Below are 113,026 nucleotides of genomic sequence, written 5' to 3'. Positions count from 1 at the left end.
AAGGTGTCGGGGTCGGTGTCGGCCAAAACCGCCGTGGTGGTCGCAGGGCCAGGGGCGGGTTCCAAGCTGACCAAGGCGAACGAACTGGGGGTCAAGGTGCTGGACGAGGATGCCTTCCTGCAGATCCTCGAGGCGCAAGGCGTCCGCTAGCGCCAGGGATCAGGCCCGCAAGGGTCTGATCTTCACTCCTTCTGCCAATAACTGCAGGCGTTGTTGGTTATAACGAAGCGGTAATAAAGACGTACCCATATTTGTCGCTTCGTTTAAAAACTGCTTTAAGGCAGTGCCAAGGCAATAACTGAAAAAATAAGGCTTCGTTTGGTTTAAGCGAAGCCTTATTTATCGGCCATAATAATTTCCAGGTTCAAGCGGAACGCGTGGCGGGTTCGCTCGCACGTTGTTCTTTTTCGAGAACTTCTTCCACGGCGATAGCCGCCTTGGCCGTCTGGCGATAGCCATGGGGATTGAGCGACTGCCAGCGCCAGGCATCTTCCAGCATGGTGGCGAGGCTGCGTTCGGCGCGCCAACCCAGTTCCTGCCAAGCCTTTTCCGGATCGGCCCAGCACTGGGCCACGTCCCCCGCGCGTCGCGGGGCGAAGTGACAGGGGATGTCGCGGCCCAGTTGCTGTTCCAGGGTCGCCACCACCTCCTTGACCGAATGTCCGCGTCCGGTGCCCAGGTTCCAAGTCGAAACCCCGGGGCGCTCGGCCAGGGCGTTCAGCGCCGCCAGATGACCGCGGGCCAGGTCCTGGACATGGATGTAGTCGCGCACGCCGGTGCCGTCCGGCGTCGGGTAGTTGTCGCCGTAGACATCCAGCCATGGCCGGCGACCATTGGCCACCTGCAGCAGATAGGGCACCAGGTTGTTGGGCGTGCCCTGAGGGTCTTCGCCGATCAGTCCGGAGGGATGGGCGCCGATGGGATTGAAGTAGCGCAGCACGGCGATGGACCAGCGCGGATCGGCCCCGGCCAGCCCGCGCAGCACCTGCTCGGCCATGAGTTTCGACTGGCCATAGGGGTTGGTCGGCTCGGCAGTCGGGCAGCTTTCGCTGATGGGTGGAATGCAGTGACCGTAGACGGTGGCGGAAGAGCTGAAGACCAGCTGGTGCACCCCGGCGGCGGCCATGGCCTGGCAGAGCACCAGGGTGCCGCCGACGTTGTTGTCGAAATAGCGCAGGGGGTGCTGCACGCTCTCGCCGACCGCCTTGAGTCCGGCGAAATGCAGGACCCCGGTGATCGGCAGCTCCTGAAACAGCCGATCCAGGAGGGCGCGATCCCGGACGTCCCCGCGCACGAAGACAGGCGCCCGCCCGGCGAGCGTGGTAAGGCGCTGCACGGCCTCCACCCGGCTGTTGACCAGGTTGTCCAGTATCACCACCTCATGGCCCGCACGGAGCAGCTCCAGCGTCGTATGAGAACCTATGTAGCCTGCGCCGCCCGTGATCATCAACATGCAACCGTCCTCACCAAGCCTGTAGCCATTAATTCGAAATAACTGTTTCGTGCAGACTCGAGTGCAACTAACGCTTCGCTTCAATTATTTTCGAGCGAAGCGTTAGTTATGCCAATTCATCGAGCAGACGTTGTTCTGAAGTTGAATGAGGATATTGGTTCTAGCGAAGCGGAAGTTCATCGACAAAGTTATGAACCCTTGCCAATTGGATAAGTCGATAACGTTGCTCGATATCGCGCAGTCAGACTGCCGATACCTTCGGGACGGTCTCTGGACGTTTTGCAAGTTGCCAAAGCGCCGGCCGAGGCGCGGCTGTTGTGCCGCCTTCGGCCAGGCGTTCGATCTCACAGGAGCACACCATGAGTTGGGCCGGCCCCCATACCGAAACGATCGGCAAGACCAAACAGCCCGCGCGCGTTGCGGAGCGCCCCCTGGATCCCGCCAGGCCGCTGCTGCTATGCCTGGCCCATTTGCGCTGGAGCTTCGTCTACCAGCGTCCGCAGCACGAGATGGTGCGCTTCGCCGAGCACTACAACGTGCTCTATTGCGAAGAGCCGCTGGATGCCACGGATGGCCGGTCGCACCTCGAGGTGCGGGTGGAGGAGAACGGCGTGCGGGTACTGGTGCCTCATCTGCCTCGCTGCCTGTCCGCGGAAGCCCGAGCCTGCGCCCAGCAGGAACTGCTGCAGACCTATCTGCAGGAGTTGCGGCAACCGGTGGCGGTGGCCTGGTATTTCACGCCCATGGCGCTGGACTATGCCAGCGAGATCCCGGCGCAGACCCTGGTCTACGACTGCATGGACGAACTCTCGGCCTTTCGCGGCGCCCCCCCGGCCCTGCTGCAGCGGGAGCGGGAATTGCTGCAGCGCGCCGACCTGGTGTTTACCGGGGGCTACAGCCTCTACGAGGCCAAGCGTGACCGCCATCCGCGGGTCTTTCCCTTTCCCAGCAGCGTGGACGTGGCGCACTTCGGTCAGGCTCGCGCGGCCCTGCCGGAGCCTGCAGACCAGGCCGGTCTGGCGCGGCCGCGGCTGGGCTTCTATGGCGTGATCGACGAACGCCTGGATCTCGACCTGCTGGCCGCGGTGGCGCGGCTGCGTCCCCAGTGGCAGTGGCTGATCCTGGGCCCGGTGGTCAAGATCGATCCGGCCAGCCTGCCGCAGCTGCCCAATCTGCATTACCTGGGCGGTAAGACCTATGACGAGTTGCCGGCCTATCTGGCGGGCTGGGACGTGGCCCTGATGCCCTTTGCCCTCAACGAGGCGACACGTTTCATCAGCCCGACCAAGACGCCCGAGTACCTGGCCGGCGGCTGCCCGGTGGTGTCGACGCCCATCACCGATGTGGTGCGCACCTATGGCGACAGCGGCGTGGTCTGGATCGCCGAAGGCGCCGAGGCCTTTGTCGCTGCCTGCGAGGCGGCCCTGGCCAGTCAAGATCAGCGCGAAGCCTTTCTGGCGCGCGCCGATGCCCTGCTGACCGGGATGTCCTGGGACAGCACCTGTGACCTGATGCGGGAGAAGATCCAATGGCGGTAACGGCGCTTGAGCGTTTCGACTATCTGATCGTGGGGGCCGGTTTCGCCGGTAGCGTGCTGGCGGAACGGCTGGCCGCGGGGCTGGGAAAGCGCGTGCTGGTGGTGGATCGGCGCCCGCACATTGGCGGCAATGCCTTTGATCACTATGACGATGCCGGGGTGCTGGTGCACCGCTATGGTCCGCACATCTTCCACACCAATTCCCAGCGCATCGTCGACTACCTCTCGCGCTTCACCGAGTGGCGGCCCTACGAGCACCGGGTCCTGGCCGACGTCGCGGGTCAGCAGGTGCCCATCCCGATCAACCTGACCACCCTCAATCGCCTCTATGGCCTGGAGCTGGACGAGCAAGGCGCCGAAGCCTTTCTCGCCGCCCGCGCCGAGCCGGTCGAAGACATCCGCACTTCCGAGGACGTGGTGATCAACCAGGTCGGGCGCGAACTCTACGAGACCTTCTTTCGCGGCTATACCCGCAAGCAGTGGGGACTGGATCCGTCGCAACTGGACCGCTCGGTGACGGCGCGGGTGCCGACCCGGACCACCACCGACGATCGCTACTTCGGCGACACCTTCCAGCAGATGCCCCTGCATGGCTTCACCCGGATGTTCGAGCGCATGCTGGATCACCCCAACATCAAGGTGATGGTCAACACCGACTACCGCGAGATCCGCGAACTGATCCCCCATGAGCACCTGGTCTACAGCGGCCCGATCGACGAATTCTTCGACTATCGCTTCGGCCGCCTGCCGTATCGTTCCCTGACCTTCAAGCACGAGACGCGCGATACGCCGCGCTTCCAGCCAGTGGCGGTGGTCAACTATCCCAGCGAAGCGGTGCCCTACACCCGCATCACCGAGTACAAGCACCTCACCGGCCAGACCCACGAGCGCACCAGCCTGACCTACGAATATCCCAGCGCGGAGGGCGAGCCCTATTATCCGATTCCACGCCCGGAAAACGCCGAGCTGTACCGGCGCTACCAGCACCTGGCCGAGGCGACCCCTAATGTCATCTTCATCGGCCGTCTGGGGACCTATCGCTACTACAACATGGACCAGGTGGTGGGTCAGGCGCTGGCCGCCTACAAGCGCATCGAGGAGGCGGAGCTCGGGCCGGCGGCGGGGGAGAGCGCCGAACACCACGAAAGCCTGGCAAGGCAGGCCCCATGAGAGACGTGATGGCCGAAGGCTCGCCCTTCCAGAGTTTCTTCATGGCCGGCTTCGAATGCTCCAGCCACAGACGCGCCGATGGCCGACGCCTGGATCTGCTCGCCAGCACCGGCCATGACCGCTGGGCCGCGGAAGACTATGGTGCGGTGGCCGCCCATGGCCTGCGCACCGTGCGCGATGGCGTCCGCTGGCACCGGGTGGAGGCCCAGGCCGGGCACCATGACTGGTCGAGTGTCCTGCCGCAGGTGCGAGCCGCGCGGGCGGCCGGCGTCCAGGTGATCTGGGACCTCTGCCACTATGGCTGGCCCGATCACCTGGATATCTGGCGGCCGGCCTTCGTCGATGCCTTCGCCCGTTATGCCGCCGCCTTTGCCCGCCTGTTGCGGGAGGAGGGAGAGACCCGTCCCTGCCTGGCGCCGATCAACGAGATCTCCTACTGGGCCTGGGCCGGCGGCGATCAGGGTCTGTTCAATCCCGGCGCTCGCGGCCGCGGTCAGGAGCTCAAGCATCAACTGGTGCGCGCCAGCATCGCCGCCATCGAGGCGATTCGAGCCGAGTTGCCCGCGGCGCGCTTCCTGGCCATCGATCCGCTGATCCATGTGGCCGCGCGCCGCCCCGAACAGCGCGAGGCCGCGGAGGGCTATCGCCAGGCCCAGTTCGAGGCCTGGGACCTGCTCAGCGGGCGCCAGTGGCCAGGGCTGGGCGGGCGCCCCGATTACCTGGACATCCTGGGTCTGAACTACTACTCCGACAACCAGTGGTATCTGGGCGGTGGCACCCTGGCGGCGGAGGATCCGGCCTATCGACCCTTGCAGGGCATGCTGGCCGAAGTCCACCAGCGCTATGGCCGGCCGTTGCTGATCGCCGAGACGGGGGCCGAAGGCCCGGCGCGCGCCGCCTGGCTGGAACACGTGGCCGATCAGGTCGGGCGGGCGCTGCGCCAGGGCGTGCCGGTGCAGGGCATCTGCCTGTATCCGGTACTCGACTATCCCGGCTGGGACGATGACCGCCTCTGTCCCACCGGGTTGTTCGGCGTGGCCGACGGGGCAGGGCACCGGGCGCTGCACGAGCCTCTGGCCGAGGTCCTGCAGCGTCAGCGCCAGCTACTGGCAGGCGGAGAGGGGCGATGAGCGCAGCTCGGCGCCGCGAGCGGCGGCGCGCCGAATGGCCCCTGCCGGAACGGGTCGGCGCCTTTCTCTGGCGCTATGTCCGCCTGCGCCCCTGGCACTTCGGCGGCCTGCTGTTGCTGGTGGTCGGCGCGGCGACCTGCGCGGTGGCGGTGCAATACGGCATGAAGCTGCTGGTCGATGCCATGGCCGACCCGGCTCGCCGGGCGGCGGTGTGGGGGCCCTTCTGGCTGTTCATCTCGCTGATCGTGCTGGAGAACCTGTTCTGGCGTAGCGGTGGCTGGCTGGGTTGCCGCACGGTGGTGGCCAGCTGCGCCGATCTGCGCGTCGATCTGTTCCGCTATCTCACCGGCCATCCGATGCACTACTTCTCCCAGCATTTCGCTGGGGCTCTGGGCAATCGCATCTCCGCCACGGGAGTGGCCGCGGGGGCCATCTACGGCGGCCTGGCCTGGAAGATCATGCCGCCCTGCGTCGACTTCATCGGCGCGGTGGTGGTGCTCTGCACCGTGGACATGCGCATGGCCGGGGCGCTGGTGGCCTTCGTGCTGATCGTGGCGCTGGTGATCACCGCCTTCGGCATTCGCGGGCGGGCGCGGCACCAGCGCTTCGCCGCTCAGTCGGCCCATGTCGGCGGCGAGCTGGTGGACCTGGTGCAGAACGTCTGGACCATCAAGGCCTTTTCCGCCCGAGAGCGCGAGGTGCAGCGACTGGCCCAGGCCATCGGCGTAGAGGCGCGTGCCCAGCGCAGCAGCTGGATGCATCTGGAGCAGGCCCGGGTACTCCACGACACCTGCCTGTCGCTGATGGCCGGCGGTATGCTGGCCTGGGCCATCGCACTGTGGAGCCGCGGCAGCATCACCGCCGGCGACGTGGTCATGGTCAGTGCCCTGACCTTTCGCATCCTGCACGGCTCCCGTGACCTGGCCCTGGCGCTGGTGGACACCACTCAGCAACTGGGCGCCATCGGCGAGACCCTGCGCATCCTTATCCAGCCCCACGGCCAGAGCGACGTCGAACGGCCCCTGACCCAGGCGCGCGGCGCCCTGAGCTTTACCGGCGTGCACTATCGCTATCCCGATGGTCGGCAGGTGTTCCAGAGTTTCGATCTGGAGGTGCCGGCCGGCCAGAAGATCGGGCTGGTGGGGCCGTCGGGCGCCGGCAAATCGACCCTGATCGGCCTGTTGCAGCGCCTCGACGATATCCAGCGGGGGAGGATCTGCATCGATGGCGAGGACATTCGCACGGTCAGTCAGGACAGCCTGCGCCAGCGCATCGCCGTGGTGCCCCAAGAGACCGCGCTGTTCAATCGCAGCATTCGCGAGAACATCCGCTATGGCCGGCCGGAAGCCAGCGACGCCGAGGTGGAGGCGGCGGCCCGTCACGCCTATTGCGACGACTTCATCCGCGAGTTGCCGCTGGGCTACGACACCCCGGTGGGCGAGCGCGGCGTGCTGCTTTCCGGTGGTCAGCGCCAGCGTCTGGGCATCGCCCGGGCCTTTCTCAAGGATGCGCCCATTCTCATCCTCGACGAAGCCACCTCGGCGCTGGACAGCCATTCCGAGACGGTCATCCAGCGGGCCCTGCTGGAGTTGATGGAAGGCCGCACCGTGGTGGCGGTGGCCCATCGGCTCTCCACCCTGACCGGCTTCGACCGCATCCTGGTGCTGGAGCAGGGCGTCATCGTCGAGGACGGCCCACCGCAGCGGCTGCGCGAGGGGGAGGGCAGTTTCGCTGCGCTCTGGGACCTGCAGGCAGCACCCTAGCGAACCTAAGTCCTTGTATGGCTTGCAACTTCGCCCCAACCGCGTAGAATGACGCACCTCACCTCAGGGTGAGGCGTTATGGTGGCTCTGTCGGTCCCCCCGCAACGATCAACCGTGAACCCGGTCAGGCCCGGAAGGGAGCAGCCGCAGCGGTGATGTCGTGTGCCGGGGTGTGGCTGGCGGGGCCACCTCCATTTCTGCCCCGCGCTTTTCCTCTTCCGCGTTTCCCTCCCCTTTTTCCGCCTCGTCTCCCAGCGCTCCGCGAACCACGCCACAGGGCTTTCGTGACGAAATGCACTGTTTTGGTTCATGGCTCTGTGCCATCATGCGCGCCGTACCCTCACCACTGGACAGATGTCCAAGGATCTCTTGTGAAGAACGGACTCGAATGCGCAGGACGCGCCCTGAGCAATGGCCTCCATCCCTATCGTGTCGACTGCCGACGTGGCACCGAGACGACGCTGGTCGCGCAGATCTACCACCCCAGCGAGCCCCTGCTGCTGATCAGGATCGACCTGACCAACGAAGAGGCGATCAATCCCTTCAAGATGAACGCCACCGTGACCCGCCTGCGCGGCCAGCTGGATGCCCTGGCAGCCTATGTCGCAAGCGTGGTCCTGGCCGATGGCGAAGACCGCTGCCAGCGTGCCTGAAACGGCTTTCTACCCGCCGTTTTCCCTCCTGATCGCTTGAAAATCCGCCAGGCTGCCTCCATCTAGGGAGGTAGCCACAGCCCACCCGACGTCGCCCCGATGCCACGCCGCGGGATGCATTCGCGGCCCCTCTTCGTTAGCATGGGCGCCCCCACGTCTTCTCCTGATCAGGTCTCGATGAGTTACCAGGTTCTTGCGCGCAAATGGCGCCCGCGGTCATTCCGCGAAATGGTCGGCCAGACCCATGTGCTCAAGGCGCTGATCAATGCGCTGGACAACGAGCGGCTGCACCACGCCTATCTGTTCACCGGTACCCGCGGGGTGGGCAAGACCACCATCGCGCGGATCCTGGCCAAGTGCCTGAATTGCGAGACCGGTATCAGCTCCACGCCCTGTGGCAGCTGCTCGGTGTGCCGCGAGATCGATGAAGGCCGCTTCGTCGACCTCATCGAAGTGGACGCCGCCAGCCGCACCAAGGTGGAAGACACCCGCGAGCTCCTGGAGAACGTGCAGTACGCGCCGTCCCGCGGTCGCTACAAGGTGTACCTCATCGACGAGGTGCACATGCTCTCCACCCACAGCTTCAATGCCCTGCTCAAGACGCTGGAAGAGCCACCGCCCCACGTCAAGTTCCTGCTCGCCACCACCGATCCGCAGAAGCTGCCGGTCACCATCCTCTCGCGCTGCCTGCAGTTCTCGCTGAAGAACATGCCGCCGGAGCGGGTCGTCTCCCACCTGCAGCAGGTGCTCGCCGCGGAAAGCATTCCCTTCGAGGACGATGCCCTCTGGCTGCTGGGGCGTTCGGCCGATGGCTCCATGCGCGATGCCATGAGCCTGACCGACCAGGCGATCGCCTTTGGCGAGGGCAAGGTGCTGGCGGCCGACGTGCGCGCCATGCTCGGTACCCTCGATCATGGCCAGGTCTACGATGTACTCCAGGCCTTGCTGGACGGTGACGGTCGCGCGGTGCTGGACGCGGTTCGCCATCTGGCCGAGCAGGGCCCCGACTGGGGCGGCGTGCTGGCCGAGCTGCTCAATGTGCTGCACCGTGTGGCCATCGCCCAGGTGCTGCCCGATGCCGTGGACAATGGCCAGGGTGATCGCGAGCGGGTGCTGAGCCTGGCGCAGACGCTGCCGGCGGAAGATGTCCAGTACTACTATCAGCTGGGTCTGGTCGGGCGGCGCGATCTGCCGCTGGCACCGGATCCGCGCCACGGCTTCGAGATGGTCCTGCTGCGCATGCTGGCCTTTCGGCCCGCCGGTGCGGTGGTGGCCGAGCGACCGGCACTAAAGACGACGGGAGCCAGCCCGGCCACGGCTGACTCCAACCCCCGTCCGGTGGCCGCGGCGGTTCCGGCAGCGGCTGCGCCTGTGCCTGCGCGCCCGTCGGCACCCGAGGCAGCACCTGCGCCGGTGCCGGCAACGCCTGTCTCCAGTAATACCACCCCTATAGAAGAGCCGGTGGATCTCCCCTGGGAGGATCCTGCGCCCGTGGCGGTCAAGGCGGTTCCGGCTCCGGCTGCAGCTCCGGCTCCGGCTCAAGCTCCGGTCGAAGCGTCTGGTGCGCCGGTCGCCCCCAGGGCGCTACCGACTCCCCAGGTCGAAGCGACTCCTGACGCTACGGTGATCGCCGAATTGCCCGCGGACACCTCCGGTGACGATCTGGACGGTGACGAAGAGCCGCCGCCGGCCGAGGATTACTACGAGGTAGGGCTGGACGACTACCTCGACAGCCTGGGTGAGCCGGCCGCCGAAGCGGTGGCCGCGGCGCCAGCGCCGGCGGTGCAACCGGCCACCGGTCTGGCAGCCGATTGGCAGACCCTGTTCCCCGACCTCAAGCTGGGCGGGTTGACCGCCAGCATCGCGGCCAACTGCACCCTGGTGGCGGTGGACGGCGATCGCTGGCACCTGCACCTGGATCCGGCGCAGAGCGCGCTGTTCAACGCCAACCAGCAGCGCCGGCTCAACGATGCGCTGAATCAGCAGCAGGGACGTCCCATCACGCTCGAGGTCACCATCCAGACCCCCGAGCAGGAGACGCCCGCCCAGGCCGCCGCCCGGCGCCGGGCGGAGCGTCAGCGGCAGGCGGAGCAGTCCATCCAGGACGATCCGTTGATCCGCCAGATGATGCAACAGTTCGCCGCCACGGTGCGCGCGGGTACCATCGAGCCGGTCGACACCCAAGCCTGACCGGTTTTCCATTCATAGTTCGAGGTAGCAGACATGATGAAAGGTGGCATGGCCGGCCTGATGAAGCAGGCCCAGCAGATGCAGGAAAAGATGCAGAAGATGCAGGAAGAGCTGGCGAACGCCGAAGTGACCGGTCAATCCGGCGCCGGCCTGGTCAGCGTCGTCATGACCGGCCGACACGACGTCAAGCGCGTCAGCCTGGACGACAGCCTGATGCAGGAGGACAAGGAAATCCTCGAAGACCTGATCGCCGCCGCGGTGAACGACGCCGTGCGCAAGATCGAGCAGAACAGCCAGGACAAGATGTCCGGCATGACCTCCGGGATGCAGCTGCCGCCCGGCTTCAAGATGCCTTTCTAGGTTGTTCCAGCTGCGGGTGTCCAGCGGGCACCCGTCTTTCCCGCCTTCCAGTACGGTAGTCCATGAGCTTCAGTCCCCTGATTCGCCAATTGATCGATGCGCTCCGGGTCCTGCCCGGTGTCGGCCAGAAGTCCGCCCAGCGCATGGCCCTGCAACTGCTCGAGCGCGAACGCCAGGGTGGCCAGCGCCTGGCCTCTGCCCTCAGCGCCGCCATGGAAGGGGTCGGCTACTGCCAGCGCTGCCGTACCCTCAGCGAAGACCAGATCTGCGGCTTTTGCGCCGACACCCGGCGTGACGACAGTCTGCTCTGCGTGGTGGAGGGCCCCATGGACGTCTTCGCCGTGGAGCAGACCGGCTATCGCGGGCGCTACTTCGTGCTCAAGGGGCACCTGTCGCCCATCGACGGCCTGGGTCCGGACGCCATCGGCGTACCCGAACTCGAGCGGCGCGTCAGCGAGGGCGGCTTCACCGAAATGATCATCGCCACCAACCCCACGGTGGAAGGCGAGGCGACCGCCTACTACATCGCCCAGCTGCTGGCGCCCAAGGGCCTGACCATCTCGCGTATCGCCCATGGCGTGCCCCTGGGTGGCGAACTGGACCTGGTCGATGGCGGCACCCTGACCCACGCCTTCGCCGGGCGCAAGCCGATCAGTCTCTAGCGCTCTACCTTGGCCGTCTGCGCACCTCGGACGCGGGACACGGCTGTATCTTGTGATCGAGAAGCATTATCATTATCGGAAATCAGCGGCTTCCGAGGATGGTGATGCAGACGCTCGAGTCCGACCGGTATGGACACATCCGGACCCTCTACCAGGATCATCACGGCTGGCTGCGCGAGCGGCTGCAGCGGCGACTGGGTTGCCTGGGGCAGGCGGCCGATCTGGCCCAGGACACCTTCGTGCGGCTGCTGGCCCGGGAAGGGGAACTGGAGCGCCTGCGCGAACCTCGCGCCTTTCTCGCGACCGTCGCCCAGGGCCTGCTGGCCAACCACTGGCGGCGCCAGGCCGTGGAGCGCGCCTATCTCGAGGTGCTCGCGGCCCGACCGCAGGCCGTGCAGCCCTCACCGGAAGCCCAGGCGCTGATCCTGGAAACCCTGACCGAACTCGATGCGCTGCTCGACCGCCTGCCTGCTCGGGTGCGCCAGGCCTTTCTGCTGGCGCAGCTGGAAGGCCTCACCTATGCCGTCATCGCCGAGCGCCTGGGCGTGTCGGAGCGGATGGTCAAGAAGTACATGGCCCAGGCCATGCTGCACTGCCTGGAACTGGTGTCTTGAGTGCGCTGACGCCTGGCGGCGGCGGACCTCTGGCAGAAGCGGCGGACTGGTTCGCCGAACTGGCTGCCGACGAGGTGGATCCGGCCACCGAGCGGGCCTGGGAGCGCTGGCTACAGGCGGATAGCCGCCACGCGGTGGCCTGGGCGCGAGTGGAGGAAATCAGTGCACGCTTCAGCGGTCTGCCGCCGTCCGGGCGCCTGGCCCTGGCCCTGGCGCGGCGCGAGTCCCTGGGCCGGCGGCGGGCGCTCAAGGTGCTGGGTCTGGCGGTGGGCGGACTGGCCCTGGGCTGGGCGCGGCCGGACGACTGGCGGTTGGGGGAGGGCGCCACCCTGAGCACGGCGGTCGGCGAGATCCGTGCCTTCGACCTGACCGCCGGGGTGCCCGTCTGGCTCAACACCGACAGTCAGCTGGCGCAGGAGGCCGCAGACCGCTGGCGGCTGCTGCGCGGCGAGGTGCTGCTGGAAGGCCGGAACGGGGCGGCGCCGCTGCGACTGGACACGGCGTTCGGTCAGGTAAGACCCGGTCCGGGCTGCTGCGCAGTGCGGTTGCGTGACGACGGGCTGGAGGTCGCGGCCTATGACGGCGCCCTGCAGCTGGCGCCACTCCAGGCCCGTGCTCAGGTCCTGACCCGGGGCCACCGGGCCCTCATGACCGCGTCCGCGGTGCGGCCACTGGGGCCGGTCGATCCGGGGCGGCAACTCTGGCGCCAGGGGCGGCTGGTGGTGGACGACTGGTCGCTGGCGGCGCTGGTGGCGGAGCTGGGGCGCTATCGCCCAGGCCTGCTGACCTGCACCGCCACGGTCGCGCAATTGCGGGTGGTGGGCAGCTATCCCCTGGCTGACACCGACCGCGCCCTGGCCGCACTGGCCGACAGCCTGCCGGTGCGGGTGGAGCGACGCCTGCCCTGGTGGGTGCAGATCGTACCCGCCTGAAAAAAAATTGCGGCGAGCGGTTCCCCTTTGGCGCGCTCGCGGGGCTTGGGGGAAACGATCTCCGCTTCGAGGCCCCTCATGCATCGCCAAACCCGTTTCACCCTGCATCCGCTGCGCCGCGCCCTGCGCGTCTTCGCCCTGGCCATGCCACTGGGCATCACCGGCCTGGCCACGTCCCAGGGCCTGGCCCAGGCGGTGCCCCTGGCGCAGGAATACCGCATCGAGGCGGGCAGTCTGGCCACGGTGGTGAGCACCTTCGCCGCCCAGAGCGGTGTACTGCTGTCGGCCCCCGCCCAGGGGCTGGAAGGTCGGCGCAGTCCGGGCCTGCAGGGTCGCTACACGCCGGCCGAGGGCTTCCAGCAGATCCTCCAGGGCAGTGGCCTGCAGGCGGTGCGCCAGGCGGATGACAGCTATCGCCTAGAGGCCATACCCGCGAGCGGTGTGACCTCCCTCAGCGAGACCACGGTGACCGGCTTCACCCTGGGCAATGCCCTGGGCGAGACCGATGGCTACCTGGCGACCCACAGCGACGTGGCCACCAAGACCAGCAAGGGATTGCTGGAAACCTCCCAGTCGGTCTCGGTGGTGACCCGCGAGCAGATCGATGACCAGGGCGCCAAGACCGTGCAGCAGGCCATGAGGTACACCCCGGGGATCTTCACCGGCCAGATCGGCGCCTCCAATCGCTACGACTACGTGGTGATGCGCGGCTTCGCCGACAACAGCGTCGACAACGTCTTTCTCGACGGCCTCAAGACCATGGGCGACAGCGGCACCTTCAGCTCGCTGCAGGTCGATCCCTATTTCCTCGAACGCATCGACGTGGTGAAGGGACCGGCCTCGGTGCTCTATGGCCGCAGCCTGCCGGGCGGCCTGGTGGCCCTGACCAGCAAGAAGCCGCTGTACCAGCCCTACCACCAGGTCCAGGCCACCCTGGGCAATCTCGGCCAGCGCGGCGCCGGTTTCGATTTCGGCGGACCGCTGGACGAGGAGGGGCATATCGCCTATCGCCTGGTGGGGCTGGCCCAGCACAGCGACACCCAGTTCGATCACGTGGAGGAAGAGCGCTATGCGCTGGCGCCCAGTCTGGCCATCGACCTGAGCGACGACACCACCCTGACCCTGCAGGCCTATCTGCAAAAGGATCCGGATGGCGGCTACCACAGTGGCGTCCCCGCCGAAGGCAGCCTCTATCGCCGCAATGGCCGCTACATCAGCAACCACTTCTTCGACGGCGAGCCCGATCACGACAAGTTCGAGCGGACCCAGCAGATGGTCGGCTATCAGTTCGAGCACAGCTTCAACGACGTCTGGAGCGCGCGGCAGAATTTCCGCTATGCCAAGTCGCGGGTCGAGCTGGAGCAGGTCTATGGCTACGGCTATGTCGGCAGCAGCGACCTGCTCAATCGCTACTACTCCGGCGGCCGCGAGAATCTGCACGCCTATACCCTGGACAACCTGGTGCAGGCGGACTTCGACTGGGCGGGCAGTCGCCATACCCTATTGGCTGGCCTGGACTACCAGCGCCGCTGGACCCACGTCGACTGGCCCAGTGGCACGGCAGATCCGCTGGACGCCTTCGAACCGAGCTACGGTGGCCAGGTGACCGTCTACCCGGGCAGCGAATATCGCCGCGAACTGGAGCAGACCGGCGTCTACCTGCAGGATCTGATCGAACTGGATCGCTGGCGTTTTTCGCTCGGCCTGCGCCAGGACTGGGTGGAGATCGGCATCGAGGATCACCAGGCGGGTACCCGCAGCAGCGCGCGCCGCGGCCAGGCCAGCGGGCGCGCCGGGGCGCTCTATCTGTTCGACAACGGCCTGGCGCCCTACCTGAGCTATTCCACCTCCTTCAATCCCAATGCCTACAACGATGCGGCGGGCAATCCGCTGGAGCCCACCGAGGGCAAGCAGTGGGAGCTGGGCCTGAAATACCAGCCGCCGGGCAGCGCCAGCTTCTACACCGCCTCGCTGTTCCACATCACCCAGGAAAACGTGGCGACCAAGCTGCCCCAGGAAGACTTCTATTCCTCGGTGGGCGAGATCCGCTCCCGGGGCCTGGAGCTGGAGGGCCATCTGCAACTGGCTGAGCGGCTCAAGCTGCTGGGCAGCTACACCTTCACCGACATCGAGTACACCCAGGCGCTGGACGGCACCCAGGGCAATACGCCGAATCAGGCGCCGCGGCACCAGGCGTCGCTGTGGGGGCAATACGAGCTGGCGGGACCCCTGGCGGGCTTCAGCGTCGGCGCCGGGGCCCGCTACGTGGGCACCAGCTGGGCGGACAAGGCCAATACGCGCAAGGTACCGGCCTACACCCTGGTGGACGCCATGCTCGCCTATGACTTCACCCGCCTGGGACTGCCGGGGCTCACGGCGTGGGTCAATGCCAACAACGTGCTGGGCAAGGACTATGTGGCGTCCTGCTACAGCCTAGACTTCTGCTACTTCGGCGAGGAGCGCAACGTGACCGCGACGGTCAGCTACAGCTTCTAGGGGCCAGGGGTCCTGCCGCTCAGGCAGGACCCCTGGCCTCAGCCTTCCAGCTGACCGCCGGCCAGGGCGCAGAGGCGGGCGGAATCGAGGATGCGCACCTCCTTGCCTTCGGCCGCCAGCACCCCGCTCTGCTGGAAGCGGGTGAAGACGCGCGACACGGTTTCCACCGCCAGGCCGAGGAAGTTGCCGATCTCGTTGCGCGACATGCTCAGGCGGAATTGCTGGGCGGAAAAACCGCGGGCATGGAAGCGCGCGGAAAGATTGACCAGGAAGGTGGCGATGCGCTCGTCGGCGCTCTTCTTCGACAAGAGCACCATCATCTGCTGGTCGTCGCGGATCTCCCGGCTCATCACCCGCAAGAGCTGGCGGCGTAGTTGCGGCAGCTGCTCGGAGAGTTCGTCCAGGCGCTCGAAGGGGATCTCGCAGACGGTGGTGGTCTCCAGCGCCCGGGCCGAGACCGGATAGCGCTCGGTGTCCATGCCCGACAGGCCGACCAGTTCGCTGGGCAGGTGGAAGCCGGTGATCTGCTCCTCGCCGGCATCGCTCAGGCTGCTGGTGCGTAGGGCGCCGGAGCGCACCGCATAGACCGAGCCGAAGGTATCGCCCTGCCGGAACAGGTGGTCACCCTTGGCCAGCGGCCGGCCGCGCTTGACGATCTGGTCGAGGGCGTCCAGGTCTTTCAGATCGAGCGACAGCGGCAGGCACAGCGAGGCGAGGCTGCAATCCTTGCAATGGGCCTGGGCGTTGCGCAGCTTGAGGGGCTCGGTCATGGGGGAGGGTCGCTTCTCGTCTGGTTCCAAAAGTCTAACTTTAGCAGTCGTGGCAGGCATGGGTCATATCACCCGGGAAAAGCGCTGATTGTCGTGGCCTGGCAGATAGCGGTCGAACAGCATGCACAGGGCGCGGATCAGCAGGCGGCCCGGCGCCAGCACCTGCAGGCCGCGCGCATCGAGGCGGATCAGGCCGTCGGCGGCCATGGCCTCGAGGTGCGGCCAGGCGTCGGCGAAGTACTGGCGGAAATCCAGCTCGCAGCTGCGCTCGATGGCGGCGAAATCCAGCTGGAAGTGGCAGATCAGCTGGGCGATCACCGCGCCGCGGATGCGGTCGTCCCGCGAACGGCGCAGGCCGCGGGCCACTGCCAGTTCGCCCTGACCCAGGCGTTCCTGGTAGCGGGCGAGATCGGGGGTGTTCTGGCAGAGCACCTCGCCGACCTGGCTGATGGCGGAGACGCCCAGGCCCAGCAGGTCGCAGTGGCCGTGGGTGGTGTAGCCCTGGAAATTGCGCTGCAAGGTGCCGTCTTCCTGGGCGATGGCCAGGTCGTCGTCGGGCAGAGCGAAGTGATCCATGCCGATGTAGCGATAACCCGCTGCCAGCAGCTGTTCCACGGTTCGCTGCAGCATCTCCAGCTTGGCCGCGGGGTCCGGCAGTTCGCTGGCTTCGATGCGCCGTTGCGGCGGAAAGCGCTGCGGCAGATGGGCGTAGTTGAACACCGACAGGCGATGCGGCTGCAATTCCAGCACCCGCTCCACGGTGTGGGCGAAGCTGGCCGGGGTCTGCCGCGGCAAGCCGTAGATGAGGTCCAGGTTGATGGAGCGATAGTCGAGGGCGCGAGCGGCCTCCACCAGGGTACGGGTGTCGTCGAAGGGCTGCAGGCGATTGATCGCCAGCTGCACCTGCAGGTCGAGGTCCTGGACGCCGAAGCTGACGCGGTTGAAACCCAGCTCGCGGAGCAGGCCCATGGTGCTCCAGTCGGCTTCGCGCGGATCGATCTCGATGGAGTAGTCGCCCCGGTCGCCCTCGGCCAGGGTGAAGTGCCGGCGCAGGTCGGCCATCAGCTCGCGCAGCTGCATGGGATTGAGAAAGGTCGGGGTGCCGCCGCCGAGGTGCAGCTGTTCCACCCGCTGCCCGCCGTCCAGGTGCCGGCTGGTGAGGGCCATCTCCTGACGCAGGGCCTGGAGGTAGGCGACGCTGCGGCTGCGGTCCTTGGTGATGACCTTGTTGCAGGCGCAGTAGTAGCAGATGTTGGCGCAGAAGGGCACGTGCAAGTAGAGCGACAGCGGGCGTCCGGCCTGGCGACTCAGGCGCAGGGCGCCGAGCAGGTCGAAGGGACCGATGCCGTCGTGGAATTGCACGGCCGTGGGGTAGGAGGTGTAGCGGGGGCCGGCGCGATCGTAGCGGGCGATGAGGTCGGCGTCCCAGACGAGGGCGGCTGTCATGCCGGGCTCCAATGGTTTCGAGGTGCCCAGTGTGAGGGGCGCGGCCTGCGCTTTATTGATCCAGATCAATGGATAGCCGGTTAAGCTTTGGCGTTTGGACGAGGAGTAGCCCATGGCAGACGAGTTGTACCTCGACAGCTTTCGCGAATGCCGACCCGCGGGTCCGCCGCTGGCGACCCTGTTGCTGGCCCATGGGGCGGGGGCAGGGATGGACAGCCCCTTCATGGAGCAGCTGGCCGAGGCATTGGCGCGGCGCGACATCCGCACCCTGAGATTCGACTTTCCCTACATGGCGCGGGCCCGCGCCGAAGGCCGGCGCCGCCCGCCGAATCCGGCGCCGGTCCTGCTGGAGCACTGGCGGGCCATTGTCGCCACCTGGCGCGCGGCAGAAAGCGGTCCGTTGTGGCTGGCGGGCAAGTCCATGGGCGGGCGGATGGCCAGTCTGCTGGCCGATGAACTGGGCGCGGCGGGCCTCGTCTGCCTGGGCTATCCCTTCCATCCGGCCGGCAAGCCCGAGCGGCTGCGTACCGAGCATCTGGCGACCCTGGCCACGCCGACGCTGATCGTCCAGGGCGAGCGGGATGCCTTGGGCACGCGGGAGGAGGTGGCCGGCTATGCCCTGGCGCCCACTATCGAGGTGCAGTGGGTCGCCACCGCCGACCATGATCTCAAGCCGCTCAAGAGCAGTGGCCTGAGCCAAGCCCAGGCGTTGGCGGAGACGGCGGGCTGGGTGGCGGACTTCGTGCGGGCGACGATTACGCGGTCGCTACCCTGATGGATCGGGTTGGTCGATTCCCGGCCACCCTGTTGCTAGGGCAACAGCTGGCAGGCAGCTGTAGCTCAGGCCACAGGTGGAATGAGCTTGCCTCTAATGCCAAGTTACTGATCTGAAAAGAGTTAAGGACTTGGTTCGGTTCTTGATTGAAGGCTCAGGGTCACTGTTTCGCTCGCCCTCGCGGCGAGCCCAACCCGGAGAACCCTTGCATGTCGCAGAACCCCGTCAAATTCGCCTATTGGGTCCCCAACGTCAGCGGCGGCCTGGTGGTCAGCACCATCGAGCAGCGCACCCACTGGGACATCGACTACAACCGCAAGCTGGCCCAGCTCGCCGAGCGGGCCGGTTTCGACTATGCCCTGACGCAGATCCGTTTCACCGCCGGCTACGGCGCCGAATACCAGCATGAATCGGTCGCCTTCAGCCATGCGCTGCTGGCCGCCACCGAGCGTCTCAAGGTGATCGCCGCCATCCTGCCCGGCCCCTGGAATCCGGCGCTGGCGGCCAAGCAGCTGGCGACCATCGACCAGCTCACCAATGGCCGGGTCGCCATCAACCTGGTGTCCGGCTGGTTCAAGGGCGAATTCCACGGCATCGGCGAGCCCTGGCTCGACCACGACGAGCGCTATCGGCGTTCCGAGGAATTCATCCGCGCCCTCAAGGGCATCTGGACCCAGGACAACTTCAGCTTCGCCGGCGACTTCTATCGCTTCCGCGACTACACCCTGAAACCCAAGCCGCTGCAGCAGCCGCATCCGGAGATCTTCCAGGGCGGCAGCTCCCGCGCGGCGCGGGACATGGCGGCGCGGGTCTCCGACTGGTACTTCACCAACGGCAACACCCCCGAGGGCATCCGCGCCCAGGTCGAGGACCTGCGCGCCAAGGCCGGGGCGAACGGTCACTCGATCAAGGTCGGCGTCAACGCCTTCGTCATCGCCCGGGACACCGAGGCCGAGGCCCGCGCGGTGCTCGACGAGATCATCGCCAAGGCCAACCCCGAGGCGGTCCAGGCCTTCGGCCACGAGGCACGCAATGCCGGCGCGGCCAGCCCGGAAGGCGAGGGCAACTGGGCCAAGTCCAGCTTCGAGGATCTGGTGCAGTACAACGACGGCTTCAAGACCAACCTGATCGGTACCCCCGAGCAGATCGCCGAGCGCATCGTCGCCCTCAAGGCGGTGGGCGTGGACCTGGTGCTGGCCGGCTTCCTGCACTTCCAGGAGGAAGTGGAGTACTTCGGCCGGCGGGTGCTGCCGCTGGTGCGCGAACTCGAAGCCCGGCTCGCGGCCCAGGCGGCCTAGGATAGGGCTCACCCGGAACGCAGGTGCGTTGGCGCAGCATGACCCGGGTGAGCTGAGGCCAGGCGGCGAAAACGGCCAGGTACAGCTTCAGTGCGAGACCCAAGGCCGGAAGCCTTTCCCAGGGTGAGCTAGGCTCAGGTAATAGCCAGGGAGCCGACGTCATGAACAAGACTTCCTACAACGCCATCGCCGACACCTTCCGCCAAGTCCGCGTCAGCCTCAGGGACGACGAGCGTCGCTATCTGGATGTGCTCCTAGAGAAGCTCGAACCCGGCGCCACCCTGCTGGATCTGGGCTGCGGCACCGGCACCCCGGTCGCCGCCGCCATCCTCGCCCAAGGGCATCGTGTGCTCGGTGTTGACCAGGCGGCCGCCATGCTGGCCCATGCGCGGCGGGAATTTCCCAAGCAGCGCTGGATCGAAGCGCGGCTGGAAAACTACGCCTGCGCCGAACCCTACCAGGGAGCGCTGCTGTGGGATTCGCTGTTCCATCTGGAGCGGCGCTGGCACGCGACCCTTCTGGCGCGGGTGGTTGCCGGGCTCCCACAAGGGGGGCGGCTGATGCTGACAGCGGGCGGCTCAGCTAACGAGGCCTTCGTCGATACCATGTTCGACCAGCCGTTCTTCTACGACTCCCATCCGCCCGAGGTGCTGCGAGGGCTCCTGCAGGACTTGGGCGTGCGCATCCTCGTCGACGAAATGCTCGAGCCACCCGACGGTGGTCGGAACAAGGGGCGCTGCGCCTTCGTCGTCGAAAAGGTCTGAGCTCATCCTGCTCTCCGTGATTGGGAGTGCCTTTCAACCTGGCAGGTAGCGGATGCCAACGGCCTGATCCGGATTCTCGAGCCGCCGTGACTAAGGAGAGGGTTGTTGCTTTCACCGAAGAAAGGTGTGCAAAGCCGACGTACAGGAACCACTATGCAACTGCCTTAATTCCGGCAAGAGGCAATCTTTGGTCCGGCAGACGTTTCCCTCTCAAGGAGCTGACATGACCCCATCCGCTGCGGTAATGGCCGAACTCGCCCCTCAGGGGGTACTGCGTACAGCGATCAACTATGGCAATCCGGTGCTGGCCCAGCGCGGTGCCGACGGCGCGCCAACCGGTGTTTCGGTAGCCCTGGCCCGGGCCTTGACCGAGCAATTGGGCGTGCCGGTGCACTTCACCCCCTACGACGCCGCCGGCAAGGTCTTCGCGGCCCTGGACGAAAACGCCTGGGACCTGGCCTTTCTCGCCATAGAGCCGGTGCGGGCGGCGCAGATCGCCTTCAGCGAACCCTATGTCATCATCGAGGGCACCTATCTGTTGCGCGACGATGATCCCGCTCTTGGTGTTGCGGATCTGGATCAGGCCGACCGCCGTATCGCCGTGGGGCAGGGCGCTGCCTATGACCTCTATCTCAGCCGCACCCTGACCCAGGCGGAGCTGGTACGGGCGCCAACGTCGGTAGCGGCCATCGACTGGTTCGTCGGCCAGCGCCTGGATGCCGCCGCCGGCGTGCGCCAACCGCTGGAGGCCTATGCCGCGGCCCACTCGGGCTATCGGGTGCTGGCCGACAGCTTCACCGAGATTCGTCAGGCCATGGCCGTCCCCAGGGGGCGTGACGCTGCGGCAGCCTTCGTGCAGGGCTTTCTCGATGAGCAACTGCGCAATGGCCTGGTCGCCCGCGAGCTCGCTGCCAGCGGCCAGGGCGCGGTTCGGATCGGCAGACCGTCGACCGACGTCTGAGGCACTCGCTCCGACGGTGGGGTCGGGCGAGTGGAAAAGGAATCGACCCGCGACGGAGATTTGTCGGTTAGATGACAGCTTGGGTCGCTATTCTTGGCGTTCCAGCGGCGGCTGGATGAAATCATCGCCGCACCCCGCTGCCAAACGCCTATCCCAGCCCCTTCGTTCTGAGGTCGCCCTTGTTCGCTACACTGTCCGATCCCGCCTTTCTTACCAGTCTCCTGCAGATCGTCATCATCGACATCCTCCTCGGCGGCGACAACGCCGTGGTGATTGCCCTAGCCTGTCGCCGGCTGCCTGACGCGCAGCGCCGCAAGGCCATTCTCGGCGGTGTTGCCGGTGCCGTGATCCTGCGCATCCTGCTGCTGTTCGTCGCCAGCTATGTGCTGGGTTGGCCGCTGCTCAAGGTGGTGGGTGGCGTCCTGCTGCTGTGGATCGGCATCAAGCTGCTGGTGCCCGAAGACGAAGAGGCCGACGTCAAGGCCGGTACCACCCTGGGCCAGGCGATCTGGATCATCATGGTGGCCGACGTGGTGATGAGCCTGGACAACGTCATCGCCGTGGCCGGCGCCGCCCAGGGGCACCTGGGCCTGGCCGTCGCCGGGGTGCTCATCAGCATCCCCATCATCATCTTTGGCAGCCAGCTCATCCTGAAGCTCATGGAAAAGTTTCGCTGGCTGGTGGTGGCAGGCGCGGCCCTGCTGGGCTGGATCGCCGGCAAGCTGATCGCCAGCGACGAGCTTCTCCAGGCGTGGTTGGCATTCGCCGACCTGCATTGGGTGCCCTATGTGGCCGGAGCCGTTGGAGCGCTGGTCGTCCTCGCGGTAGGTCATCTGCTTGCGCGACGAGCCGTGACCCCCTGAATCCTACTACGGTAGAGCCGCAGACTTGCGGCTCTTACGGCGCTACCTCACGACGTTTCGAACAGGTTGGGTTGAGACGGTTCTATCGTCGAAGCCGATGACGTCCGCGGCGCTGGCCTGCTAGGTATGGATGGATCGCGGCCATGGGCCGCTCCTACGGAAGCTCTGCAGTAAGCCCAGGCAATTCGCTACACAGCAAAACGCCCGGCAGCCAGGCTGCCGGGCGTCCGTTGTCGCCGGCTCAAGCCGCCGGCTTGTCCAGGAACTCCCGCAGCACGTAGTGCAGGATGCCGCCGGCCTTGAAGTAGCTCACCTCGTTGAGCGTGTCGATGCGGCAGAGCACTTCCACGCTTTCGCGGCTGCCGTCCTCGCGGGTGACTTCCAGGGTCAGCGGCATGCGCGGACGCAATTCGACGCCGTCGATGCCCAGCACGGCGATCTTCTCCTTGCCGGTCAGCCCCAGGGACTTGCGATCCACGCCGTCCTTGAACTGCAACGGCAGCACGCCCATGCCCACCAAGTTGGATCTGTGGATACGCTCGAAGCTCTCGGCGACCACGGCTTTCACGCCCAGCAGGTTGGTGCCCTTGGCCGCCCAGTCACGGGAGGACCCGGTGCCGTATTCCTTGCCGGCGATGATCACCAGCGGGGTGTTTTCCAGCTCGTACTTCATGGCCGCGTCGTAGATCGACAGCTTTTCACCGGAGGGGACATGGAAGGTATTGCCGCCTTCCTCGCCACCGAGCATCTCGTTCTTGATGCGGATGTTGGCGAAGGTGCCTCTCATCATGACTTCGTGATTGCCGCGGCGGGAGCCATAGGAGTTGAAGTCGGCGTAGTCCACGCCATGCTCGGCCAGATAGCGGCCGGCGGGGCTGTCCTTCTTGATGTTGCCGGCGGGGGAGATGTGGTCGGTGGTGACCGAATCGCCCAGCAGCGCCAGGATGCGGGCGTCGTGGATATCGGCGATGCGGGGCGGATCGCCGGCGATGCCCTCGAAGAACGGCGGATTCTGGATGTAGGTGGAGTCGGCGTCCCAGACGTAGGTCTCGGCGTCCGGCACCTGGATGGCCTGCCACTTCTCGTCGCCGTCGAACACGGCGCCGTATTGCTTGTGGAACATGGCGGTGTCGAGCTTCTGCACGGCGTCGGCCACTTCCTGCTGGGTGGGCCAGACGTCCTTCAGATAGACCGGCTGACCATCGCTGCCGGTGCCCAGCGGCTCCTGGGTCAGGTCGACCTTCACGCTGCCGGCCAGGGCATAGGCCACCACCAGCGGCGGCGACGCCAGCCAGTTGGTACGGACCAGGGGATGCACCCGGCCTTCGAAGTTGCGGTTGCCGGACAGCACCGAGGCTACGGTGAGGTCGGCGTCCTGAATGGCTTTCTCGATCGGATCGAGCAGCGGACCGGAGTTGCCGATGCAGGTGGTGCAGCCGTAGCCGACCAGGTCGAAGCCGAGGTCGTTGAGATAGGGCGTGAGGCCGGCAGCGTTGTAGTAGTCGGTCACCACCTTGGAGCCCGGGGCGAGGGACGACTTGACCCAGGGCTTGCGCATCAGCCCTTTCTCGGCGGCCTTCTTCGCCAGCAGACCGGCAGCCATCATAACGTTGGGGTTGGAAGTGTTGGTGCAGGAGGTGATGGCGGCGATGACCACGGCGCCGTCCTCCAGCTGGAAGGTCTGGCCATCGAGCTGGACCTCGACGCTGCTGCCGACCTTGGCGGCCTCGGCCTTTTTCGGTGCCAGGGCGGTGAAGTCGCCAAAGGTCTTGGCCACCTCGCCGAGCAGCACGCGATCCTGGGGCCGCTTGGGACCGGCCAGGCTGGACTGGACTTCGCCCATGTCCAGTTCCAGCACATCGGTGAATACCGGCTCGTCGCCTGGATTGCGCCACAGGCCCTGGGCCTGGGTGTAGGCCTCCACCAGCTGCACGGTTTCCTCGGGGCGACCGGACAGGCGCAGATAGTCCAGGGTGATCTGGTCGACTGGGAAGAAGCCGCAGGTGGCGCCGTATTCCGGGGCCATGTTGCCGATGGTGGCGCGATCGGCCAGGGGCAGGGTAGCCAGGCCATCGCCGAAGAACTCGACGAATTTGCCCACGACGCCCTTCTTGCGCAGCATCTGGGTCACGGTCAGTACCAGGTCGGTGGCGGTGATGCCCTCGCGCAGCTTGCCGGTCAGCTTGAAGCCCACCACCTCGGGGATCAGCATGGACACCGGCTGGCCGAGCATGGCCGCCTCGGCCTCGATGCCGCCCACGCCCCAGCCCAGCACGCCCAGGCCATTGATCATGGTGGTGTGGGAGTCGGTACCCACCAGGGTGTCGGGGAAGGCATAGGTGCGGCCGTCTTCGTCCTTGGTCCAGACGCTGCGGCCCAGGTATTCCAGGTTGACCTGGTGGCAGATGCCGGTGCCCGGTGGCACCACGCGGAAGTTGTCGAAGGCGTTCTGGCCCCAGCGCAGGAAGGCGTAGCGCTCGCCATTGCGCTCCATCTCGATCTCGACGTTCTCGTGATAGGCGTTCTCGCTGGCGTAGCGGTCCACCATCACCGAGTGGTCGATCACCAGGTCGACGGGGGAGAGCGGATTGATCCGCTGCGGATCGCCGCCGGCCTTGGCCACGGCTTCGCGCATGGCAGCCAGGTCGACCACCGCAGGTACGCCGGTGAAATCCTGCATCAGTACACGGGCGGGGCGGTACTGGATCTCGCGGTCGGCGGAGCGGGTCTTGGTCCAGTCGGCCAGGGCCTGGAGGTCTTCGCCGGTGACGGTCTGGTTGTCTTCCCAGCGCAGCAGGTTCTCCAGCAGCACCTTGAGCGACTTGGGCAACTGGTCGAGATTGCCCAGGGTCTTGGCCGCATCGGGCAGGCTGTAGTAGTGATAGGTGCGCTCGCCGACCTGCAGGGTCTTGAGGCTGTTGAGGCTGTCCAGGGCTGGCATCAGGGGTCTCCTAATCGACGTTTCGACGGTTGCCCGCTGGCCGTTCGGGCCTCGAAAGGTGAAAGAGAGCCGAACTAGCGCTGGGCGGACTGATTTTTCTAGGTGTAGTACTGGACCGATAGGCGCCGCCGGCGTTCCCCAGTGGGCGCGCTGGGGTATAGTGCGCGCCCTGCGTGACCCCTTGAGGAAGCCCTGTCGTGAATACCCTGTTGCTGCTGTGCCGTACCGGATTCGAAGGCGAGGTCTGCGCCGAGCTCGGCGAACGGGCGGCGCTGCTCGGCGTGGCCGGCTACGCCAAGGGCAAGCCGGGCGCGGCCTATGCCGAATTCGTCTGCGGCGACGCGGCGGACGCGGCGCGGCTGATGCAGCAGCTCAGCTTCGCCGAGCTGATCTTTCCCCGCCAGTGGTCGCGCGGCGCCTTTCTCAGCCTGCCCGAGCAGGATCGCATCGGTCCGCTGCTCGAGTTGCTGGCGGACTATCCCGTCTGCGGCAGCTTGGCCCTGGAGATGCCCGACACCAACGACGGCAAGGCGCTCTCCACCTTCTGCAAGAAGTTCGAACGCCCCCTGACCCTGGCCCTGCGCAAGGCCGGCCGCCTGGTGGACGATGCCCGGGCGCCACGCCTGCAGCTGACCTTTCTCAGCGGGCGCGAGGTCTTCGTCGGCCTGGTCGAGCCGGACAACGCCGCGCTCTGGCCCATGGGCATCCCGCGGCTGAGATTCCCGCGCGAGGCCCCCAGTCGCTCGACCCTCAAGCTGGAAGAGGCCTGGCACCACTTCATCCCCCGTGCCGACTGGGAAACGCGGCTGTCGTCCGAGATGCGCGCCGTGGATCTGGGCGCCGCCCCGGGCGGCTGGACCTGGCAGCTGGTGGCTCGCGAGATGCTGGTGACGGCGGTGGACAACGGCCCCATGAACGAGGCGCTGATGGACAGCGGCCTCGTGGAGCACCTGCAGGTCGACGGCTACGCCTTCGTGCCCAAGCACCCGGTCGACTGGATGGTCTGCGATATCGTCGAGAAACCGGCGCGTACCGCCGCGCTGATCGAGCGCTGGATCGGCGAGGGCCATTGCCGCGAGGCGGTGGTCAATCTCAAGCTGCCGATGAAGCAGCGTTATCGCGAAGTGGCCGGCATCCTCGAGCGCCTGCACGCGCATTTCGCCGGTCGCGGCCAGCGCGTCACCATCGGCTGCAAGCAGCTCTATCACGATCGCGAGGAAGTGACCTGTCATTTGCGCCGGCTGGATCGGAAACCCTAGGCCGCCGTCAGGCTCTGAATGCAGATCGCTGTAACCGTTCTATCCCTGGAGACCCCATGACCCTCGAAGCCGATGCCACCCTCGACGCCAGCGGGCTGAACTGCCCGGAGCCGGTGATGATGTTGCACAACAAGGTGCGCGACATCGCCCCCGGCGCCCTGCTCAAGGTCATCGCCACCGACCCCTCCACCCAGCGCGACATCCCCAAGTTCTGCGTCTTCCTCGGCCATGAACTGGTGGAAAAGAGCGAAGGGGAAGGGCGTTATCTGTACTGGATTCGCAAGAAGGAGGAGTGAGGCCAGGCACCGCTCCTACACAGGGAGTCAGCCGTAGATTGGGTTGAGACGGCTCCCTCGTCGAAGCCCAACAGGCCGATGCCAAGCAAGCCGTAACGTGGAAAACCGCGCAGCGTTTTCCACTGTATGCCCCGAACCGGTGGACAAGGCTGCACCCTTGTCCACCTTACGCTCAGTGACCAGCGACACCTCTGACCACGCCCGTCAGGTGCTCCCCCAGCCGCCGATGCTGGTCCGCCTCGAAATGCACGCCGTCCACCGGGCTCACCCGGATGAGTTCTCCGGCGTCGACGAAGGTCGCGCCCTGGGCTTCGGCCACCTGGCGATACCGTGCGGCCAGCTCGCGAGACTTGGCCGCACCGTCGGCGAAGATCTCGCCAAGGAAGCCCACTTCCTCGATGGGCGCCGGGGCCATCACGATGAGCCTGGGCTGGGCACCGCCCGGACCGGCGCTGCAGCGCCTGATCTCTTCCAACAGTACCTGCAAGGCGCTGGCAATGTCCGCCGGCGTCACCGACAGCCGCGCCTTGAGGTCGTTGGTGCCCAGCATCAGCAGCAGGACGTCCACCGGCAGCTGGCTCTCCAGGCAGGGCCTGAGATAGGTGAGGCCGTTCTTGTGGTGGCCGTCGATGGGGTCGTCGTGCACCGTGGTGCGAGCGGGCAGGCCTTCCTCGATCACCCGCCAGTCGGCGCCCAACCCGCGGGCCAGGACGCCGGTCCAGCGCTCGTCCCAGCTGAAGCGTTCGAGCACGCCGGGCTGGGTCAGGGGGCGGGTGCCGTGGGTGTTGGAGTCGCCATAGCAGAGCAGGGTACGCAGGGGCATGGGAAAGCCTCGTTGGGACAGGTCACCCCACCCTAGAGGCTATTTCTGCAGGTCGCGAGGGCCGGTGGTCGTGCCAGCGCAGCCGGGTCAGCCCTCGGTCGGCGCCTGCTCGCCCCGCGTCGCCTGCTCCAGCGGCGAGCCGCCGACTTCGTAGCGCACGTTCATGCGTGGCGAGGCCAGTTCGATACCGGCTTCGTCGAGGTAGCGCTTGAGCCTGAGGTTGAAGGCCCGCGAGACGTCCCACTGCTTGATCGGCGCGGTCTTGAAGCGGAATCTCAGGATCGCCATGCCCGAATCGAAGCTCTCCACCCCTTGCAGTTCCAGCGGCGACCAGATGTCCCGCCCCATCAGTGGATCCTGGCGCAACGAGCGACCGACCTCCTGAACCATCTCGATGGCCTTGTCCACCGACAGCGCCTGGGGAATCGGCAGGCGGAAGATGGCGTAGCCGAACTGGCGCGAGTAGTTCTGGATGCTCTTGATCTCGCTGAAGGGGATGGTGTGGACGATGCCGTCGATGTCCCGCAGCCGCACGGTGCGGATGGTCAGGCCTTCGACGGTACCCAGGTGGTTGCCGACGTCGACGTAGTCGCCAATCGCCAGGGAGTCCTCGATGATGATGAACAACCCGGTGATGAGATCGGCCACCAGACTTTGGGCGCCAAAGCCGACCGCCAGGCCGATGACGCCGGCACCGGCCAGCAGCGGGGTGACGTTCACGCCCATGTTGGCCAGGGCGACGATCAGGGCGATGACGAAGATGGTCAGGAACAGCACGTTGCGGATCAGCGGCAACATGGTCTGGGCACGGGCGTTGTTGGGGCTGACGCGGTGCAGGTTGAGGCCGCGGTGGATGGCGGTGTCGGCGAGGATCCACACCAGCCAGGCCAGCAGCAGGGTACCGCCCAGGCCAAAGAACTTGCTGGCCACCACATGGCCATCGCCCTGGCTGAATCTGAGCAGCGAGAGATTCCAGGCGCGCAGCGCCAACTCGATGCCCACCAGCCAGATGGCGATGCCCAGCACCAGCACGAAGAAGGCGCGCAGCCGTTCGGCATAGGCCTCCTGGATTCGGCCGTGATGGCGCCGGTGCAGCAGTCGCGCCCGCACCAGGGCGTTGAGGCCCAGGGCGGCGCCCATGGTCACGGCGAACAGTAGCGCCCGGCGCAGGGCGTCGCTGGTATCGCCGGCGGAGACGAAGGTGGCGACCACCGAGACCGCCACCAGGATCAGCAGCGGCAGGTGCCAGAGCCGGGCGATCAGGTGGCGTACGCCCTGCAGACCGTGCAGCGCCTGGCGCTTGGCCAGCGGCTGGTTGCGGATCAGGTGGGCGATGGGCCGGCGGAATCTCAGGGCGAACTGGGCGGTGAGCAGCGCCGCGCAGATGTTGGCCCCGATGGCGATGACGGCGGCCAGGTGTGGCCCCAGGGTCTCGGCCAGGTGCGGATCGCTGGCGGCGCCGCCCAGGGCGGCCAGGCTGCCGATGATCCACAGCGGGCGGAAGGCGCGTCGGCGCAGGATCAGCAGGGCGCGACTGCGATGGGCGCCGCTGGGCAGTGAGCAGATCACTACCACGGTAGCGGCGAACAGCGGGCCGGTGACCGCGGCATAGGCCAGGGCGACGGCCACCGTCTTGCCCAGCGAATCCGGCAGCCACAGCGACACCACCAGGGTCAGGATGAAGGCCAGCAGCCAGGGCGCCAGCTTGCGCAGGGCGAAACGGAGCAGGTCGAGGGTGCGCGGCCTGAGCGGCAATTCCTCGGACAGTCCGAATCTCACCCGCAGGCGATGGCTGATGGTCTTCAGGCCCAGGGCGCAACCGGCCCAGAAGGCCAGGGTGACGACGAAGCCGGAGAGCAGGTTGAGGCGTTGCTCGGGCGCTGGCGCCAGGGCGGCCAGCTCGGCGCCGGCCTGGTCCAGCTGGTATTGCCAGCGTTCGCGCAGGTTGTCGCGCTGCAGCTGCTGCTCTACCACCGTCAGAGTATCGGTGATCAGCCCGATCACGCCCTGGGAGGCGCTGGGCTCGGCCTTGTTCTGCGCTGCTTGCAGCTTCTTGAGATCCGCCAGCAGGCGATTGCGCTGTTGATCGCTCTCCAGGGTCTTGATGACCTGGTCCAGGGACTGGCCGAATTGCGGGTCGACCTGGTCCTTCTGGGCGCCCGGCAGTCCGGGCAGGGCGGCCTGAACCGGGCCGATGAGCAGAAAGCAGAGACAGAGAAGTTGTAGCAGGCGAAAGATCATCGAAGCCGCACGCTCGCGAAAGAGGGAAACGCCCGTCCCGGTCGGCAGGACAGCCGGCCGGGGCGAGGGCGCCAGTGTAGCAAGGGCAGCGCGCTAGGCGCTGTGGATGCGTCGACGGGCGCTGCGGGCCAGCCGCACCGACAGCAGGATGGCCGCGCAGGTCAGGCCCAGCACCAGCCCCTGCCACAGGCCGGCGGGACCCCGCGGGGCACCGAACCAGTCGCTCAGGCCCAGCGCCCAGCCCACCGGCAGGCCCACGCCCCAGTAGGCCAGCAGGGTGATGATCATGGTCGCGCGGGTGTCCTGGTAACCACGCAAGGCGCCGGCGGCGGTCACCTGGATGGCATCGGAGAACTGGAAGATGCCGGCGAACACCAGCAGCGAGGCCGCCAGCTGGATCACCGCCAGGTCCTGGGAATAGAGCCCGGCGATCGCCGTGCGCGCGGTCAGCATCAGGGTGCAGGAAACGCAGGCGCAGAGCAGCCCGGCGGCCATGCCGACCCCGGCGGAAAAGCGCGCCTCGCGCGGCTCGCCGCGCCCCAGTGCCTGACCGACCCGCACCGTCACCGCCATGCCCAGCGCCAGGGGCACCATGAACACCAGCCCGGAGAAGTTGAGCGCCACCTGGTGCCCGGCGACCACGGTCGGACCCAGTTCGCCGATCAGCAGGGCCACCACGGAAAAGATGCTGGATTCGGCGAAAATCGCGATGCCGATGGGCACGCCGATGGCCAGCAGGGCGCGCAGCGTCGGCCCATGGGGCCGCTCGAAGCGGGCGAAAAGGGCGCAGGGGCGATAGCGCTCGGTGCGGATGATCGCCAGCATGGCCAGCAGCATCGCCCACATCACCGTACCGGAGGCGAAGCCGCAGCCGGCGCCGCCCAGCGCCGGCATGCCGAGGTGGCCGTAGATGAAGATCCAGTTCAGCGGCACGTTCAGCGCCAGGCCGGCGAGCCCTACCAGCATGGCCGGGCGGGTACGCCCGAGGCCGTCGCTGAAGCAGCGCAGCACATAGTAGAAGGCCGTGGCGGGCAGGCCCATGGCGATGCCCTTGAGATAGAGCAGGGTCGGCCCGATCAACTGGGCGTCGACATGCATGGCCACCAGCAGCGGGCGGGCGTTGAGCAGCAGCAGGCTGGCGATGAGGCCACAACCCAGGGCCAGCCACAGCGCCTGGCGCACCAGCGGACCGATCTCCTGGCTGCGGCCGCCGCCGTGGCGCTCGGCCACCTTGGGCGTGGTCGCCAGCAGGATGCCGGTCATCAGCAGGAACACCGGAATCCATACGGAGTTGCCCAGGGCGACGGCAGCGAGGTCGAGCGGGCCGACCCGGCCGGCCATGACGGCGTCGACGAAGCCCATGGCCGAATGGGAGAGCTGGGCGATGACGATGGGCGCGGCCAGGGAGAGCAGGGCGCCGAATTCACGTCTGATGCGGGGCAGGGAGGAGGTCACTTGATCGTTCGGTCAGCTTCGGGGCCGATAGTCTAGTCCTCATGGCCCGGGTGGCAACCCTCGCGGCGACCGTTGCCTGCCGCCGACGGCCTGCTAAAGTGCCGGTCCCCGCCCTTGCGAGTGCCCAGGCATGCACATTCTCGCCGACGAAAACATTCCGCTGCTGGACGCCTTCTTCGGTCCCCACGCCACCCTCGAGCGCCTGCCCGGCCGCGCCTTTGATCGCGCCGCCGTAGGTCGCGCCGATGCGCTGCTGGTGCGCTCCATCACCCGTGTCGACGCGGCGCTGCTGGACGGGTCCAGGGTCGGCTTCGTCGGCACCTGCACCATAGGCACCGATCACCTGGACCTGGGCTATCTCGACCAGGCCGGCATCCGCTGGAGCAATGCGCCAGGCTGCAACGCCCGTGGCGTGGTGGACTGGGTGCTCGGCGCCCTGCTGGCGCTGGCCGACGGTGCGGGGGCGGACCTCGCCCAGCGCACCTATGGCATCGTCGGCGCCGGTCAGGTCGGTGGCCGCCTGGCCGAGGTGCTGCGCGGACTGGGCTGGACGGTGCTGGTCTGCGATCCGCCCCGCCAGGCCGCGGAGGGGGGTGACTTCCACAGTCTCGACGAATTGCTCGAGCGCTGCGACGTGCTCTGTCTGCATACCCCGCTGATCCGGGACGGCGAGCAGCGCACCCTGCACCTGTTCGATGCCGCCCGCCTGGCCAGCCTGCGCCCGGGGACCTGGCTGCTCAATGCCTGCCGCGGCGAGGTGGTCGATAACGCCGCGCTGCGGTCGCATCTGGCCGGTGGCGCCGAGCTCAGGGTGGCGCTGGATGTATGGGAAGGCGAGCCGAGCATCGATCCTGAACTGGCCCGCCTGTGCCAGTTGGTGACGCCCCATATCGCCGGGCACAGCCTGGAAGGCAAGTGGCGCGGCACGGCGCAAATCTACGAGGCCTTCTGCGCCTGGAGCGGGGAGACACCGCGGCTGAGTCTGGATGATCTGCTGCCGCCCCAGCAGCTGGAGCGCCTGGTGTTCAGCGGGGATACGCCCGAGGCGACTGCGTTCAGGCGGGTCTGCCGCGCGGTCTATGATCCGCGTGACGACGATGCGGCGCTACGCGCGACCTTCGGCTTGCCGGCCGTGGCGCGCGCCCAGGCGTTCGACGCCCTGCGCAAGGGCTATCCCATGCGTCGGGAGATTCCGGGGCTGATGCTCGATGGGGCGGGCGTGGCTCGGCTGGCGAGGGCCCTGGGCTGCAGCTGGCGACATGGCGACGGCTCCGAAAGCGGCGGTGTCGCTTAGGACCGAGGCGAGGCGCAAGCGTTCAGGCGGGGTAGCGGCCTCCCGCCAGCAGGCCCGGACGGCCGAATGACGGGAGCCTGAGGCGCGGGAGCCGCACGGCTCCCCCGGACTTAGTGGTATTCGCAGAGGTAGGCGGTGTCTTCCGCGACCTTGATCTGGAACTTGGCATTGGCCGGCACGGTGAACTGGCTGCCTGAGGCGAAGGTTTCCCAGGTCTCGCTGCCCGGCAGCTTGACGGTCAGGGCGCCGGCCACCACGTGCATGACTTCCAGCTGGCTGGTGCCGAATTCATATTCGCCGGGGGCCATGACGCCCAGGGTGGCGGGCTTGGACTTGAGGCTGAAGGCGATGGATTTGACGGTGCCGTCGAAGTATTCGTTGACCTTGAACATCGGATTTCCTTGTGCGAAAGCGGTTGGGACCGTCGGCGAGTATGCCCAAGGCCGAGGCCCACTGTCACCGCTCCAGACAAGGCTAGCGCGCGAAGGCCGGCAGGCTGGCGGGCAACAGCTTGGCGGTGTTGCGGGCGTCGGTCTCGGCGCGGTGCAGCACCCCGGTAAAGGCCAGTCCCGCCGATTCCAGGGCGGCGGTGAGTCCCAACGGGCGCGCCAGGCCACGGGCCTTGGCGAAGGCCTGCTTGAGATTGCGATGCGGCACCCGGGCCAGGTGGGTATGCAGGTCGTGTTCGCGCCAGGCGCGTTCCAGCAGGCGGCGGTCGAAATCGCCCCAACTGCACCAGCCGGCGAGGGTGGTCTCATAGGCGCCTAGCCAGGCCTCGAACGCCGGCCAGGTGCTCTCCAGTGGCTCGGCGCCATCGACGTCGGCCTGGCTGATATGGGTGAGGTCGCGGCAGAAGGGCGTCAGCAGCGGCAGCCGCCGGGGCTGGACGAAGCTCTGATAGCGACCGAGCTCCTGGCCTTCGGCGTCCACCATCACCGCACCGATCTCGATGATTTCCATCAACTCCAGGGGCCAGCCGCCTTCGTCGGTGGTCGCTTCCAGGTCCAGCACCAGCCAATGCTTCATCGTCACGCCCTCGGGGAGCCGCCTCGATCGTCGCAGATAAGACGGTGGAAAGGCCGCGGGGTTGCGTGGCGAGGTGCGATTGAATGTTACATTCATGACTCGATAGCGACATCTGGTCACGATTCGCTTGTGAGGCCCCAGCCTTGCTCTTAAGCTTGAAACCTCTTTATCAGCGAGTTTCACCCATGGAGTGCCGTCCGGGTTGTGGCGCCTGTTGCATCGCGCCATCGATCTCCTCACCGCTGCCACGCATGCCCCAGGGCAAGCCCTCCGGCGTGCGCTGCGCCCACCTGGACAGCACCAACCGCTGCGACCTGTTCGGCTCGCCGCTGCGCCCGGCGGTGTGCGGCGGCTTCCAGGCCGAGCTGGCGTTCTGTGGCACCAGCAGCGCCGAAGCCATGGCCATCCTGCTGCGCCTCGAAGGTGAAACGGCCGCCTGATCCGGTTTTGAATTGCGCTCTCCGACAACCACAACAACAAGGGACGTCCCATGCACAAGCCGCTTCGCTCCATCCTTGCCCTGACCCTGCTCGCAGCCACCGGCCTGGCCCAGGCCGAGGACTGGCAACTCGCCAAGCAGGAAGACGGCATCCAGGTCTATACCCGCGCGGTCGCCGGCTCCAAGTACAAGGCCTACCGCGGCGTGGTCCAGATCAAGGCCGATCCGGCCACCATCGCCAAGCTGCAGGACGACCCCGTGGGTTCCTGCAAGTGGATCTTCCGCTGCCAGTCGCTGCAGGTGCTCAAGCGCCAGGACAACCAGGCCTGGACCTATATGCGCATCGACATGCCCTGGCCGGTGACCGCCCGTGACGTGGTGCTGCACATCACCGAGCAGAAGACCCCCGATGGCGGCTTTACCCGCACCCTCGAAGGCCAGCCGGACTATCGGCCTGCCGCCGACGGCTATGTACGGGTCGCCAGCTTCCAGGGTCAATGGCGCGTGGTGCCGAAGAACGGCGGCTCGGAAGTGACCTACGAGGCGCAGAGCGAGCCGGGTGGCAGCGTGCCGTCCTGGCTGGCCAACAGCTTCGTGGTGGATGCCCCGCTCAACACCCTGAAGGGCCTGCGCCAGGCTGCGCAGCGCTGATCGACCGCCTTCGGGCAAAGGCCTGACCCACCGGCGCCAGGTCTGCTCAATACCACCCCTAGGCTGTCGAAGCGGACAGGGTTCACCTCGGTACTTCGACAGCCGTAATCAGCGCACAGGGGTTGCCGGATGGCTGCGTCTCTTGCGACGCCAGCCATCCACCAGCCGGAAGGCCAGCAGCGCGGCGCCGATGGTGGCGTAGATTGCCCACTCTTCCAGGTCCGAACGCACGATCCAGAGGTAGTGCAGCAGCCCCAGGCCCAATACCAGGTACGCCAGCCGATGCAGCTCCTTCCAGCGCTTGCCCAGGCGGCGCATGGCCGGGCGATTGGAGGTGACGGCCAGGGCCAGCAGGATCAGCAGGGCCGCGGCCCCGACGATGATGTAGGGCCGGCGCTGCAATTCCACGCCCAGCTGCGACAGGTCGAAGCCCAGCACGAAGGCCAGGTAGCCGAGGAAGTGCAGCAGCGCATAGGTGAAGGTCCACAGCCCGAGCTGGCGGCGGATCACCGGCCAGAGCTTCCAGCGGGTGAGGCGCGACAGCGGGGTCAGACTAAGGGTCAGCAACAGCAGCACCAGGGCGCCGGTCCCCAGCTTGTCCACCAATGCCTTGCCCGGGTCCGGGCCGAGGGCGAAGATCCAGGCCTGGTACAGCCACCACAGCGGCGGGCAGAGCGCGGCGACGAACACCGCCAGCCGCCAGAGCAGTACACCCATCAATAGTTTCTCCGCAGATCCATGCCGCTGTAGAGCGAAGCCACTTCCTCGCCATAGCCGTTGAACATCAGGGTCGGTCGCACGTTGGGGCTGAACAGGCCGCTGGGCAGGCGCCGTTCGCGGGCCTGGCTCCAGCGCGGATGATCCACTTCCGGATTGACGTTGGCATAGAAGCCGTATTCGTTGGGCGCCATGCCCTGCCAGGTGGTGCGTGGCTGCTCTTCCACCAGGCTGATGCGGACGATGGACTTGATGCCCTTGAAGCCGTATTTCCAGGGCACGATCAGGCGCAGCGGCGCGCCATTCTGGTTGGGCAGCACCCGCCCGTACATGCCCACCGTCATCAGCGTCAGCGGATGCATGGCCTCATCCAGGCGCAGGCCTTCCACATAGGGCCAGTCCAGCAGGGCGAAGCTGGAATTCATGCCGGGCATGTGCTGCGGATCCTTGAGCGTCTCGAACCTCACGTAGCGCGCCTTGCCGGTGGGCTCGACGCGCTTGAGCAGGCTGGCCAGCGGAAAGCCCAGCCAGGGAATGACCATGGACCAGGCCTCGACGCACCTCATGCGGTAGATGCGCTCTTCCAGGGTGTCCGGGCCGAAGAGGTCTTCCAGGCCGTAGGTGCCGGGCTTGCCCACCTCGCCATCGACCACCACGCTCCAGGGCTGGGTCGGCAACTGCGCGGCATGGGCCGCGGGATCGCTCTTGTCCGGGCCGAATTCATAGAAGTTGTTGTAGTGGGTAGCGTCCTTGAAGGGGGTGATATCCTCGCCCTTGACCGTGGCCGCCTGCCAGCGGGTATCCGGCAGCTTGCGCTCGAACCAGTCCGGACCCTTGGCGGCTTCGACGTCGCCGTAGCTGGAGGCGGCGCCCAGCGCCCAGCCGGGCAGGGCGGCGCCGGCGAGCAGGGCGCCGCTGGCACCGAGCAGCTGGCGCCGGGACAGGTAGACGGCTTCGGGGGTGATCTCCGACCCACGACAGGCAGAGCGTGGAACGATCTTGATCGGCATGACGGACCTCGACGGGGAGCGCGCAGGAGCGCGGCTGGCTAACAGCGTGAGACATCCCGGTCGTGAAAAGCTTCCCGGGCCAACGATAGCCTGCCGTCCCGGTCGGGCGGAAGATCGTTTCGTTCAGCCGAGCAGCTTGTCCAGGGTGATGGGCAGTTGCCGCACGCGGATGCCGGTGGCATGGAACACCGCATTGGCGATGGCCGGGGCGACGCCTACCACGCCGATTTCACCGAGACCCTTGATGCCCAGGGGATGCCCGCAGCGGTCATCCTCGTCCAGCAACAGGGCCTGCAGCGCGGGCACGTCGGCCTGGGTGGCGACCAGGGCTTCGGCCAGATCGGCGTTCATCCAGCGCCCCTGGGTCAGGTCCAGGCGACTCTGCTCCAGCAACGCCTGGCCGAGGCCCCAGAGCATGCCGCCTTCCAGCTGATTCTGCGCCAGGCGGCGATTGACGATACGGCCGCCGGCGAAGGCCCCCACCAACCGGCGCACCCGCACCGTGCCCAGGTGCGGATCCACTGCCACCTCGGCGAATTGGGCGCCGAAGGCGGCACGGCCTAGGGCAGGACGTTGCGCCAACTGATCGGCGGTGCTGGCTTCGGCGCTCAGCTCCGCGAGGCCGTGCTGGCCCAGCAATTCAGCCAGGCCATGGCGTTGCTCGGGGTTGGTAACGCTGACCAGGGCACCCTCCGCGAGTCGCCAGTCGCTACCAGCCGAAGGGATGCCGATCAGCGCCACCAGGCGCTGGCGCAGGTGGTCGGCGGCCGCCTGGATGGCCGCACCCAGACTGAGGGTGGTGGAGGAGCTGGCGGTCAGGGAGCTATAGGGCAGGTCAGTGTCGCCGCCGTGCAGGCGAACGTGCTCCAGGGGCAAGCCGAGGGCTTCGGCAGCCAGTTGACTCAGCGCCGTCCAGCTGCCCTGGCCCAGTTCGTGGGTCGCGCTTTCCACGTCCGCCGTGCCGTCCGCCTGCAGTCGGATGCGCGCCGACGCCGCCATCTGGGCGACGTGGTAGACCGCGGTCGCCATGCCGTAGCCGATCAGCAGGTCGCCATCACGCATGGCACCGATGCCGGGATCACGGTCCGCCCAGCCAATGGCGGCGGCACCGGCCGCATAGCACTGGCGCAGGCTCTTGCTCGACCAGGCGTTGCCGCTCTGGGGCTCCACCTCGGCATGGTTGCGCAGCCGTACTTCCAGCGGATCCAGACGCAGGTGATGGGCCCATTCGTCCAGGGCACTTTCCACCGCGAACTGGCTGACCGCCACGCCAGGGGCGCGCAGCCAACTCGGCGCATTGAGGGCGAGCCGTGCGGTGGCATGACGGGTACGCAGGTGCGGACAGGCATAGAGCTTGGGCGTCATCTCGCCTACGGGTTCGATGAAGTTGGAGGTATGGGCATTCTGGATCAGGGCGTCCTGCAGCAGCACGCTCAATTGGCCGTCCCGATTGCCGCCCAGGCGCAACCGTTGGCGCGTAGCACCGCGAAAGGGCATCAGCGAAAAGGTCTGGCGCCGACTGAGCACCAGCTTCACCGGGCGGTCGGCGAGCTTGGCGGCCATGGCTGCGAGCAGCGGATGGGCATTGCCCTTCTTGCCGCCAAAGCCGCCGCCCACCAGTGGCGAGCGAAAGCGAATACGGGTGGAGAAATCCGCCTCGGCACGACCGGCGCGCATGACCGCGGGAAAGTCCTGGCTGACGCCGAGATCGAAGGCCTGTGCCAGGGCGTAGGCATCGCCATAGGTGAACTGGGTGCCGGCATCCACCACCAGCCGGCCCTGGGGGTCCCAGGCGGCCAGCGCCGCGCCGGGCTCCAGGGCGTTGTGGTGCTGGGGTTGGGTGCCGTACTCCAGGTCCAGGCGCTCCTGCGCCACCGTCCAGGCGGCATCGGGCTGGCCCCGCTCGGTGATCGCCGGCTCGCCAGCGCCGACCATCTCCGGATATTCGGCGGGCTGCCGGGTGAAATCGAAGTCCTGCTCCCTAGGCTCCGCACTGTATTCCACCTCGATCAACTGGGCAGCGAACTCGGCCTGATCCGCTCGCTCGGCCACCACCACCGCGATGACCTGGCCGCTGTACTGGAGGCGGTCGTCCTGTAGGGGCAGAAAACGTCCCAGCTCGCCGCCGGGCAGGGTGGTGATCGGCTGCAGGCGCGGGGCGTTCAGGTGCGTCATGACTAGCAGCACGCCGGGTGCCTGTTCGGCGGCCTCTACTCGCAAGCGCTGGACGCGCCCCTGTGCCCGATCGCTCTGTACCAGAGCGGCATGAGCCGGCTGTCCCACGACCTCGCTGTGGGATAGATCGGCGCTGTAGCGGGCGGCGCCTGTGACCTTGGCCAGGCTTTCCAGACGGTGAGGGGCAGAGGGCATGGACGGGCTCCGGTAGGTTGCCTTTCGGCAGACTGCCCCGGGCCGCGCACCGTTCGCGCCACTGGTCGCGTGCCATACTGCGGCGACCTCTCGCCCTCAGGAGTCCCCGATGAAGAAGCTGATCAATAGCCCCACCCTGGTGGTTCGCGAACTGCTCGAAGGTCTCGTCAGCCTGGATCCCGGCCTGGCCTTGCTGGCCGAGGAACAGGTCATCCTGCGCCAGCCCCTGACCGCTGCCGGCGTTCGCCCGGTGGCGGTGATTTCCGGCGGCGGCAGCGGCCACGAACCGGCCCATGCCGGCTATGTGGGCGAGGGCATGCTGACCGCCGCAGTGGCCGGTGACGTCTTCACCTCACCCAGCGTGGATGCCGTGCTGGCCGCCATCCGGGCCGCGGCCGGTCCTGCCGGCGCGCTGCTGGTGGTCAAGAACTATACCGGCGACCGCCTCAACTTCGGCCTGGCCGCCGAACTGGCGCGCAGTGAAGGCATTCCGGTCGAGGTGGCGCTGGTAGCGGACGACGCCGCCCTGCGCCATACCGTGGCGCCGGAAAAGCGCCGGGGCATCGCGGGTACCGTGCTGATCCACAAGCTGGCTGGCGCGGCCGCCGCCGCTGGACGGTCGCTGGCCGAGGTGGCCGCCCTGGCCCGCGCCGCGAGCGCCGAGTTGCGCAGCATGGGCGTCGCTCTGGGCGCCTGCACGGTGCCGGCGGTGGGGCACCCGGGGTTCCAGCTGGCGGACGACGAGGTGGAATGGGGCCTCGGCATCCATGGCGAGCAGGGCGTCGAGCGCGGCCCCCGGCTGGGTGCCGACGCCACCGTGGCGCGGCTGCTGGATACCCTCATCGAAGATGGCGGCTATGCCAGGGGCACGCGCCTGGCGCTGCTGGTCAATGGTCTGGGCGCGACGCCACCGCTGGAACTCGCCCTGGTGGCGCGGGCGGCATTGAGTCAGCTGCGCCAGCGAGGTCTGGTGGTGGAGCGTGCCTGGACCGGCACCTTTCTCAGCGCCCTGGACATGCCTGGCTGTTCGCTGTCGCTGCTGCCGGTAGACGAGGCGCGCCTTGCACTGCTCGATGCGCCGACCCAGGCGCGGGCCTGGCCGGATGACGGCCGGGTCCCGACTGCGCCCACCCTGTTGCCCGCACCTGCGGCGGCAGCCGAAACGGTCCCCCGCACCCCCGGGCCCCTGGCAGAGCGTCTGCAGACGGCGGCAGGTGCCGTGATCGCCAGCCTGCTGGCCAACGAAGCCCGCCTCACCGATCTCGACAGTCGCGCCGGTGACGGCGACCTGGGCACCAGCCTGGCGCGGGGCGCCGAAGCCATGCGCGCCTTGCCCGCCAGTGCCTGGTACACCCCGGCCAGCGCCCTGGCCGCCACCGGTCAGGCACTGCGCCGGGCCATCGGCGGCAGCTCCGGACCCTTCTACGCCTGCGCCCTGGTTCGCGCCGCTCAACTGCTGGATGGGGTGGAGCGTCCGACCCTTGCGCAGTGGGCCGAGGCGTTCGACGGGGGTGTGCAGGCCCTGGCCGAGCTCGGTGGTGCCCAGCCCGGCCAGCGCACCATGCTCGATGCCTTGCGCCCGGCCGCGGATGCCCTGCTGGCCGGTGCCCAGGCGGGTACCAGCCCGACGCAGGCCTTTGCCGCGGCCTTTGCCGCCGCCCGCCAGGGTGCCGAGGCCACCGCCAGGATGCTGCCGGCCCAGGGCCGTGCCAGCTACCTGGGCGAGCGCGCCCGCGGCATTCCCGATGGCGGCGCCGTCGCGGTGGCCTGCTGGCTGGAGGCGCTGAGGCCGGTGATCGAGGCCTAAGGCCGTTCCGCCACGGCACCGGGCGGTGCACGGCGATGCTTGGCTGCCGGCTATTGCCGCTGCCAGGTCCAGCTCTTGGTTCCGCTCAGTTCGAAGTGGCCTTCTTCGGTCAGCAGCCTGATGGGGGCAGCCTCAGGATCCGCCAGCCGCACGGCGAGACGCGGCGGCTCCCAGCTGACCTGAAGCTGACTGCCTTGGTAGCGGAGTTGCAGGCGGGTAGCGGGCAGCGCCGGAGGCGGTGCCGGTTGCACCCGCAGGCCATCGGGCGTCGGCCACAGGCCCAGGTAGTGGCGCTGGAGCACGTCCAGTACGCCGGCCATGGCAGCCAGATGCACGCCTTCCCGTACGCCGCTGTCGGCGGCGGCTCCCAAGTCAGTATCCAGGCAATCGCCGAAGAAGGCCCAGGAGGCGTCCGTGTCATAGGCTGCCAGAGCCCCGGCGCAGACCGTCTTCGACAGGCTCGACTCGTGGCTCAGGCGCGCCAGATGATAGTCCAGCGTCCGGCGCTCGGCAGTAGGGGCCAGCCGATAGCCCAGGCGGCGGAGCAGACGCTGCAGTTCCGTGGGAGGAAGCAGGTGCAGCGCGGTCAGGGTATCGGCCTGCTTGCTGAGCTGGTAGCGGTCACAGCTGTCGCCCCGAGCTTCCAGCCACCAGTCCAGGCGCGGGCTGCCGCCGTCTGCCAGCCAGGCGGGCGGCGCCGGCAGCAGGTCGCCGAAGCCGCTGAACTGGTCGAGCACGCCATCCTCGCGAAACGGCAGGTATAGGGCGCTGGCGATGCTGGCCCACTGGCGGGGCTCCGTGGTTTCCAGCCCCAGGCGCTCGCCCAGGGCGTGCGCCCGCGGGGCTGGCAGCAGGTCGAGTACCCGTCTCGCACACTCCAGGGTCCAGGCCGCCAACAGGGTGGTGTAGGCGTTGTCGTCGAGCCCCGGCGTGGCGGCTCCGGGATAGGCGTTGTGATATTCGTCCGGCCCGATGACGCCGCGGATGCGATAGCGCTGGAGGTTCTCGTCGAAGCGTGCCTGGCTCGCGCAGCAGCGCGCCACCTCCAGGATCAGATCGCCGCCCACGCCGCCGAGAAACGCCAGGTCGCCGGTGGCGAGATAGTACTGCCAGGCGTTATAGGCCACCGCCATGCCCAGGTGGTGCTGCAGGTGGGTATGGTCCCGTATCCAATGACCCGACAAAGGAAAATACTGGTAGGGCGGCGTCTCCTCGGCGCCGTCCGCGCCGCTGCGCCACGGAAAGAGCGCGCCGCGCCAGCCGTGGCGGCGCGCCCGCTCGCGAGCCTGGTCCAGGCGGCGATGACGGTAGTTCAGCAGGCCGCGTGCCGCCTCGGGAAAGTGGCTGACGAGCCAGGGCAGGGCGAAGATCTCGTCCCAGAAGATCTGACCGAAATAGCCCTCCTGCCAGCCACGGGGCGGCAGACCCTGGTCGCTTTCGCCCTGATGATCGACCGTCTGCAGCAGATGGAAGGCACCAAATTCCAGCTTGCGCTGGAGCGAGGGCGCGGTCTTCAGTTGCAGTCCTGACCAGCGCGTGCGCCAGACGGCGGCATGCGCTTGCTGCAGCTCGGCGAAGGTCGTCGTTGCCTGGGCTGCGAGGCGGGCCAGCGCCGCCTCGCAGTCGACTCCCTCCGCCGAGGGGCCGCCCGAGACCCGGATGCGCTTCTCCAGCGTGAGCCCCTGGCCTGACATCAGGAAGACGCCAGCATCGTGCTGCAGCCGTTCCCCCTGCAGGCTGGCCCGCCAGGCCAGCGGCTGATCGCTCAGCAGCAGGGTCGCCACGCTGGCCTCGCCCTGGCCGCACTGCGGAGCGACCCGGACGGCGGCGCCCGTGGCGCTGGTCAGCCGTTGCAGGGTAGTCAGGCGTCGGCCTTCGTAGGCGGCATTGCGCTCGATCAGGCCATTGGTCACTCCGGCATCGAGGGTGGCGCGCAGTCGCAGGGCGGCAGCGGCTCCGAGACTGCGCAGGGTCCAGCGCAGGACGATGAGCTGCGGGTCGGCGGCGCTGACGAAGCGCTGCTCGCTGACGCTTACCACCAGGTCGTCGATGGCCACTTCGAAATAGCGACTCAGGCAGCCGGTCTGCAGGTCGAGAAGGCAGCGATAGTCGCGCGGCGGCCGCGCTCGGGGGTCGTGCCAGCGCTCGGTGCTGCCCAGGTTCAGGCCCAGGGGGTCGGGCAGGCGGATCAGCGCCGAAAGGTGCGCCTCGGTATCGACGACCCGGCGCGGCGAGCGATCGTACCAGCCGGCGCGGTAGAGCCCTGGATAGCAGGTACCGTCGTCCTCCAAGACCGACAGCTCCGGCGCCGAGCCGCGCAGTGACAGATGGCCGTTGGCAAGGGTGAAGAGCGCCTCGCGGCGACGTTCGTCACGGGGTTCGAAGCCCTCGAAGCCGAGCGGATCGGCTTCGCTCATGGCCCGACCTCCAGCCTCCGCCAGCGTCCGGCCAGGCGCGCGGCACGGGCCAGCACCTCGCTGCGGTCGCCGTAGGCCTCCTGGGAGCCGGCGCCGGTCACGGCGATGCTCGCCGCCGCTGTGGCCCAAGTGGCGGCCTCCTGCGGTGTGCGCCCCTCCAGCAGACCGATGGCGAAAACCGCGGTGAAGGCGTCGCCGGCGCCGGTCGAGTCCAGCGGCTCCACCGATTCCGGTGCCAGGTGCCAAAGCCGCTCGCCCTCCGCCAGGACGCAGCCGCCATCCGCCAGCTTGATGCAGACCAGCGGGGTACCCCTAGACTGCAGACGACGCGCGGCGCGGCCCAGGCTGGGTAGATCGTCGAATCGCTCGTCGAGCAACCCGGCGGCTTCTTCCTCGTTGGGCGTCAGCGCCGTGATCCGGCCCGCCAGTTCCGCAGGCAGGCGTTCGGGAAAGGAGGGATCGACCACCACGGCGAGTCCGCGGTCGGCTGCTGTCGCGATGGCCTGGTGGACGATCGCGCTGGGAATCTCGCAGTCCAGTACCAGCATGGCGTCGGCGGGTGCGGTCGTCAGTCGCTCCTGCAAAACCTGCCGCGCCCCCTCGTCCCAGAGGTCATTGGCATTGTTGGCAAGCACGATGCGCTTCTTGCCGCTGGGTGGCACCAGGATCATCGAGACGGCGGTGGCGGAGTCGGGGGCGGCTGTCACTCCGGCCAGCTCCACGCCGGCGCGACGCAGGGGCTGCAGAGCCTGCTCGGCCAGCTCATCGTCGCCCACCCGCCCTAGAAGCAGGCTCTGGTGGCCGAAGCGGGCGGCGAGATAGGCGGTATTGGCGGCCTTGCCACCGGGGCGCCGATGGAAGTCGTCGGCCAGCAGCGTCTCGGCGCTGTCCAGGTTTTGGGTGGTGCGGACCTGGAAGTCGGCATTGATGCTGCCTAGGGAAAGCAGGGTAGCCACGGGAGATGACCTCTCTCTGGGGGTACTGTCACCGACCCGCGAGCGGCGCCCCGGGTTCGCTGCCGAATATCGTGGTAGTCGCGGCTACCGCCTGCGGCGCCGAGGTCATCGAGTTCTGGAACCCGTCTTTCCGGTCGCCGCGCCCTGCTTTCTTCGACGTGTCGTCAGCGACAGCAGGGCCCCCAAGGTGGCCAGCGCCATATCCTTTTGCGCATCCCAGAAGTCGTCCTGGGCACCGACGATGTCGGCGCCATGGAGATAGTCCCCGCCAATCCATTCCATGAGTTCGTAAGCGGCCGAAGAAGCCAGAACGAATTCCAGCGCCAGATAGGAGGCGCGCCAGCCCTGCAGGCCGGTCACCACGACGACCACCTCGCGCCAGGGGCGAGCGAGCAGCAGCCCGTAGGCGAAGTGGACCAGGCGGTCGAACTGGTTGCGCTCGAAACCCAGGGCTTCGTCCAGACTCTGACCGGTCAGCCGCATCCAGCCCGCGTCGTAAGGGACCTTGGCGTAGCTGTAGTGGGCGCCGATCTCGTGCAGCGTGAGAAAGACGCAGAGCGCCACGGCGGCGGCACGCGAGAGCCGGAATCTGCGGTAGCTGGCCAGCAGCGCCGCCAGCAGTAACGCCACCAACAGGTTTTCCATGATCCAGGTGGTGCGATCCAGTGGCTGCCAACCCAGTGCCAGGGTGATCAGCAGGAAGGTCACCAGCAAGGCGAGATGCAGGACGTCGGCAGGCTTGCCGTTGCCGGCGGAGTGCGCAAGGGTATCTGGCGGCAAACGAAACTCTCGGTCGGAAGGGGTAGGGCCGGGCGTGGGCGCGCCTGAAGTGCCTGCAGTGGACAGGAGAAGCCGCCCGGATGTTCGAGCGCAGCGGTCGTTGCCTTCCCGCCGGGCGTCTGCCCGAAGAGTACCGCTGGCCAGACGATTGCGCGGCGATCAACGCCGTGGGCGGATCTTGCCGCGGAAGATCCAGAAGCCGTAGGTGCTATAGGCGAGGGTGAAAGGGACCAGCACGGCGAAGCCCGCCAGCATGAAGCCTTGACTTGCCGGTGGAGAAGCGGCCGCGGTCAGGGTGAGATGCGGGGGTACGATCAGCGGATAAAGCGCCAGGATCAGGGCTGCGTAGGCCTGTACGAACAGGCCCAGGGCAAGGAACAGCGGCAGGTAGTGGCGCCGGGTGCGAAAACTCAGCACGAATAGCGCCGTCAGCAACAGTGCGGAGGTGGCCAGACTTCCGGCCACCTCCGGCCGGGCCAGACGCTGCGCGTAACGCAGGTCCTGTAGCAGCGTCCAGGTCAATACCCCGGCCAACAGCAACACGGTCGCAGCGCCGAACCACAGCGCCTGACGCCGGGCGCGTTGGTGCAGGTCGCCTTCGCTACGCCAGTACAACCAGCAGGCACCCAACCAGAGATAACCTACCGCCAGGGCCAGGCCGCAATAGAGGGCGAAGGGACTGAGCCATTCCCAGCCCTGGCCGCGGTAGTGGCCATTGAGCTGGGGTACGCCTTGGACCAGGACGCCCAGCACGCTGCCCTGGGATAGGGAAGCCAGCAAGGAGCCGGCGAACAGGGCAAGATCGAACAGCCGCTGGCGGCGTGGCGTTTCAGCCCGGTCCCGGTATTCCAGAGCGACCGCGCGCACCACCAGAGCCAGGAACATCAGCACCAAGGGCAGGTAGAGGGCTGGCAGCAGCAGACCGTAGGCCACCGGAAACAGCGCCAGCAGACCACCCCCACCCAGTACCAGCCAGGTTTCGTTGCCGTCCCAGATCGGCAGGATGGAAAAGGCCATCACGTGCCGGTGTTCCGGCTGTGGATTGCAAGCGAACAGCATCCCCACGCCGAGGTCGGTGCCATCCAGGACGATGTAGCAGAGCACGGCGAAGGCCAGCGCGGCCGCCGACAGCAGCACCAGCCAGTCGGCAGGCATCAGCGCTCGGCCCCTGTATCGTTGGCCAGCTCCGGTTCCGGCCCGCGTTCCTGGTACCTTGGGGCCTGGGCCATGGCACGCAGCAGGTAGCGCAGGCCGATGCCGAATACCGCCAGATAGACCAATAGGATGACGGCGGTCGAGCCGAGGACGAAACCGAGGTCGACCGGCGAGCGGCTTTCCTCCGTGCGGAGCAGTCCGTAGACGGTAAAGGGCTGGCGGCCGACCTCCGTCACCACCCAGCCAGACAGCATGGCGAGAAAGCCGGCGGGAGCCATGATCAGGCTGGCGCGCTGCAGCCAGCGAGCCTGGTAGAGCCTGCCGCGGATACGCAGCACCAGACCCGCCAGACCCTGAACCGCCATCAGCAGACCCAGGCCCACCATGATGCGAAAGGCGAAGAAGACGACGGCCACAGGCGGAATGTCGCCCGGCGGGAATTCGTTCAGACCGCGGATGGTGCCGGTCCAGTCATGGCGTAGATAGAGGGACCCAAGGTGGGGGATGGCCACCTCGAAACTGTTGCGCCGCTCGCTCTGGCTGGGCAAGGCGAACAGCCGCAGGGGTTCGCCCGCGCCTGGGGCCGGGCGATCCCAGCTACCCTCCATGGCCGCCACCTTTTGCGGCTGCAGCTCCAGGGTCTTCTCGCCGTGCAGATCGCCAGCGAGGATCTGCAAAGGCATCAGCAGCGCCAGGGCCCAGAGCGCCATGGAGTAGTGGATGCGCGCGTGGGAATTGTCGGGTTCGCGCAGCAGATGCCAGGCACCGGCGGCCGCCACCAGGGTCGCGGTGCCGATGAAGGCGGCCAGAGTCATGTGCACGAAGCGATAGGGAAAGGACGGATTGAAGACGATAGCCCACCAGTCCGCGGGCAGGAAATGACCCTCCGCACCGAGATGAAAACCCGCTGGGGAATGCATCCAGGAGTTGGCCGACAGGATCCAGAAGGCACTGAGCAACGAGCCCAGGGCCACCAGGGCGGTGGCCAGCAGATGCAGGCGCGGACCGACCTTGTTCAGGCCGAACAGCATGATGCCGAGAAAGCCCGCCTCGAGGAAAAAGGCGACCATCACCTCGTAGAACATCAGCGGGCCGATGACCGCGCCAGCCTTGGTGGCCAGCCCCGCCCAGTTCATGCCGAACTGGTATTCCATGATTAGCCCCGAAGCGGTCCCTACGGCCACGTTCAGCGCGAAGATCTTCAGCCAGAAGCGATAGAGATCCAGGTAGGTCTGTTCCCGGCGCCACCGCCACAGCACTTCCAGCGCCAGCAGAAAATTGGCCAGGCCGATGGAGAAGGCCGCGAGCACGATATGGAAGCCGATGGCGATGGCGAACTGGGCGCGGGCCGCCAGCAGGGCGGGGTCAGAGGTTTCCATGCCCGGCCTAGGCGTCGCTGGGCTTGCCGGTGAACGCCGAGATGGGGCGATCCACCGGCTGATCGAGTCCGGTGGCGAAGGCCTTTAGACCCTCCAGCAGAGGGACCAGCGCTCGCCAGAGATCTTCATCCTGCAACAGCCGGAAGGCCCCGGTCACGCCCGGTGCTTCCTTGGTTGCGGGTGCCTGGCGAGCGGCCGTGACGGCTTGCAGCCCATCCCTGAGCGAGAACGCCAGGGTATAGAACTGACCGGGCGGTATCGTCGACAGCGCCATGGCCAGCACCGACAAATTCTGGATGACATTCAACGAGCCAGGCTTGTTCAGACCGTCGACCAGCACCTTGGCGACCTGGGTGTTGGCCGCTACCAGATCATTGGCGAAGCGCAGCATGCCGTGCTCGTGAAGGGTCTGCAGTAGCCGCTCCAGCTCTTCGCGGGCATCGGGCCCGAGCTTGGGCGGGGTCACCTTATGAGTGATGCGTTCGGCCATCAGAAGCGCTCCGGATGGGGGGCGGGCTGCAGGGGTGGGGCATAGTCGTCCCGGGCCCACTTCACCTCGACGAGTTGTGCCGGGACGCCCTCCAGGGGCGTCCGCCGGCCGTGGCGGAAGTTTTCTTGCGGCAACGGATGCGGCAGCGGCGCGCGCCCGAGGCGCTCCAGGCGCACCGCGGTTTCCTTGTAGGCAGGGGTATTGACGTCGGGATCGTGATGTTCCCCGGTCAGGGCGTTGAGCCCCGGCTTGCCCTGGTGGATGGGCATGAACAGCACCTCGCCGGCGACCCGGTCGGTGATCACCACGGGCACCTCCACCTGGCCTCGCCTGGAGCTCAGGCGCACCCAGCTGCCTTCTTCCAGTCCCCGCTCCTGGGCAAGCGTCGGACTGATCTCGACGAACCAGTGGGGCGAGAGTTCGGTTACGCGCCGGCCCTTGTCGGTCTGGTTCATGCTCTGGAAGTGTTCGAGCATCCGGCCGTTGTCCAGCAGCAGGTCGTATTCGGCGTCCACGTCTTCGACCGGTGGCTGCCAGTCCACCGGGTAGAGGGTGGCGCGCCCGTCCTCGGTATGAAAGCGGTCGGTGTAGAGCAGCGGCGTGCTCACCCCGCTGGCGTCGACCGGCCAGAGTTGTGAATTCCAGCCCTCGAGGCGCTCGTAGCTGACCCCGGCGAAGAGGCCGGCGATACCGGCTACCTCGTCCATGATCTGACTGGGATGGCTGTAACCCCAGTCATGGCCCATGCGGGCCGCGAGATCGGTAAGGATGCGCCAGTCCGGCCGGCTGTCGCCCAGGGGGGGAAGCACCTCATAGAAGCGCTGGATACGCCGCTCGGTGTTGACGAAGGTGCCCTCCTTTTCCACGCTCGGGCACCCGGGTAGAACCACGTCGGCGAACTCGGCCGTGCGGCTCAGAAAGATGTCCTGGACCACCAGGAAATCGAGCCGGGTGAAGGCGGCGTGGACGTTATGGCTGTCGGCATCGGAGAAGGCCGTTTCCTCGCCGATCACGTACATCGCCCGGACCTTGCGCTCGGCGGCATCCTGCACCATCAGGAAATTGTCCTGGCCGACGCGATCGGACAGCTGCTCCGGCGTGACGCCCCAGGCCTTCGCCCATCTGGCGCGGGCCGCCGGATCCGTGACTTTTTCATAGCCGGGATACTGGTTCTTCAGACACCCGAAGTCGCTGGTGCCCTGCACGTTGTTGTGGCCGCGCATGGGATAGCCACCGGTGCCGGGACGGCCATAGTTGCCGGTCACCAGCAGCAGATTGGAAAGGGCCGTGCTGGTGTCCGCGCCATGACTGTGCTGCGTGATGCCCATGGCCCAGCACAGGCATACGGCGCCGGAACGACCGATGAGCTCCGCCGCCTCCACCAGCTGGTCGTGCGGAATGCCGGTCACCTGTTCGGCGAAGTCCAGAGTGAAGGGCGCCAGGGAGCGACGATACTCCTCGACCCCCGCGACGCGCTCGGCGAGGAAGGATTCGTCCGCCAGGCCGTGATCGAACTGATAGCGCGCCATGGCCGAGGCCCAGACCAGGTCGGTACCAGGTCGGATCCGTAGGAACAGATCGGCACGTTCGGCCATTTCATGGCGCCGCGGATCTACCACCAGCAGCCGCTGACCGCCATGCTTCTGAGCGGCCTTGAGCTTGGAGGCGAACACCGGATGGTTCTCGGCCAGGTTGCTGCCCACCAGAATCACCAGCTGGGCCTGCTCCAGGTCAGCCAGGGTGCCGGCATCGCCGCCATAGCCCACGGTACGGAACAGCCCCTGGGTGGCAGGGTTCTGGCAATAGCGAGAGGAGTTGTCGACGCTGTTGGTACCGATGATCAGCCGGGCGATTTTCTGCGTGAGGTACGCCTCCTCGTTGCTGGCTTTGCTCGATCCTATGAAGCCCAGGCTGTCCGGCCCATGGCGATCGCGAATCTCCAGCAGTCGCCGGGCCACCAGATCCAGGGCTTCGTCCCAGCTTGCCTCTCGAAACCGGTCACCCTCGCGGATCAGCGGCATGGTCAGGCGCTGGGGGTCGTTGACGAAATCCCAGGCGAACTTGCCCTTGATGCAGGTGGAGATGCCATTGACGGGCGCGTCCACCACCGGCTGAACCTTGAGGATGTGGCGGTCCCGCGTCCATATCTCGAAGCTGCAGCCAACCCCACAGTAGGTGCAGACCGTCTTGGTGCGCCGGATCTCCGGCTGGCGCCAGTGCATGTCCATAACCGAAACCCCGGTGATCGGGGGTGCGCCTATGGTCCTCTCGACGGTCTTGATGGCGTCGATCAGGGGGCGTTTGAGGTCCTCGGGCATGGCGGTGAAAGGGCCGGCGTCGGGCTGCATGGTCTTTTCCAGCAGGGCGTTGCAGGGGCAGACCGTGACGCAATGGCCACAGCTCACGCAACTGGAGCCTTCGATGCGCTCGCCGCCGTCCCACAGCACCCGCGGATGTTCCTGGCTGAAGTCGATGCTCAGGGTCTCGTTGACCTCGACGTTCTGGCAAGCCTCCACGCAGCGTCCGCAGAGAATGCATTGATCGGGGTCGTAGGTGTAGAAGGGGTTGGAATGATCCTTGGCGTAGGGCTTGCGCTGGTAGGCGTAGCGCTGGATCGGCATCTTGAGATCGGCCACGGTGTTGTGCAGGGTGCAGTCGCCGGTGTTGTGCTCGCAGACCGTGCAATACAGCTCGTGCTTGGCGAGGATGCGGTCCATGCCCTCGTGGCGGGCCGCTTCGGCGCGTTCGGCCTGGCTGCCGATACGCAGGCCATCCTGGCTGCGGAGAGTGCAGCCGCGCACCAGTTCGCCGTCCACCTCCACCCAGCAGACGTCGCAGGTCTGCAGTGCGCCCAGGGCACGGTGATAGCACACATGGGGCAGGTGGATGTCGTGGGCGGCGAGAAAGTCCACCAGGGGCAGATCGACGGGCCCTTCGAGCGGGCGATCATCGTAGAAGAGGGTGCAGCTCGACGGCGCAGGCATGGCAGGGATCCGGTTGGTCGGCAGTTGCGCGGTCGACCGGGGCCGCCACGGACTCTAGGGAAGGGACGTCCCCTGTACGGCGACCGTTCGGGCGAAGCGGACAGTATTTTTCAGTCCCGCCCTGCGTGCGCCGGTGGCGCCGTTCGACAGGTGCGCTGCACCAGACGACCGATCGTCAGTCCCTGAACGAGTACCGAGAAAAGCACCACCAGATAGGTCAGGTTGAGGAGCAGATCGCGCTCTTCGCCGGCTGGCAGGGCCAGTACCAGGGCCACCGAAACGCCGCCACGCAAGCCGCCCCAGGTCAGAATGCGGGCCGCCCCGGGCGGCAGCTCGCGCTTCCAGAAGCCGATCAGCGCCAAGGGCGGCCCCACGGTGGCCAGCCGCACCCCAAGGATGACCGCTACCAGCGCGAGCGCCAGCGGCACATAGCGCCACTCGAAGGGAACCAGTACCAGTTCCAGCCCCATGAGCACGAACAGCAGGGCATTGAGAAATTCGTCGATCAGGGTCCAGAAACTGTCCAGATGCTTGCGCGTGCGATCGGACAAGGCACGTTCGCGCACGAGATTGCCTACGATCAGACCGGCCACCGTCATGGCGATCGGCCCCGAGACTTCCAGATGCGTGGACCAGGTGTAGCCCCCGAGCACCAGGGCTACGGTAAGCAGCACCTCCACCTGATAGTCATCGATGGAGTTCATCAGGCGATAGGCCAGAGCACCCAGCAGCGCGCCCAGCAGCAGGCCGCCGCCGATTTCCTCGAACAGCAGCCAGAGCGTCTCGCCCAGGGCAGGTGGAGCTTCGCTGCCCAGCGTGCCGACCAGCAGGGTGAAGGCCACTACCGCCATGCCATCGTTGAACAGGGATTCACCGACGATGGTGGTCTCCAGCGATTTGGGGGCGCCTGCGGATTTCAGGATTCCCAGCACCGCTACCGGATCGGTCGGCGCGACGATGGCGCCGAACACCAGGCACCATACCAGGCTCACGTCCAGGTCCAGTTGCTGCAGCAGCCACCAGGTGGTCAGGCCGATGCCAAGGATGGAAATGGCCACCCCCGCCGTCGCCAGCAGTCCGATCGCCCAGGCGCGCTTGCGGATGTCGGCGAAGTCGAGGTTCATGGCGCCGGCGAACAGCAAGAAGGACAGCAGACAATCGAGCAGCAGCCGATCGAAGTCGACTCGCGCCATGGCGGTCTGGATGCGCTGCTCCAGTCCCGGCAGGCCCAGTAGGGTCAGACCGTGCAGCAGGAGCGAGCAGACCAGCGCGATGACCATGACGCCAATGGTGGGTGGCAGGCCGACGAAGCGCCGATTGACGAAGGCGAGCAGGGCGGTGAGAGAGACGAAGCCAGCGGCGAGATCGAGCATCGAAGGAGTCCAGAGCCGGGGTGCACCTTATTCAGCGACCCCTGGCCGTGCCCAGAGGTTGCATCGCCTGGGTCGCGTCGCGCGGAGGGGAGCAGGGCGCGCGGGCCGAACTCCCGCCGCTTGCGCGTGGTCGGCTGAAAACCTTTCGCCACCCGAGCCGCCAACGATGTCCGTTCCTGCCTGGCTGCACACGCTGGCCATCCTGTCGCTGAGTCTGGCCGTCCTCTGTACCCTCTGGGTACTGATCGACCTGTATCGCCGCCCCCAGCCCATGGCCGTCATGAATGCGGTCTGGCCCTTGACCATGCTCTGGGCAGGCCTCCCGGGGCTGTGGCTCTATCGGCGAATCGGTCGCGCGTCCAGCGGCGCGGCGGCGCATCACTCCCATGGTCAGCGGCCCTTCCATCAGAGCGTGATGCTCGGTGCCAGTCACTGCGGTAGCGGCTGTACCCTGGGCGATCTCCTCGCGGAAACCCTGGTGATCGCGGTACCTGTGAGCCTTTTCGGTCAGCGCGTATTCGGGACCTGGGCAGTGGATTTCGTGCTGGCGTTCCTGCTGGGCATCGTCTTCCAGTACTTCAGCATCAAACCCATGCGCAAGCTGTCGCGGTGGCAGGGACTCAAGGCGGCGGTCAAGGCCGATACCCTTTCCTTATTGGCCTGGCAGATCGGCATGTATGGCTGGATGGCGCTATGTGTGTTCGGGCTGTTTTCCGAAGCGGCGCTGCCCAAGAGCGAGCCGGTGTTCTGGTTCATGATGCAGCTCGCCATGTATGTCGGCTTCGTCATCAGCTGTCCGGTGAATGCCTGGCTCATCCAGCGAGGGGTCAAGGAAGCCATGTAGCGCTGCCTTGATCGTGGATGCCCGGGTTTTTCCAAGCGCAGCGGAGGCACTGGCACTGCTTGCCGCGGGTCCCAAGCCCATGACATCACCAGGGCTCCGGAGCACCAACATGTCTTTCGTTCCTCGCTATGGGCGCCTCGATTCCAGCCTGGCGCTGTTGCGCGAAGGCTACGCCTTCATCAGCAATCGCTGTGAGCGGCTGGATAGCGATGTCTTCGCCACACGCCTGCTGTTGCAGTCCACCCTGTGCCTGCGCGGCCCGGCCGCAGTGGAGCTCTTCTATCGCGAAGAACGTTTCACCCGGGTAGCGGCTGCGCCTCGACAGTTGCGCCGGACACTGTTTGGCGAAGGCGGCGTCCAGGGCCTGGACGGTGCGGCCCATCGCCAGCGCAAGGCACTCTTTGTCGAGGTCACCCAGCCTGCACGGGTAGAGGCGCTGATCGCGCGGGTCGAGCAGGAATGGCGCGCCAGGCTGCCCACCTGGCAGGCCCAAGGCGAGATCGTCCTGCTGGACGTATTGCATCGCCTCTATACGCGCGCAGTGTGCGACTGGGCCGGCGTCGTCCTGGCCAAGGGCGAAGAGGCACGGCGTTGCACCGAACTGGTCGCCCTGATCGAGGGGGCCGGCAGTGTCGGCCTGAACAATCTGGGCGCCCGCCGGGCGCGGCGGCGGCTGGAGCTCTGGCTGGGTGGCCAGATCGAGCAGGCGCGCCGGCAGCCGGCACCGGCCGGCAGCGCCCTGGCATTGATCGCCACCCACCGGGACATCGACGGCGAGCTGTTGTCGCCGCGGGTGGCGGCGGTGGAGCTGCTCAATGTCTTGCGGCCGACGGTGGCCGTGGCACGCTTTTCCACCTTCGCCGCCCTGGCGTTGTACAAGCAGCCGGCCTGGCGCGAACGGCTGAGAGCCGATCCCGCCGCCCGGGTACCCTTTGCCCAGGAGGTACGACGCTTCTACGCCTTCTTTCCCTTCACCGTGGCGAGGGTGCGAGAGACCTTCGAGTGGCACGGGGTCGACTTTCCCCGGGGCACGCGCGTCTTGCTGGATCTCTATGGCACCAATCGCGATCCGCGCAGCTGGGAGCGTCCAGAGGTGTTCGATCCCACGCGCTTTCTCACGGAAAATGCTCCTGAAGCCGCCTTCGTACCCCAGGGCGGCGGTGAGGTGGCCCACCAGCACCGCTGTCCGGGCGAAGGCATCGCCCTGGAGCTCATGACCTCCGCCCTGCGCCTGCTGCTGCAGGACATGACCTACCAGGTACCGACCCAGGACCTGCGCATCGACCTGGCGCGGATGCCGATGCGCCCGGCCAGCGGCCTGATCCTGAGCGAGGTTCAGGCGGTGCAGCGGACGCGCAGTTCGGTCAGCTAGGCGGCCCGCGCCGCCACCTGGGAGCGCGCCGTGAGCAGACTCACCACCACGAAGCTGACCAGGCTCAGGCCGAGGCTGAAATAGATCGGCGTATTGGCCTCCAGGCCGTCCTTGAGCATGAAGACGATGGCCGCGCCGGAACCCAGCAGCATGCTGGCCAGGGCACCCGCTGTGGTGGCGCGCGGCCAGAGGATGGCCCCCAGCAGCGGCACCAGGATGCCACCGACCAGCAGGTTGTAGGCCAAGGTCAGGGCGCCGATGACGTCATTGACCAGCAGCGCGATGGCGAGCACGGCGAGACCGGTGAGCAGGGTGAACAACCGGGCCATGCCCAGGGTCGAGGCCCGGCCGCCGCGCAGTCGCGGCAGCAGGTCTTCGGTCAGGGTGGTGGACGCGGCTAGCAGACCAGCACTGGCGGTGGACATCATGGCGGCCAGGGCAGCGGCGATCACCAGGCCGCGGATGCCGTCCGGCAGGGCGCTGCGGACGATGGCGGCGAAGGCGTTGTTGGCGTCGGCGAGATCCGGCAGCAGCACCCGGGCGCACATGCCGATCAGTGCGCCCACCAGGCCGTAGATCACGCAATAGACGCCGGCCAGGCTGCCCGCCACGCGCGCCACGCCTTCGCTGCGCGCGGTGAAGACCCGCTGCCAGATGTCCTGGCCGATGAGGATGCCGAAGAAGTAGATCAGGAAGTAGGTGAAGATGGTGTCGTAGCCGAGGGTGGTCAGGGCGAAGGCGCTGGCCGGCAGCTTGGCCACAAGGGCATCCCAGCCACCGACCCGGGTCAGGCAGATCGGCAGCAGCACGAACATCAGGCCTGCGGTCTTGATGACGAACTGGACGATGTCGGTCAGCGTCAGGGACCACATGCCGCCGATGCTGGAATAGATCACCACCACGCTGCCACCGAGCAGGATGGCGCTCCAGAAAGGCAGCTCGAACAGCACCTGGATCACCGTGCCCATGGCCAGCACCGAGACCACGCTCAGCATCAGCGCATAGACGAACATGATGGCGGCGCTGGCCTGCCGGGCCAGGGGCGTATAGCGCCGTTCCAGCACCTGGGTCACGGTGTAGATGCGCAACTTCAGCAGGGGTTTGGCGAGGAAGAGATTGAGCACCAGGATGCCACCACCCAGCATGGCGCACAGCCAGAAGCCGGACAGCCCGTGGACGTAGCCCAGGCGTACGGTGCCCACGGTGGCGGCGCCACCCAGCACCGTGGCGGCCATGGTGCCCAGGTAGCAGGCCGGGCCGAGGTTGCGACCGGCGACGAGGAATTCTTCCTGATTGCGAGCGCGGCGCATGCCGTACCAGCCGAGCAGAAGCATGGCCAGGGCGTAGGCCAGAACGACGGAAATATCCAGGAGCATGACGGAGTCTCTTGCAGGACTAGACAGGGCCGGGCGCACCGACCCCGTGACAGGGTTCAGGTATCAGGCGGCGCGGACGCCCGGGAGCGAGGTGCGGGCACGACTGCGTCTGGGGCGTCGCGGGCCGGTCGGGCCATAGACGGCCGCCGGTTCCGGGAACAGCAGGAGCAGCAGCAGATAGAGCAGGGCGGCGCTGCCCAGGGCCAGCGGCAGGCTCAGGTCGATGCCGCCCGCCAGCTCACCCAGGGACCCGACGAACTGACCGGGCAGATTGACGAAGGCGAGGCCGAGCAGGGCGCTGGGAATCCAGGCGCCCATGCCGCGCCAGTTCCAGCCATGGTGGAACCAGTAGCGGCCACCCTGCTCGCCGCGGGTGAACACCTGCAGATCGTCCGGGCAATAGAAGCCGCGGCGGACCACCAGCCCGAGGATCATGATCACCATCCAGGGGCTGGTGCAGGTCACGATCAGCACGGCAAAGGTGGAGACACTCTGCACCAGGTTGAAGCTGAAGCGCCCGATGAAGATGAAGGCGATGGCCGCCAGCCCGATCAGCAGGGTCGCCCGAATCCGGGTCAGCAGCCGGGGTAGCACGCTGGAGAGATCCAGGCCGGTGCCATAGAGCGCGGTGGTGCCGGTGGACAGGCCACCGATGATCGCCAGCAGGCACACCGGCAGGAAGTACCAGGTGGGAGCGATGGCCAGCAGGCCGCCCACATAGTTGTTTTGCGCGATGTAGTCGGGTGCTCTGGTCGCCACCAGCGAGGCGGTGGCCAGGCCGAACAGGAAGGGGATCAGGGTGGCGGCTTGGGCCGCGCTCACCGCCAGCAGGATGCGCAGGCGGGGCGTCTGCCGCGGAATGTAGCGCGACCAGTCGCCGAGAAAGGCGCCAAAGGACACCGGATTGCTCATGGCCACCAGGGCCGCGCCGATGAAGGCTGCCCAGAAGCCCGGCTGACCGGCTTGCAGGGTGCCGGCGTAACCGGCGTCGAAGCTGCCGGCGAAGGCCGGGATGCCGAGCAGGAACAGCAGGCTGGCACTGACCACGGCGATCTTATTGACCCACAGCATGAAGCGAAAGCCATAGAGGCACACCGTCAGCACCAGCACGGCGAACAGCCCGTAGGCCAGCCCCAGGCTGAGCGCGTTCTCCGGCAGTCCGACCAGGCGCTGGGCACCGCCCACGAGGGCATCGCCGGAACTCCAGACCGATAGCGAAAAGAAGGCGACGGCGGTCAACAGCGAGAGAAAGGAGCCGACGATACGGCCGTGGACGCCGAAATGGGCACCGGAGGAGACGGCGTTGTTGGTGCCGTTGAGCGCGCCGAACAGCCCCATGGGCGCCAGGATCAGCGCGCCACAGAGGACCCCGGTCGTGATGGCCAGCACCCCGGCCTGGAAGGACAGGCCGAACAGGATCGGAAAGCTGCCGAGCACGGCGGTGGCGAAGGTGTTGGCCCCGCCAAAGATCAGGCGGAACAGGTCGAAGGGGGTGGCATGGCGTTCGTGGTCGGGAATCTGCTCGACGCCAAAGGTTTCGATACGGGTGATGCCGTCATGATGGTCCATGGATGACGCCTCGACACGGTTATACGCAGGCCGGACCCGCGTTCTTGTTGTCGGCGGACCAGGCGGTCCGCCGGTGTTCGGCAGCGAAAAGACAGCGGGTGGGCGACCGTCATGGCGGGTCGCCGCACCTTGGAGCGTCAGCGGTAGGCGACCCCCGGCAGCACGCAGAGCATCTCGTAGAGCAGGTTGGCGCCGAGCAGCGCGGTATTGCCGGTGGTGTCATAGGGCGGCGAGACCTCGACCAGGTCGCAGCCCACCAGCTCGAGTCCTCGGCAGCCGCGGATGATCTCCAGCGCCTGGATGGTGGTCAGGCCGCCGATCTCCGGCGTGCCGGTCCCTGGCGCCCAGGCTGGGTCGATGCTGTCGATGTCATAGGACAGATACACCGGTCCGCCCCCGACTCGCTCGCGCACCTCGGCCATCAGCGAGGTCAGGGAGCGGTGCCAGCACTCCTCGGCCTGCACCACCCGAAAGCCCTGCTCGCGGCACCAGTCGAAATCGTCGGCGGCGTAGCCCTGGGCGCGCAGGCCGATCTGCACCACCCGGTCGCAGTCGAGCAGGCCTTCCTCCACCGCGCGGCGGAAGGTGGTGCCATGGGCGATCTTCTCGCCGAACATGTGCTCGTTGACGTCGGCATGGGCATCCACGTGCACCAGGCCGATCTTGCCGTACTTCTTCTTCATGGCGCGCAGGATCGGCAGGGTCAGCGTGTGATCGCCGCCCAGGGTGAGGGGGATGACATCGTGCTCCAGCACCTGGTCGTAATGCGCCTCGATCAGCCGCACCGTATCGAGCAGGTTGAAGGTGTTGATGGCCACATCGCCCAGGTCGGCGACACTCAGGGAATCGAAGGGCGCCGCGCCGGTGGCCATGTTGTAGGGCCGGATCATCACCGATTCGCTGCGCAGCTGGCGCGGACCGAAGCGGGTGCCGGAGCGCAGCGAGGTGCCGATGTCCAGCGGGATGCCGATGAAGGCGGCATCGAGGCCTTGAGGGGAGGCGAGGTGGGGCAGTCGCAGCATGCTGGCAATGCCGCCGAAACGGGGCATCTCGTTGCCGCCCAGCGGCTGGTGCAGGATCTTTTCCACGGGTCATCCTCGTCGTAGTGATGTCCCGATTGTGCAAAGCCGATGGCGGCTGAAGAATCGGCCCGGACAAAAAATCACTTCAGAGATTTCTGAACTAATGGCTAGACTGCCGGGCTGCGTCCACCGGAGTCCGCCATGGCCAATGCCCTCCACGATATCCGCCTACTCAAGCTGTTCGCCTGCGTGGTCCGCCACCAGGGATTCGCCGCGGCGCAGCAGGAATTGAACCTGTCCACCTCGGCCATCAGCACCTACATGAGCCGGCTGGAGGGTCAGCTCGGCGTCACCCTCTGTCATCGCGGTCGGGGCGGATTCGCCCTGACCAGCAAGGGTGAACTCTTCCACCAGGAAACCCTGCGCATCCTGGGCGAGATCGAGGGCTTTGAACGCTACGCCACCACGCTCAGGGGCGAACTGAGCGGCACCCTCAACCTCGGCGTGCTGGATTCGCTGTCCAGCGAACCGGCTCTGCCGCTGGCCCAGGTGATCGGCCGCTATACCCATGACTATCCCGGCGTGCATCTGCACCTGGCCGTGACCAGCCCTTATGAGTTGCAGCTCGGCGTCCTGGAAGGACGGCTGGATCTCGCCGTGGGCGCCTTTTCCGCCCGTATGAACGGGGTGGTCTACCAGCCGCTGTATCGCGAGCAGCACTGGCTGTATTGCAGTGATCGGCATCCACTGTTCCAGGAGCGGCGCATCCCGGCCGAGATGATCACCCGCCAGCGGATGGTGCGACGCGGCTACTGGAGTCAGGCGGAGCTGGCTCGCCATGGCTTCAAGGAAAGCGCCGCTACCGTGGAAAGTATGGAGGCGCAGTTGATCCTCATCCTTTCGGGTGCCTATATCGGCTATCTCCCGGAGCACTATGTCCACGCCTGGGTCGACCAGGGGCGGCTCAAGGCCCTGCAACCGGCCACCTTTGGCTATCAGGCGCCGTTCTCCCTCATCAGCCGTCGAGGGCGCGGAAAGGAGCCGCTTATCCAGAGTTTTCAGCGCATCCTTAAAGCCCAGATGCAACATGCCGATAGCTAGTATGACGATAACCAAATGGTTACCGTCGGCGCCTGTGACGGCAGTTGGCCACCATTGAACTGGTTGATGTCGCACGGAGTAGATAACCCGCTAGATAAGGCACCCGCATGCGCACGAATTTGCCGGTCACCCAGCAAGGCCGTACCTTCAAGGAAGAAGAACGACTCATCTCCACCACTGACCTGCAGGGGAACATCACCTACTGCAACGAGGCCTTCATCGCCATCAGTGGCTATACCCGGGAGGAGCTGATCGGCAGTCCGCACAATCTGGTGCGTCATCCCGACATGCCGCCGCCGGTGTTCGGCCACATGTGGGCGACCCTCAAGGAAGGCAAGCCGTGGATGGGCATCGTCAAGAATCGCTGCAAGAACGGTGATTTCTACTGGGTGAGCGCCTATGTCACTCCGATCCTCGAGCAGGGCCGGGTGATCGGTTACGAATCCGTGCGTTCGCTGCCCAGCGCCAGCGAAGTCCGTCGCGCCGGCGAACTCTATGCCCGCATCAATGCCGGCAAGGCCCCCGTGCCCATGACTCGCCGCCTGGGCAGCGCCATCGCCGCCTGCTGGTCGACGGTGGCAGCCACTGGCGTCATCCTCGGCGGCCACTTCGTGCTGAATGACCCCGCGCAAACGGTGCTCATTGTCGCTGCCCTGCTGGGCATCAGCGCGCACCAGCTGTATCGCCAGCGCGCCAGCATCGAACGCATCCTCGCCGATCATCCAAAGATGTTTTCCAGTGCCGTGGTCGCCCCGACCTACAGTGATCAGGTCGGCGCCCCGGCGCGCCTGGACCTGGCGCTGCACAGCGAGGCTGCGCGGCTGCAGACGGCCCTGACCCGCCTGGCCGACGTTGGCGACAGCGTGCGCCTGAAGGCCCGCGAATCCTCCCAGCTGGCCCAGTCCGAGGCCGAGCTGCTGGAACAGCAGCGCCATGAGACCGACCAGTCCGCCGCTGCCATCACCCAGATGACTTCCACCATCCACGAGGTCTCGCAGAACGTCCAGGAGACCGCCCAGGCCGCCGCCAATGCCGAGAGTCTGGTGCATTCCGGGCGGGACAAGGCCGAAGAGAGCCTGACCTCCATGCGCGAACTCGGCGCGGCGGTCAGCGACATCGGTCAGACCGTTGGCGAGCTGGCCAACTCGACCCAGAGCATCGGCAGCGTTGCCGACGTCATCACCGCCATCGCCGAACAGACCAACCTGCTGGCGCTCAACGCCGCCATTGAGGCCGCCCGCGCCGGCGAGGCTGGCCGTGGTTTCGCCGTGGTGGCCGACGAGGTCCGCTCGCTGGCCTCGCGCACCCGCGAATCCACCGAACAGATCCACCAGATCATCGCCAATCTGCAGGCCAATGCCGACCGCGCGGTGGCCACCGCCAGTCGCGGCGAAGAGACCTCGCGCCAGAGCGAACGCCACTCGGCAGCGGTACGCGAGTCCCTGGAAGGCATCAGTGCCTCGGTCAGCCTCATCACCGCCATGAGCCAGCAGATGGCCACTGCGGTGGAAGAGCAGAGTCACGTGTCCGAGGACATCAACCGCCAGATCAGCCGCATCGCCGATCTCTCCGATCACAGCTCGGCCCAGGCCCGTCGCGGCTCGGAACTGAGTCGCGAACTGGAAGGCATGGCCGACTACCTGCACGATCTCACCGCGCGCTTCAATCGCTAGGGCGGAGCAGGGCGGCGGCGATCCGGTATGATCGCCGCCCCGATTTGCTCCGGAAGCTTTGATGTCCCGTCCCGCCTGCGCCCGCTGCCAGCGTCCCCTGTCGCTCTGCCTGTGCGCGCTGATTCCTGCCCTGGCCAGTCGCACCCGGGTGCTGCTGCTGCAGCATCCCAGCGAGCGGCGCCATCCGCTCAACACGGCGCGCCTGGCCGCCCTGGGGCTCGACAATGCGCAGCTGGAGATTGGCGAGACCTTTCCCGACCTGCCGCTCTGGCTCGCTGACCATGACGCCTGGCTGCTGTTTCCCGGACCCGAGGCGGTCACGGTCGATCTGTTGCCGCCTGCTGCCGTGACCAAAGCGCCACGGCTGCTGGTGATTCCCGACGGCACCTGGCGCAAGGCGCGCTTGCTGCTGCACGCCAATCCGCTGCTGGCGGCCTTGCCCAGGCTTACCCTGCCGCCTGGCGCACCCTCGCGCTATCGGGTGCGCAAGGCCCCGGCGCCGGATGCGCTGTCGACCGTGGAGGCCGTGGTCGCGGCGTTGAATGCGCTGGAGGCGCCGCGCCGCTTCGATGCCTTGCTGGCACCCTTCGAGGCGCTAATCGACGGCCAGATCGCCGCCATGGGGCCGGAAACCTTTGCACGCAATCATGGCGGCGCAGAGCCGCGCGACTGAGGGAATTACCTGGGTGCCGGACCACTCTACCTAGAGAGAGTCAGCAGAGGAGTCACCCCATGTCCCGCTTCCCGATCCGCCAGCACGACGAATTCGCCAGCCTTGCCATGCCCCGTGCTGGCGGTGAACCCGATCAGCCCGATCCGGCGCCCATCCAGCCCAGCGAGCCGGGCGAGCCCACCGTACCCGATCAGGCACCGCCGACCCCCATGGCCAGAGCCGCCTGAGCGCCGCTGCGCTTCCTATGAAAAAAGGGCGATCATCACTGATCGCCCTTTTTTCATGTCGGTCGCGCGGCTAGCGCCGGGTCTTCTGCCGGAGCAGGTAGACCGTCACCGCCGCGCAGCTGGTGAAGGCCGCTACCCGTGCCCAGACGTAGGGCACCAGCCAGCAGGAAAAGCCCACGCTGATCCACATGGCGACGATGGCGTAGACCTTGCCCTTGAGCGGGATGCCTTCGCCTTCCAGATAGGGCTTGACCCAGGGCCCCAACCATTTGTGGTTGATCAGCCACAGATAGAAGCGCTCGGAACTGCGCATGAAGCAGGCCGCGGCCAGGAGCAGGAAGGGCGTGGTGGGCAGCAAGGGCAGGAAGGCGCCGATGATGCCCAGGGCCACGCTGAGCCAGCCGAGGCCCAGCAGCAGGTAGCGGACCCAGCCCTTGCGCTGGCGGGGTCTGGGGGTGGCCTCGTCCATCGCTCAGTGACGCGGCTTGAGCAGCGCCGGCTTTTCTTCGGGGGAATGGCAGAGCAGGAACAGCTGGGTCAGTAATTCCGGGATCTGCACCATCATGTCGGCGACCAGGCGACGGTCCTGGGCGATCTCGGAGAACTCCGGCTGTTCGTCGAAAAGACCCGAACCCACCATGATCGGCAGCAGCAGCTCGCTGACCTCGTCTTCGGCGTCTTCGAACCACACGGCTTCGCGCAGGAACACGCCTTCCATGAAGCCGATGCACCAGCCGCGCAGTTCGGAGTCGTCCGGCTCGGGGCCGAGATCCAGGTCGCAGGGCAGGTCCAGCTCTTCGTCACTGCCCAGCACGCGCAGGATATGCGCCTTAAGCTGCACCAGGGAACGCTCGATCTCCTCCTGCTGGGCGGCATCGCGATACTGCGGCGGCTCGGCGAAGAGGGCGTCGATCCACTCGCGTTCGGGAACCTCTTCCGGGCAGATGGACAGGGCGGTCAGGTAGCCATGGGCGGCTACGTAGTCGAGCGCTTCTTCGTGCAGATCGTCTGCATCGAGAAAATCGCGCAGACGGGTCAATTGTTCGGCGAAGGACATCGGCTACTTACCTCGGAAAGGATTCGAAAGGGCAGAACGGCCGGAATTGTAGACGAGCGCCCCGGTCACGTCGAACCTGACGGCCCGGCGCCGGCCGACGGAAAAGCACCGCCGCAGCGACCTCGGCATCCGTATAATGGCCGTTCCATTCGAGGAGGCTTCATGTCAGAACCTGCGCTGCGCATCCTTAAAGACGTCTTTGGCTACGACGCGTTCCGTGGCAACCAGGCCCGGATCATCGAGCGCGTGGCCAGCGGTGGCGATGCGCTGGTGCTGATGCCCACGGGCGGCGGCAAGTCCCTGTGCTATCAGGTGCCGGCCCTGCTGAGGCCCGGCGTGGCCGTGGTGGTCTCGCCGCTGATCGCGCTGATGGACGACCAGGTCGCCACCCTGCTGGAACTGGGCGTGTCGGCGACCGCGCTAAACTCCACCATGACCGGCGAACAGCAGAGAGCCGTCGCCGCGCAGCTGGAGCGCGGCGAGATTAAGCTGCTTTATCTCGCACCCGAGCGCCTGGTCCAGCCGCGCATGCTGGATTTCCTCAAGCGCCTGCCGATCGCCCTGTTCGCCATCGACGAAGCCCACTGCGTGTCCCAGTGGGGCCATGACTTCCGCCCGGAATACATGCAGCTCGGTCAGCTGGCCGAACACTTTCCCGGCGTGCCGCGCCTGGCGCTCACCGCCACCGCGGATTCCCGTACCCGTGAAGAGATGGCCAGCCGCCTGCACCTGGAGCAGGCTGAGCGCTTTCTCTCCAGCTTCGACCGACCCAACATCTTCTATCGCATCGTGCCCAAGGAGTCGCCACGCAAGCAGCTGCTGGCCTTTCTGGCCGAGCGTCGCGGCGATGCCGGCATCGTCTACTGCATGTCGCGCAAGAAGGTGGAGGAGGTGGCCGAGCAGCTCAGCAACCAGGGTTTTCCGGCCTTGCCCTATCACGCCGGCCTGCCCAATGACGTGCGCGCCGCCAACCAGAAGCGTTTCCTCAACGAGGAAGGGCTGATCATGGTCGCCACCATCGCCTTCGGCATGGGCATCGACAAGCCCAACGTGCGCTTCGTCGCCCACCTCGATCTGCCCAAGAGCCTGGAAGCCTACTACCAGGAAACCGGACGTGCCGGCCGTGACGGCCTGCCGGCCGATGCCTGGATGGCCTACGGCCTGCAGGACGTGCTGCTGCTGCGGCAGATGATGCAGAACTCCGAGGGCGACGAGCGCCACAAGCGCATCGAGCGGCACAAGCTCGAAGCCATGCTGGCGCTGTGCGAGGAAACCCGCTGTCGGCGCCAGGTGCTGCTGGCCTATTTCGACGATCACCTGCCCCAGCCCTGCGGCCATTGCGATAACTGCATCGATACCGTGGAGACCTGGGACGCCACCGAACCGGCGCGCCAGGCGCTGTCGGCCATCTACCGTAGCGGTCAGCGCTATGGGGTAGGGCACCTGGTCGACATCCTGCTCGGTCGGGAAACCGAAAAGATCGTGAGCCTCGGCCATCAGCGCCTGGCCGTTTTCGGCCTGGGCAAGGCCCGCGGCGAAGACGAGTGGCGCACCCTGTTCCGCCAGCTGGTCGCCCGTGGCCTGGCCGAGGTGGATGTCGACGGCTTCGGCGGCCTGCGCCTGACCGAAAGCTGCCGCCCCCTGCTGCGCGGCGAAGTGCGCATCGAATTGCGCCGCGATCCCAAGCCCCAGCGCGGGCGGGGCAGCAGTGGCAGTGGTTCGGCCAGTGCCGCCAGCCAGTTGGTGCGCGCCGACGAACGCGAACGCTGGGAGGTCTTGCGCACCCTGAGACGCAAGCTGGCCGAGGAGCACTCGGTACCGCCCTATGTGATCTTCCCCGACGCCACCCTGCTGGAGATGCTGCGCAGCCAGCCGCGCTCGCTGGACGAGATGAGCCGGGTCAGCGGCGTGGGCGCGCGCAAGCTGGAGCGCTACGGCCAGGCCTTTCTCGACGCGCTCAATGACGGCGACGCCGCGCCAGCGCCGGTCGCCGACGTGCGCCACGAGGTGCTGACCCTGGTACGCGCCGGGATGACGCCCGAGCAGGCGGCGCGCCAGCTCAATTGCTCGGAAAAGAATGTCTATGCACTATTGGCCGAGGCCATTGCCGGGCAGCAGATCGCCCTGGAGCAGGCCCTGGACCTGCCAGAGGATCTGCTGGCGGAAATCCAGGATGCCTTCCTTGAGGACGAGGGCGAATTGCCGCCGGTAGCCCAGGTCGCCGCGCGCTTCGAAGGGCGGGTGGCGGCGGGTGCGCTGTACTGCGTGCGGGCAGCCCTGCAGGCGGAATTGGCGGACTAGCGAGGCGCGGCGGTTGCTCCGCCATGCCGGTAAACAGAATAATGAGAAAATCCAAGTACAAGGTTTAGCCTGAATGACCCCTACCGATCCACACTTGTTTGGCCGCCAGATCTTCCACGTTTCCCGTGCCTGGCGCGCCGAACTCGACCGGCGCCTGAGTCATCTGGGGCTGTCTCAGGCGCGTTGGCAGGTATTGCTGAACCTGGCGCGGATGAAAGGCGTCCAGCCCACCCAGCGTGAGCTCGCCCAGAGCATCAGCATCGAGGGGCCGACCCTGGCACGGCTGCTGGACGGTCTGGAAAAGCAGGGGCTGGTCAAGCGCCTGGCGGTTACCGAGGACCGGCGTGCCAAGCGCATCATGCTGACCCAGGAGGCCGGTCCGCTGATCGAGAAGATCGAGACCATCGCCGAAGCCCTGCGCAAGGAGCTGCTCAGCGGCCTGGACGACGAAGAGATCGCCATCTGCCAACAGGTACACCAGCGCGTCCTGGCCAATCTCGAGCGCGGTTGACTGCCGTCTGGCGGCTTGCCCCGCGCGGTAGCGCCCCCCGCCATCAACACCCGCTTCGGCCGAGGCGTCTGGGATCGCCTATCGCGCCCAGTCGCCTTCGCGGTGGGCTTTTCGGCGCGTGCGGCCATCGGTTTGCCGTCTGTCGGTATCGATGCTACGTTCCAGCGTAGCGGAGGCGATTTTTGTGAGCCACCGCGCTAAAACACCGGTTTACTCGAATACCTGACGCAGCGGTATCCATGGTCGCGAAACGCCGTCCCCTTGCCTTTGTCATCCTGTCGGCCGCCGCGCTGGCCACTCTTCCTCAAGCGGCGTTCGCGCTCGGCCTGGGGGGCATCACCCTGCAGTCCGCTCTGAACGAGCCCCTGCGCGCGCGGATCGAGCTGGTCAATATCGGCGATGCCGATGCCGGGGACTTCCGCATCCACCTGGCGGCGAACGAGGCGTTCGCCCAGGCTGGCGTGGACCGCACCCAGTTCCTCGACGACCTGGTATTCACCCCGCACCTGCGCACCGCGGCCGGTAGCTACATCGAGGTCACCTCGCGGCGCTCGCTGGTCGAGCCCTATCTCGGCTTCATCGTCCAGCTGGAACAGCCAGGCGGCAAGCAGCTGCGCGAATTCACCCTGCTGGTGGATCCTCCGCGCAGCGGTGGCGCCCCTACCAGCGTCGCCAGTACGGCGCCGGCGCGGGTCCAGGCTGCACCCGCGCGCGCCGCCGCTGCGGCCCCCGCCACGGGCTCGATGGCTCGACAAGCCGTTTCGGCGCCGCGCCAGGGGCTGGCACCTTCGCCGGATCTGGCTGCCGGGGAAGGCGTCTACCAGACGCGTCCCAAGGACACCCTCTGGAGCATTTCCAAGCGCCTGGGGCCCATGGCGAACCGGTCGGCGGAGCAGCTCATGGCCGATCTGTTCGCGCTCAATCCGGCGTCCTTCGCCAACAACGATCCCGGGCGACTCAAGGCCGGGCAGCGCCTGCGGCTGCCGGTGGGGGTCAGCGAGCCTGCGCCGCGGCAACCCGTGGTGGCCAAGACCGCCCCATCGCCGGCGCCCACCCCGGTGCCCGCGGCACCGGTCGCCGCCGCGCCGGTGCTGGAACCTGCACCCGCGGCCTCGGCAGCCGCACCAGCGCCCGTCGCGGCCCCAGCCCCGGCAAGCGAAGGGGCGGCGCCACCCGTAACGGCGCCGCAGCCCGCCGCAAGCCCTGCCGAGGACACCAAGCCGCTGCTGGTGACCCAGGACCTGGGTCGGCAGGTCGGCGATCTGGAGGGTCAGCTCACCCAGCTGCAGGAGCGCTACGACGCGCTGCTGGCGCAGAAAGAGGCGATGATCGAACAGCTTCAGCAGGACCGTGACGGTCTGCAGCAGCAGTTGAAGCAGGCGCGTTCGGTGGCCCTGGCCGCGCCGGCGCCGGTAGCCACCCCCGCGGCACCTGCAACGCCAGCGCCGCAGGCGGCACCCGTTGTGGGTTCCACGTCCGACAGCGCCGACGAAGGCCTGCTGTCCCTGCGCTCCCTGTTGCTGGCTGGCGCCGCGGCCATTCTGGCCCTGGCCGGAGTGCTCTGGTGGCGTCGACGGCAAGCCGAAGAGGCTGCTGTCGACGTGGAGGACGAGGTCGAGCAGCTCGATAGGGCGGAGCCCCTCCCCGAGCCCGTTCTGGCCGCTACCCAGCCGGTGCCCGCCAAGGCCAGGCCGGCGGCCGTCGCCAGTCCGGCGCCGGTCGACGATCATGCCGGTCGTGCGGAGATCTACATCGCCTATGGCCGCTACGGCCAGGCGCGAGAAGTGCTGGAAAGCGGCCTCGCCGAAGACGATCGCCGTCAGGATCTGCGGCTGCTGCTGCTCCGGGTGCTGGCCACCCTGGGCGAGGCCCAGGCGTTCCGGCAGCATGAACAGCGCTTTCTCGCGCTGGGCGGCGTGGCGGCGAGCCTGGCAGTGCTGCATGCCCAGTTTCCCGGGATGTCCGCCGAACCGGTGGATCCCCTGCCGGAAGATGATCTGGACCTCGACCTGCCGGCGTTCGACGCGCCGGCGAGCGAGTGGTCGGCGGAATTGCAATTCGCCGAGCCGGCGACGCCTGCACCGGTGACTGAAGAGCACTATGACCTGGATCTGGCCGACCTCAGTCTCGATGAGGCCATTGCCCTGACCGAGGAACTGGATGCCGATTCCGGGTGGAAGCAGGTCGATGCCCTGGAGGTCAGCCTTGAGGACGACTTCCCCGAAGGCCTGGGCGAGTTGCCGGCGGTCATGGAGCTGGACCTGAGTCTCGACGAGCACTTCATGGCCGACACCATCGCCCGGCGGTTCGCCGAGGCCGAGGCCTGTCTCGACCAGGGCGACGTCCAGCACGCGACCTCGTTGCTGCAGGAGATCGTCAGCGAGGGCAGCGACAGTCAGCGCGAGCGGGCCGAGATCCTGCTGTCCCGCATCGCCTGATCAGAAGCTGTTGCCCAGGTTGATGTAAAAGGCGTGCTCGCCCTGGTCGCTCAGGCCATAGGTGAACTTGAGCGGCCCCAGTGGCGTATCCAGGCCGAGGAACAGGCTGGCCGCGCTGATGTTGCCGCTGTCGTAGTCGTCATCGCGGTTCCAGATCCGCCCCTGCTCCAGGCTGCCACCCAGGTACACCGGGGTGTCCAGCGGGAACAGTGAGCGCTGCGTGAGCTGGTGGTAATAGATCAGTCGCGCCAGACCGTAGTTCTGCCCGGACAGGGCGTCCTGCCGATAGCCCGAGAGCTGCCAGGCTCCGCCCAGCAGGAAGCTGCTGGTCACCACATTGGTGTCGCTGTCGGTCGACAGGGTGCGGCCCAGGCCGCCACCCAGCACGAAGGTGTTGTAGCCGTAGCTAAGCGCCTTGTTCAGGTGCAGATCCAGCTGCCGATAGCGCGAATCCGAGCCCAGGCTCGGATCGAATTGCTTGAGCGTCAAGGCCAGATCCTGGCCCTCCCGCGGGAAGTTCACGTCGTCCAGATCGTCCAGCGAATAGCGCAATTCGTAGAAGCCTTCGGTAAAGGATTCCTCGGGTGTCTCTCGCGGGCCGACATGCACCTTGGTGCTGCCCCAGTCGTGGCCGATGCCCAGGCGTATCTCGGCCTTGTTGCCGATCTGCCGCCCTACGTTCAGGCCGAAGCCATAGCGTTCGCGGCGGTATTCGGCGATGGGGTCGTTGCGTTCCAGCTGCTCGATGTTGCGCGCCTCGCCGCCGATATAGGGGGCTATGAAATAGCGTGAGCCGACGTCCAGCGGCTGGTAGAACTCGCTGTAGAGCTCCTGGTGATCGCCGATCTGCACCCGCGTCAGCCATTCGCCACCCAGGCGATTGAGGCCATTGATGCGATAGCTGGCACCGAAGTTGAAGGCGCTGTCGCCTCGCAGGTCATCCGACAGATTCAGGCCCAGCCGCAGGAAGTCCGTGCCGCTGCGCTTGCCGCGGGCGTAGATCACCAGCACGTTGTCACCGGGGCCATCCCGGCGGATGCGGTATTCCACCTGGTCGAAGTAGTCCAGGCCATAGAGGGTGCTCATGTCATCCTGCAGGCGCTCGACATTGAGCGGTTCGCCCAGGCGCTGGCGGATGTAGTGGCGGATGACCTCGTCCTCAACCTTGGAATCGTTTTCGATGCGGATGGCGTCGATGACCGGGGTGCGGCTGCTGGGTGCACGCGCGGCCGCCACCGCGGTGGTGCGTTCGTTCTTCGCGTCCTTGCGCAGCACCGCGAGCTCGCCGGCCATGGCCATCGTCGCCCGGTAGCTCGCATCGATCAGCGCCTTGACCTCGCTGAAGTCGGCGCTGGTATAGCTGGCCAGCGGCGGCTGGATCAGCAGGTCCTGCTTGCCCAGGGTCGCCAGTTGCGCCTGGGAGTTGTTGCGGGTCATCAGGGTGGTGGACTGATTGAGCACGTCCAGCACCGTGGTCAGGTCCTTGCGCTTGAGCAGCGGGGTGCCGATGTCGACCACCACCACTCGCTGCGCGCCCATGTCCCGGGCTACGTCGATGGGGATGTTGTCGACCATGCCGCCGTCCACCAGCAGCCGACCGTCGATCTCCACCGGGGCGAACACCGCCGGAATCGACATGCTGGCGCGAATGGCCCGGGGCAGGTGGCCGTGGTCGAACACCACCTTCTCGCCGGTGGTGATGTCCGTGGCCACGGCGCGGAAGGGGATGGCCAACTGGTTGAAATCCCGGGTGTCGCTGGTATGCACGAACAGCTTTTCCAGCATCATCCCCAGGTTCTGGCCCTGGATCACCCCGATCGGCAGGCCCAGGGTGCCATCGTCGCGAAAGCTCAGCTTCTGCTTGACCAGGAAATCGCGGTCGTCCTGCTTGCGCCTGAAGGGCACGTCCTTGCGTGGCGGCTGGTCGGAGAGCACCTGGCCCCAATCCATGTCCAGCGCGATGCGTTCCAGTTCCTCAGCGCTGTAGCCGGCGGCATAGAGACCACCGATCACCGCGCCCATGCTGGTGCCGGCGATGGCGTCGACCTGGATGCCCTGTTCCTCCAGCGCCTTGAGCACGCCGATATGCGCCAGCCCCCGGGCCGCGCCGCCGGACAGCACCAGTCCCACCTTGGGCGGTGGCGCACCCCAGGCCAGGGCGGACAGCAGAAGGCAGACTACGGGCAGCAACAGGCGCATAGGACGGACCACATGGCGGACGGGATCGGGGGCTGCGTATTATAGGGAGCCCAGGCCTTGCGAGGTGTATCGTGTCGAACGCCAAACCTGTCATCACCATCCATTACTGCACCCAGTGCCAATGGCTGCTGCGCTCGGGCTGGCTGGCTCAGGAGCTGCTTAGCACCTTTGGTACCGATCTGGGTGGGGTGACGCTGCTACCGGGAACCGGTGGCGTGTTCGAGATCGCCTGTGGCGGAGAGGTGCTCTGGGAGCGCAAGCGGGATGGCGGCTTTCCCGATGCCAGAACGCTGAAGAACCGGGTCAGGGACCTGGTGTTTCCGGAACGCGATCTGGGGCACAGCGAAGGACAGCGGCGCGAAGGCGGGGATGGCGCCCCCGAAGGGGCGTGAGATCAGGCTTCCGAGCTGACCGTATCCCGTACATCGAGGGTATTGGTGACTGGCGCTGCGGCGGGTGCGCTCACTTCGGCCGCGCGAATCTCGACGGCGTGCAGCCCCTTGGGACCCTGAACGATATTGAAGTTGACCGCCTGGCCCGCCTTGAGTGTGCGGTAACCGTCCATCTGAATGGCCGAGTAATGAGCGAATAGGTCTTCATCACTGTTATCTGCAACGATGAAGCCATATCCTTTGGCGTTGTTGAACCATTTGACCTTGCCACTGAGCATACCGGCTCCCTCTGCAAAGGACTCCAAGCCTGGAGTATCATTCGACTACAGTTCCAGTGAATCCACACAGACGCCACTACAACGGAACCCTTGGTACCTCGTCGGGTACAGGATGTTTGTAACACCCTTTCAGTCTTAGTCAAGGCAAGGCACTAGGCGGCTGAGACGTGGATCAAGCTCTTTTTTTCCTGCTATTCATCCCGTAATTCGGAATCGATCAGAATGCGTGTAATCGACCCCATCCGACTGGCGGCGGACGACAACGAACATCAGGACGGCGACAACGGTGGCCTGGCGGTGCAGGAAGCCAAACCTGCACTAAAACGGCCAGCCAGATATCGCGTTCTGATGTATAACGATGACTACACCCCGATGGAGTTCGTCGTCGAGGTGCTGGAACGCTACTTCAGCATGAACCGCGAAGCGGCTACCCAGGTGATGCTCACTGTGCATACTCAGGGAAAGGCGGTCTGCGGAACATTTACTCGCGATGTCGCTGAAACCAAGGCCATGCAAGTCAATCAATATGCGAGGGAGTGCAACCACCCGCTGCTGTGTGAAATCGAAATCGAAAGTTAGATCTGTGCTGCTTGGGCTACTGTGCTGCTTGGGCTATGAGGTGAAGCTATGTTGAATCGTGAGCTCGAAGTCACCCTGAATCTCGCCTTCAAGGAGGCGAGGACGAAGCGTCATGAATTCATGACCGTTGAGCACCTCCTGCTGGCGCTGCTGGACAACGAAGCGGCCGCCACCGTGTTGAGAGCCTGCGGCGCCAACATCGATCGCCTGCGTCGCGATCTGTTGGAATTCATAGATTCCACCACGCCCCTGATTCCACAGCAGGATGACGAGCGCGAAACGCAACCGACGCTGGGCTTCCAGCGGGTCCTGCAGCGTGCGGTCTTCCACGTGCAGAGCTCGGGCAAGCGCGAAGTGACCGGGGCCAACGTCCTGGTCGCCATCTTCAGCGAACAGGAAAGCCAGGCGGTGTTCCTGCTCAAGCAGCAGAGCGTGGCGCGGATCGACGTGGTCAACTTCATCGCCCACGGCATCTCCAAGGTGCCCGGCGCCGCCCCTGAAGCCGAACAGGATCAGGACGCCGCCGAGGAGGAGGGTGCGGAGCCCAGTTCCTCCAACAATCCGCTCGAAGCCTACGCCAGCAACCTCAACGAGCAGGCGCGGCAGGGCCGCATCGATCCACTGGTCGGCCGCGAGCACGAAGTCGAGCGCGTTGCCCAGATCCTCGCCCGGCGTCGCAAGAACAATCCGCTGCTGGTGGGTGAGGCCGGGGTCGGCAAGACCGCCATCGCCGAAGGCCTGGCCAAGCGCATCGTCGACGGTCAGGTCCCCGACCTGCTGGCGGACAGCGTGGTCTACTCCCTGGACCTCGGTGCCCTGCTGGCCGGCACTAAGTACCGTGGCGACTTCGAGAAGAGATTCAAGGCGCTGCTGGCCGAGCTGAAGAAGCGGCCCCATGCCGTGCTCTTCATCGACGAGATCCACACCATCATCGGTGCCGGCGCGGCCTCGGGCGGGGTGATGGATGCCTCCAACCTGCTCAAGCCGCTGCTGTCCTCCGGCGAGATCCGCTGCATCGGCTCTACCACCTTCCAGGAATTCCGCGGCATCTTCGAAAAGGACCGGGCACTGGCTCGGCGCTTCCAGAAGGTCGACGTGGTCGAGCCCTCGGTGGACGACACCTACGGCATCCTGCGTGGCCTCAAGGGGCGCTTCGAGCAGCATCACCACATCGAGTACACCGATGAGGCGCTGCGTGCGGCAGCCGAGCTGGCCGCCCGCTATATCAACGACCGCCACATGCCTGACAAGGCCATCGACGTCATCGACGAAGCCGGCGCCTATCAGCGCCTGCAGCCCGAGGATCGTCGCGCCGAGCGCATCGACGTGCAGCAGGTCGAGGACATCGTCGCCAAGATCGCGCGGATTCCCCCCAAAACCGTCAACAGTTCCGACAAGGAGCTGCTCCGCAACCTGGAGCGTGACCTCAAGCTGACCGTGTTCGGTCAGGACCTGGCGATCGAGTCCCTGTCCACCGCCATCAAGCTGTCCCGTGCCGGTCTGAAGTCGCCTGACAAGCCGGTCGGTTCCTTCCTCTTCGCCGGTCCCACCGGCGTGGGCAAGACCGAGGTGGCGCGGCAGCTGGCCAAGGCCATGGGTGTGGAGCTGGTGCGCTTCGACATGTCCGAGTACATGGAGCGGCACACCGTGTCCCGGCTGATCGGTGCGCCTCCCGGCTACGTCGGTTTCGACCAGGGTGGTCTGCTGACCGAGGCCATCACCAAGACGCCGCACTGCGTGCTCCTGCTCGACGAGATCGAGAAGGCCCACCCCGAGGTGTTCAACCTGCTCCTGCAGGTCATGGACCATGGCACCCTGACGGACAACAACGGTCGCAAGGCCGACTTCCGCAACGTGATCCTGATCCTGACCACCAACGCCGGTGCCGAAACCGCATCCCGTGCCTCCATCGGCTTCACGCTGCAGGATCACACCACGGATGCCATGGAAGTCATCAAGAAGAGCTTCACGCCGGAGTTCCGCAACCGTCTGGACACCATCATCCAGTTCGGCCGACTGAGCACCGAAGTCATCAAGAGCATCGTCGACAAGTTCCTCACCGAACTCCAGGCGCAACTCGAGGACAAGCGTGTGCAGCTCGAGGTCAGCGATGCGGCCCGTGGCTGGCTGGCAGAGCGTGGTTATGACGTGCAGATGGGTGCTCGTCCCATGGCGCGCCTCATCCAGGACAAGATCAAGCGGCCGCTGGCCGAGCAGATCCTGTTCGGCGATCTGGCCGACCATGGCGGTATCGTGCACATCGATGCAGTAAACGACGAGCTGGAGTTCGAGTTCGAGACCACGGCCGAGCCTGCCTGAGGGCAGGTCGCGGTTTACAGTCGCTCATGAAAAAGCCCGGCATCGCCGGGCTTTTTCATGAAAGGATTCGCTTAACGCGCGCGGTAGGTGATCCGGCCCTTGCTCAGATCGTAAGGCGTCAGCTCCACGCGAACCTTATCCCCCGTCAGGATGCGGATGTAGTTCTTACGCATCTTTCCGGAGATGTGCGCGGTGACGACGTGCCCATTTTCCAACTCCACGCGAAACATGGTGTTGGGCAGGGTGTCGACGACAGTACCTTCCATTTCGAAGCTGTCTTCTTTCGACATATATAGAAAAGCCCTCGGTGACAAGATAGGCCCAGAGCAGTCCGGGCGAAAAAGGCCCATATTCTGACAGAAATTCAGAAAAAGCGCTATTTCGTCAGGCCAGGGCGACCCAGCGCTGATTGACGAAGAGCTCGATGGGGCGATACTCGGTCTTATAGGACATCTTGCGACACCCTTTGATCCAGTAACCGAGATAAACCGCATCCAGGCCGAGGCGCCGGGATTCCGCGATCTGCCAGAGGATGCCGAAGACGCCGAGGCTGCGCTTCTCCTCGCTGGGATCGTAGAAGGTATAGACGGCCGACATGCCGTTGGGCAGGACATCGGTGACGGCGATTCCGATCAGACGATCTTCCACCCGCATCTCATAGAAGAAGGCGTAGGGCAGGTTGCTGACCAGGAAGGTGGAGAACTGGCCGCGACTCGGCGGGAACATGTCGCCGTCGGCGTGCCGCTCGCTGATGTAGCGGGCGTACAGCTGATAGCGCTCTTCGGTGAAGCCCGGGTCGCAGCGGCTGACCTTGATGTCGAGGTTGCGCTTGAGAACGCGATTCTGCTTGCGGCTGGGGCGAAAGCGGGCGACGGGAATGCGGGCGGGGACACAGGCCTTGCAGAGCTGGCAGTGAGGACGATAGAGGTGGTCGCCACTGCGGCGGAAGCCCAGTTCGGACAACTCCGCGTAGATCTGGCCGTTCATGGGCTGCGAGGGGTCGAGAAACAGCGTGGTCGCCTGCTCGTTGGGCAGGTAACTGCAAGCGTGAGGCTGGGTTGCGTAGAACTTGAGTCTCGCCAGCTCGGTCATGTCGAACCTCTACATAAGCCTAGCCTGAGTGTAAGTCACCCGCAGGAGGTAGGCCAGGCGGCCATGCTGGCCTGATCCAGGTATTTGGCCAGGTATTCGGCAAAGCGTTCCCGAGAGAGACAGCTCGCGCCGAGACTCTGCAGATGTGCGGTTTGCATCTGGCAGTCGATCATCACGAAGCCCCAGGCCGCCAGGTCCCGGACCAGGGTCACGAAGCCGATCTTGGAGGCGTTGTCGACGTGGCTGAACATGGATTCGCCGAAGAACAGCTTGCCCATGGCGATGCCATAGAGGCCGCCGACGAGCTGGTTGCCGTCCCAGACCTCCACGGAGTGGGCCCAGCCCTGGGTGTGCAGTTGCTGGTATGCCTGACGCATCTCCGCGGTGATCCAGGTGCCGTCCGCATCGCGGCGCGGACCGGCGCAGGCTAGGATCACCCGCTCGAACGCCTGGTCGTAGGTGACCCGCAGCGGCGTCTTGCGCAGAGTCTTGGCCAGGCTGCGAGAGACGTGCAGATCCGGCGGAAAAAGCACCGTCCGCGGATCCGGCGACCACCAGAGCAGGGGCTGGCCGGCCTGGTACCAGGGAAAGCAGCCATGTCGATAGGCGCTGATCAGGCGCGCCGCACTCAGGTCGCCGCCGATGGCCAGCAGGCCGTTGGGTTCGCGTAGCGCCTGCTGCAGTGGCGGAAAGTCAGGGCTTTCGCGGGTCAGCCATTTCACCATGGTAGGGGAGGGCGCCTTCTGATGGGTGGAGCCGAAGCTGTGCCGCTTGTGCGTAACAAGCTCAAGAAATCGTCATAACTCTTTGTCAGGACAACGAAAGAATGCTCCAATGTTGTGCCTGAAGGCGGTTCCGGTACGGCCGGCCGCTATCGTGCCATGTTTCGCCGTGGGACTGTAGAAGCAGGGCCCGGGCGATCTAGAATGGCGCACTGTTTTTGATTCACGGTCACACGTTCCGTGTGCGGGAAAAGCGCGCTTGAAGCAATCCAGTTCTGTCAGCCACGTCAACCAATGGCGTGAGCATCTGCATTATCGTCTCAAGGAGGTGGTGCTCATCGCACTGGCCGCCTTGTGCCTGTATCTGCTCATGGCTCTGCTGAGCTACGACCCCTCCGATCCGGGCTGGACCCACACCAGTCGCATCGATCAGGTCCATAACACCGCGGGCCGCGCCGGCGCCTGGCTGGCCGACGTGCTGTTCATGGCGCTCGGCTATTTCGCCTTTGTGTTTCCCGTACTGCTCGCCGTCAAGACCTGGCAGATCTTCCGCAAGCGGCATCTGCCCTGGGAATGGAGCGGCTGGCTGTTTTCCTGGCGGCTGACCGGCCTGGTACTGCTGGTGATCTCGGGTTCGGTACTGGCCTATATCCATTTCCATGCGGCTTCGGCGCTGCCGGCGTCCGCCGGCGGCGCGCTGGGCGAGAGCCTCGGGCAGCTGTCGGTCGCCGCCCTCAATGTCCAGGGCAGCACGCTGCTGTTCCTCGCGCTGTTCCTGCTGGGGCTCACCGTCTTTACCGACCTGTCCTGGTTCAAGGTGATGGATTTCACCGGCAAGGTCGTGCTCGACCTGCTGGATCTGGTGCAGGGGGGCTTCAGCCGCCTGGCCGGCGGTCGTCGTCAGGCGCCGGAGCTGGACGTCTTCGACGAGCCAGTGTCGCAACCCGTCGCCCGCAAGAGCAAGGCGCGCGACGTGCCGGTTCCGGTTGCCGACGAAGACCTCGACGACCTTCTCGACATCGCGCCCCCGCCACGGGTCGAGCGCGCCGCGCCGCGCATCGAAATGCCGGCGCCCAGTCGCTTCGTTGCCGAGCCGGCGGAGCCCGTGCCTGTAGCTGCCACGCCCGTCGCGGCGGCTGCCAGCGTGGCCATGCCCAGCCCGCCGCCGCGCAAGGCTGCGCCGGCGCCAGCCCCTGCGCCTTATGCGCCGGCAGCCGCCGTCACCCGTGTCGATGCGGACCTGGAGGGCACCCTGCCGCCGCTGTCGATTCTGGATCGCGCCGAGAAGAAACAGCAGAGCTACTCGCCGGAATTCCTCGAAAACATGTCGCGCCTGCTGGAGGTCAAGCTCAAGGAGTTCGGCGTCGAGGTGCTGGTGGAGAGCGTCCATCCCGGCCCGGTGATCACCCGCTTCGAGATCCAGCCGGCGGCCGGGGTCAAGGTCAGTCGCATCTCCAACCTGGCCAAGGACCTGGCGCGCTCCCTCGCCGTGTTCAGCGTCCGGGTGGTGGAAGTCATTCCCGGCAAGACCACCGTGGGTATCGAGATTCCCAACGAGGATCGCCAGATGGTGCGGTTCTCCGAGGTGCTCGAATCGCCCGAGTACGCCGCGGCCAAGTCGCCCGTCACCCTGGCCCTGGGTCACGACATCGGCGGCAAGCCGGTCATCACCGACCTGGCCAAGATGCCGCACCTGCTGGTCGCCGGTACCACCGGCTCCGGTAAGTCGGTAGGCGTGAACGCCATGCTGCTGTCGATCCTGTTCAAGTCCAGCCCGGAAGACGCGCGGCTGATCATGATCGATCCCAAGATGCTGGAACTCTCGATCTACGAGGGCATTCCGCACCTGCTCTGTCCGGTGGTCACCGACATGAAGGAAGCCGCCAACGCTCTGCGGTGGAGCGTGGCGGAGATGGAGCGGCGCTACAAGCTGATGGCGGCCATGGGCGTGCGTAACCTGGCCGGCTTCAACCGCAAGGTGAAGGACGCCGAGGAAGCGGGCACTCCGCTGACCGATCCGCTCTATCGTCGCGAGAGCATGGACGACGAGGCGCCGCTGCTGAAGACCCTGCCGACCATCGTGGTGGTGGTGGACGAATTCGCCGACATGATGATGATCGTCGGCAAGAAGGTCGAAGAGCTGATCGCGCGGATCGCGCAGAAGGCGCGAGCGGCCGGCATCCACCTGATCCTGGCCACCCAGCGTCCATCGGTGGACGTCATCACCGGTCTGATCAAGGCCAACATCCCGACGCGGATGGCCTTCCAGGTGTCGAGCAAGATCGACTCCCGGACCATTCTCGACCAGGGCGGCGCCGAACAGCTGCTTGGTCACGGTGACATGCTCTATCTGCCGCCGGGTACCGGCCTGCCGATTCGCGTCCACGGCGCCTTCGTGTCCGACGACGAGGTCCATCGCGTGGTCGAGGCCTGGAAGGAGCGCGGCGCCCCCGACTACATCGAAGACATCCTCAGCGGCCCGGACGAGGGCGGCGGGGCAGGCTTCGAGGGGGGTGGTGGCGAAGGCGGCGAGAGCGACGAGGACGATCCGCTCTACGACGAAGCGGTGCGCTTCGTTACCGAGAGTCGCCGGGCTTCCATCTCCGCGGTCCAGCGCAAGCTCAAGATCGGTTACAACCGGGCGGCACGCATGATCGAAACCATGGAAATGGCCGGTGTCGTATCGCCCATGAACACCAACGGCTCGCGTGAGGTCACAGCGCCTGCTCCGGTGAGAGACTGACATCCATGAGGACCTCGATGCACAAGCTGCGTTGCTTCGCCCTGGCCGCCCTGGCCGCCGTAAGCTTTTCCGCCCATGCCGACCAGGCGTCGGTGGGTCGCCTGTCGCAACTGCTGGACAAGGCCCAGACCCTGACCGCGCGCTTTTCGCAACTGACGCTGGATGGCTCGGGTACCCGCCTGCAGGAAACCGCCGGCAACATGAGCCTCAAGCGTCCCGGGCTGTTCCGCTGGCATTCCGATGCCCCCCAGGAGCAGCTGCTGGTGTCCGATGGCAAGCAGGTCTGGCTGTACGACCCGGACCTGGAGCAGGTCACCATTCGCAAGCTGGACCTGCGCCTGACCCAGACGCCGGCGCTGCTCCTGTCGGGCGACATCTCCAAGATCGAAAGCAGCTTCGACGTCACCAGCAAGGACGCCGGCAACGTCGTCGACTTCGTGCTCAAGCCCAAGACCAAGGACACCCTGTTCGACAGCCTGCGGCTGTCGTTCCGCAACGGCGTGATCAACGACATGCAGTTGATCGACGGTGCCGGTCAGCGAACCAACATCCTCTTCTTCAACGTCAAGCTCAACGAGCCGGTGGCCGCGTCCCAGTTCACCTTCCAGGTGCCCAAGGGAGCCGACGTCATCCAGGAGTGATCGCACCCCATGGATCTCTTCAGCACCGCACCCGTCGGGCAGCCCTTGGCTGCCCGCATGCGTCCCGAGACCCTCGATGAATACGCGGGTCAGCAGCACCTGCTGGCGCGGGGCAAGCCCCTGCGCGAGGCGCTTGAGCAGGGTGCGCTGCATTCGATGATCTTCTGGGGGCCGCCCGGGGTGGGCAAGACCACCCTGGCGCGGCTGCTGGCGCAGGTCTCCGATGCCCATTTCGAAACGCTCTCAGCGGTGCTCTCCGGGGTCAAGGAGATCCGCCACGCGGTGGAGGTGGCCAAGCAGCAGGCCGCCCAGTATCGCCGCCGCACCATCCTCTTCGTCGACGAGGTGCATCGCTTCAACAAGTCGCAGCAGGACGCCTTTCTGCCCTATGTCGAGGATGGCACCCTGATCTTTATCGGGGCGACCACCGAGAATCCCTCCTTCGAACTCAACAACGCGCTGCTCTCGCGAGCGCGGGTCTATGTGCTCAAGAGCCTGGACGACGAGGCCCTCGGCGGCCTGGCACGCCGCGCCCTGACCAGCGCCAAGGGCCTGGGCGAACGCCGGCTGAGTCTGCCCGACGACGCCCTGGCGCTGCTGCTGGCCGCCGCCGATGGCGATGGCCGCCGACTGCTCAACCTGCTGGAAAACGCCGCGGACCTGGCCGAGGACGGTGGTGTCCTGGATGCCGAGCTGTTCCAGAGTCTGCTGGGCGATCAGCGCCGGCGCTTCGACAAGGGTGGCGAGGCCTTCTACGACCAGATCTCCGCGCTGCACAAATCGGTGCGCGGCTCGAATCCCGATGGTGCCCTCTACTGGTTCGCGCGGATGATCGACGGTGGCTGCGATGCGCTGTACATCGCCCGGCGAGTGGTGCGCATGGCGAGCGAAGACATCGGCAACGCCGATCCGCGCGCCCTGAGCCTGTGCCTGGACGCCTGGGATGTCCAGGAGCGCCTGGGCAGTCCGGAAGGCGAGCTGGCCATCGCCCAGGCGATCGTCTATCTGGCCTGCGCGCCCAAGAGCAATGCCGTCTACCTGGGCTACAAGGCCGCCCTGGCCGATGTGCGCCAGAACGGCTCGCGCGAGGTGCCACTGCACCTGCGCAACGCGCCGACCAAGCTGATGAAGAATCTTGGCTACGGCGACGAATACCGCTATGCCCACGATGAGCCTGAGGCCTATGCCGCGGGCGAGGACTACTTTCCCGAAGAGCTCGAGCCGCGCCGCTACTATGAGCCGGTTCCCCGTGGGCTGGAGCTGAAGATCCGCGATAAACTGCAGCACCTGGCGGACCTCGACCGGTCCAGCCCGCGCCAGCGCCGGCGGCGTTCCTGACCCCCCGCCCGCGCCGTTGCCCCCATTCCTAAGCAAGAGAAACGGACATGCTTGATTCGAAACTGGTTCGCACCCAAACCGAGGAGGTGGCCGCACGTCTGGCGACCCGTGGCTACGTCTTGGACGTCAGCCTGGTGGAGTCGCTGGAAGCTCGTCGCAAGGCCGTGCAGACCCGCACCGAGACCCTGCAGGCCGAGCGCAATGCCCGCTCCAAGGGGATCGGCCAGGCCAAGGCGCGCGGTGAAGACATCGCGCCGCTGCTGGCAGAGGTCGATCGCATGGGTAGCGAACTGGAAGAAGCCAAGCGCGAGCTGGATCTGGTCCAGGGTGAGCTGGATGCCCTGCTGCTGGGCCTGCCCAACCTGCCCGATGCCTCGGTACCGGTCGGCAAGGACGAAGACGACAACGTCGAGGTCCGTCGCTGGGGCACGCCGCGTGAGTTCGACTTCGAGATCAAGGATCACGTCGCCTTGGGCGAGACCCACGGCTGGCTGGACTTCGAGACCGCTGCGCGTTTCTCCGGCGCCCGCTTCGCCGTGATGCGTGGCGCCATCGCCCGTCTGCACCGCGCCTTGGCGCAGTTCATGCTCAACCTGCACACCGGCGAGCACGGCTACGAAGAGACCTATACGCCCTACCTGGTGCAGGCCGAAACCCTGCAGGGTACCGGTCAGTTGCCCAAGTTCGAGGAAGACCTGTTCAAGATCGGCCGCGAAGGCGAGAGCGATCTCTACCTGATCCCCACCGCCGAGGTCACCCTGACCAACCTGGTCGCCGGCCAGATCCTCGACGCCAAGCGTCTGCCGCTCAAGTTCACCGCCCATACCCCCTGCTTCCGCAGCGAAGCCGGGGCCTCGGGGCGCGACACCCGCGGCATGATCCGTCAGCACCAGTTCGACAAGGTGGAGATGGTCCATATCGTCGAGCCGAGCACCTCCTTCCAGGCCCTGGAAGAGCTGACCGGCCACGCCGAAACCGTACTGCAGCGCCTGGAGCTCCCCTACCGGGTGCTGTCGCTGTGCACCGGCGACATGGGCTTCGGCGCCACCAAGACCTACGACCTGGAAGTCTGGGTGCCGAGCCAGGGCAAGTATCGCGAGATCTCGTCCTGCTCCAACTGCGGTGACTTCCAGGCGCGCCGCATGCAGGCCCGCTATCGCAATGCCGAGGGCAAGCCCGAGCTGGTGCATACCCTCAACGGCTCCGGCCTGGCCGTGGGTCGTACCCTGGTCGCCGTGCTGGAGAACTATCAGCAGGCGGATGGCAGCATCCGCGTTCCCGACGTCCTCAAGCCCTACATGGGTGGCCTCGAGGTCATCGGCTGATGGACTACCTGCCGCTCTTCCACAAGCTCGACGGCCGTCCGGTACTGGTGATCGGCGGGGGCGATATCGCCCTGCGCAAGAGCGTGCTGCTGGCCGAAGCCGGCGCGCTCATCACCCTGGTGGCGCCGGAGATCGAGCCGGAGGTACGCGCCTTCGTCGAGGCGCGGGGCGGCAGTTGCCGGGTCGAGCGCTATGCGGCGGACCATCTCGCCGGGCATTGCCTGGTGATCGCGGCCACCGACGATGACGAGGTCAACGAGAGGGTGTCCCACGACGCCCAGGCCCTGGGCCTGCCGGTCAACGCGGTGGATGCGCCGAAGCTGTGCACCGTGATCTTCCCGGCCATCGTCGATCGCTCGCCCCTGGTGATCGCCATCTCCAGCGGCGGTGACGCCCCGGTGCTGGCGCGCCTGGTGCGGGCCAAGCTGGAGAGCTGGATCCCGGCGACCTACGGGCAGCTGGCGCAACTGGCCCAGCGCTTTCGCGCCCGGGTGAAGACGCGCTTCGCCGATCTGCAGGCGCGGCGGATCTTCTGGGAAGAGGTGTTCCAGGGCGAGGTCGCGGAAAAGGTCTTTTCCGGCCAGCCCCAGGCGGCCGAACAGCTGCTGGAAGCCAAGCTGACCAGCGAGACCGCCACCTTTCGCGGCGAGGTCTATCTGGTCGGCGCCGGTCCCGGCGATCCGGATCTGCTGACCTTCCGCGCCCTGCGGCTGATGCAGCAGGCCGACGTAGTGCTCTACGACCGCCTGGTGGCCCCAACCATCCTCGACATGTGCCGGCGCGATGCCGATCGCATCTATGTCGGCAAGCGTCGCGCCGAGCATGCGGTGCCGCAGGATGATCTCAATCGCCTGCTGGTCAAGCTGGCCCGGGAGGGCAAGCGGGTCCTGCGATTGAAGGGAGGCGATCCCTTCATCTTCGGTCGCGGGGGCGAGGAGATCGAGGAGCTGGCGGCCGAAGGCATTCCCTTCCAGGTGGTGCCGGGCATCACCGCGGCCAGTGGCTGTGCGGCCTATGCCGGCATTCCCCTGACCCACAGGGACCATGCCCAGTCGGTGCGCTTCGTCACCGGCCATCTCAAGGACGGCTCGGCCGATCTGCCCTGGACCGATCTCGTGGCGCCGGGGCAGACCTTGGTGTTCTACATGGGCCTGGTGGGACTGCCCACCATCTGCGAGCAACTCATCGCCCATGGCAAGGATCCGGCAACGCCGGCGGCGTTGGTGCAACAGGGCACCACGCTCAATCAGCGGGTATTCACCGGTACCCTGCAGGATCTGCCGCAGCTGGTTGCCGAGCATGAGGTCCACGCGCCGACGCTGGTGATCGTCGGCGAAGTGGTGGCACTACGCGAGAAGCTGGCCTGGTTCGAAGGCGCCCAGACGACGGTCTGACACTCAGACCGCGCCCTGGATGCCGGCACTGCTCAGGGCCTCGCGGCCATGGGGCAGATCCAGCTCCAGGGCCGGCCCCTTGGGCACGATACCGGTCGGATTGATCTGCGCATGGCTGCCGTAGTAGTGGTGCTTGATGTGCTCGAAGTCCACGGTCTCGGCGATCCCCGGCCACTGATACAGCTCCCTCAGCCAGCCCTGTAGCGCCGGATAGTCCCGGATGCGCCGCAGGTTGCATTTGAAGTGGCCGTGGTAAACGGCGTCGAAGCGAATCAGGGTGGTGAACAGGCGCCAATCGGCTTCCGTCAGCCATTCGCCGGTGAGATAGCGCTGGGTCTGCAGCAGCTTTTCCAGGTCGTCGAGGGTGGCGAAGACCTCGTCGAAGGCCTCTTCGTAGGCCTCCTGGGTGGTAGCGAAGCCAGCCCGGTAGACGCCGTTGTTGACCGTCGGATAGATGCGCTCGTTGAGGGCGTCGATGCGCCCGCGCAGGGCCTCCGGGTAGAGGTCCAGGCGATTGCCGGTCAGCTCGTCGAAGGCGCCGTTGAACATGCGGATGATCTCGGCGGATTCGTTGCTGACGATGCGCTCCTCCTGGCGATCCCAGAGCACCGGCACGGTAACTCGGCCGGTGTAGTCGGCCTGGTCGCGCTGATAGAGCTGGTAGAGACGCTCGAGGTGATAGAGGTCGTCACCACTGGAGCCCTTGGCCAGGTCGAAGGTCCAGCCTTCCTCGCGCATCAGCCAGCTGACCACCGAGAAGCCGATCAGGTCCCTGAGGCCCTTGAGCTGGCGATAGATCAGGGTGCGGTGCGCCCAGGGACAGGCCAGGGACACATAGAGGTGGTAGCGCCCGGCTTCCGGAGCATAGCGCGAGGCGCCTTGCGGAATGGCTTGCTCGGGGCGGGCGATCCAGTCCCGACGCTGGGCCTCTTCCCGTTTGAAATGGCCATCCTTGCCATTGTCGTACCAGCGGTCCTGCCACTGCCCATCGACCAACAAGCCCATATCGTCATCCTCCGCTGCGTTGCGGTTAGGAACCCGGGGAGCCGCTCCGGGTTCCTGAGGCGACGTCAGAGCGTCCGGTCGCGCGCTTCCCAGCGTTGCTCCGCTTCGCGCTGGGCGCTGGCCTGGTCCTGGCCCAGGGCGCGCAGGGCCACGGCCAGGGTGGCGATGACCGCCAGGCGCCCATAGGGGTCTTCCGCTTCCCCCCGCCAGGTGGCGGCGAGCAGGGCCGGATCAAGGCGCTCCGGCTTGACCTGGCGACGCTCCGTCAGCGCCGGCCAGCTTTCGTCCCAGGCTTCGCCGCCACGGGTGCCGTAGAGGTGGGCGATGACATCGGGATTGCGCTCGACTTCACCGCCTTCGCCCTTGATGACGATGCTGTCATCACCCAGCAGACGACTGGCCTCGCGGTGCACCTCCTGGTAACCCGGATGGAAGATGCTCTGCAGGATGCAGCGCGCCTGGCTGGGGTTGAGCAGCCGGACCAGGGAGTGGATCGGCGAGCGCAGGCCGAGCTCGGCCTTGAGATCGATCATCCGCTGCAGGGCTGGCATCCAGGCGGCCAGCGGCAGGAAGGCCGGCTGACCGCGATCGAGCAGGGCGCCGACGTCCTGCCAGTCAGTGGCGGTCGGCATCCCCAGGTCGGCCAGGCACTGTTCGGTGTAGAGTCGGCCCGCGGTGTGGGTACCACCGCCATGCATGACCACCCGCACACCACTGCCGGCCAGGCATTTCACCGCCAGCAGGTACCAGGGCAGGTGACGCTTCTTGCCCGCGTAGGACGGCCAGTCGAGATCGACGGCGAAACCTGGCGGCTGCAGCCGCGCCCGGACGGCGCGGGTAAAGCCAGCCAGTTCCTCGGCGCTCTCTTCCTTGTGTCTGAGCAGCATGAGAAAGGCGCCGAGCTGGGCTTCGGTCACCTGACCGTCGAGGATCAGGCCCATGGCCATTTCCGCCTCGGCCTCGGTCAGACTGCGGGCGCCGCGCTTGCCCTTGCCCAGGGCCCGGACATAGACGGCGAAGGGATGTTCTTCGGGCGTGGTGAGGGTCATAGGCAATTATCCGGTTTCGGCAGGCCGGCCAGTTTGGCGCCGAGCTTGGCCGGCGCGCCCTTGAACAGCAGATTGAGCTGCAGACTGGTGCCCAGATCCGGGCCCAGCGTCTGGGCAATGTACTTGATCAGCGGCCGGTTGGCTGGTGAAAGCTGGAATTGTGCGTAGAAGTCACGCAGCGCCTGCAGCACCTGCCAGTGGCGCTCGGTCAGCTCGATGCCTTCCTTGAGTGCCAATTGCTGGGCTACTTCGGGACTCCACTGGGAGAGGTCGCGCAGATAGCCTTCGGGGTCGAGGTCGAGAGGCATGGCTAGGTCCAGCTGATGACCTTGGCGCAGCTCACGCTCAGGTCGACGAAGGTGGGGTAGTCGATCAGGGGCACGGCCCGCTCGGGTTGCAGGCGACGCGCCTGGACGTCTTCCGCCAGGGCATAGAGGGCCGTCTCGGCCGGGAGTTGCGTCAACAACTCCGCCGCCGCGCTGCCAGGGCGCAGGGCCTCGACGGCAGCGCCGGTGAGCAGAACGGTGTCCTCGCCGCGGACCCAGCTCAGGCCGTCCAGGGCACCGGCGTCCAGTAGCGGCGAGCGGGAAAACAGGTGCAGGGTAGTCAAATGGAAATCACCTGGTCATGGTCGTGGATCAGCGCCATCAGCCCCTCGGGCTCCAGCGGAGTCACCCAGGCGGGCAACTGCTCCGGCGTGATGCCCAGGCGGTGTAGGGCGGCGGCTTCAGCGTAGATGGCCTCGACACCGAACAGCGGCAGCGCAGAGAGGTTGGCGCTCAGGTCCTTCTGCTCGATGGCTGCACTGTCGGCCGCCAGCAGCTGGGTTACGCCAGGACCCGCGAACAGCAGCGCCAGGGGCAATTCGAAGGCACCACCGGCCAGTACGATATCCAGCGCCTCGCGCGGACCGGGGCCGCTCAGGGCCGGTTGGCGGGAGATGACGAGAGTACTCCTGGCCATGCTAGTCGCCTCCAAAGCAGAGCAGGCGATCGGCGTCCTGCACCGCCTCGTGCAACTGGCCCAGGCCGGACAGCTGCCAGGGCGCCCGCACGTTCACCGCGCCCTCACGTTCGTAGCGCCGCGCTTCGTTCTCGTCCAGCAGCCCGCGCTTGAGGGCGGCGGCGATGCACACCACGGCGTCGATCTGGTGGCGTTCGATCAGCTCGCGCCAACGGGCGGGCAGATCGGATTCGTCCTGGCCACTGACCAGGGCGTGAGAGGCGTTATGGACGCCGTCGCGGTAGAGAAAGAGGCGCGACAGCTCGTGCCCCCCGGCCAGCAGCGCCTCGCAGAAGCGCAGGGCCCGACGCGCCGAAGGCGCCTGGGGTGGAGAAAGGACAACGATGGCAAATTTCATGGATGTAAAAAGGCCCGCCGAAGCGGGCCTCTTGGGCTACCGCTCGTGATCAATCGTTGTTGCTGGCGAATCCGAAGATCTGCAGCAAGCTGATGAACATATTGTAGATCGAGACGTACAGGGTGATGGTAGCCATGATGTAGTTGTCTTCACCACCGTGCACGATGGCACTGGTCTGGAACAGGATGGCCGCGGCGGCGAACAGCACGAAGCCCGCGCTGATGGCCAGTTGCAGGCCGCTGATCTGGACGAAGAAGGACAGCACCACGGCGCCCAGCAGGATCCAGAAGCCCGCCATCAGAAAGCCACTGAGGAAGCTCATGTCCTTGCGGCTGATCAGGGCGTAGGCCGACAGGCCGAAGAAGGCAAGGGCGGTCATGCCGGCAGCGGAGGCGATCACGCTGCCACCGTTGGGCAGGCCCAGGTACATGTTCAGGATCGGGCCCAGGGTGTAGCCCATGAAGCCGGTGAGGGCGAAGGTACTGACCAGACCCCAGCCGCTGTCGCGGGTCTTCACGGTCAGGAAGAACAGGCCATAGAAGCCGATCAGGACCACGAAGATGTTGGGGTAGGGCAGCCGCATCTGCTGCGAGACGAAGGCGACCAGGCCGCTGAACGCCAGAGTCATGGCCAGCAGGGCATAGGTGTTGCGCAATACACGGCTGACGTCCCGCGGTTGCGCGATAGCAGGGTTGTAGGCGTATTGACGCTCGTTCATGGTGTACTCCAAAGCTAAATTAACGGTGTGATGTACCGTACGACCCCGAAGATAGCAAATGTTGCTTAAGGATCGCTTGCGACTGTTTGACAGTGTGTTGCCATCAGGTACTATGCGCCCCTCTTACGGAAGTGTGGCCGAGTGGTTTAAGGCAGCGGTCTTGAAAACCGCCGACTCGCAAGGGTCCCAGAGTTCGAATCTCTGCGCTTCCGCCATCCCTTGCCCGCAAAGTCCCGTTGTAGAGGCTTTCGCATGGTGGATTTATGGCCTACCCGCCACCATTCCGCCGATTCATCAGGCGCCGATTCCGGCAGATTTCGAGACTCGCTAACTATCCGAGACGCCCGACGAACGGTAGCGCCTGGGGGCTGCTTTGCTTTTCGGAATTGAGTGGTATAATTCAGCTGTAATCAAGGGGTTGATTACTCCTCGGAATCCCGCCAAGCATCTAGCTCAGGCGGGATTTTTTATGCGTGCGATTTAATGTCGTCGTCTAAACGCAAAAGGGCCGCTACTTTCGTAACGACCCTTTCAGGTGGTGGCGTGCCAGTATGGTGGTCGGCCTATACAGTGGCGCCTTCTGCTTGGTGGGCCAGGCGCATGACTTCCAGGCCGGCATCGGACAGGCCGGCGCGAACCAGGCATTCAATAGCGGCGGTCAGGTGTTCGCACGCCAGCTCTTGGGCGGCCTGACGGTCAATGTTTTCCTCATGCGGCGGCAGAAGGAACAGGGTGGCGCGCATGGTGGCTTTCTTAACGGCGGGTATGTTGCTGAATGGCTTAGGCATCTTGTTCGGTCTCGGTTTCTTCTGGTTCATCAGCATCTAGGCTGTTCTCTGCCGCTGCCTGTAGGGCGAGCACGATTTCCTCGCGCAGCTTGGACTTGAATTCGGTCTCATTTGTACAGCCCAGGAGCTGGAGCGCGGCACGGCGGGGGATGTTCATCATGTTGGTTTTGATGAGGCCACAGCGCATATTCCAGAGGTTCTCCATCTCCGAGATGGGCGCCACCTCGGCGCGTGCCCTGGCCAGCTCCAGCTCGGCGGTGCTGGCGTCGGCAGTCATCTTTCTGGTGCGCTGGCGCTGGAACTCGGAACCAGTGCCGCTGGCCTGCTCGATCATGGCGCGGACCGCTGCAGCCAGGTTGAATCTGCCAGGCGCCGTGCGCACCAGGGTGCCCTCCTCGGCCAATTGCCGGACGCGGCGGGCCGACATGCTTAACAGGGCGGCCAATTGGGCGTCGGTGACGTCCAGAGCCTTAAGGTCAAGCTCTGTGGATGCTCTCACAGCGACGACCCGAGAGACAGCGTGCCCCGGCGCGCCGCCTGGCGGCGTAGTTCTTTGCCCGAACGCGGGTGCGGCTTGCTGGCTTTCGCTTTCTGCCGCTGGCGGGTGCCAGGGCTTAGAACGACTCCTGGTCGGTGGCCCTGGCGTTGTTTGCTTTCCTGGAACGCGCGCCGCTCTGCGTCCTCTCTCTCCAGGCGCTCCAGGATGCTGATAGCCAGCCCTGGCAGGCTGATGCCTTCGGCGGACAGGGCGTCCAAGATTTCAATGTTCGTGCGGGTGGTGGTCATTTGTCGTGCGGTCTCTTTGGTAGCGTGCCAGCGGTGGCGTTATGCGTGGGCGGCCTGAGGCGCGGTGGTCATGCCGCGCTTGATGGCGGCCTCCACGACCTTTGCCATGCTTACCCGGACGCCATACTGGCGTTCGATGGTTTCGGCCTCGGCACGCAGGGAGGCGGCCAGGTCTTCGTCGATCATTGCGGTAACTTTTTGGAGTTGCGGCTTTTGCTTGCTCATTCGGGGATTACCAGTTGTGAACCCAGGAGGTGCGGCGGGGCGCGGCGGCGCTGTTTACTTCGCGCAGGGTCTTGGCGACACGGCTCACCAGGAAGCGATACGCGCGCTCCAGCTGGCCCTCGCTCAGCTCTGGAAAACCATTTGCTAGGCGCTCGCGGGTCTCATGGTTGTCGTGAATCCAGCTGCCCTGGCCAGGCAGTCGCACCACTACCCGCGCCCCGTCGTCTTCATCACCAGCGCTTCTAACCATGACGTGGGCGGCCTCTATGGCTGCGAGTACGTCCACAGGCAGCGCTGTGCCTGTCTCGGCGGTGGTGCCCCTCACGGGGTCACCTTCCAGAATGCCGATAGGTCAGGGGTCAGGGCGGCCAGGTTCGCCCAGCAGGTAACCACCAGATTCCCTTGGGTGTCGCGGCGCTCTGCGATCACGGACAGGTCGTCGCTGATGGCAACGGCGGCACGATGGAAGCTGCCGACGATGGATGCGGCGACGGCTGGGGACAGCTCAGCCTGGACGCCAGCGACGCGCAGGACGCCATCAGCACCGACTTGCGCACCAGCGGCAGCAGTGCCCGCGATGGCCCGTAGCTCGTTGAAGCGCAGGCCCTTGGCGGCGGCTGCGGCTAGGGTGAAGCCTTGCAGATTGGCAGCCGCCAGAGCCGACAGCAGGCAAGCGTCTGCGGCATTGGCAAGGCCAAGGGCAATGCTTACCAGGGCGGCATCGGACAGGACGCCATCGCCGAAAGCTTTCTGTTCGGAGCGGGGCAGGACGAAACGGACGCCCACGGTGGGGAATTTGTCCAGGTCGAGCTGTGCGCGCTCCAGGGGCAGGGCGGTGTCTGCAACGTCTTCACGATCGGGCACGACTGCGAAGGGCGCCGGGTTGGTTACGGTATAGCTGGCCGGGCGTTCGTAGATACCGATTACCGGGACCTGGCCCTGTTCAGTCACGCCGCTACTGACGGCCTCGGTTGCGGTGGGACGCACGAATACGGTCGCACCAGCCTGGGCCACACAGCTGGCCTCAATGATGGCGGTATCTAGCGTCAGAACATGGCCGGCCTTGACCTGGAGCGGGTCAGATACGCGATGGCCGCGACCGGCGCCAGTAGCGCGCACCAGCTCAACTTCGCGAATGGACAGCGGGCCGCCTGCGGCTGCCGGCTTAGTGGTGATATGGCGGATGTCGCCGCGCTCGTCTATATGATGGCGAAATGCTACCGCCTGGCGTGCTTGTTCGAGGATGTTCTGGATAGGGTTGGGCATTATTGGTGGTCCTGAGGATTTTCTGGCAATGCCGGATTTTCCGGCGTTGGTGAAATTTTCCTCTGGGTCCGGCTGCCGGTCCTCTTGGGTTTTTTCCGGGATAAAAACCTGCTATTTGATGTTCTTGCGGCTGATTATCCTGCTCGTTGGAAATTTGGTAGTGGTTTTTGAGATTCATGCAGGCATGCATCACCGCGAGGTATCTGACCCCGCAAGGCCCTGGGGCCGAGGAAGGACCCGCGAAGGGGGAGGGGGTGGGGGTATCCGTCCCACCTCGGCGATCGTCACTCGCCCACAAAAAAGCCCAGCGCGATGGCTGGGCCTTGGTGGTGCTGGTGGTGCTACTCAGTCCAGCTTGTCCGCTCGGCAGCGGTTGAAAGTCGTAATCGCCAAGTCCGACGTATCGGTGTCCATGGGCACAATGTAGGCTCTGGCCGCTGCCAGCAGTGCAATGCCGCGCATAGCTTCAGGCTCAACCGTCCCTGCGGCCTTCGCAGCGTATGCCCACTCCATGCCCTTCTGCCGATACTTGAAGCCCTCCACGACCATTGATGAATAGCCACGGCACCACTCAATGCTGTGGGCACTCGCCTGGTCGCTAAACACGGCCATGGCGGCAAACGAAAGGGCGGGCAGGGTCTTGAATAGCATGTTGCGTAAATCTCCAGGGTATCGGTCGTGTGCGTTCCTTCGCCAGCTTGCTTGCCAGGGGCTGGGTGGGCTGCATTATCCCGCGAATCCACGAGAAATGGTGGCCGACTTTTACGGGTGACCAAGGGTGACCAAGGGTGACCAAGGTTACCAAGGTTGGTCACCCGCTAATAACCTCGTCCTAGAGCGGTTAGATGCCAGAAATCGCGCATGGGGTGACCAAGGTGACCAACTTTTCCTAAGAGTAGGAGGACCTATTGCCGTTCGTCGGTTATAGGTTCTTATTTTCTTTTCTATAAATAGTTGGTCACTTGGTCACCTTTTGCCATTTAACCGCTCTAGGGCGGTACTTTCATCCAGGTGACCAACTCGGTGACCAAGTGGTGACCAACTATGCTTGGTCACCCTGTCTACGGCCATTCGTACCAGGACGCCACGGTGGGATGACCTTCAGCGCGCACCGCCTGGCACGCATACCACCTAGCTCAGCGCCTCGCAGCGGCTTGCAATGGCTCAGTGCTCCAGAGGCGACGCCCTTCACTGGCACGCCCACCACCGCCCTGAAAAGCAACGGCCACAAAAAAGCCCCAGCAGATGCCAGGGCTTTGTAGTTGCAGGGATGCTAGAACGGCCGCCCCGCCGACTGGTTGGGCACATCAAACAGGCGTCCGGCCTTGGTGCGTTTAGCCTCGCCAAATAGCGCCCGTAATACCGAGCCGGCGGCGTTAAGCTGGGCCCTGGTCGGTCGGTCATAGCCGATTTCCAGAAGGACTTCGGTGGCCGTAATAGAGCGCGTGGCGGCACCTGCTGGCGCCATTCCATAGCGGGACTGGATTAGCTCGCCCACAGGGTCGGCAGACTCATGCGCGGCATTGGCCCTGCTCAGTCGCGCCTCTTCGTCCGCGTCCAGCCACCAGCGTTCGCCAGCCTGAAACCAGGTAAAGACTTCAGCCCAAAGTTGCTGGGTGTCGATGTTGTGGCCGTAATCCAGAGAGGTAACCGGCACAGTCCACCAGCGAACGTTACCGGTGTCGTCGGCCAGAAACTGCTCAGGGTTCACGCTGGCGAAGAAAACGGTGCGGCGCTGATACTTGCCTTCAGCCCGCGCATAGGGGCGGCGGAACTGGTCAACGTCTTGGGACAGGAAACCCTTCAGCCTGGCAATGTCGGCCTTGCGCAGCGTGCCGTCCAGCTCGCCTAGCTCACAGAGCCAGTGAGACACGGCCGAAATCACGGTGTCTTTGTTGTCCGGGTCGATATGGGCGTCCACCTTCAGTAGATCGCGCATTTGTTCGGGCAGCAGAGACCGAAACCAGGAGGTTTTGCCGCTCGATTGCGGCCCCTGGAAGACCAGCACGCCCTTGGATACGAACCCGTGCGGCTTTGCAGCTGCGGCAACGGCGGAAATCAGCCAGCGGCGCACTAGTAGCGCCATCCACTCACGATCAAAGCCGGGTTGCGTGGAAATGGTTTGCAGCAGGTCAGCGACGCGGCTGCGACCGTCCCAGGGCTTAGAGGTGATGAAGTCCATAACCGGATTAACTGGCGAAAGGTCGCCAATGCTCAGCAGGTAGGCCGGAACATCGGACTTAGGCATGCGATTGAGCGCGCACAGGCTAGAAACCTCGGTTATTGCGGTCTCTCGCATGTTGTCGAGCGTGCCACGCTGCCCAGGCAGGCGAATAACCAGGTCCTTGCGAACCACGTCATAGCGCACGGTAATGCCGTAGTTCTCTAGCAGGTGCTCCAGGTTAGGGCGCGTATTGAGCGGCATTCCCTTGTCGCTGGTGTTCGGCCAGCTCATAAACTGGACAGGGGTCATGCTGTGCACATCTACGGCATTGAATTGGCCATCATCCGGCGCTAACGTGCCATTCGCGGCGGGCTCAGCCGGCTTGACGGGCTGCGTCAGCAATTGCGCTACCGATTCCAGGCCCAGTGCGGCGGCAGCGTCATTCCAGTCCTGGCCAACTACTGACGGCATAGCGTAGGGCAGTCCGGCAGCCTCGGCGCCTTTCAGGCCGGCCGCATTCTCATCGTTGTCGGCGGCGACCCTTTGAAGCTCGGGCAGCTCGGCAGCCACAGCGGCCAGGTTGCCCGCGTCGAATGCCACGACCACCGGGCAACCGGTAGCAGCGTGAACAGTTGCTGCGGTGGCATAGCCCTCGGCTGCCCATGCGGGGCCGGTGCCGGCGATGCGGTGGAACGTGCCGCGTTTCCTGCCACCCATGACAAATTGCTTGCCGCCCTCGACGTCGATGCGCTGGACGTTCCAGATACGACCGGAAGCGTCTACCATGGGCACTAGCAGCTCGCCACGGCGGGCCACAATGGCGCGAGGGAGCCATTTGCCCAGCTTGTCGGACCAGAGGCGGGCACGATGATCGGCGCTGACCACGCGCAGGCCATGCGCTTGCACTCCCTTGCGGGTTAGATAGGCATGCCCGGCGCACGGGGTGGCGGCTTCCCACGCCTCAGTGGCGGCCATTGCTGCGGCCTCCTGGGCTTCGCGCTTCTGGTCCTCGGCGGCGGCTTTGTCGGCCTCGGCCTGGGCTTGCAGTTCCGCAGCCTTGCGGCGGTACTCGGCCATGCGCGCGCCGTTGTCATCGGCCGACGACTGCCCCCCAGTAGAACGCCACTCCTGAAAAGCCAGGTCGCGGGGCTTCCAGTAAATACCCTCCCGACCCAGGGCAGTGAACGTTACAGACGGCCAGACCGTGCCGTCCCTGTCGGTCACCAGCTCGCCCTTATAGCTGCGGTCCTGCTCATTGCGGCCTGCCAGGTTCGGCAGCTTGTGCCACGCGCCATCCAGGGCGGGCATGGACTCCAGCAGGGCGCCTACACTGGCAGCAGCGGCCTGGGCGTCTTCAAAGTACGCGGTCAGGGCATCCAGCGGCGAGGGGTAGCGCTCAGAAACCCACACGGCGAATCTTGAGGGGGCCTTCATGCTGCCACCCCAACGTCCACGGCGTAGCGATAGGCGTCCATTGCGGTAAGGGGGCAGGGCGCCCAGCTGGGGGCCTGGTCAGCCATGCAGCCCAGGCGCTCATATAGGGCGAGCTTTTCGGCGGCGCTCATATCGCCAGCCAGCTGGATGACGCCCTGGAGGTGATAGTGACGGATGCTGTTCAGCTGGCCGATAGAGGAAAAACGCGCAGGGCGCGGAGCGATAACCAGGTCAGAATAGGCCCGGATGCGGCGTTGGAGTAGACGCTTCATGCGTAAACCTCTGCCTTATCCAGAATCTCTTGCACGACGCGCCCCACGACGGCGCGCAGGTCGGTGGCGGTGAAGCTCCACGGCAGGTGGTCCGGCGCCAGCTCGGGCAGCTCCAGAACCTTGGCGAGTACGCGCCGGCAATCGCCGCTCTTTATGCCGTGACGGCGCAGCAGCGTGTTCACCATGCGGTAAAGGGCGTGGGCGCGAGCGTAATCAGTATCTGCCACAGACTGAGTGGTGGGCTCGCAGACTTCGCCCACCAGGGCGTACCAGTTCGACTGGAACTCGGGGGATAGGAAGGTGGCCATGTTTACGCCTCCCCGCGAACAGAGAGCGCGTCAATCCAGGCGTTTACTTCAGCTTCGCGCCAGGCAATGCGGCGAGGGCCGAGGTTCAAGGGAGCGGGGAAGCGCTCATCTCTGACCCAGCGCCAGAGGGTGCAACGGGCGATGCCCAGGAGGGCGATTACTTGATTTGCGGTAAGGAGTTTGTTTTGCACGTTTGTCGGCTCATATAGGCCGGGTGTTTACATCCGTAAACTTTGTGGCATACTCACTGCGTAACTAGAGGTATGCCCTTCCCGGCATTGCGATTTGGCTAGCGGCGTTGGCGCGCTGCTTGCCCCTTACAACCCTGCCTTTAACTAGGCGGGGTTGTTTCGTTTCTATTCTTTCATATTCATTTTCTATCGCAAGCGGGAAGTATTATTGCCTTACTGTATCCGACGACCGGTAGTTGATTTTGTTTACATCCTGGAGTCGGTCGAGATGGTCAGCCACTCCCCGTGCAGTAATCCGCCCATTCCTGCATTAGCTCCCGCCGCTTAGCCAGCAGGTCGCCACGGCGATAGGCCGCCTCTACAGCGTTCTTAACCTGGTGCGCCAGGGCAGCCTCACAGACGGCATTCGGGAAGTGCGTCGCCTCGCTGGACCAGTCGCGGAAGCTGGAACGGAAACCATGCGTAGTTATGTCGGTGCGGTCCAGGCGGCGCAGCTGCATAAGCATCGCCATGCCCGATAGGTGACCCCTGCCGCCACGTCCGGGGAACAGATGGGCGCTCCCCTTCAGTCGGGGGAGTTGACGCACCAGTGCAACCGCCTGCGCCGACAGTGGCACGCGGTGCTCGCGCTGCATCTTCATGCGCTCCGCTGGTATCACCCATAAGCCGGCGTCCAGGTCCATTTCATCCCAGCGGGCGCCCAGGACTTCGCCAGTGCGGCAGGCGGTTAGGATCGTGAGTTCAAGCGCACGCGCCGACAGGCCGTGAACGCCGCTCAGTTCGGCCACGAATTCCGGGACTTGCTCCCAGGGCAGGGCGGGGCGGTGGACGATGGCGCGGCGACGGCTGCCCTGGGCGCCTAAGGCAGCCTCCATGCGGCCTTTGCTTGCTGGATTGTCGCCGCTGCGCTGGTCGAGCGATCTAGCGCGCTCCAGGACTGACTCGATTCGGCCCCGCAGCCTGCTGGCGGTCTCGCGCTTCTCGGTCCAGATAGTGGCCAGAAGCTTAGCCACCTGATCGGCCCGCACCTGGTCCACCGGCATGGCGCCGATAACGGGATAGGCGTAGGTCGCCAGGGTGTTTTCCCACTGCTGAAGGTGCTTGGCATTCTTCCACCCAGGCGCATTGACCTTAATGTAGTCCTCTGCCGCTTCCTGGAATGTGGGTATGGCGCGCTGGGCGGCGGCTGCCGTGTCGCGCTCGGCGATGGCGTCTTTGCCCTGGGCCACTAGCTTGGCTTGCTTCAGTCGCATTTCCTTGGCTTCTGCCAAGCTGAACAGGCTGTAACTGCCCAGGCCCATTTCGCGGCGGCGGCCGTTGACTTGATAGCGGTAGATCCATGATGCGGCGCCGGACTTGCTCACGGAAACATACAGCCCGTTGGCTACGCGAACGCTTGCGCCTTTACCGGCTGCCTTGGCCGCTTTAACCAGCTTTTCCAGCTTCAGCGCCGAAACGATTTCCTCTGCCATACCCACCACTTAACCTACCAATCTGATGGGCTACAGGGTAAACGCTTGTGCAACATTGCGCTACATCGCGTCGGGCTGTAGGCCGCACCGGGGCTGGCTTGTGGGGGTCTTGCTGCATGGCTAAGAGGCGCTATGAAACGTAATATGGACTGCCTGCGCTTCCGCCATCTGCGAAGCCCCGTTCTTACGGGGCTTTTTGCTGTCTGCAGGGTCGAATTTCAAGAGCACTCGGGCGAGAAAAAAGAGCAGTTCCGAAGTTCTTTCGGAACAGCGCCGATGCCTGACCTTCTATAGCCCTCGACTTGATGAGGGTGAGCATCGCGGCAACCCTGGCCCCCGAACGAGAGCCAGGGCTGAGCTGAGTGCGATCGTGGGGAACTGCCTTTTGAGATGAGCAGGCAGAACGGCCTGAGTCAGGACGTGCCAAGCATCGTCAAACTATCGGTCATCCGCTGAAGCTGACGACCCTCGTCACGCGCCATCGTCAGCAGGCCACCATGGCCACCACGAAGATAGTTGCCAACCCGATACACATGGCACCCAGGGTGAGCGCCAGTAGGCCCTGATCGCTGGCCAGCGATCGTGGACGAATGAGTGCAGATTTAAGCGGGACGCTATTTAGCCGGCCGTGGGGCCTCGACTCGAAGAGCGTCACTGTCCTTGTCAATTGATAGCGCAACTGAAATATCCTTTTCAGTTTCGGTACTGGGCTGCGGCACCCAGCTATTGGCCGCGATTGTGGCTTCAGCGAAGCTCAACAGCAAGACCATTGCTGCTACGCAGGTTCCTATGGCAATCGCATTGATTACCTTCTGTTCTTTCACAGGCGCATTCATGTTGCTTGCCTAGCCCGGGTCCACGTCGAATGAGGTGGTCTGACAACCGCAGGCGGCAGAAGTGCGGAGGCATCAGGTTTTCACGATCAACCCTGGCTCCCGTCACCGCGGTAAGGCGTCGCTATTCAGCGCGATACCGCGATCCACAGCTGAGCGTTGCGCTCAGCTCAGTTGAATACCGGTTTCGCCCGCTATCCTGTCTGACGACTTTGTACTCTGGTCTTCCTGCTCCCACATGCCACCGCCGCCGATGACTGCAACTCGGCTGAAACCCCTCGTGCGCCCCGGCGTTCGTATCGATGGCGGTGCGATACGCTCCGCTGCGGATCCAGTTCCAGTATCTGGACATGAAAAAGCCCGCGCGAAGCGGGCTTTTTCCAGACCGAGGAGCAGCGTCCCAGTCAGGGCGTGTTGCCCTTGGCCAGGGCGGCAGCGATGGCCGGTGCGTCGATGGCGTTGGTCAGGACCTGGGTGCCCGAAAGGATGACGTTGTTGGTCGGGCCGCTGCCTTTGATCTCGTCGCTGGCGAGCAGCTTGCCCTGGTCGTCGAGGACCTGGGTGATGACGTCATAGTCGAAGCGGACGCGCATGTAGGCGTCGGATTTCCATTCCCGCAGTTTCAGCACCAGCAGCTTCTGGCCCTGGGGCGCGCGGTCGCTGGCCTGGCTGGGCATGGCGGTGATGGCGGCGCGGGCGAGGGCCTTTTGCACGGCATTCTGCAGGTCGGCGGAGAGGGGGCTGCCGCTGTAGGTGCGGACGCTCCAGGGGTTGTAGTAGAGACCGCGGATGTTGCCGACGTAGGTGGCGTCCTTGTTCTGGGCGACCACATAGGGGCGCTCATCGAGTACCGCGACGGCGACCGGCTTGTTCGCCGTGACGGTGAGTTGCGGGGCGGTCTGGCGGTAGTCGATCTTCTGGCCGATGGCGCAACCGGCCAGTTGCAGCGCAGCGAAGGTGATGAACAAGAGATGGGACGGCTTCATGCGAAACTCCTTTTTCGAGAGGCGCGCAGTCTAAGCCATCAGGTCCGTCATGCCAAAATAATGTGATGCATGTCACTAAATATCTGGATGGCCACGAGTCGATTGCCGGGCTCCGTAGCCGGGTGGATGCGCCTGGCACACTTATCAGTGGGGTAGGCAGGCCAGGGGATTATGTGCCTTTCAGTGGCGGGGACTCACGCAGCCTCAAGGGAAGGCACAGCGCTCAAGGATAAGACAGTCCCCGGGCTCTGCCCCGACCCGGGCGGGCTACAGCGTCTTCTTGTATTCCTTGTCCACCTTCTTGTCTTCGCGGTGGCGTTCCTTGTCCAGGTGGGTATCGGTGCGGTCGGCTTCGTCGGCGGCATGGGCCGCACCCTTGTCGACTTCCTTGCGGTCGTGGCGGGCGTCCTTGCTCACATCCCGGCCGTCCTGGCGGATGCTCTTTTCCACCGGGCTTTCGGCCAGCGCGACACATGTGCCGAGGACACTCAGCAAAACGGTCAGGGTGGCTGCGGTAGGGCGTGATTTCATCGAGAAGCGCTCCTGAGTAGAGACAGCGGGAGAGGTCGCCTGAGGCGACCGCTTCGTTTGCAGTAAAGCGCTAAAGCACCGTTTTGAAAGGAAGGCTGCAGAAGCGCCCTGGTCAAGTGGGCGAGCTGGACGCCCACGCGGACGCATCGTGCGGATGCAGACTCTCCAGATGGCGCACGTGGATGCATACGTCCTGGTAGCTGTTGCGCAGGGCCATCAGCAGGCGGCGCGCCGCGTCCTCGACGAACATCAGATTGCTGCCATTGAGCGCGGCGAAGGCCTGTTCGTCGGCGCGCTTCACGGCCGTTTGCACCGGCGTGCCCAGGGCCTGTTCGCACCGGTCGATCAGGGGGAGTAGGCCGAAGTCGGTTGCCCCGGCCGGTAGGCTGATCCGCACCTCGGCCAGGCTGCGTTGGCTGTGCGGGGTGGCCAGGGAGGCGTGACGTCTCAGCCAGTGGGCGACGGCGGCTGGATCGAGTTGCGTGGCGGACCCGTGCTCCGCGAGAAAGGCCCGTTCGATGAGTTGCCGGGACAGGGCGGCGGAGCAGGGGCAGGTGGAAGAGTAGAGGATCTCGACGCGCGCGCTGAGCTGGAATACCCCAGCCACCCAACTGGCTTCCAGGCGCATGGGATAGCGTTTCCAGCCGCTCAATTCGGGGGTCATCAGGGCGGGGCGGCGGATCAGCAGGGCGAAATCCAGCCGCAGGCGGGCGGCGCGGGAGTCGCAGCTGCGGTGGCTGGCGACCATGTCACTCAGCAGCAGACGCAGGCGCTCGGGCGTCAGGAGGGCCTCGCTGCCCAAGCAATCGAGCAGTTGATAGAGCCGGGACATATGGATGCCCTTGGCGGTGGCCGCGGGCAGGTCGACCTGGACGTCGGCCCTGGCGGGCAGCAGGCCGCCGAGATCGCCGTGGCCGAGGCGGATCGGCAGGTCGATACCCTGCATGCCGACCCAGTCGAGGGCGGCGGGCAGGGTGGCTGTCTCGCTGAGGGAGACATCGGGCAGGATGGCGTTCATGGGCAGGGCTCGCTTCAGTGCGGATCGGTGGCCTGGGGCCAGTCGCTGAAGGGGTTGTGCAGGCGCGTCCAGGCCGCGGGGCCGGCAGCGAGCTCGCTGTCGGTCAGCAGGCAGGCATCCAGGCGGGCGCGCAGGGCGGCTTCGTCCATGTCCATGCCGATGAGTACCAGTTCCTGGCGAGCATCGCCGACGCCCTCGTGCCATTTTTCCTTGATGAGGGCGACGGTTTCTTCATCCTCCGGCCACTGCTCGGGCGGTACCGCGGCCCACCAGCGCCCGGCCACGCCATGGCGGGCCACGGCGCCGGCCTGGGACCAGGTGCCGGCATGGGCGGGATGGCTGGCCAGCCAGAAGTAGCCCTTGGAGCGGATCACGCCAGGCCATTCCCCCTCGACCAGGGCGAAGAAGCGCTCGGGATGGAAGGGGTGGCGGGCGTGATAGACAAAGCTCGAGATGCCGTATTCCTCGGTCTCGGGGGTATGTTCGCCGCGCAGCTCCTGCAGCCAGCCCGGCGCCTGGGCGGCTTTATCAAAATCGAAGAGTCCGGTCTGCAGCACCCGCTCCAGCGGTACGGCGCCAAAGCTCGCCAGTTCCAGCCGCGCACTGGGGTTGAGGCTGCGCAGGATGGCCAGCAGCCGATCGCGTTCCGCCGGTTCGATGAGGTCTAGCTTGTTCACCACCAGGACGTCGCAGAATTCGATCTGCTCGATCAGCAGGTCGACCACGGTGCGTTCGTCTTCCTCGCCGAGGGATTCGCCGCGGGATTCCAGCAGATCGCTGGAGGCGTAGTCGCGTAGGAAGTTGAAGGCATCCACCACGGTGACCAGGGTGTCGAGCTGGGCGACGTCGCCCAGGCAGCGCCCGTCTTCGCCGGCGAAGGTGAAGGTTTCGGCCACGGGCAGGGGCTCGGAGATCCCGGTGGATTCGATGACCAGCTGATCGAAGCGGCCATCGCGGGCGAGGCGTTCGACTTCCAGCAGCAGGTCTTCGCGCAGGGTGCAGCAGATGCAGCCGTTGCTCATCTCCACCAGCTTTTCCTCGGTGCGCGACAGCTCGGCGCCGCCGTCGCGGACCAGGGCGGCGTCGATGTTGACCTCGGACATGTCGTTGACGATGACCGCCACCCGCCGGCCTTCGCGGTTGTTGAGAATATGGTTGAGCAGGGTGGTCTTGCCGGCGCCGAGAAAGCCGGACAGCACGGTGACAGGGAGTTTCTGGCTGGGGAGGCTGGCTAGGATCGTCATGGTTATCACGGCTAGGGTAGGTAGTAGGGCGGGCGCGTCCCTGTAGAGGATGCTCCAGAATTCTATAACACGTTATAACATAACATTAATTGCAGGTTAAGGACGGACCTGTTCCCTGCACAACGTCTTCTTCAGCTAACCGGGTGGGTGACTCGAGCCGCCCGCCATTGATCCAGGCGGACTGCCCTCGGTCACAGGCGCCAACTAGACGTGCTGACCGCCGTTGATATGGATCTCGGCACCGTTGATGTAGCAGGAGCGTTCGCTGCAGAGGAAGTAGATGGTCTCGGCCACTTCGTCGGGGGTACCCAGGCGCTTGAGCGGGACCTCGGCTTCCACCAGGCCATCGGTACCGGGCGAGAGGATGGAAGTGGCGATCTCGCCCGGTGCTATGGCGTTGGCGCGGATGCCACGGGGACCGAATTCATGGGCCAGTTCCCGGGTCAGCGCGGCCAGGCCTGCCTTGGAGGCGGCATAAGCCACTCCGGCGAAGGGATGCACTCGCGAACCGGCGATGGAGGTGACGTTGACGATGCTGCCTCGAGCGGCTTCAAGCTCCGGCAGCAGGGCGCGGGCCAGCAGGGCGGTGGAAACCAGATTGACGTTGAGGACGTGGGTCCAGGTCTCGGCATCCGACGCGGCTACCCCGAGGCGACCGCCATCCGGCCCCTTGGGCGAGATGCCGGCATTGTTGACCAGGGCATCCAGCTTGCCGCTGGGCAGGCGCTCGCGGACCGTGGCGACCAGGCGATCGATCTGGGTGAGGTCGGCGAGATCGGCCTGGATGTGCGCGTCGCGGGCTTCCGGCCAGGCGCATTCTTCGGAGAACGGCTGGCGGGAGACGGTGAGCAGACGCCAGCCCAGGCTGCGGAACAGCTTGACCGTGGCGTGACCGATTCCGCGACTGGCGCCGGTGAGCAGCATGGTGCGCTGGGTCATGGGCGACCCCGGCAGGCAGCGGGGCGGACGAGGGGCGACAGGACGGGCATGGTGGGTGACTCCGGCGTCTGGCAGGCCGGTTCACTATGCCCAAGCCGTTTGGGTGGGGCAATCGATGGTCTTTGCCGGTCAGCCGGAATTGGCCGCAGAGCCCTCATCGTGCCTTAGCCGCCCATGCTCACTGCGCACCGCCGCCATGAAGGTCTGCATGGCCGAGGACTGCACCCGGTGGCGGCGACGGATCAGTCCATAGGGCGGCAGTCGTGGTTCGAAGGCGATGGGCAGCACCGCCAGCAGGTGCCGGCCGGGATAGTCGTTGACCACCGACAGCGGCGTCACGCCGAGCATGTCGGTCTGCTGCAGCAGCGCCAGCAGGGTCATGATGGAGGTGGTTTCGACGATGCTGCCGGGGATGTCGACCCGGGCATCGTGGAAGGCCTGGTTGATGATGGCCCTCATCGGGCTGGGGTGCTGTTGCAGCACCCAGGTGTGCTCCTGCAATTCGCCCCAGGTGAGGTGAGTGGCCTGGGCAAGGGGATTCTGGGCGCCGGCGATCACGCAGAGCACCTCTTCGCCGAGGCTGTCGAACAGCAACTCTTCTGCGCGGGCCCCGGTAGGAATGCGGCCCAGGACCACGTCGAGCTGGTCCTGCAGCAGCGCCTGGACCAGCACGTCGCTGGTATCCACCTGGATGGACATGGACAGCCGCGGATGGCTCTGCTTTAGGGTGGCGATGGTGCGGGTCAGCAGACCCGAGGCCAGCGCCGGGATGGCGCCCACCGCAACCCGGCCCAGATTGCCCGATTCCAGCGCGACCAGCTCCTCGCGCATGCCCGAGAGTTCGGCGAACACCATCCGCGCGTAGTAGATCACCGTGTCGCCAAAGGCCGTGGCGCGCATGCCGCGCGGCAGCCGCTCGAACAGCCCCACGCCCAGCAGACTCTCGATCTCGTGCAGCATCTTGGTGGCGGCCGGCTGGGTCATGCCGATGTCGTCGGCGGCGCGGCGCAGCGAGCCGAATTCCGCCAGTGCCAGCACCAGCCGCAACTGGCGCAGGCGCAGACGGCTGTGGATGGTGTGGGCATCGGGAATGCGCGTCATGCTGGCGGACCTTGGGGCAGGGGAGCCGGCTAGGGTAGCGCATGAGCCCGGGCCTGGCGTCGGTGGGGTGCGTCCGCGCCAGGCCGGGGCGTTCACGACGGCCGTACCTTGGCCCGCGGCTGGCCCAGGCGCAGCGCCTGCAAGCCCCGCGCGAGCAACGGCCAGCAGAGCATCAGCAACGCCGCGGTGGTCAAACTGCCCACCAGCGGGTTGGACCAGAAGATGCCCAGCTGGCCATCGGAGAACAGCATCGATTGGCGAAAGGCGTCTTCGGCCTTGTCGCCCAGCACAGCCGCCAGCACCAAGGGGGCGATGGGATAGCCGAGCTTCTTGAAGGCATAGCCGAGGATGCCGAAACCGAGCATCAGCCAGACGTCGAACAGGCTGTTGTGCACCGAGTAGGCGCCGATCACGCAGACGGTAAAGATGATCGGCGCGATGATGCAGAACGGGATGCGCAGGATGGCGGCGAACAGCGGCACCGTCGCCAGCACCACGATCAGGCTGACCACGTTGCCCAGGTACATGCTGGCGATCAGACTCCAGACGAAGTCGTGCTGTTCGGCGAACAGGGTCGGCCCCGGATGCAGGCCCCAGATCATCAGGCCACCGAGCATTACCGCGGCGGTGGCGGAGCCGGGAATACCCAGGGTCAGCATCGGCAGCAGGGCACTGGTGCCGGCGCTGTGGTCGGCGGTCTCCGGCGCGATCACCCCTTCCAGTTCGCCCTTGCCGAAGCCCTCGCGGTTCTTTGAAAAGCGCCGCGCCAGGCTGTAGCTCATGAAGGAGGCGGCGGTAGGGCCACCGGGCGTCACGCCCATCCAGCAACCGACCAGGGCGCTGCGCAGCCAGGTCAGCCAGTAGCGTGGCAACTGTTTCCAGGTGCCGAGCACGGTGCGCAGGGTGATGCGCGCCTGCTCGCCACGAAAGACCAGGCCTTCCTCCACGGTGCAGAGGATCTCGCCGATGCCGAACAGGCCGATCACCGCCACCTCGAAGCTGATGCCCGACAGCAGTGCCGGCTGGTCGAAGGTCAGGCGCAGATTGCCGGACACCGTATCCATGCCCACCGCCGCCATGGCGAAGCCGATCATCATGGCCGCCACCGTTTTCAGCGGTGGATTCTTGCTCATGCCGATGAAGGTGCAGAAGGCCAGCAGGTAGACGGCGAAGAACTCCGGGGAGCTGAATTCCATGGCGAAGGCGGCGATGCGGCTGGAGAGGAAGGTCAGCAGCAGCACCCCGACCAGGGCGCCCAGCAGCGCCGAGGTGAAGGCCGCGGTCAGGGCTTCGCCGGCACGACCCTGGCGCGCCAGCGGATAGCCGTCGAAAGTGGTGGCCACCGACGAGGGTTCGCCGGGGATGTTGAACAGGATCGAGGTGATGGAGCCACCGAACAGCGCACCCCAGTACATGCAGGAGAGCAGGATGATGGCCGAGGTCGGGCTCATGGTGAAGGTCAGCGGCAGCAGCAGGGCGACGCCATTGGGGGCGCCCAGGCCGGGCAGCACCCCGACCAGGATGCCGAGCAGCACGCCGATCACCATCAGGGCGAGGTGGTGGAAGGACAGGATCAGCCCCATCCCGTGCATCAGGGAGTCGAATTCGCTCATGACAGGCTCCTCAGCAGGCGGGTGAGGTCGGCCAAGGGCCCGGCATCCAGCGGCACCTTGAACCAGAGGGCGAAGATCAGATAGCTGGCCAGGCTCACGCCGCCGGCGGTGGCGAGGATCTGCCAGGCGCCGTAGCGTCTTTGCCGCTGGCGATCCCGTGCCATGAACCAGGCGATGAACAGGAAGGCCGTCAGATAGAGGCCCAGCAGGGGCAGGGCGACGACGAAGGCCAGCATCGGCAGGAATACCCGCAGCACCTGGCCGAAGGCGGCGCGTTCGACGAAGCCCGAGCGCAGCGACTGCCAGCGCCACAGCGTCTGCAGCGCCGTGGCCAGGCTGGCCAGGGTCAGCAGCAGGCCGATGTAGAAGGGGAAGTAGCCCGGCTCGGGGCCGGCATCGCCCCAGCCGATACCCTGTTCAAGGCTGCCCACCATCACGATGCCGCCAAGGCCAGCGGTAAAGGCCGCCAACCCCAGTTCCACCCAGCGGGTGGTGATCAGAGAATCTCCGGCCATCGCCGTCTCTCCTGTGTCGGTGCGCCGATCAGCGCTTGAGCCAGCCCGCGTCCTCGAACACCGGGGTGACCCGGGCGGTGTCCTGGGCGATGTAGTCCTGCAGCGCCTGGCCTTCGAGGAAGGTGGGCACCAGCGCATTGCGCTCGATGTAGGCCTTGAACTCCGGCGTCTGGCTGACCTTGCGCAGCAGTTCCATATAGAAGGCCCGTTGTTCCTCGCTGACCCCGCCCGGCAAGAGCACAGTGCGCGGGAAACGGTACTGGTCGATGCCCAGACCCTGCTCCTTGCAGGTGGGCACGTCGGACCAGGCCTGGGTCTCGGTGACCTTGGCGGTATAGGTCATGCGCGCCTGGCTGAACACGCACAGCGGCACCACCTGGCCGCCGCGCCACTGGCTCAGGCTCTCGCTGGGGTTGTTGACGTTGGAAGTGATGTGCTTGCCGGCCAGCTGGGTCGCCGCCTCGCTGCCACTCTTGAAGGGAATGTAGGTGAGCTTGGTGCCCTCGGTGCGATTGAGCAGCAGGGTCAGGGTCTGGTCGACGTCCTTGGACTGGCTGCCACCCATGCGCTTGCCGGCCGGATCCTGCTTGATGGCGTCGAGGTAGCCCCGGGCGTCCTTCCAGGGCGCGTCGGCGTAGCTCCAGAGGATGAAGTCATCCTCGGCGATGGCCGCCACCGGGGTGAGGTCGGCGAGCTGGTAGCCGAGCTTGGCGGTCAGCGGCAGCAGATAGACGTTGTTGGTGGCGATGACCAGCTTGTCCGCCTCGCCCTTGGCCATCTTCATCTCCAGGAAAGCCTCGGCGCCGTTGCCGCCACCCTTGTTCATCACCACGGTGCTGGCGTCGAGCAGCCTGTGCTGCGTGATGATCGACTGGATCAGTCGGCCGAGCTGGTCGGTGCCGCCACCGGGACCACCGGCGACCACGATCTCCACCTTGCCCTCGGGTTGCCAGGCAGCCTGGGCGACGGGAGCCACCACAGCGGCCAGGCACAGGGGGAGGGCGGCGAGCAGGGAAGTGCTGCGCATGGGACTACCTCTTTCTTGTCGTTGTTTTGGGTGGGCCGAGTGTGCGCAGCACCCGGCGATCCTGACCAGTCAAAAGAAGGCATGCACCTATAGCCTGGGGTTATGCCTGGCGCTGCTCTTAATCTGACTCCGCACGGCAAAAGGGCTGTAGTGACGAGCGAAAAACGACCTATATCCTGCGGCTATACACCTATGCGCAGATTTGATTAGACGGTTATCGCCCCTCGGCTGATAGTCGACCTCGCCAGCCGGCAGCTGAACACCCATAACAAGAATCCCAGGGGTCCATGCCATGCTCTCGACGTCCCGTTCCTCACGCCTCGGCGAAGCCGCCGTGCCCACGGCGCTCCAGGCTTCCCGCGTCCGCTGGCGCATCTTCGCCATCATCTTCGGTCTTACGGTCATCAACCTGGTGGATCGCGTGTCGCTGTCCATCGCCATGCCTACCATCGCCCGCGAATTCCAGCTGACGCCGGCCACCCAGGGGCTGATTCTCAGCAGCTTCTTCTGGGCCTATGCGCTCCTGCAGATTCCCGGCGGCTGGCTGATCGACCGCTACGGCCCGCGCCGCGTCATCGGCTGGTCCACTGGCCTCTGGGGCGTCTTCCAGACCCTCGCCGCCTTCGCCACCGGCGGGCTGTCACTGATCTTCGCCCGAGTCGCCCTGGGCGCCGCCGAGGCGCCGCTGTTCCCGGCCGGTGGCAAGCTCAATTCCCTCTGGCTGGCTTCCAGCGAGCGCGGCCGTGGCGCGGTGCTGATGGATTGCGGCGGACCGCTGGGCGTGGCCCTGGGCGGACTGCTCATCGCCTACCTGATCGCCGTCTTCGGTTCCTGGCGCACCGCCTTCTTCATCGCCGGTATCGCCACCCTGGCCATGGCCTGGCTCGCCTGGCGCTATCTCCGGGACGACCCAGCCGCCCACCCCGGGGTCAATGCCGCCGAGCTGGCGCGCATCAACGAAGGTCGCACCACCTCGGTGGCCCAGGCGGCCAAGGCCGGCGCTCGAGGCCTGGGCATCGCCCGTCGCTCCCTGGCCGGCATCCTCATCGGTCGCGCCAGCTGGGCCATGGTCTTCTTCGGCCTGCTGACCTGGGGGCCCAGCTACCTGGCCCAGGCCCGCGGCTTCGACATCAAGGGCATCGGCGCCGCTACCTTCGTCATCTTCCTCTGCGGGGCGGCCGGCTCCCTGGTCGGTGGCTTCCTCTGCGACCTGCTGGTGCGCAAGGGCGTGCGTCGTGGCCTCGCCGCCAAGGGACTGCTGTCCTGCTCCGGCCTGGTGGCGCTGGCGGCCTTCCTGCTGCTGCCGCGGCTGACCGATCCCTATGCCGCCGTGGCGCTGCTGTCGCTCACCGCCTTCTTCCTCATGTGGGGCAGCCTCTACTGGAGCTTCCCGGCGCTGCTGGCGGTGCCGGCACGCGTCGGCCTTATCGGTGGGGTGATGAACCTGGCCGGCAGCCTCGGCGGCATCGCCGTACCCATCCTGGTCGGCCTGCTGCTGCAGCACCTGGGTGGCTATCCCGCGGTGCTGGGCTTCTTCGCTCTCTGCTCGGGCCTGTTCATCCTCGGCACCCTGTTGATCGTCCTGGACCAGCGGGAGGTGCAGCATGGCTGAGCTCTATGACGGCCCCATCGTCGATGCCCATCATCACTTCTGGGAGCCCCGGCGCAACTTCCACCCCTGGCTGTCCAGCACGGAAACCATCCCCTTCCGCTATGGCGACTACAACGCCATCAAGGGTGACTATCTGCCCGAGCACTACCTGGCCGACGCGGCCGGTCACCAGGTGGTCCAGACGGTCTATGTCGAGACCGAGTGGGATCCGCGTGATCCCCTGGGCGAGACCCGCTACGTCCATGACCTGGCACGCCGCCATGGCGCGCCCCATGCGGTGGTCGCCCAGGCCTGGCTGGATGCGGCAGACGCCGCCGAGCTGCTCGCCGCCCAGGCCTCCTTCGAACGGGTGCGCAGCGTCAGACACAAGCCCGGTGGCCCGGCGCGCTCGGAAGAGGTGGGCAGCCAGCGCACCCTGATGAGCGACGAGCGCTGGCGCCAGGGCTACGCCGAACTGCAGCGCCACGGCCTGCACTTCGACCTGCAGACGCCCTGGTGGAATCTCGACGAAGCCTGTCGCCTGGCGCGGGACTTCCCGGCCACCCAGCTGATCCTCAACCACACGGGGCTGCCGTCCGACCGCAGCGCCGAAGGTCTGGCCAACTGGCGCGCGGCCCTGGCCCGCCTCGCCGAATGGCCCAACGTGGCGCTGAAGATCTCCGGCCTGGGCCGCGCCGGCCAGCCGTGGCGCGCCGAAGACAACGCCTGGATCGTGCACGAGGCCATCGCCGTCTTCGGCGCGGAACGCGCCATGTTCGCCAGCAACTTTCCCGTCGATCGTCTGTGCGGCAGCTACGACACCATCATCGGCGGCTTCAAGCATCTGGTGGCCGACCTGCCCATCACGGCCCAGCGCCAACTCTTCCACGACACCGCCCAGCGTCTGTATCGCCCGGTGGCCGACGTCTTTCGCCTGGACACCTACCTGAGGACTTCCGCATGAGCAATTCCACGCTTCCCCGCCTGGCCCTGGTGCTGGGTGATCCGGCCGGCATCGGCCCCGAGCTGATCGCCCGCCTGCTGGCCGATCCCGAGGTGCGCAGCCGCGCCCGCCTGGTGCTGATCGCCGACGAGGAGGAGGCCCGCGCCGGCATGCGCATCGCCGATTGCGAATATCCTTACCGCCCCATCGATAGCCTGGATGCCCTCGATTTCCAGGACGACGTACCCTTGCTGTATCCCTACCGGGGCGCTGCCGAGGGCGCCTTTCCCTGCAGCGAAGCCAGTGTCGCCGGCGGCCGCTACAGCCTGGACACCCTGGCCGTCGCCCTCGACCTGACTCAGGCGGGTCACACTGACGCCATCCTCTTCGGTCCGCTGAACAAGACCTCCCTGCACCTGGCAGGCATGGGCCACAACGACGAATTGCACTGGTTCGCCGAGCACCTCGGCTACCAGGGGCCATTTTGCGAATTCAATGTGCTCGACGATCTCTGGACCTCTCGGGTGACCTCCCACGTCGCCCTGAAGGATGTCCCTGGCTTGCTCAGCCAGGAGCGGGTGATCGAAGCCATCCAGCTGATCGACAACGAACTCAAGCGCAGCGGCCTGGCGCGACCGCGCATCGGTGTCTGCGGCCTCAATCCGCACAATGGCGACAACGGCAGCTTCGGCCGCGAGGAGATCGACCTCATCGGCCCGGCCGTCGAGCGCGCCAGGGCGCTGGGCATCGCCGCCGACGGCCCCTATCCCGCGGACACCATCTTTCTCAAGGTCCAGGGGGACGCCCGCGCCTTCGACGCCGTGGTGACCATGTACCACGACCAGGGCCAGATCGCGATCAAGCTGATGGGCTTCTCCCGTGGGGTCACGGTGCAGGGCGGCTTGCCCATTCCCATCGCCACGCCCGCCCACGGCACCGCCTTCGACATCGCCGGTCAGGGCCGCGCCAATGTCGGTGCGACCCGTCAGGCCTTCGAGATCGCCTGCCGCCTGAGCGCTTCCCGCCACTGATAGCTGCCGCGGCGTCCAGTCGCCTCCCGAATCCGCCGAACCGGTCCCTGGGGCCGGACGGCCTTACTCATGCTCGAAAAAGGAACCTCACCATGAAAATTACCAGCGTTCGCACCCGCGTCTTCGAATGGAAGGGCAAGGTCGTCCCGCCTCAGGCGCACTTCTGCACCAACGCCACCGACATCCTCTATGAGCGCGGCGACGCCATGGGCTCCTTCCGCTTCCACGGCTGGCTGGTGGTGGAGATCGAAACCGACAGCGGCTTGGTCGGCCTTGGCAACTGCGCCCTGGCGCCGCGGGTGGCCAAAGAAATCATCGACCTCTACCTGACCCCCATCGTCCTGGGCCAGGATCCTTTCGACAACGAATACCTCTGGCAGAAGATGTATCGCCGCACCCACGCCTGGGGCCGCAAGGGCATCGGCATGGCCGCCATCTCCGCCGTGGACCTGGCGCTCTGGGACTTGATGGGCAAGGCGGTAGACAAGCCGGTGTTCAAGTTGCTGGGTGGCCGGACCAAGGAAAAGATCCCCTGCTACGCCTCCAAGCTCTACGCCAATTACAATCTGGATCTGTTTCTGGAAGAGGCCCAGGGCTATCTCAACCAGGGCTTCGATGCCCTCAAGATGAGATTCGGCTACGGGCCCAAGGACGGCCCCGCGGGCATGCGCCGTAACATCGAGCAGGTGCGCGCCTTGCGCGAGCTGGCCGGTCCCGACGTCGACATCATGCTGGAGTGCTACATGGGCTGGACCCTGGAATACGCCCGCCGCATGCTGCCCAAGCTGGCCGAATTCGAACCGCGCTGGCTTGAGGAGCCGGTCATCGCCGATGACATCGAAGGCTACGTCGAACTCAAGAAGATGGGCATCATGCCCATCTCCGGCGGCGAGCACGAATTCACTTCCTACGGTTTCAAGGACCTGCTCGAACGCCGCGCCGTGGACGTCATCCAGTACGACACCAACCGCGTCGGCGGCATCACCGCCGCGCGCAAGATCAACGCCCTGGCCGAAGCCTGGTCGGTGCCGGTCATCCCCCACGCCGGCCAGATGCACAACTACCACCTGACCATGGCCAGCACCGCCTCGCCCATGGCCGAGTTCTTCCCGGTATTCGACGTGGAGGTAGGCAACGAACTCTTCTACTACGTCTTCAAGGGCGAACCCCAGCCCGTCGGCGGCTACCTGCAACTCGACGACGACAAACCCGGCCTGGGCCTGGAACTGTCCGAAGAGCATCTCAAGGATTTCGATGTGATCGAGTAGCGGTCTGGTCTGGCTGCCGCCCGTGCTGTGCGGCAGCCATCCTGCGTTCATGCGGCGGGTGACAGCACTCGCCACGCCACCTGACTCAACCCGCCAATATTGCCGCCGCACCCCGTGGCTGCCGGGTGTACCACAGCACCCGGCTGACCCCGCGGGTCACCGCCACATAGCTCAGGCGCAACGCCTCGTCCGCCATGGCGTCGTCATAGCTTTGCTGGAAATGTCCGCTGGTCGCATAGAGGGCGTTGCGCAACGGGTGGGGCTGCTGGGGCTGGCCATCGTCCAGCACGATCGCCACCTCGGCCTGCAGGCCCTTGGCTCGGTGAATGGTGCAGGTGCGTACGCCTGGCTGACGTCCCAACTGCTCGTTGATGGCTTTCAAGGGCGCGTTCAGGCGACTCATCACCATGACCGCGCACCGCTCCGGCCGCTCTCGTTCCGCGGCATACGTCCGTTGCGCCTCGATCTCGTTCAGCAACGCAGCCAACTGGCGGGCGATATCGAATTGCGGCACGACCTTGACCCCATGACCCTGGTCATCCGCCGCGCGAAAGGCCTGGGTCTTCTTGGGCTGCTTGTGGCGTACCTGCGTCAGGATGCGTTCGCCGTCCGCCACGATGTCCGGTGAAGAACGGTAGTTGGTCCCCAGCATCAGTGTCTGGCTGGGCGTCTGGCCTGGAAACCAGCGGTCGAAGTGAATGAACAGCTCCGGCGAGCTGCCTCTCCAGCCGTAGATGGATTGCCAGTCGTCACCGATGGCCATCAACGTAGGCGCAGCTTTCTCCTCCGCAAGCCTGCGCTGTACCTGCTGCAGCCAGAGGGCGATCTGCGGGGAGATGTCTTGGAATTCATCGATCAGCAAATGGGTGAAGGGCTGCAGACGGGCAATCAGGGCGCGACTGGGTTTCTTTTCCAGGCGATCCGTCAGCACGGCAAAGGCGGTATTGAAGGTGATCAGCCGCTGTTCCTTCAGCAGCTTGCCGAAGTGTCGCCAGAACTGCTGCATGGCCTCCAGGAAGATCCGGTCCCGCGTCGAGCACTCCAGCTGACTGCTCTTTATAGAGCCGACCCGCAATCCCAGGGTCTCGGCGAATGAGGCCTGGCCATAGAAGAGGTCGGACAGCGGTTGCGGTTGACGTTCGCCATTGAGGACGAAGGGCTGCAAGGGTGGCGCGCCGGGTAGCTCCTCCTCATTGGGCGGCGCCAGTTCCAGCAACAGATGGACCCGACGCCGAAAGCCGGCGTCTTCGCGGTAGCATTGCTCGTAGGCCTGTATCAGGAGCTGCCGTTGAGCCTCGTTCAGGCTGGCACCAGCCAGCATGCCGTTGTCCGGTTCGTCGTCACCTTTCGATTGGCTGGACAGCTGCTCGAACCATTGTGTTGCCTTCAGTTCGGTGCGCGCCAACTGTGCCAGGGCCGAGTGAAAGGTTCTTACCAGTTCGCGTGCCGCCTCGTCATCCAGCGGGGCCTCCCAGAAGGCCAGGACGCGCTTGAGCTGGGCGCGCAACTCTTCGCAGGACGCCTTGGTGAAGGAGATGACGGTCAGCTGCTCGCGCGGGATGTCGAGGTGGCAAAGCATGAACACCACTCGCAGCACCAGCGTCGTGGTCTTGCCCGAGCCGGCCCCTGCGAAGATACGCGTAGCTGGAACCCGCGTGAGGATCATCTTCCACTGCTCAGGTGAAGGTGGCTGGATGATGCCCTGAGCCACGGCCTGCTCGACCCGTATCTTCATCCGCTGCTCCTGGGAGCGCTTGATGGTGAGTGCGGGGCCATAGATGCCGGCGGGGGAGGGGATGGCCGGGGTAGCCTGTATAAAGGATTGCTCGCTGTTCGCTGCCTTGACCGAGACTTTGGGCTCGGCCTGCCGTTTGCGGGCCTTGGTCGGCTGCACCTTTTTCTGGCCGCTTGGCGCCTGCTCTCCTTTAAGGAAGAGCGTCGTACGGGGAAACCAGTCGCCCAGGGTGTTTCTCAGCTGTTGTCGATAGCGAGCCAGGATGGAAGTCATGCAGTCCTCGAAACATGGTCTGCCGGCATCTTACCTCGCACAGGTGACAGCTCGCCTTTTGGTGGCCTTTTTCATCCCTGCCGAAAGATTCTTGAAATAACCTGTTGACCTGCCCCAAAACTCCCTATAATGCGCCCCACTTCCGGCGCAGACGCTGAAGCGGCTTGAAAATCAAGCACTTAGGTCTGAGTCGGGCGAGGGGTCCACGGATTCTTCGCCATTTGGCTCACCTTCGGGTGGCAACGAAATGAAGTGGAGGGGGTTGACAGCGTCTGAGGATGCTGTAGGATTCGCCTCCCGCTGCCGAGATTGGTTAGACCGATCAGGCAAGCGCAAGTGGTTGAGTTGAAACGAAAAAGTTCAAATCAACGCTTGACAGGATGTGAGGACAGCGTAGAATGCGCGCCTCGGTTAGCGACACGGTCGCAACCAACTGCTCTTTAACAAGTTGAAT

104 protein-coding genes, 1 tRNA gene, 1 other RNA gene and 1 pseudogene (1 of these 107 cut by a window edge) are annotated in these 113,026 nt (G+C 65.9%); 47 read left to right on the top strand and 60 right to left on the bottom strand.

Annotated features, from left to right (window positions below; genetic code table 11):
- A protein-coding gene (ligA, locus tag EC839_RS14920; RefSeq protein ID WP_132832730.1) for an NAD-dependent DNA ligase LigA crosses the window boundary here: on the top strand, positions 1-150 show its 3' end. The gene continues 2,235 nt to the left of window position 1, outside the view; 150 of the gene's 2,385 nt are visible here — the last part of the coding sequence; its start codon lies off the left edge, out of view; the stop codon is at positions 148-150.
- A gap of 214 nt (positions 151-364) precedes the next feature.
- On the opposite strand, the gene galE is transcribed toward ligA, so the two are convergent.
- Positions 365-1,453, bottom strand: coding sequence for a UDP-glucose 4-epimerase GalE (gene galE / locus EC839_RS14915; protein WP_007162240.1), 1,089 nt, complete (start codon positions 1,451-1,453; stop codon positions 365-367).
- Between the two features lie 359 nt (positions 1,454-1,812).
- Between galE and EC839_RS14910 the strand changes: the two genes are divergently transcribed.
- From EC839_RS14910 to EC839_RS14855, 12 genes are all read left to right on the top strand, one after another.
- Positions 1,813-2,991: a glycosyltransferase family 1 protein gene (locus EC839_RS14910; RefSeq protein WP_132832729.1), complete on the top strand. Its 1,179-nt coding sequence runs from the start codon at positions 1,813-1,815 to the stop codon at positions 2,989-2,991.
- Positions 2,982-4,160 carry a UDP-galactopyranose mutase gene (gene glf / locus EC839_RS14905; RefSeq protein ID WP_007162241.1) on the top strand — a complete coding sequence of 393 codons (1,179 nt, stop codon included), beginning with the start codon at positions 2,982-2,984 and terminating at the stop codon, positions 4,158-4,160. Before EC839_RS14910 ends, glf begins: the two co-directional genes overlap by 10 nt.
- 8 nt (positions 4,161-4,168) lie before the next feature.
- A complete protein-coding gene (locus EC839_RS14900; RefSeq protein WP_007162242.1) occupies positions 4,169-5,290 on the top strand; it encodes a hypothetical protein in 1,122 nt (373 codons plus the stop codon).
- Complete coding sequence (locus EC839_RS14895; protein ID WP_132832728.1) at positions 5,287-7,053, top strand: ABC transporter ATP-binding protein; 1,767 nt, start codon at positions 5,287-5,289, stop codon at positions 7,051-7,053. Before EC839_RS14900 ends, EC839_RS14895 begins: the two co-directional genes overlap by 4 nt.
- An 88-nt stretch (positions 7,054-7,141) precedes the next feature.
- Positions 7,142-7,238: signal recognition particle sRNA small type (gene ffs, locus EC839_RS14890), an RNA gene on the top strand.
- Positions 7,239-7,424: 186 nt separating this feature from the next.
- Positions 7,425-7,706: a hypothetical protein gene (locus EC839_RS14885; protein ID WP_007162244.1), complete on the top strand. Its 282-nt coding sequence runs from the start codon at positions 7,425-7,427 to the stop codon at positions 7,704-7,706.
- Between the two features lie 177 nt (positions 7,707-7,883).
- Positions 7,884-9,896, top strand: coding sequence for a DNA polymerase III subunit gamma/tau (dnaX, locus tag EC839_RS14880; protein WP_132832727.1), 2,013 nt, complete (start codon positions 7,884-7,886; stop codon positions 9,894-9,896).
- Positions 9,897-9,929: 33 nt separating this feature from the next.
- Positions 9,930-10,256 (top strand): YbaB/EbfC family nucleoid-associated protein, encoded by a 327-nt coding sequence (locus tag EC839_RS14875; RefSeq protein ID WP_007162246.1) that lies wholly within the window; start codon positions 9,930-9,932, stop codon positions 10,254-10,256.
- Positions 10,257-10,318: 62 nt separating this feature from the next.
- Positions 10,319-10,918: a recombination mediator RecR gene (gene recR, locus EC839_RS14870; protein ID WP_007162247.1), complete on the top strand. Its 600-nt coding sequence runs from the start codon at positions 10,319-10,321 to the stop codon at positions 10,916-10,918.
- Positions 10,919-11,022: 104 nt separating this feature from the next.
- On the top strand, positions 11,023-11,532 hold the full coding sequence (locus tag EC839_RS14865) for a sigma-70 family RNA polymerase sigma factor (RefSeq protein ID WP_039976252.1): 510 nt from the start codon (positions 11,023-11,025) through the stop codon (positions 11,530-11,532).
- Positions 11,529-12,464 (top strand): DUF4880 domain-containing protein, encoded by a 936-nt coding sequence (locus EC839_RS14860; protein WP_007162249.1) that lies wholly within the window; start codon positions 11,529-11,531, stop codon positions 12,462-12,464. Before EC839_RS14865 ends, EC839_RS14860 begins: the two co-directional genes overlap by 4 nt.
- 78 nt (positions 12,465-12,542) lie before the next feature.
- Complete coding sequence (locus EC839_RS14855) at positions 12,543-14,960, top strand: TonB-dependent siderophore receptor (protein WP_007162250.1); 2,418 nt, start codon at positions 12,543-12,545, stop codon at positions 14,958-14,960.
- A 38-nt stretch (positions 14,961-14,998) separates the two neighbouring features.
- Here the strand turns inward: EC839_RS14855 and fnr are convergent, their stop codons facing one another.
- Complete coding sequence (gene fnr, locus EC839_RS14850) at positions 14,999-15,730, bottom strand: fumarate/nitrate reduction transcriptional regulator Fnr (protein WP_007162251.1); 732 nt, start codon at positions 15,728-15,730, stop codon at positions 14,999-15,001.
- Positions 15,731-15,793: 63 nt separating this feature from the next.
- The gene (gene hemN / locus EC839_RS14845) at positions 15,794-17,176 is read right to left on the bottom strand and encodes an oxygen-independent coproporphyrinogen III oxidase (protein WP_007162252.1); all 1,383 of its coding nucleotides are present in this window, start codon (positions 17,174-17,176) and stop codon (positions 15,794-15,796) included.
- Positions 17,177-17,288: 112 nt separating this feature from the next.
- Between hemN and EC839_RS14840 the strand changes: the two genes are divergently transcribed.
- From EC839_RS14840 to EC839_RS14820, 5 genes are all read left to right on the top strand, one after another.
- Positions 17,289-17,951, top strand: a complete 663-nt coding sequence (locus EC839_RS14840) for an alpha/beta family hydrolase (protein ID WP_007162253.1) — start codon at positions 17,289-17,291, stop codon at positions 17,949-17,951.
- Positions 17,952-18,160: 209 nt separating this feature from the next.
- Positions 18,161-19,249 carry a dimethylsulfone monooxygenase SfnG gene (gene sfnG, locus EC839_RS14835; protein WP_007162254.1) on the top strand — a complete coding sequence of 363 codons (1,089 nt, stop codon included), beginning with the start codon at positions 18,161-18,163 and terminating at the stop codon, positions 19,247-19,249.
- A gap of 161 nt (positions 19,250-19,410) precedes the next feature.
- Positions 19,411-20,013 carry a trans-aconitate 2-methyltransferase gene (locus EC839_RS14830; RefSeq protein ID WP_007162255.1) on the top strand — a complete coding sequence of 201 codons (603 nt, stop codon included), beginning with the start codon at positions 19,411-19,413 and terminating at the stop codon, positions 20,011-20,013.
- Positions 20,014-20,236: 223 nt separating this feature from the next.
- Positions 20,237-20,974, top strand: a complete 738-nt coding sequence (locus tag EC839_RS14825; protein ID WP_039976256.1) for a transporter substrate-binding domain-containing protein — start codon at positions 20,237-20,239, stop codon at positions 20,972-20,974.
- Between the two features lie 179 nt (positions 20,975-21,153).
- Entirely contained in the window at positions 21,154-21,837 is a 684-nt protein-coding gene (locus EC839_RS14820) for a TerC family protein (RefSeq protein ID WP_007162257.1), read from the top strand.
- Between the two features lie 241 nt (positions 21,838-22,078).
- Here EC839_RS14820 and acnA read toward each other — a convergent pair whose 3' ends face one another.
- Positions 22,079-24,778, bottom strand: coding sequence for an aconitate hydratase AcnA (gene acnA, locus EC839_RS14815; RefSeq protein WP_007162258.1), 2,700 nt, complete (start codon positions 24,776-24,778; stop codon positions 22,079-22,081).
- A 197-nt stretch (positions 24,779-24,975) separates the two neighbouring features.
- Here acnA and rlmM point away from each other — a divergent pair, with 197 nt between their 5' ends.
- The gene (gene rlmM, locus EC839_RS14810) at positions 24,976-26,037 is read left to right on the top strand and encodes a 23S rRNA (cytidine(2498)-2'-O)-methyltransferase RlmM (RefSeq protein WP_007162259.1); all 1,062 of its coding nucleotides are present in this window, start codon (positions 24,976-24,978) and stop codon (positions 26,035-26,037) included.
- A 56-nt stretch (positions 26,038-26,093) separates the two neighbouring features.
- Positions 26,094-26,333, top strand: a complete 240-nt coding sequence (tusA, locus tag EC839_RS14805; protein WP_007162260.1) for a sulfurtransferase TusA — start codon at positions 26,094-26,096, stop codon at positions 26,331-26,333.
- A 172-nt stretch (positions 26,334-26,505) separates the two neighbouring features.
- Here the strand turns inward: tusA and EC839_RS14800 are convergent, their stop codons facing one another.
- From EC839_RS14800 to EC839_RS14790, 3 genes are all read right to left on the bottom strand, one after another.
- Positions 26,506-27,156, bottom strand: a complete 651-nt coding sequence (locus EC839_RS14800) for an SGNH/GDSL hydrolase family protein (protein ID WP_007162261.1) — start codon at positions 27,154-27,156, stop codon at positions 26,506-26,508.
- 87 nt (positions 27,157-27,243) lie between these two features.
- Positions 27,244-29,397, bottom strand: coding sequence for a mechanosensitive ion channel family protein (locus tag EC839_RS14795; protein ID WP_007162262.1), 2,154 nt, complete (start codon positions 29,395-29,397; stop codon positions 27,244-27,246).
- A 93-nt stretch (positions 29,398-29,490) separates the two neighbouring features.
- Complete coding sequence (locus tag EC839_RS14790; protein WP_007162263.1) at positions 29,491-30,852, bottom strand: MATE family efflux transporter; 1,362 nt, start codon at positions 30,850-30,852, stop codon at positions 29,491-29,493.
- A gap of 130 nt (positions 30,853-30,982) precedes the next feature.
- On the opposite strand from EC839_RS14790, the gene pdxB reads away from it, so the two are divergent.
- Positions 30,983-32,146, top strand: coding sequence for a 4-phosphoerythronate dehydrogenase PdxB (gene pdxB, locus EC839_RS14785; RefSeq protein ID WP_007162264.1), 1,164 nt, complete (start codon positions 30,983-30,985; stop codon positions 32,144-32,146).
- A gap of 110 nt (positions 32,147-32,256) precedes the next feature.
- Here pdxB and EC839_RS14780 read toward each other — a convergent pair whose 3' ends face one another.
- Both EC839_RS14780 and EC839_RS14775 read right to left on the bottom strand, forming a co-directional pair.
- Positions 32,257-32,538 carry a pyrimidine/purine nucleoside phosphorylase gene (locus EC839_RS14780; protein ID WP_007162265.1) on the bottom strand — a complete coding sequence of 94 codons (282 nt, stop codon included), beginning with the start codon at positions 32,536-32,538 and terminating at the stop codon, positions 32,257-32,259.
- An 82-nt stretch (positions 32,539-32,620) separates the two neighbouring features.
- Positions 32,621-33,172 carry an exonuclease domain-containing protein gene (locus EC839_RS14775; RefSeq protein WP_007162266.1) on the bottom strand — a complete coding sequence of 184 codons (552 nt, stop codon included), beginning with the start codon at positions 33,170-33,172 and terminating at the stop codon, positions 32,621-32,623.
- A 185-nt stretch (positions 33,173-33,357) separates the two neighbouring features.
- Between EC839_RS14775 and EC839_RS14770 the strand changes: the two genes are divergently transcribed.
- Together EC839_RS14770 and EC839_RS14765 are read left to right on the top strand one after the other, a co-directional pair.
- On the top strand, positions 33,358-33,612 hold the full coding sequence (locus EC839_RS14770) for a YkgJ family cysteine cluster protein (protein WP_027597778.1): 255 nt from the start codon (positions 33,358-33,360) through the stop codon (positions 33,610-33,612).
- A gap of 50 nt (positions 33,613-33,662) precedes the next feature.
- The gene (locus tag EC839_RS14765) at positions 33,663-34,262 is read left to right on the top strand and encodes an START domain-containing protein (RefSeq protein WP_007162268.1); all 600 of its coding nucleotides are present in this window, start codon (positions 33,663-33,665) and stop codon (positions 34,260-34,262) included.
- Between the two features lie 108 nt (positions 34,263-34,370).
- On the opposite strand, the gene msrQ is transcribed toward EC839_RS14765, so the two are convergent.
- The 3 genes from msrQ to EC839_RS14750 form a co-directional block, all read right to left on the bottom strand.
- Positions 34,371-34,979: a protein-methionine-sulfoxide reductase heme-binding subunit MsrQ gene (gene msrQ / locus EC839_RS14760; protein WP_007162269.1), complete on the bottom strand. Its 609-nt coding sequence runs from the start codon at positions 34,977-34,979 to the stop codon at positions 34,371-34,373.
- Positions 34,979-35,989, bottom strand: a complete 1,011-nt coding sequence (msrP, locus tag EC839_RS14755) for a protein-methionine-sulfoxide reductase catalytic subunit MsrP (protein WP_007162270.1) — start codon at positions 35,987-35,989, stop codon at positions 34,979-34,981. The genes msrQ and msrP overlap by 1 nt, the downstream gene beginning before the upstream one ends.
- Before the next feature lie 123 nt (positions 35,990-36,112).
- On the bottom strand, positions 36,113-38,359 hold the full coding sequence (locus EC839_RS14750) for a xanthine dehydrogenase family protein molybdopterin-binding subunit (protein WP_007162271.1): 2,247 nt from the start codon (positions 38,357-38,359) through the stop codon (positions 36,113-36,115).
- Positions 38,360-38,468: 109 nt separating this feature from the next.
- Between EC839_RS14750 and EC839_RS14745 the strand changes: the two genes are divergently transcribed.
- On the top strand, positions 38,469-40,166 hold the full coding sequence (locus EC839_RS14745) for a dihydroxyacetone kinase family protein (RefSeq protein WP_007162272.1): 1,698 nt from the start codon (positions 38,469-38,471) through the stop codon (positions 40,164-40,166).
- 50 nt (positions 40,167-40,216) lie between these two features.
- Here EC839_RS14745 and EC839_RS14740 read toward each other — a convergent pair whose 3' ends face one another.
- The 8 genes from EC839_RS14740 to EC839_RS14705 form a co-directional block, all read right to left on the bottom strand.
- On the bottom strand, positions 40,217-42,583 hold the full coding sequence (locus EC839_RS14740) for a glycosyl hydrolase family 65 protein (protein WP_007162273.1): 2,367 nt from the start codon (positions 42,581-42,583) through the stop codon (positions 40,217-40,219).
- Positions 42,580-43,539: a carbohydrate kinase family protein gene (locus tag EC839_RS14735; RefSeq protein ID WP_007162274.1), complete on the bottom strand. Its 960-nt coding sequence runs from the start codon at positions 43,537-43,539 to the stop codon at positions 42,580-42,582. Before EC839_RS14735 ends, EC839_RS14740 begins: the two co-directional genes overlap by 4 nt.
- Before the next feature lie 105 nt (positions 43,540-43,644).
- The gene (locus EC839_RS14730; RefSeq protein WP_007162275.1) at positions 43,645-44,319 is read right to left on the bottom strand and encodes a DUF2238 domain-containing protein; all 675 of its coding nucleotides are present in this window, start codon (positions 44,317-44,319) and stop codon (positions 43,645-43,647) included.
- Positions 44,320-44,478: 159 nt separating this feature from the next.
- Positions 44,479-45,474 carry a cytochrome d ubiquinol oxidase subunit II gene (cydB, locus tag EC839_RS14725; RefSeq protein ID WP_007162276.1) on the bottom strand — a complete coding sequence of 332 codons (996 nt, stop codon included), beginning with the start codon at positions 45,472-45,474 and terminating at the stop codon, positions 44,479-44,481.
- Positions 45,474-46,853, bottom strand: coding sequence for a cytochrome ubiquinol oxidase subunit I (locus EC839_RS14720; protein ID WP_007162277.1), 1,380 nt, complete (start codon positions 46,851-46,853; stop codon positions 45,474-45,476). Before EC839_RS14720 ends, cydB begins: the two co-directional genes overlap by 1 nt.
- Positions 46,854-46,860: 7 nt before the next feature.
- Positions 46,861-47,343, bottom strand: a complete 483-nt coding sequence (locus EC839_RS14715) for a DUF1641 domain-containing protein (protein ID WP_007162278.1) — start codon at positions 47,341-47,343, stop codon at positions 46,861-46,863.
- Positions 47,343-50,327, bottom strand: coding sequence for a formate dehydrogenase subunit alpha (gene fdhF, locus EC839_RS14710; protein WP_132832726.1), 2,985 nt, complete (start codon positions 50,325-50,327; stop codon positions 47,343-47,345). Before fdhF ends, EC839_RS14715 begins: the two co-directional genes overlap by 1 nt.
- A 110-nt stretch (positions 50,328-50,437) precedes the next feature.
- Complete coding sequence (locus tag EC839_RS14705) at positions 50,438-51,700, bottom strand: sodium:proton antiporter (protein WP_007162280.1); 1,263 nt, start codon at positions 51,698-51,700, stop codon at positions 50,438-50,440.
- 166 nt (positions 51,701-51,866) lie between these two features.
- Here EC839_RS14705 and EC839_RS14700 point away from each other — a divergent pair, with 166 nt between their 5' ends.
- The gene (locus EC839_RS14700) at positions 51,867-52,544 is read left to right on the top strand and encodes a DUF4396 domain-containing protein (RefSeq protein ID WP_007162281.1); all 678 of its coding nucleotides are present in this window, start codon (positions 51,867-51,869) and stop codon (positions 52,542-52,544) included.
- 109 nt (positions 52,545-52,653) lie between these two features.
- Complete coding sequence (locus EC839_RS14695) at positions 52,654-53,916, top strand: cytochrome P450 (RefSeq protein WP_007162282.1); 1,263 nt, start codon at positions 52,654-52,656, stop codon at positions 53,914-53,916.
- Here EC839_RS14695 and EC839_RS14690 read toward each other — a convergent pair.
- From EC839_RS14690 to speB, 3 genes are all read right to left on the bottom strand, one after another.
- On the bottom strand, positions 53,913-55,292 hold the full coding sequence (locus EC839_RS14690; RefSeq protein ID WP_007162283.1) for a sodium:solute symporter: 1,380 nt from the start codon (positions 55,290-55,292) through the stop codon (positions 53,913-53,915). The two genes, EC839_RS14695 and EC839_RS14690, sit on opposite strands and share 4 nt — an antisense overlap.
- A 63-nt stretch (positions 55,293-55,355) precedes the next feature.
- Positions 55,356-56,861 carry a cytosine permease gene (locus EC839_RS14685; RefSeq protein ID WP_007162284.1) on the bottom strand — a complete coding sequence of 502 codons (1,506 nt, stop codon included), beginning with the start codon at positions 56,859-56,861 and terminating at the stop codon, positions 55,356-55,358.
- Positions 56,862-56,998: 137 nt separating this feature from the next.
- Entirely contained in the window at positions 56,999-57,949 is a 951-nt protein-coding gene (gene speB / locus EC839_RS14680) for an agmatinase (protein ID WP_007162285.1), read from the bottom strand.
- A gap of 135 nt (positions 57,950-58,084) precedes the next feature.
- Between speB and EC839_RS14675 the strand changes: the two genes are divergently transcribed.
- From EC839_RS14675 to EC839_RS24175, 5 genes and pseudogenes are all read left to right on the top strand, one after another.
- Complete coding sequence (locus EC839_RS14675; protein WP_007162286.1) at positions 58,085-58,984, top strand: LysR family transcriptional regulator; 900 nt, start codon at positions 58,085-58,087, stop codon at positions 58,982-58,984.
- Between the two features lie 107 nt (positions 58,985-59,091).
- A pseudogene (locus EC839_RS25000) lies at positions 59,092-59,373 on the top strand (PAS domain-containing protein); the annotation flags it as partial.
- 141 nt (positions 59,374-59,514) lie between these two features.
- Entirely contained in the window at positions 59,515-60,657 is a 1,143-nt protein-coding gene (locus EC839_RS14670; RefSeq protein WP_372237659.1) for a methyl-accepting chemotaxis protein, read from the top strand.
- Between the two features lie 61 nt (positions 60,658-60,718).
- Entirely contained in the window at positions 60,719-61,330 is a 612-nt protein-coding gene (locus EC839_RS14665) for a tRNA-uridine aminocarboxypropyltransferase (RefSeq protein ID WP_007162288.1), read from the top strand.
- Between the two features lie 59 nt (positions 61,331-61,389).
- On the top strand, positions 61,390-61,557 hold the full coding sequence (locus EC839_RS24175) for a hypothetical protein (RefSeq protein WP_007162289.1): 168 nt from the start codon (positions 61,390-61,392) through the stop codon (positions 61,555-61,557).
- Between the two features lie 70 nt (positions 61,558-61,627).
- Here EC839_RS24175 and EC839_RS14660 read toward each other — a convergent pair whose 3' ends face one another.
- Positions 61,628-62,026 (bottom strand): YbaN family protein, encoded by a 399-nt coding sequence (locus EC839_RS14660; RefSeq protein WP_007162290.1) that lies wholly within the window; start codon positions 62,024-62,026, stop codon positions 61,628-61,630.
- A gap of 3 nt (positions 62,027-62,029) precedes the next feature.
- Entirely contained in the window at positions 62,030-62,614 is a 585-nt protein-coding gene (locus EC839_RS14655; protein WP_007162291.1) for a YecA family protein, read from the bottom strand.
- 162 nt (positions 62,615-62,776) lie between these two features.
- Here EC839_RS14655 and recQ point away from each other — a divergent pair, with 162 nt between their 5' ends.
- The 3 genes from recQ to EC839_RS14640 all read left to right on the top strand — a co-directional run bounded on the left by recQ (position 62,777) and on the right by EC839_RS14640 (position 67,864).
- Positions 62,777-64,915: a DNA helicase RecQ gene (recQ, locus tag EC839_RS14650; RefSeq protein ID WP_007162292.1), complete on the top strand. Its 2,139-nt coding sequence runs from the start codon at positions 62,777-62,779 to the stop codon at positions 64,913-64,915.
- A gap of 73 nt (positions 64,916-64,988) precedes the next feature.
- The gene (locus EC839_RS14645; RefSeq protein ID WP_007162293.1) at positions 64,989-65,426 is read left to right on the top strand and encodes a MarR family transcriptional regulator; all 438 of its coding nucleotides are present in this window, start codon (positions 64,989-64,991) and stop codon (positions 65,424-65,426) included.
- A 239-nt stretch (positions 65,427-65,665) separates the two neighbouring features.
- Positions 65,666-67,864, top strand: a complete 2,199-nt coding sequence (locus tag EC839_RS14640; protein ID WP_007162294.1) for a FimV/HubP family polar landmark protein — start codon at positions 65,666-65,668, stop codon at positions 67,862-67,864.
- Here EC839_RS14640 and EC839_RS14635 read toward each other — a convergent pair whose 3' ends face one another.
- Positions 67,865-70,063, bottom strand: coding sequence for a patatin-like phospholipase family protein (locus tag EC839_RS14635; protein WP_007162295.1), 2,199 nt, complete (start codon positions 70,061-70,063; stop codon positions 67,865-67,867). It abuts the gene before it with no gap.
- 71 nt (positions 70,064-70,134) lie between these two features.
- Between EC839_RS14635 and EC839_RS14630 the strand changes: the two genes are divergently transcribed.
- Positions 70,135-70,455: a SelT/SelW/SelH family protein gene (locus EC839_RS14630; RefSeq protein WP_007162296.1), complete on the top strand. Its 321-nt coding sequence runs from the start codon at positions 70,135-70,137 to the stop codon at positions 70,453-70,455.
- 2 nt (positions 70,456-70,457) lie between these two features.
- Here EC839_RS14630 and cspD read toward each other — a convergent pair whose 3' ends face one another.
- The gene (cspD, locus tag EC839_RS14625; protein WP_007162297.1) at positions 70,458-70,733 is read right to left on the bottom strand and encodes a cold shock domain-containing protein CspD; all 276 of its coding nucleotides are present in this window, start codon (positions 70,731-70,733) and stop codon (positions 70,458-70,460) included.
- 222 nt (positions 70,734-70,955) lie between these two features.
- Here cspD and clpS point away from each other — a divergent pair, with 222 nt between their 5' ends.
- Positions 70,956-71,312 carry an ATP-dependent Clp protease adapter ClpS gene (clpS, locus tag EC839_RS14620; RefSeq protein ID WP_007162298.1) on the top strand — a complete coding sequence of 119 codons (357 nt, stop codon included), beginning with the start codon at positions 70,956-70,958 and terminating at the stop codon, positions 71,310-71,312.
- A 48-nt stretch (positions 71,313-71,360) separates the two neighbouring features.
- Entirely contained in the window at positions 71,361-73,631 is a 2,271-nt protein-coding gene (gene clpA / locus EC839_RS14615; RefSeq protein ID WP_007162299.1) for an ATP-dependent Clp protease ATP-binding subunit ClpA, read from the top strand.
- A gap of 71 nt (positions 73,632-73,702) precedes the next feature.
- Here the strand turns inward: clpA and infA are convergent, their stop codons facing one another.
- From infA to aat, 3 genes are all read right to left on the bottom strand, one after another.
- Entirely contained in the window at positions 73,703-73,921 is a 219-nt protein-coding gene (infA, locus tag EC839_RS14610) for a translation initiation factor IF-1 (RefSeq protein WP_002553999.1), read from the bottom strand.
- Between the two features lie 94 nt (positions 73,922-74,015).
- On the bottom strand, positions 74,016-74,723 hold the full coding sequence (locus EC839_RS14605; protein WP_007162300.1) for an arginyltransferase: 708 nt from the start codon (positions 74,721-74,723) through the stop codon (positions 74,016-74,018).
- Between the two features lie 35 nt (positions 74,724-74,758).
- Positions 74,759-75,448, bottom strand: coding sequence for a leucyl/phenylalanyl-tRNA--protein transferase (gene aat / locus EC839_RS14600; RefSeq protein WP_007162301.1), 690 nt, complete (start codon positions 75,446-75,448; stop codon positions 74,759-74,761).
- A 256-nt stretch (positions 75,449-75,704) separates the two neighbouring features.
- Here aat and EC839_RS14595 point away from each other — a divergent pair, with 256 nt between their 5' ends.
- The 5 genes from EC839_RS14595 to cysG are packed head-to-tail and all read left to right on the top strand — an operon-like array spanning position 75,705 to position 82,886.
- Positions 75,705-78,188, top strand: coding sequence for a DNA translocase FtsK (locus tag EC839_RS14595; protein WP_007162302.1), 2,484 nt, complete (start codon positions 75,705-75,707; stop codon positions 78,186-78,188).
- 17 nt (positions 78,189-78,205) lie between these two features.
- Entirely contained in the window at positions 78,206-78,829 is a 624-nt protein-coding gene (gene lolA / locus EC839_RS14590; RefSeq protein ID WP_007162303.1) for an outer membrane lipoprotein chaperone LolA, read from the top strand.
- Between the two features lie 9 nt (positions 78,830-78,838).
- Complete coding sequence (locus EC839_RS14585) at positions 78,839-80,167, top strand: replication-associated recombination protein A (protein ID WP_007162304.1); 1,329 nt, start codon at positions 78,839-78,841, stop codon at positions 80,165-80,167.
- Between the two features lie 47 nt (positions 80,168-80,214).
- Complete coding sequence (gene serS / locus EC839_RS14580; RefSeq protein WP_007162305.1) at positions 80,215-81,492, top strand: serine--tRNA ligase; 1,278 nt, start codon at positions 80,215-80,217, stop codon at positions 81,490-81,492.
- The gene (cysG, locus tag EC839_RS14575; RefSeq protein ID WP_007162306.1) at positions 81,492-82,886 is read left to right on the top strand and encodes a siroheme synthase CysG; all 1,395 of its coding nucleotides are present in this window, start codon (positions 81,492-81,494) and stop codon (positions 82,884-82,886) included. Before serS ends, cysG begins: the two co-directional genes overlap by 1 nt.
- A gap of 3 nt (positions 82,887-82,889) precedes the next feature.
- Here cysG and EC839_RS14570 read toward each other — a convergent pair whose 3' ends face one another.
- From EC839_RS14570 to EC839_RS14540, 7 genes are all read right to left on the bottom strand, one after another.
- The gene (locus EC839_RS14570; protein WP_007162307.1) at positions 82,890-83,891 is read right to left on the bottom strand and encodes a glutathione S-transferase family protein; all 1,002 of its coding nucleotides are present in this window, start codon (positions 83,889-83,891) and stop codon (positions 82,890-82,892) included.
- Positions 83,892-83,956: 65 nt separating this feature from the next.
- Positions 83,957-84,940: a glycosyl transferase family protein gene (locus EC839_RS14565; RefSeq protein WP_007162308.1), complete on the bottom strand. Its 984-nt coding sequence runs from the start codon at positions 84,938-84,940 to the stop codon at positions 83,957-83,959.
- On the bottom strand, positions 84,937-85,248 hold the full coding sequence (locus EC839_RS14560) for a TusE/DsrC/DsvC family sulfur relay protein (RefSeq protein ID WP_007162309.1): 312 nt from the start codon (positions 85,246-85,248) through the stop codon (positions 84,937-84,939). The genes EC839_RS14565 and EC839_RS14560 overlap by 4 nt, the downstream gene beginning before the upstream one ends.
- 2 nt (positions 85,249-85,250) lie before the next feature.
- Entirely contained in the window at positions 85,251-85,550 is a 300-nt protein-coding gene (gene tusB / locus EC839_RS14555; RefSeq protein ID WP_007162310.1) for a sulfurtransferase complex subunit TusB, read from the bottom strand.
- Positions 85,547-85,903, bottom strand: coding sequence for a sulfurtransferase complex subunit TusC (tusC, locus tag EC839_RS14550; RefSeq protein ID WP_007162311.1), 357 nt, complete (start codon positions 85,901-85,903; stop codon positions 85,547-85,549). Before tusC ends, tusB begins: the two co-directional genes overlap by 4 nt.
- Before the next feature lies 1 nt (position 85,904).
- Complete coding sequence (gene tusD / locus EC839_RS14545) at positions 85,905-86,300, bottom strand: sulfurtransferase complex subunit TusD (protein ID WP_007162312.1); 396 nt, start codon at positions 86,298-86,300, stop codon at positions 85,905-85,907.
- A 49-nt stretch (positions 86,301-86,349) separates the two neighbouring features.
- Positions 86,350-87,018, bottom strand: coding sequence for a Bax inhibitor-1/YccA family protein (locus EC839_RS14540; RefSeq protein WP_007162313.1), 669 nt, complete (start codon positions 87,016-87,018; stop codon positions 86,350-86,352).
- 127 nt (positions 87,019-87,145) lie between these two features.
- Between EC839_RS14540 and EC839_RS14535 the strand changes: the two genes are divergently transcribed.
- A tRNA-Ser gene (locus EC839_RS14535) sits at positions 87,146-87,233 on the top strand.
- A gap of 348 nt (positions 87,234-87,581) precedes the next feature.
- Here the strand turns inward: EC839_RS14535 and EC839_RS14530 are convergent.
- The 22 genes from EC839_RS14530 to EC839_RS14425 form a co-directional block, all read right to left on the bottom strand.
- On the bottom strand, positions 87,582-87,761 hold the full coding sequence (locus EC839_RS14530) for a hypothetical protein (RefSeq protein WP_007162314.1): 180 nt from the start codon (positions 87,759-87,761) through the stop codon (positions 87,582-87,584).
- 37 nt (positions 87,762-87,798) lie between these two features.
- Entirely contained in the window at positions 87,799-88,251 is a 453-nt protein-coding gene (locus EC839_RS14525) for a hypothetical protein (protein ID WP_132832724.1), read from the bottom strand.
- Between the two features lie 50 nt (positions 88,252-88,301).
- Positions 88,302-88,592 carry a hypothetical protein gene (locus EC839_RS14520; RefSeq protein ID WP_007162316.1) on the bottom strand — a complete coding sequence of 97 codons (291 nt, stop codon included), beginning with the start codon at positions 88,590-88,592 and terminating at the stop codon, positions 88,302-88,304.
- A gap of 39 nt (positions 88,593-88,631) precedes the next feature.
- A complete protein-coding gene (locus EC839_RS14515; RefSeq protein ID WP_132832723.1) occupies positions 88,632-88,817 on the bottom strand; it encodes a hypothetical protein in 186 nt (61 codons plus the stop codon).
- A gap of 7 nt (positions 88,818-88,824) precedes the next feature.
- Entirely contained in the window at positions 88,825-89,067 is a 243-nt protein-coding gene (locus tag EC839_RS14510; protein WP_132832722.1) for a hypothetical protein, read from the bottom strand.
- A 71-nt stretch (positions 89,068-89,138) separates the two neighbouring features.
- Complete coding sequence (locus EC839_RS14505; protein WP_132832721.1) at positions 89,139-90,083, bottom strand: hypothetical protein; 945 nt, start codon at positions 90,081-90,083, stop codon at positions 89,139-89,141.
- 345 nt (positions 90,084-90,428) lie between these two features.
- Positions 90,429-90,734 (bottom strand): hypothetical protein, encoded by a 306-nt coding sequence (locus EC839_RS14500; protein WP_007162321.1) that lies wholly within the window; start codon positions 90,732-90,734, stop codon positions 90,429-90,431.
- Positions 90,735-91,356: 622 nt separating this feature from the next.
- Positions 91,357-93,681, bottom strand: coding sequence for a VapE domain-containing protein (locus EC839_RS14495; RefSeq protein ID WP_007162322.1), 2,325 nt, complete (start codon positions 93,679-93,681; stop codon positions 91,357-91,359).
- Complete coding sequence (locus EC839_RS14490) at positions 93,678-93,953, bottom strand: hypothetical protein (RefSeq protein ID WP_007162323.1); 276 nt, start codon at positions 93,951-93,953, stop codon at positions 93,678-93,680. Before EC839_RS14490 ends, EC839_RS14495 begins: the two co-directional genes overlap by 4 nt.
- Positions 93,950-94,261: a hypothetical protein gene (locus EC839_RS14485; RefSeq protein WP_007162324.1), complete on the bottom strand. Its 312-nt coding sequence runs from the start codon at positions 94,259-94,261 to the stop codon at positions 93,950-93,952. Before EC839_RS14485 ends, EC839_RS14490 begins: the two co-directional genes overlap by 4 nt.
- A gap of 2 nt (positions 94,262-94,263) precedes the next feature.
- A complete protein-coding gene (locus EC839_RS24995; protein ID WP_080568401.1) occupies positions 94,264-94,452 on the bottom strand; it encodes an AlpA family phage regulatory protein in 189 nt (62 codons plus the stop codon).
- A gap of 272 nt (positions 94,453-94,724) precedes the next feature.
- Entirely contained in the window at positions 94,725-95,924 is a 1,200-nt protein-coding gene (locus tag EC839_RS14475) for a site-specific integrase (RefSeq protein ID WP_007162325.1), read from the bottom strand.
- A gap of 614 nt (positions 95,925-96,538) precedes the next feature.
- On the bottom strand, positions 96,539-96,760 hold the full coding sequence (locus EC839_RS14470; protein WP_132832720.1) for a hypothetical protein: 222 nt from the start codon (positions 96,758-96,760) through the stop codon (positions 96,539-96,541).
- Positions 96,761-97,161: 401 nt separating this feature from the next.
- Positions 97,162-97,743, bottom strand: a complete 582-nt coding sequence (locus tag EC839_RS14465; RefSeq protein WP_007162326.1) for a hypothetical protein — start codon at positions 97,741-97,743, stop codon at positions 97,162-97,164.
- 267 nt (positions 97,744-98,010) lie between these two features.
- Complete coding sequence (locus EC839_RS14460) at positions 98,011-98,274, bottom strand: hypothetical protein (RefSeq protein WP_007162327.1); 264 nt, start codon at positions 98,272-98,274, stop codon at positions 98,011-98,013.
- A gap of 112 nt (positions 98,275-98,386) precedes the next feature.
- The gene (gene folE2, locus EC839_RS14455) at positions 98,387-99,292 is read right to left on the bottom strand and encodes a GTP cyclohydrolase FolE2 (protein ID WP_007162328.1); all 906 of its coding nucleotides are present in this window, start codon (positions 99,290-99,292) and stop codon (positions 98,387-98,389) included.
- Positions 99,293-99,306: 14 nt separating this feature from the next.
- On the bottom strand, positions 99,307-100,536 hold the full coding sequence (gene zigA / locus EC839_RS14450; RefSeq protein ID WP_039976277.1) for a zinc metallochaperone GTPase ZigA: 1,230 nt from the start codon (positions 100,534-100,536) through the stop codon (positions 99,307-99,309).
- A 204-nt stretch (positions 100,537-100,740) separates the two neighbouring features.
- Positions 100,741-101,475 carry an SDR family NAD(P)-dependent oxidoreductase gene (locus tag EC839_RS14445; RefSeq protein WP_007162330.1) on the bottom strand — a complete coding sequence of 245 codons (735 nt, stop codon included), beginning with the start codon at positions 101,473-101,475 and terminating at the stop codon, positions 100,741-100,743.
- Positions 101,476-101,604: 129 nt separating this feature from the next.
- Positions 101,605-102,576: a LysR family transcriptional regulator gene (locus EC839_RS14440; protein ID WP_007162331.1), complete on the bottom strand. Its 972-nt coding sequence runs from the start codon at positions 102,574-102,576 to the stop codon at positions 101,605-101,607.
- Positions 102,577-102,668: 92 nt separating this feature from the next.
- A complete protein-coding gene (locus tag EC839_RS14435; RefSeq protein ID WP_007162332.1) occupies positions 102,669-104,189 on the bottom strand; it encodes a tripartite tricarboxylate transporter permease in 1,521 nt (506 codons plus the stop codon).
- Positions 104,186-104,704, bottom strand: coding sequence for a tripartite tricarboxylate transporter TctB family protein (locus EC839_RS14430; RefSeq protein ID WP_007162333.1), 519 nt, complete (start codon positions 104,702-104,704; stop codon positions 104,186-104,188). The genes EC839_RS14435 and EC839_RS14430 overlap by 4 nt, the downstream gene beginning before the upstream one ends.
- A 28-nt stretch (positions 104,705-104,732) precedes the next feature.
- Complete coding sequence (locus tag EC839_RS14425) at positions 104,733-105,731, bottom strand: tripartite tricarboxylate transporter substrate binding protein (protein ID WP_007162334.1); 999 nt, start codon at positions 105,729-105,731, stop codon at positions 104,733-104,735.
- Between the two features lie 292 nt (positions 105,732-106,023).
- Between EC839_RS14425 and EC839_RS14420 the strand changes: the two genes are divergently transcribed.
- From EC839_RS14420 to EC839_RS14405, 4 genes are all read left to right on the top strand, one after another.
- On the top strand, positions 106,024-107,343 hold the full coding sequence (locus EC839_RS14420; RefSeq protein WP_007162335.1) for an MFS transporter: 1,320 nt from the start codon (positions 106,024-106,026) through the stop codon (positions 107,341-107,343).
- Positions 107,336-108,286, top strand: coding sequence for an amidohydrolase (locus EC839_RS14415; RefSeq protein ID WP_007162336.1), 951 nt, complete (start codon positions 107,336-107,338; stop codon positions 108,284-108,286). Before EC839_RS14420 ends, EC839_RS14415 begins: the two co-directional genes overlap by 8 nt.
- Positions 108,283-109,296: a 4-hydroxythreonine-4-phosphate dehydrogenase PdxA gene (locus EC839_RS14410; RefSeq protein ID WP_007162337.1), complete on the top strand. Its 1,014-nt coding sequence runs from the start codon at positions 108,283-108,285 to the stop codon at positions 109,294-109,296. The genes EC839_RS14415 and EC839_RS14410 overlap by 4 nt, the downstream gene beginning before the upstream one ends.
- A 92-nt stretch (positions 109,297-109,388) precedes the next feature.
- Positions 109,389-110,564: an L-rhamnonate dehydratase gene (locus EC839_RS14405; protein ID WP_007162338.1), complete on the top strand. Its 1,176-nt coding sequence runs from the start codon at positions 109,389-109,391 to the stop codon at positions 110,562-110,564.
- An 85-nt stretch (positions 110,565-110,649) separates the two neighbouring features.
- Here EC839_RS14405 and EC839_RS14400 read toward each other — a convergent pair whose 3' ends face one another.
- Complete coding sequence (locus EC839_RS14400; protein ID WP_007162339.1) at positions 110,650-112,572, bottom strand: UvrD-helicase domain-containing protein; 1,923 nt, start codon at positions 112,570-112,572, stop codon at positions 110,650-110,652.
- Positions 112,573-113,026: the final 454 nt, after the last annotated feature.

Source organism: Pseudomonas sp. JUb52 (genome assembly GCF_004341115.1).
Lineage (GTDB): Bacteria > Pseudomonadota > Gammaproteobacteria > Pseudomonadales > Pseudomonadaceae > Chryseomonas > Chryseomonas oryzihabitans.
Note: the sequence above shows the minus strand (reverse complement) of the source record. Positions and strands in the feature narration are given on the sequence as shown.

Bases quoted from the DNA above. Each gene is read 5' to 3' on its own strand.
- EC839_RS14665 (WP_007162288.1), top strand. From the start codon at position 60,719: ATGTCCCGTCCCGCCTGCGCCCGCTGCCAGCGTCCCCTGTCGCTCTGC.
- EC839_RS14520 (WP_007162316.1), bottom strand. From the start codon at position 88,592: ATGACCACCACCCGCACGAACATTGAAATCTTGGACGCCCTGTCCGCC.
- zigA (WP_039976277.1), bottom strand. From the start codon at position 100,536: ATGACGATCCTAGCCAGCCTCCCCAGCCAGAAACTCCCTGTCACCGTG.
- EC839_RS14505 (WP_132832721.1), bottom strand. From the start codon at position 90,083: ATGCCCAACCCTATCCAGAACATCCTCGAACAAGCACGCCAGGCGGTA.
- EC839_RS14515 (WP_132832723.1), bottom strand. From the start codon at position 88,817: ATGAGCAAGCAAAAGCCGCAACTCCAAAAAGTTACCGCAATGATCGAC.
- EC839_RS14445 (WP_007162330.1), bottom strand. From the start codon at position 101,475: ATGACCCAGCGCACCATGCTGCTCACCGGCGCCAGTCGCGGAATCGGT.
- EC839_RS14910 (WP_132832729.1), top strand. From the start codon at position 1,813: ATGAGTTGGGCCGGCCCCCATACCGAAACGATCGGCAAGACCAAACAG.
- EC839_RS14510 (WP_132832722.1), bottom strand. From the start codon at position 89,067: ATGGTTAGAAGCGCTGGTGATGAAGACGACGGGGCGCGGGTAGTGGTG.
- EC839_RS14470 (WP_132832720.1), bottom strand. From the start codon at position 96,760: ATGAATGCGCCTGTGAAAGAACAGAAGGTAATCAATGCGATTGCCATA.
- dnaX (WP_132832727.1), top strand. From the start codon at position 7,884: ATGAGTTACCAGGTTCTTGCGCGCAAATGGCGCCCGCGGTCATTCCGC.
- EC839_RS14695 (WP_007162282.1), top strand. From the start codon at position 52,654: ATGTCTTTCGTTCCTCGCTATGGGCGCCTCGATTCCAGCCTGGCGCTG.
- acnA (WP_007162258.1), bottom strand. From the start codon at position 24,778: ATGCCAGCCCTGGACAGCCTCAACAGCCTCAAGACCCTGCAGGTCGGC.
- EC839_RS14780 (WP_007162265.1), bottom strand. From the start codon at position 32,538: ATGTTCAAGGTCAACGAATACTTCGACGGCACCGTCAAATCCATCGCC.
- EC839_RS14585 (WP_007162304.1), top strand. From the start codon at position 78,839: ATGGATCTCTTCAGCACCGCACCCGTCGGGCAGCCCTTGGCTGCCCGC.
- EC839_RS14700 (WP_007162281.1), top strand. From the start codon at position 51,867: ATGTCCGTTCCTGCCTGGCTGCACACGCTGGCCATCCTGTCGCTGAGT.
- serS (WP_007162305.1), top strand. From the start codon at position 80,215: ATGCTTGATTCGAAACTGGTTCGCACCCAAACCGAGGAGGTGGCCGCA.
- EC839_RS14750 (WP_007162271.1), bottom strand. From the start codon at position 38,359: ATGCCCTCTGCCCCTCACCGTCTGGAAAGCCTGGCCAAGGTCACAGGC.
- EC839_RS14400 (WP_007162339.1), bottom strand. From the start codon at position 112,572: ATGACTTCCATCCTGGCTCGCTATCGACAACAGCTGAGAAACACCCTG.
- EC839_RS14765 (WP_007162268.1), top strand. From the start codon at position 33,663: ATGCACAAGCCGCTTCGCTCCATCCTTGCCCTGACCCTGCTCGCAGCC.
- sfnG (WP_007162254.1), top strand. From the start codon at position 18,161: ATGTCGCAGAACCCCGTCAAATTCGCCTATTGGGTCCCCAACGTCAGC.
- EC839_RS14740 (WP_007162273.1), bottom strand. From the start codon at position 42,583: ATGAGCGAAGCCGATCCGCTCGGCTTCGAGGGCTTCGAACCCCGTGAC.
- EC839_RS14770 (WP_027597778.1), top strand. From the start codon at position 33,358: ATGGAGTGCCGTCCGGGTTGTGGCGCCTGTTGCATCGCGCCATCGATC.
- EC839_RS14655 (WP_007162291.1), bottom strand. From the start codon at position 62,614: ATGTCCTTCGCCGAACAATTGACCCGTCTGCGCGATTTTCTCGATGCA.
- aat (WP_007162301.1), bottom strand. From the start codon at position 75,448: ATGGTGAAATGGCTGACCCGCGAAAGCCCTGACTTTCCGCCACTGCAG.
- folE2 (WP_007162328.1), bottom strand. From the start codon at position 99,292: ATGAACGCCATCCTGCCCGATGTCTCCCTCAGCGAGACAGCCACCCTG.
- pdxB (WP_007162264.1), top strand. From the start codon at position 30,983: ATGCACATTCTCGCCGACGAAAACATTCCGCTGCTGGACGCCTTCTTC.
- EC839_RS14560 (WP_007162309.1), bottom strand. From the start codon at position 85,248: ATGCCTCTCGACCTCGACCCCGAAGGCTATCTGCGCGACCTCTCCCAG.
- EC839_RS14485 (WP_007162324.1), bottom strand. From the start codon at position 94,261: ATGGCCACCTTCCTATCCCCCGAGTTCCAGTCGAACTGGTACGCCCTG.
- EC839_RS14675 (WP_007162286.1), top strand. From the start codon at position 58,085: ATGGCCAATGCCCTCCACGATATCCGCCTACTCAAGCTGTTCGCCTGC.
- tusC (WP_007162311.1), bottom strand. From the start codon at position 85,903: ATGGCCAGGAGTACTCTCGTCATCTCCCGCCAACCGGCCCTGAGCGGC.
- msrQ (WP_007162269.1), bottom strand. From the start codon at position 34,979: ATGGGTGTACTGCTCTGGCGGCTGGCGGTGTTCGTCGCCGCGCTCTGC.
- EC839_RS14685 (WP_007162284.1), bottom strand. From the start codon at position 56,861: ATGGACCATCATGACGGCATCACCCGTATCGAAACCTTTGGCGTCGAG.
- EC839_RS14660 (WP_007162290.1), bottom strand. From the start codon at position 62,026: ATGGACGAGGCCACCCCCAGACCCCGCCAGCGCAAGGGCTGGGTCCGC.
- msrP (WP_007162270.1), bottom strand. From the start codon at position 35,989: ATGCCGATCAAGATCGTTCCACGCTCTGCCTGTCGTGGGTCGGAGATC.
- EC839_RS14540 (WP_007162313.1), bottom strand. From the start codon at position 87,018: ATGAACGAGCGTCAATACGCCTACAACCCTGCTATCGCGCAACCGCGG.
- EC839_RS14670 (WP_372237659.1), top strand. From the start codon at position 59,515: ATGACTCGCCGCCTGGGCAGCGCCATCGCCGCCTGCTGGTCGACGGTG.
- cydB (WP_007162276.1), bottom strand. From the start codon at position 45,474: ATGCCTGCCGACTGGCTGGTGCTGCTGTCGGCGGCCGCGCTGGCCTTC.
- EC839_RS14500 (WP_007162321.1), bottom strand. From the start codon at position 90,734: ATGCTATTCAAGACCCTGCCCGCCCTTTCGTTTGCCGCCATGGCCGTG.
- EC839_RS14565 (WP_007162308.1), bottom strand. From the start codon at position 84,940: ATGACCCTCACCACGCCCGAAGAACATCCCTTCGCCGTCTATGTCCGG.
- EC839_RS14440 (WP_007162331.1), bottom strand. From the start codon at position 102,576: ATGACGCGCATTCCCGATGCCCACACCATCCACAGCCGTCTGCGCCTG.
- EC839_RS14495 (WP_007162322.1), bottom strand. From the start codon at position 93,681: ATGAAGGCCCCCTCAAGATTCGCCGTGTGGGTTTCTGAGCGCTACCCC.
- lolA (WP_007162303.1), top strand. From the start codon at position 78,206: ATGCACAAGCTGCGTTGCTTCGCCCTGGCCGCCCTGGCCGCCGTAAGC.
- EC839_RS14795 (WP_007162262.1), bottom strand. From the start codon at position 29,397: ATGATCTTTCGCCTGCTACAACTTCTCTGTCTCTGCTTTCTGCTCATC.
- EC839_RS14530 (WP_007162314.1), bottom strand. From the start codon at position 87,761: ATGCGCGCCACCCTGTTCCTTCTGCCGCCGCATGAGGAAAACATTGAC.
- cspD (WP_007162297.1), bottom strand. From the start codon at position 70,733: ATGCTCAGTGGCAAGGTCAAATGGTTCAACAACGCCAAAGGATATGGC.
- EC839_RS14605 (WP_007162300.1), bottom strand. From the start codon at position 74,723: ATGACCGAGCTGGCGAGACTCAAGTTCTACGCAACCCAGCCTCACGCT.
- EC839_RS14490 (WP_007162323.1), bottom strand. From the start codon at position 93,953: ATGAAGCGTCTACTCCAACGCCGCATCCGGGCCTATTCTGACCTGGTT.
- EC839_RS14840 (WP_007162253.1), top strand. From the start codon at position 17,289: ATGGCAGACGAGTTGTACCTCGACAGCTTTCGCGAATGCCGACCCGCG.
- EC839_RS14825 (WP_039976256.1), top strand. From the start codon at position 20,237: ATGACCCCATCCGCTGCGGTAATGGCCGAACTCGCCCCTCAGGGGGTA.
- EC839_RS14435 (WP_007162332.1), bottom strand. From the start codon at position 104,189: ATGAGCGAATTCGACTCCCTGATGCACGGGATGGGGCTGATCCTGTCC.
- EC839_RS14690 (WP_007162283.1), bottom strand. From the start codon at position 55,292: ATGCTCCTGGATATTTCCGTCGTTCTGGCCTACGCCCTGGCCATGCTT.
- infA (WP_002553999.1), bottom strand. From the start codon at position 73,921: ATGTCGAAAGAAGACAGCTTCGAAATGGAAGGTACTGTCGTCGACACC.
- cysG (WP_007162306.1), top strand. From the start codon at position 81,492: ATGGACTACCTGCCGCTCTTCCACAAGCTCGACGGCCGTCCGGTACTG.
- fdhF (WP_132832726.1), bottom strand. From the start codon at position 50,327: ATGCCTGCGCCGTCGAGCTGCACCCTCTTCTACGATGATCGCCCGCTC.
- EC839_RS14645 (WP_007162293.1), top strand. From the start codon at position 64,989: ATGACCCCTACCGATCCACACTTGTTTGGCCGCCAGATCTTCCACGTT.
- EC839_RS14830 (WP_007162255.1), top strand. From the start codon at position 19,411: ATGAACAAGACTTCCTACAACGCCATCGCCGACACCTTCCGCCAAGTC.
- clpA (WP_007162299.1), top strand. From the start codon at position 71,361: ATGTTGAATCGTGAGCTCGAAGTCACCCTGAATCTCGCCTTCAAGGAG.
- EC839_RS14460 (WP_007162327.1), bottom strand. From the start codon at position 98,274: ATGAAATCACGCCCTACCGCAGCCACCCTGACCGTTTTGCTGAGTGTC.
- EC839_RS14715 (WP_007162278.1), bottom strand. From the start codon at position 47,343: ATGGCCGAACGCATCACTCATAAGGTGACCCCGCCCAAGCTCGGGCCC.
- EC839_RS14640 (WP_007162294.1), top strand. From the start codon at position 65,666: ATGGTCGCGAAACGCCGTCCCCTTGCCTTTGTCATCCTGTCGGCCGCC.
- recR (WP_007162247.1), top strand. From the start codon at position 10,319: ATGAGCTTCAGTCCCCTGATTCGCCAATTGATCGATGCGCTCCGGGTC.
- fnr (WP_007162251.1), bottom strand. From the start codon at position 15,730: ATGACCGAGCCCCTCAAGCTGCGCAACGCCCAGGCCCATTGCAAGGAT.
- clpS (WP_007162298.1), top strand. From the start codon at position 70,956: ATGCGTGTAATCGACCCCATCCGACTGGCGGCGGACGACAACGAACAT.
- EC839_RS14895 (WP_132832728.1), top strand. From the start codon at position 5,287: ATGAGCGCAGCTCGGCGCCGCGAGCGGCGGCGCGCCGAATGGCCCCTG.
- EC839_RS14570 (WP_007162307.1), bottom strand. From the start codon at position 83,891: ATGGGCTTGTTGGTCGATGGGCAGTGGCAGGACCGCTGGTACGACAAT.
- galE (WP_007162240.1), bottom strand. From the start codon at position 1,453: ATGTTGATGATCACGGGCGGCGCAGGCTACATAGGTTCTCATACGACG.
- EC839_RS14425 (WP_007162334.1), bottom strand. From the start codon at position 105,731: ATGCGCAGCACTTCCCTGCTCGCCGCCCTCCCCCTGTGCCTGGCCGCT.
- EC839_RS14410 (WP_007162337.1), top strand. From the start codon at position 108,283: ATGAGCAATTCCACGCTTCCCCGCCTGGCCCTGGTGCTGGGTGATCCG.
- EC839_RS14865 (WP_039976252.1), top strand. From the start codon at position 11,023: ATGCAGACGCTCGAGTCCGACCGGTATGGACACATCCGGACCCTCTAC.
- EC839_RS14465 (WP_007162326.1), bottom strand. From the start codon at position 97,743: ATGAAGCCGTCCCATCTCTTGTTCATCACCTTCGCTGCGCTGCAACTG.
- EC839_RS14405 (WP_007162338.1), top strand. From the start codon at position 109,389: ATGAAAATTACCAGCGTTCGCACCCGCGTCTTCGAATGGAAGGGCAAG.
- tusD (WP_007162312.1), bottom strand. From the start codon at position 86,300: ATGAAATTTGCCATCGTTGTCCTTTCTCCACCCCAGGCGCCTTCGGCG.
- glf (WP_007162241.1), top strand. From the start codon at position 2,982: ATGGCGGTAACGGCGCTTGAGCGTTTCGACTATCTGATCGTGGGGGCC.
- EC839_RS14800 (WP_007162261.1), bottom strand. From the start codon at position 27,156: ATGCCCCTGCGTACCCTGCTCTGCTATGGCGACTCCAACACCCACGGC.
- EC839_RS14635 (WP_007162295.1), bottom strand. From the start codon at position 70,063: ATGCGCCTGTTGCTGCCCGTAGTCTGCCTTCTGCTGTCCGCCCTGGCC.
- EC839_RS14720 (WP_007162277.1), bottom strand. From the start codon at position 46,853: ATGGAAACCTCTGACCCCGCCCTGCTGGCGGCCCGCGCCCAGTTCGCC.
- tusA (WP_007162260.1), top strand. From the start codon at position 26,094: ATGACCCTCGAAGCCGATGCCACCCTCGACGCCAGCGGGCTGAACTGC.
- EC839_RS14775 (WP_007162266.1), bottom strand. From the start codon at position 33,172: ATGAAGCATTGGCTGGTGCTGGACCTGGAAGCGACCACCGACGAAGGC.
- EC839_RS24175 (WP_007162289.1), top strand. From the start codon at position 61,390: ATGTCCCGCTTCCCGATCCGCCAGCACGACGAATTCGCCAGCCTTGCC.
- recQ (WP_007162292.1), top strand. From the start codon at position 62,777: ATGTCAGAACCTGCGCTGCGCATCCTTAAAGACGTCTTTGGCTACGAC.
- EC839_RS14475 (WP_007162325.1), bottom strand. From the start codon at position 95,924: ATGGCAGAGGAAATCGTTTCGGCGCTGAAGCTGGAAAAGCTGGTTAAA.
- EC839_RS14420 (WP_007162335.1), top strand. From the start codon at position 106,024: ATGCTCTCGACGTCCCGTTCCTCACGCCTCGGCGAAGCCGCCGTGCCC.
- EC839_RS14430 (WP_007162333.1), bottom strand. From the start codon at position 104,704: ATGGCCGGAGATTCTCTGATCACCACCCGCTGGGTGGAACTGGGGTTG.
- hemN (WP_007162252.1), bottom strand. From the start codon at position 17,176: ATGACAGCCGCCCTCGTCTGGGACGCCGACCTCATCGCCCGCTACGAT.
- EC839_RS14875 (WP_007162246.1), top strand. From the start codon at position 9,930: ATGATGAAAGGTGGCATGGCCGGCCTGATGAAGCAGGCCCAGCAGATG.
- EC839_RS14705 (WP_007162280.1), bottom strand. From the start codon at position 51,700: ATGCTCGATCTCGCCGCTGGCTTCGTCTCTCTCACCGCCCTGCTCGCC.
- EC839_RS14855 (WP_007162250.1), top strand. From the start codon at position 12,543: ATGCATCGCCAAACCCGTTTCACCCTGCATCCGCTGCGCCGCGCCCTG.
- EC839_RS14900 (WP_007162242.1), top strand. From the start codon at position 4,169: ATGGCCGAAGGCTCGCCCTTCCAGAGTTTCTTCATGGCCGGCTTCGAA.
- EC839_RS14415 (WP_007162336.1), top strand. From the start codon at position 107,336: ATGGCTGAGCTCTATGACGGCCCCATCGTCGATGCCCATCATCACTTC.
- EC839_RS14745 (WP_007162272.1), top strand. From the start codon at position 38,469: ATGAAGAAGCTGATCAATAGCCCCACCCTGGTGGTTCGCGAACTGCTC.